The sequence below is a fragment of the Erwinia sp. 2186 genome (genome assembly GCF_057812255.1).
The window spans coordinates 1,607,710-1,723,052 of record NZ_CM173824.1 but is presented as its reverse complement, the minus strand read 5'-3'; the positions used below and the strand labels follow the sequence as shown (position 1 = coordinate 1,723,052).

General features: G+C 53.8%; 94 protein-coding genes and 1 riboswitch. Of the genes, 37 read left to right on the top strand and 57 right to left on the bottom strand.

From position 1 onward, the window contains the following. Nucleotides 1–30: 30 nt before the first annotated feature. The gene (locus tag ACXKZG_RS07770) at nucleotides 31–1,146 is read left to right on the top strand and encodes a succinylglutamate desuccinylase/aspartoacylase family protein (protein WP_488875946.1); all 1,116 of its coding nucleotides are present in this window, start codon (nucleotides 31–33) and stop codon (nucleotides 1,144–1,146) included. Nucleotides 1,147–1,206: 60 nt separating this feature from the next. On the opposite strand, the gene gndA is transcribed toward ACXKZG_RS07770, so the two are convergent. From gndA to wbaP, 26 genes are all read right to left on the bottom strand, one after another. Next, entirely contained in the window at nucleotides 1,207–2,613 is a 1,407-nt protein-coding gene (gndA, locus tag ACXKZG_RS07765; protein WP_105760718.1) for an NADP-dependent phosphogluconate dehydrogenase, read from the bottom strand. A 437-nt stretch (nucleotides 2,614–3,050) separates the two neighbouring features. After that, nucleotides 3,051–5,192, bottom strand: a complete 2,142-nt coding sequence (locus tag ACXKZG_RS07760; RefSeq protein WP_488875945.1) for a glycoside hydrolase family 99-like domain-containing protein — start codon at nucleotides 5,190–5,192, stop codon at nucleotides 3,051–3,053. A gap of 34 nt (nucleotides 5,193–5,226) precedes the next feature. Next, nucleotides 5,227–7,158 carry a class I SAM-dependent methyltransferase gene (locus tag ACXKZG_RS07755; RefSeq protein ID WP_488875944.1) on the bottom strand — a complete coding sequence of 644 codons (1,932 nt, stop codon included), beginning with the start codon at nucleotides 7,156–7,158 and terminating at the stop codon, nucleotides 5,227–5,229. Continuing rightward, nucleotides 7,148–8,530 (bottom strand): ABC transporter ATP-binding protein, encoded by a 1,383-nt coding sequence (locus ACXKZG_RS07750; protein WP_488875943.1) that lies wholly within the window; start codon nucleotides 8,528–8,530, stop codon nucleotides 7,148–7,150. Before ACXKZG_RS07750 ends, ACXKZG_RS07755 begins: the two co-directional genes overlap by 11 nt. Continuing rightward, nucleotides 8,520–9,272 (bottom strand): ABC transporter permease, encoded by a 753-nt coding sequence (locus ACXKZG_RS07745; RefSeq protein WP_346594108.1) that lies wholly within the window; start codon nucleotides 9,270–9,272, stop codon nucleotides 8,520–8,522. Before ACXKZG_RS07745 ends, ACXKZG_RS07750 begins: the two co-directional genes overlap by 11 nt. Before the next feature lie 109 nt (nucleotides 9,273–9,381). Beyond that, the gene (locus ACXKZG_RS07740) at nucleotides 9,382–10,311 is read right to left on the bottom strand and encodes a glycosyltransferase family 2 protein (protein ID WP_471719881.1); all 930 of its coding nucleotides are present in this window, start codon (nucleotides 10,309–10,311) and stop codon (nucleotides 9,382–9,384) included. 2 nt (nucleotides 10,312–10,313) lie between these two features. Next, on the bottom strand, nucleotides 10,314–10,862 hold the full coding sequence (rfbC, locus tag ACXKZG_RS07735) for a dTDP-4-dehydrorhamnose 3,5-epimerase (RefSeq protein ID WP_346594106.1): 549 nt from the start codon (nucleotides 10,860–10,862) through the stop codon (nucleotides 10,314–10,316). Nucleotides 10,863–10,865: 3 nt separating this feature from the next. Next, complete coding sequence (gene rfbA, locus ACXKZG_RS07730) at nucleotides 10,866–11,747, bottom strand: glucose-1-phosphate thymidylyltransferase RfbA (RefSeq protein ID WP_488875942.1); 882 nt, start codon at nucleotides 11,745–11,747, stop codon at nucleotides 10,866–10,868. Between the two features lie 50 nt (nucleotides 11,748–11,797). Next, entirely contained in the window at nucleotides 11,798–12,685 is an 888-nt protein-coding gene (gene rfbD, locus ACXKZG_RS07725; RefSeq protein ID WP_488875941.1) for a dTDP-4-dehydrorhamnose reductase, read from the bottom strand. Next, entirely contained in the window at nucleotides 12,685–13,764 is a 1,080-nt protein-coding gene (rfbB, locus tag ACXKZG_RS07720; protein ID WP_013202944.1) for a dTDP-glucose 4,6-dehydratase, read from the bottom strand. The genes rfbD and rfbB overlap by 1 nt, the downstream gene beginning before the upstream one ends. A gap of 553 nt (nucleotides 13,765–14,317) precedes the next feature. Further along, a complete protein-coding gene (gene galE, locus ACXKZG_RS07715) occupies nucleotides 14,318–15,331 on the bottom strand; it encodes a UDP-glucose 4-epimerase GalE (RefSeq protein WP_488875940.1) in 1,014 nt (337 codons plus the stop codon). Between the two features lie 49 nt (nucleotides 15,332–15,380). Continuing rightward, the gene (gene galF, locus ACXKZG_RS07710) at nucleotides 15,381–16,277 is read right to left on the bottom strand and encodes a UTP--glucose-1-phosphate uridylyltransferase GalF (RefSeq protein WP_013202946.1); all 897 of its coding nucleotides are present in this window, start codon (nucleotides 16,275–16,277) and stop codon (nucleotides 15,381–15,383) included. Between the two features lie 213 nt (nucleotides 16,278–16,490). After that, nucleotides 16,491–17,831: a lipopolysaccharide biosynthesis protein gene (locus ACXKZG_RS07705; RefSeq protein WP_013202947.1), complete on the bottom strand. Its 1,341-nt coding sequence runs from the start codon at nucleotides 17,829–17,831 to the stop codon at nucleotides 16,491–16,493. Further along, a complete protein-coding gene (locus ACXKZG_RS07700) occupies nucleotides 17,828–19,051 on the bottom strand; it encodes a glycosyltransferase (RefSeq protein WP_455916097.1) in 1,224 nt (407 codons plus the stop codon). Before ACXKZG_RS07700 ends, ACXKZG_RS07705 begins: the two co-directional genes overlap by 4 nt. A 4-nt stretch (nucleotides 19,052–19,055) precedes the next feature. Continuing rightward, entirely contained in the window at nucleotides 19,056–20,306 is a 1,251-nt protein-coding gene (wcaK, locus tag ACXKZG_RS07695) for a colanic acid biosynthesis pyruvyl transferase WcaK (protein ID WP_013202949.1), read from the bottom strand. Between the two features lie 195 nt (nucleotides 20,307–20,501). Then, nucleotides 20,502–22,715, bottom strand: a complete 2,214-nt coding sequence (locus ACXKZG_RS07690; RefSeq protein WP_013202950.1) for a phage tailspike protein — start codon at nucleotides 22,713–22,715, stop codon at nucleotides 20,502–20,504. 110 nt (nucleotides 22,716–22,825) lie between these two features. After that, nucleotides 22,826–23,860 carry a glycosyltransferase family 4 protein gene (locus tag ACXKZG_RS07685; RefSeq protein ID WP_488875939.1) on the bottom strand — a complete coding sequence of 345 codons (1,035 nt, stop codon included), beginning with the start codon at nucleotides 23,858–23,860 and terminating at the stop codon, nucleotides 22,826–22,828. Between the two features lie 125 nt (nucleotides 23,861–23,985). After that, nucleotides 23,986–24,738: a glycosyltransferase family 2 protein gene (locus ACXKZG_RS07680; RefSeq protein WP_041692062.1), complete on the bottom strand. Its 753-nt coding sequence runs from the start codon at nucleotides 24,736–24,738 to the stop codon at nucleotides 23,986–23,988. A 94-nt stretch (nucleotides 24,739–24,832) separates the two neighbouring features. Next, the gene (locus tag ACXKZG_RS07675) at nucleotides 24,833–25,873 is read right to left on the bottom strand and encodes an acyltransferase family protein (protein WP_488875938.1); all 1,041 of its coding nucleotides are present in this window, start codon (nucleotides 25,871–25,873) and stop codon (nucleotides 24,833–24,835) included. Nucleotides 25,874–26,049: 176 nt separating this feature from the next. Next, on the bottom strand, nucleotides 26,050–26,772 hold the full coding sequence (locus ACXKZG_RS07670) for an SGNH/GDSL hydrolase family protein (RefSeq protein ID WP_488875937.1): 723 nt from the start codon (nucleotides 26,770–26,772) through the stop codon (nucleotides 26,050–26,052). A 12-nt stretch (nucleotides 26,773–26,784) separates the two neighbouring features. Beyond that, the gene (locus ACXKZG_RS07665; RefSeq protein ID WP_041692063.1) at nucleotides 26,785–27,918 is read right to left on the bottom strand and encodes an EpsG family protein; all 1,134 of its coding nucleotides are present in this window, start codon (nucleotides 27,916–27,918) and stop codon (nucleotides 26,785–26,787) included. 136 nt (nucleotides 27,919–28,054) lie between these two features. Further along, a complete protein-coding gene (locus ACXKZG_RS07660) occupies nucleotides 28,055–28,960 on the bottom strand; it encodes a glycosyltransferase family 2 protein (protein WP_013202956.1) in 906 nt (301 codons plus the stop codon). A gap of 124 nt (nucleotides 28,961–29,084) precedes the next feature. Continuing rightward, a complete protein-coding gene (locus ACXKZG_RS07655; RefSeq protein ID WP_206403962.1) occupies nucleotides 29,085–31,268 on the bottom strand; it encodes a polysaccharide biosynthesis tyrosine autokinase in 2,184 nt (727 codons plus the stop codon). Between the two features lie 12 nt (nucleotides 31,269–31,280). After that, nucleotides 31,281–31,715, bottom strand: coding sequence for an arsenate reductase/protein-tyrosine-phosphatase family protein (locus ACXKZG_RS07650; protein WP_013202958.1), 435 nt, complete (start codon nucleotides 31,713–31,715; stop codon nucleotides 31,281–31,283). A gap of 15 nt (nucleotides 31,716–31,730) precedes the next feature. Then, a complete protein-coding gene (locus tag ACXKZG_RS07645) occupies nucleotides 31,731–32,864 on the bottom strand; it encodes a polysaccharide export protein (RefSeq protein WP_041692064.1) in 1,134 nt (377 codons plus the stop codon). A gap of 292 nt (nucleotides 32,865–33,156) precedes the next feature. Then, entirely contained in the window at nucleotides 33,157–34,590 is a 1,434-nt protein-coding gene (gene wbaP, locus ACXKZG_RS07640; protein ID WP_013202960.1) for an undecaprenyl-phosphate galactose phosphotransferase WbaP, read from the bottom strand. An 805-nt stretch (nucleotides 34,591–35,395) separates the two neighbouring features. On the opposite strand from wbaP, the gene ACXKZG_RS07635 reads away from it, so the two are divergent. Beyond that, complete coding sequence (locus tag ACXKZG_RS07635) at nucleotides 35,396–36,979, top strand: TerC family protein (protein ID WP_134824569.1); 1,584 nt, start codon at nucleotides 35,396–35,398, stop codon at nucleotides 36,977–36,979. 18 nt (nucleotides 36,980–36,997) lie between these two features. On the opposite strand, the gene asmA is transcribed toward ACXKZG_RS07635, so the two are convergent. From asmA to udk, 3 genes are read right to left on the bottom strand one after another with little or no spacing between them, the layout of a single operon-like run. Further along, on the bottom strand, nucleotides 36,998–38,842 hold the full coding sequence (gene asmA / locus ACXKZG_RS07630; protein ID WP_488875936.1) for an outer membrane assembly protein AsmA: 1,845 nt from the start codon (nucleotides 38,840–38,842) through the stop codon (nucleotides 36,998–37,000). Nucleotides 38,843–38,902: 60 nt separating this feature from the next. Then, nucleotides 38,903–39,484: a dCTP deaminase gene (dcd, locus tag ACXKZG_RS07625; protein WP_053144132.1), complete on the bottom strand. Its 582-nt coding sequence runs from the start codon at nucleotides 39,482–39,484 to the stop codon at nucleotides 38,903–38,905. 19 nt (nucleotides 39,485–39,503) lie between these two features. Then, a complete protein-coding gene (gene udk / locus ACXKZG_RS07620; protein ID WP_013202964.1) occupies nucleotides 39,504–40,145 on the bottom strand; it encodes a uridine kinase in 642 nt (213 codons plus the stop codon). Nucleotides 40,146–40,433: 288 nt separating this feature from the next. On the opposite strand from udk, the gene ACXKZG_RS07615 reads away from it, so the two are divergent. From ACXKZG_RS07615 to yegD, 3 genes are all read left to right on the top strand, one after another. Continuing rightward, nucleotides 40,434–41,063, top strand: a complete 630-nt coding sequence (locus ACXKZG_RS07615) for a phosphatase PAP2 family protein (RefSeq protein ID WP_013202965.1) — start codon at nucleotides 40,434–40,436, stop codon at nucleotides 41,061–41,063. 167 nt (nucleotides 41,064–41,230) lie between these two features. Further along, nucleotides 41,231–43,840 carry a diguanylate cyclase gene (locus ACXKZG_RS07610; RefSeq protein WP_488875935.1) on the top strand — a complete coding sequence of 870 codons (2,610 nt, stop codon included), beginning with the start codon at nucleotides 41,231–41,233 and terminating at the stop codon, nucleotides 43,838–43,840. Between the two features lie 93 nt (nucleotides 43,841–43,933). Next, the gene (gene yegD / locus ACXKZG_RS07605) at nucleotides 43,934–45,286 is read left to right on the top strand and encodes a molecular chaperone (protein ID WP_151036972.1); all 1,353 of its coding nucleotides are present in this window, start codon (nucleotides 43,934–43,936) and stop codon (nucleotides 45,284–45,286) included. Nucleotides 45,287–45,288: 2 nt separating this feature from the next. Here yegD and ACXKZG_RS07600 read toward each other — a convergent pair whose 3' ends face one another. Continuing rightward, nucleotides 45,289–46,251 (bottom strand): aldo/keto reductase, encoded by a 963-nt coding sequence (locus ACXKZG_RS07600; protein ID WP_134824947.1) that lies wholly within the window; start codon nucleotides 46,249–46,251, stop codon nucleotides 45,289–45,291. A gap of 238 nt (nucleotides 46,252–46,489) precedes the next feature. Between ACXKZG_RS07600 and ACXKZG_RS07595 the strand changes: the two genes are divergently transcribed. From ACXKZG_RS07595 to baeR, 6 genes are read left to right on the top strand one after another with little or no spacing between them, the layout of a single operon-like run. Then, nucleotides 46,490–47,737, top strand: a complete 1,248-nt coding sequence (locus ACXKZG_RS07595) for an MdtA/MuxA family multidrug efflux RND transporter periplasmic adaptor subunit (protein WP_053144141.1) — start codon at nucleotides 46,490–46,492, stop codon at nucleotides 47,735–47,737. Then, nucleotides 47,737–50,856 carry an MdtB/MuxB family multidrug efflux RND transporter permease subunit gene (locus tag ACXKZG_RS07590; protein WP_488875934.1) on the top strand — a complete coding sequence of 1,040 codons (3,120 nt, stop codon included), beginning with the start codon at nucleotides 47,737–47,739 and terminating at the stop codon, nucleotides 50,854–50,856. The genes ACXKZG_RS07595 and ACXKZG_RS07590 overlap by 1 nt, the downstream gene beginning before the upstream one ends. Then, nucleotides 50,853–53,921 carry a multidrug efflux RND transporter permease subunit MdtC gene (mdtC, locus tag ACXKZG_RS07585; RefSeq protein WP_013202971.1) on the top strand — a complete coding sequence of 1,023 codons (3,069 nt, stop codon included), beginning with the start codon at nucleotides 50,853–50,855 and terminating at the stop codon, nucleotides 53,919–53,921. Before ACXKZG_RS07590 ends, mdtC begins: the two co-directional genes overlap by 4 nt. Further along, nucleotides 53,918–55,324, top strand: coding sequence for an MFS transporter (locus ACXKZG_RS07580; RefSeq protein ID WP_338574346.1), 1,407 nt, complete (start codon nucleotides 53,918–53,920; stop codon nucleotides 55,322–55,324). Before mdtC ends, ACXKZG_RS07580 begins: the two co-directional genes overlap by 4 nt. Further along, nucleotides 55,324–56,709, top strand: coding sequence for an envelope stress sensor histidine kinase BaeS (gene baeS, locus ACXKZG_RS07575; protein ID WP_488875933.1), 1,386 nt, complete (start codon nucleotides 55,324–55,326; stop codon nucleotides 56,707–56,709). Before ACXKZG_RS07580 ends, baeS begins: the two co-directional genes overlap by 1 nt. 36 nt (nucleotides 56,710–56,745) lie before the next feature. Then, on the top strand, nucleotides 56,746–57,453 hold the full coding sequence (baeR, locus tag ACXKZG_RS07570) for an envelope stress response regulator BaeR (protein ID WP_013202974.1): 708 nt from the start codon (nucleotides 56,746–56,748) through the stop codon (nucleotides 57,451–57,453). Between the two features lie 78 nt (nucleotides 57,454–57,531). On the opposite strand, the gene ACXKZG_RS07565 is transcribed toward baeR, so the two are convergent. Next, nucleotides 57,532–57,699: a hypothetical protein gene (locus ACXKZG_RS07565; protein WP_167738423.1), complete on the bottom strand. Its 168-nt coding sequence runs from the start codon at nucleotides 57,697–57,699 to the stop codon at nucleotides 57,532–57,534. 68 nt (nucleotides 57,700–57,767) lie between these two features. Here ACXKZG_RS07565 and trhP point away from each other — a divergent pair, with 68 nt between their 5' ends. From trhP to ACXKZG_RS07535, 6 genes are all read left to right on the top strand, one after another. Next, a complete protein-coding gene (gene trhP, locus ACXKZG_RS07560) occupies nucleotides 57,768–59,120 on the top strand; it encodes a prephenate-dependent tRNA uridine(34) hydroxylase TrhP (RefSeq protein ID WP_049789662.1) in 1,353 nt (450 codons plus the stop codon). Nucleotides 59,121–59,414: 294 nt separating this feature from the next. Then, on the top strand, nucleotides 59,415–60,314 hold the full coding sequence (gene yegS / locus ACXKZG_RS07555) for a lipid kinase YegS (RefSeq protein WP_013202976.1): 900 nt from the start codon (nucleotides 59,415–59,417) through the stop codon (nucleotides 60,312–60,314). A gap of 973 nt (nucleotides 60,315–61,287) precedes the next feature. Continuing rightward, nucleotides 61,288–62,298: a Zn-dependent oxidoreductase gene (locus ACXKZG_RS07550; RefSeq protein WP_488875932.1), complete on the top strand. Its 1,011-nt coding sequence runs from the start codon at nucleotides 61,288–61,290 to the stop codon at nucleotides 62,296–62,298. 69 nt (nucleotides 62,299–62,367) lie between these two features. Further along, nucleotides 62,368–63,651 (top strand): MFS transporter, encoded by a 1,284-nt coding sequence (locus ACXKZG_RS07545; protein ID WP_134824575.1) that lies wholly within the window; start codon nucleotides 62,368–62,370, stop codon nucleotides 63,649–63,651. Between the two features lie 44 nt (nucleotides 63,652–63,695). Then, on the top strand, nucleotides 63,696–65,159 hold the full coding sequence (locus ACXKZG_RS07540; RefSeq protein WP_488875931.1) for a mannitol dehydrogenase family protein: 1,464 nt from the start codon (nucleotides 63,696–63,698) through the stop codon (nucleotides 65,157–65,159). Between the two features lie 77 nt (nucleotides 65,160–65,236). Further along, nucleotides 65,237–65,926 (top strand): GntR family transcriptional regulator, encoded by a 690-nt coding sequence (locus tag ACXKZG_RS07535; RefSeq protein WP_134824577.1) that lies wholly within the window; start codon nucleotides 65,237–65,239, stop codon nucleotides 65,924–65,926. On the opposite strand, the gene ACXKZG_RS07530 is transcribed toward ACXKZG_RS07535, so the two are convergent. The 4 genes from ACXKZG_RS07530 to thiM all read right to left on the bottom strand — a co-directional run bounded on the left by ACXKZG_RS07530 (nucleotide 65,921) and on the right by thiM (nucleotide 70,905). Beyond that, nucleotides 65,921–67,966 (bottom strand): FUSC family protein, encoded by a 2,046-nt coding sequence (locus ACXKZG_RS07530; RefSeq protein ID WP_488875930.1) that lies wholly within the window; start codon nucleotides 67,964–67,966, stop codon nucleotides 65,921–65,923. The two genes, ACXKZG_RS07535 and ACXKZG_RS07530, sit on opposite strands and share 6 nt — an antisense overlap. 152 nt (nucleotides 67,967–68,118) lie before the next feature. Next, entirely contained in the window at nucleotides 68,119–69,171 is a 1,053-nt protein-coding gene (fbaB, locus tag ACXKZG_RS07525) for a class I fructose-bisphosphate aldolase (RefSeq protein WP_488875929.1), read from the bottom strand. Nucleotides 69,172–69,322: 151 nt separating this feature from the next. Then, a complete protein-coding gene (gene thiD, locus ACXKZG_RS07520) occupies nucleotides 69,323–70,123 on the bottom strand; it encodes a bifunctional hydroxymethylpyrimidine kinase/phosphomethylpyrimidine kinase (protein WP_013202984.1) in 801 nt (266 codons plus the stop codon). Further along, nucleotides 70,120–70,905 carry a hydroxyethylthiazole kinase gene (thiM, locus tag ACXKZG_RS07515; protein ID WP_488875928.1) on the bottom strand — a complete coding sequence of 262 codons (786 nt, stop codon included), beginning with the start codon at nucleotides 70,903–70,905 and terminating at the stop codon, nucleotides 70,120–70,122. Before thiM ends, thiD begins: the two co-directional genes overlap by 4 nt. A gap of 35 nt (nucleotides 70,906–70,940) precedes the next feature. After that, a riboswitch (TPP riboswitch) is annotated at nucleotides 70,941–71,043 on the bottom strand. A gap of 293 nt (nucleotides 71,044–71,336) precedes the next feature. Between thiM and ACXKZG_RS07510 the strand changes: the two genes are divergently transcribed. Together ACXKZG_RS07510 and ACXKZG_RS07505 are read left to right on the top strand one after the other, a co-directional pair. Beyond that, entirely contained in the window at nucleotides 71,337–71,459 is a 123-nt protein-coding gene (locus tag ACXKZG_RS07510; RefSeq protein WP_488875927.1) for a hypothetical protein, read from the top strand. Further along, entirely contained in the window at nucleotides 71,449–71,712 is a 264-nt protein-coding gene (locus tag ACXKZG_RS07505) for a hypothetical protein (RefSeq protein ID WP_488875926.1), read from the top strand. Before ACXKZG_RS07510 ends, ACXKZG_RS07505 begins: the two co-directional genes overlap by 11 nt. A gap of 183 nt (nucleotides 71,713–71,895) precedes the next feature. Here ACXKZG_RS07505 and ACXKZG_RS07500 read toward each other — a convergent pair whose 3' ends face one another. Beyond that, on the bottom strand, nucleotides 71,896–73,773 hold the full coding sequence (locus tag ACXKZG_RS07500) for a potassium transporter Kup (RefSeq protein ID WP_346594088.1): 1,878 nt from the start codon (nucleotides 73,771–73,773) through the stop codon (nucleotides 71,896–71,898). 150 nt (nucleotides 73,774–73,923) lie between these two features. On the opposite strand from ACXKZG_RS07500, the gene ACXKZG_RS07495 reads away from it, so the two are divergent. Together ACXKZG_RS07495 and ACXKZG_RS07490 are read left to right on the top strand one after the other, a co-directional pair. Further along, the gene (locus ACXKZG_RS07495; RefSeq protein ID WP_013202987.1) at nucleotides 73,924–74,169 is read left to right on the top strand and encodes a hypothetical protein; all 246 of its coding nucleotides are present in this window, start codon (nucleotides 73,924–73,926) and stop codon (nucleotides 74,167–74,169) included. Nucleotides 74,170–74,196: 27 nt separating this feature from the next. Beyond that, entirely contained in the window at nucleotides 74,197–74,619 is a 423-nt protein-coding gene (locus tag ACXKZG_RS07490) for a GNAT family N-acetyltransferase (RefSeq protein ID WP_346597849.1), read from the top strand. A 35-nt stretch (nucleotides 74,620–74,654) separates the two neighbouring features. Here ACXKZG_RS07490 and apbC read toward each other — a convergent pair whose 3' ends face one another. Continuing rightward, nucleotides 74,655–75,767 carry an iron-sulfur cluster carrier protein ApbC gene (apbC, locus tag ACXKZG_RS07485; protein WP_488875925.1) on the bottom strand — a complete coding sequence of 371 codons (1,113 nt, stop codon included), beginning with the start codon at nucleotides 75,765–75,767 and terminating at the stop codon, nucleotides 74,655–74,657. A 186-nt stretch (nucleotides 75,768–75,953) separates the two neighbouring features. Here apbC and metG point away from each other — a divergent pair, with 186 nt between their 5' ends. The 6 genes from metG (at nucleotide 75,954) to sanA (ending at nucleotide 83,160) form a co-directional block, all read left to right on the top strand. Beyond that, nucleotides 75,954–78,035, top strand: a complete 2,082-nt coding sequence (gene metG, locus ACXKZG_RS07480; protein WP_346594086.1) for a methionine--tRNA ligase — start codon at nucleotides 75,954–75,956, stop codon at nucleotides 78,033–78,035. Between the two features lie 137 nt (nucleotides 78,036–78,172). Beyond that, a complete protein-coding gene (locus tag ACXKZG_RS07475; RefSeq protein ID WP_013202991.1) occupies nucleotides 78,173–78,568 on the top strand; it encodes a CidA/LrgA family protein in 396 nt (131 codons plus the stop codon). Then, nucleotides 78,561–79,253, top strand: a complete 693-nt coding sequence (locus ACXKZG_RS07470; protein ID WP_013202992.1) for a CidB/LrgB family autolysis modulator — start codon at nucleotides 78,561–78,563, stop codon at nucleotides 79,251–79,253. The genes ACXKZG_RS07475 and ACXKZG_RS07470 overlap by 8 nt, the downstream gene beginning before the upstream one ends. A gap of 128 nt (nucleotides 79,254–79,381) precedes the next feature. Then, complete coding sequence (gene cdd / locus ACXKZG_RS07465; RefSeq protein WP_488875924.1) at nucleotides 79,382–80,266, top strand: cytidine deaminase; 885 nt, start codon at nucleotides 79,382–79,384, stop codon at nucleotides 80,264–80,266. A gap of 166 nt (nucleotides 80,267–80,432) precedes the next feature. Beyond that, nucleotides 80,433–82,130, top strand: coding sequence for an NAD-dependent malic enzyme (locus ACXKZG_RS07460; RefSeq protein WP_013202994.1), 1,698 nt, complete (start codon nucleotides 80,433–80,435; stop codon nucleotides 82,128–82,130). Between the two features lie 163 nt (nucleotides 82,131–82,293). Continuing rightward, nucleotides 82,294–83,160 (top strand): outer membrane permeability protein SanA, encoded by an 867-nt coding sequence (gene sanA, locus ACXKZG_RS07455; RefSeq protein ID WP_338574327.1) that lies wholly within the window; start codon nucleotides 82,294–82,296, stop codon nucleotides 83,158–83,160. 59 nt (nucleotides 83,161–83,219) lie between these two features. Here the strand turns inward: sanA and ACXKZG_RS07450 are convergent, their stop codons facing one another. The 9 genes from ACXKZG_RS07450 to ACXKZG_RS07410 form a co-directional block, all read right to left on the bottom strand. Further along, a complete protein-coding gene (locus tag ACXKZG_RS07450; protein ID WP_013202996.1) occupies nucleotides 83,220–83,630 on the bottom strand; it encodes a type II toxin-antitoxin system HicB family antitoxin in 411 nt (136 codons plus the stop codon). A 29-nt stretch (nucleotides 83,631–83,659) separates the two neighbouring features. Continuing rightward, the gene (locus ACXKZG_RS07445; protein WP_105760677.1) at nucleotides 83,660–83,839 is read right to left on the bottom strand and encodes a type II toxin-antitoxin system HicA family toxin; all 180 of its coding nucleotides are present in this window, start codon (nucleotides 83,837–83,839) and stop codon (nucleotides 83,660–83,662) included. A gap of 219 nt (nucleotides 83,840–84,058) precedes the next feature. Beyond that, nucleotides 84,059–85,069, bottom strand: coding sequence for a galactose/methyl galactoside ABC transporter permease MglC (gene mglC / locus ACXKZG_RS07440; RefSeq protein WP_013202998.1), 1,011 nt, complete (start codon nucleotides 85,067–85,069; stop codon nucleotides 84,059–84,061). Nucleotides 85,070–85,088: 19 nt separating this feature from the next. Then, on the bottom strand, nucleotides 85,089–86,609 hold the full coding sequence (gene mglA, locus ACXKZG_RS07435) for a galactose/methyl galactoside ABC transporter ATP-binding protein MglA (RefSeq protein WP_013202999.1): 1,521 nt from the start codon (nucleotides 86,607–86,609) through the stop codon (nucleotides 85,089–85,091). A gap of 96 nt (nucleotides 86,610–86,705) precedes the next feature. Further along, the gene (gene mglB, locus ACXKZG_RS07430) at nucleotides 86,706–87,701 is read right to left on the bottom strand and encodes a galactose/glucose ABC transporter substrate-binding protein MglB (protein WP_013203000.1); all 996 of its coding nucleotides are present in this window, start codon (nucleotides 87,699–87,701) and stop codon (nucleotides 86,706–86,708) included. Nucleotides 87,702–88,016: 315 nt separating this feature from the next. Continuing rightward, nucleotides 88,017–89,057, bottom strand: a complete 1,041-nt coding sequence (gene galS, locus ACXKZG_RS07425; RefSeq protein ID WP_488875923.1) for an HTH-type transcriptional regulator GalS — start codon at nucleotides 89,055–89,057, stop codon at nucleotides 88,017–88,019. Between the two features lie 151 nt (nucleotides 89,058–89,208). Next, nucleotides 89,209–90,369: a DUF418 domain-containing protein YeiB gene (yeiB, locus tag ACXKZG_RS07420; RefSeq protein ID WP_488875922.1), complete on the bottom strand. Its 1,161-nt coding sequence runs from the start codon at nucleotides 90,367–90,369 to the stop codon at nucleotides 89,209–89,211. Between the two features lie 22 nt (nucleotides 90,370–90,391). Continuing rightward, nucleotides 90,392–91,057 (bottom strand): GTP cyclohydrolase I FolE, encoded by a 666-nt coding sequence (folE, locus tag ACXKZG_RS07415; RefSeq protein WP_013203003.1) that lies wholly within the window; start codon nucleotides 91,055–91,057, stop codon nucleotides 90,392–90,394. 125 nt (nucleotides 91,058–91,182) lie between these two features. Then, the gene (locus tag ACXKZG_RS07410) at nucleotides 91,183–92,319 is read right to left on the bottom strand and encodes a YbfB/YjiJ family MFS transporter (protein ID WP_151036935.1); all 1,137 of its coding nucleotides are present in this window, start codon (nucleotides 92,317–92,319) and stop codon (nucleotides 91,183–91,185) included. A 125-nt stretch (nucleotides 92,320–92,444) separates the two neighbouring features. Between ACXKZG_RS07410 and ptrR the strand changes: the two genes are divergently transcribed. The 3 genes from ptrR (at nucleotide 92,445) to fghA (ending at nucleotide 95,407) form a co-directional block, all read left to right on the top strand. Continuing rightward, nucleotides 92,445–93,338, top strand: a complete 894-nt coding sequence (gene ptrR / locus ACXKZG_RS07405) for a putrescine utilization regulator PtrR (protein ID WP_346566561.1) — start codon at nucleotides 92,445–92,447, stop codon at nucleotides 93,336–93,338. Nucleotides 93,339–93,426: 88 nt separating this feature from the next. Next, the gene (locus tag ACXKZG_RS07400; protein ID WP_013203006.1) at nucleotides 93,427–94,551 is read left to right on the top strand and encodes an S-(hydroxymethyl)glutathione dehydrogenase/class III alcohol dehydrogenase; all 1,125 of its coding nucleotides are present in this window, start codon (nucleotides 93,427–93,429) and stop codon (nucleotides 94,549–94,551) included. Nucleotides 94,552–94,564: 13 nt separating this feature from the next. Beyond that, on the top strand, nucleotides 94,565–95,407 hold the full coding sequence (fghA, locus tag ACXKZG_RS07395) for an S-formylglutathione hydrolase (protein ID WP_346566559.1): 843 nt from the start codon (nucleotides 94,565–94,567) through the stop codon (nucleotides 95,405–95,407). 49 nt (nucleotides 95,408–95,456) lie between these two features. On the opposite strand, the gene cirA is transcribed toward fghA, so the two are convergent. From cirA to yieE, 6 genes are all read right to left on the bottom strand, one after another. After that, nucleotides 95,457–97,427 (bottom strand): catecholate siderophore receptor CirA, encoded by a 1,971-nt coding sequence (cirA, locus tag ACXKZG_RS07390; RefSeq protein ID WP_488875921.1) that lies wholly within the window; start codon nucleotides 97,425–97,427, stop codon nucleotides 95,457–95,459. 173 nt (nucleotides 97,428–97,600) lie between these two features. Continuing rightward, nucleotides 97,601–98,389 carry an ABC transporter ATP-binding protein gene (locus ACXKZG_RS07385; protein ID WP_105760669.1) on the bottom strand — a complete coding sequence of 263 codons (789 nt, stop codon included), beginning with the start codon at nucleotides 98,387–98,389 and terminating at the stop codon, nucleotides 97,601–97,603. Continuing rightward, nucleotides 98,386–99,468, bottom strand: a complete 1,083-nt coding sequence (locus ACXKZG_RS07380; RefSeq protein ID WP_013203010.1) for a FecCD family ABC transporter permease — start codon at nucleotides 99,466–99,468, stop codon at nucleotides 98,386–98,388. The genes ACXKZG_RS07385 and ACXKZG_RS07380 overlap by 4 nt, the downstream gene beginning before the upstream one ends. Before the next feature lie 15 nt (nucleotides 99,469–99,483). After that, a complete protein-coding gene (locus ACXKZG_RS07375; protein WP_488875920.1) occupies nucleotides 99,484–100,611 on the bottom strand; it encodes an ABC transporter substrate-binding protein in 1,128 nt (375 codons plus the stop codon). 136 nt (nucleotides 100,612–100,747) lie between these two features. Then, nucleotides 100,748–102,217, bottom strand: coding sequence for an amino acid permease (locus ACXKZG_RS07370; RefSeq protein WP_013203012.1), 1,470 nt, complete (start codon nucleotides 102,215–102,217; stop codon nucleotides 100,748–100,750). 191 nt (nucleotides 102,218–102,408) lie between these two features. After that, nucleotides 102,409–103,275: a DNA-binding transcriptional regulator YeiE gene (gene yieE / locus ACXKZG_RS07365; RefSeq protein WP_013203013.1), complete on the bottom strand. Its 867-nt coding sequence runs from the start codon at nucleotides 103,273–103,275 to the stop codon at nucleotides 102,409–102,411. Between the two features lie 162 nt (nucleotides 103,276–103,437). Here yieE and ACXKZG_RS07360 point away from each other — a divergent pair, with 162 nt between their 5' ends. Together ACXKZG_RS07360 and nfo are read left to right on the top strand one after the other, a co-directional pair. After that, the gene (locus tag ACXKZG_RS07360; RefSeq protein WP_488875919.1) at nucleotides 103,438–104,496 is read left to right on the top strand and encodes a YeiH family putative sulfate export transporter; all 1,059 of its coding nucleotides are present in this window, start codon (nucleotides 103,438–103,440) and stop codon (nucleotides 104,494–104,496) included. 69 nt (nucleotides 104,497–104,565) lie between these two features. Continuing rightward, complete coding sequence (gene nfo, locus ACXKZG_RS07355; protein WP_488875918.1) at nucleotides 104,566–105,417, top strand: deoxyribonuclease IV; 852 nt, start codon at nucleotides 104,566–104,568, stop codon at nucleotides 105,415–105,417. 94 nt (nucleotides 105,418–105,511) lie between these two features. On the opposite strand, the gene fruA is transcribed toward nfo, so the two are convergent. From fruA to fruB, 3 genes are read right to left on the bottom strand one after another with little or no spacing between them, the layout of a single operon-like run. Then, entirely contained in the window at nucleotides 105,512–107,206 is a 1,695-nt protein-coding gene (fruA, locus tag ACXKZG_RS07350) for a PTS fructose transporter subunit IIBC (RefSeq protein WP_013203016.1), read from the bottom strand. A 15-nt stretch (nucleotides 107,207–107,221) separates the two neighbouring features. Next, nucleotides 107,222–108,160, bottom strand: a complete 939-nt coding sequence (fruK, locus tag ACXKZG_RS07345; protein ID WP_013203017.1) for a 1-phosphofructokinase — start codon at nucleotides 108,158–108,160, stop codon at nucleotides 107,222–107,224. Continuing rightward, nucleotides 108,157–109,290, bottom strand: coding sequence for a fused PTS fructose transporter subunit IIA/HPr protein (fruB, locus tag ACXKZG_RS07340; RefSeq protein ID WP_488875917.1), 1,134 nt, complete (start codon nucleotides 109,288–109,290; stop codon nucleotides 108,157–108,159). Before fruB ends, fruK begins: the two co-directional genes overlap by 4 nt. Nucleotides 109,291–109,701: 411 nt before the next feature. On the opposite strand from fruB, the gene ACXKZG_RS07335 reads away from it, so the two are divergent. Continuing rightward, a complete protein-coding gene (locus ACXKZG_RS07335; RefSeq protein WP_105760665.1) occupies nucleotides 109,702–110,925 on the top strand; it encodes a sugar efflux transporter in 1,224 nt (407 codons plus the stop codon). Here ACXKZG_RS07335 and ACXKZG_RS07330 read toward each other — a convergent pair. After that, the gene (locus tag ACXKZG_RS07330) at nucleotides 110,922–111,176 is read right to left on the bottom strand and encodes a YkgJ family cysteine cluster protein (RefSeq protein WP_053144197.1); all 255 of its coding nucleotides are present in this window, start codon (nucleotides 111,174–111,176) and stop codon (nucleotides 110,922–110,924) included. The genes ACXKZG_RS07335 and ACXKZG_RS07330 overlap by 4 nt on opposite strands. 196 nt (nucleotides 111,177–111,372) lie before the next feature. Between ACXKZG_RS07330 and yeiP the strand changes: the two genes are divergently transcribed. Further along, nucleotides 111,373–111,945: an elongation factor P-like protein YeiP gene (gene yeiP, locus ACXKZG_RS07325; protein WP_013203021.1), complete on the top strand. Its 573-nt coding sequence runs from the start codon at nucleotides 111,373–111,375 to the stop codon at nucleotides 111,943–111,945. 54 nt (nucleotides 111,946–111,999) lie between these two features. Here the strand turns inward: yeiP and ACXKZG_RS07320 are convergent, their stop codons facing one another. Continuing rightward, a complete protein-coding gene (locus tag ACXKZG_RS07320; RefSeq protein ID WP_488875916.1) occupies nucleotides 112,000–112,311 on the bottom strand; it encodes a hypothetical protein in 312 nt (103 codons plus the stop codon). A gap of 115 nt (nucleotides 112,312–112,426) precedes the next feature. Here ACXKZG_RS07320 and ACXKZG_RS07315 point away from each other — a divergent pair, with 115 nt between their 5' ends. The 3 genes from ACXKZG_RS07315 (at nucleotide 112,427) to mepS (ending at nucleotide 115,256) form a co-directional block, all read left to right on the top strand. After that, a complete protein-coding gene (locus tag ACXKZG_RS07315) occupies nucleotides 112,427–113,416 on the top strand; it encodes a CobW family GTP-binding protein (protein WP_013203023.1) in 990 nt (329 codons plus the stop codon). A 39-nt stretch (nucleotides 113,417–113,455) separates the two neighbouring features. Continuing rightward, complete coding sequence (locus ACXKZG_RS07310) at nucleotides 113,456–114,172, top strand: phosphatase PAP2 family protein (protein ID WP_013203024.1); 717 nt, start codon at nucleotides 113,456–113,458, stop codon at nucleotides 114,170–114,172. A 508-nt stretch (nucleotides 114,173–114,680) separates the two neighbouring features. Beyond that, entirely contained in the window at nucleotides 114,681–115,256 is a 576-nt protein-coding gene (mepS, locus tag ACXKZG_RS07305; protein ID WP_013203025.1) for a bifunctional murein DD-endopeptidase/murein LD-carboxypeptidase, read from the top strand. Nucleotides 115,257–115,343: the final 87 nt, after the last annotated feature.

The window sequence follows — 115,343 nt, the reverse complement described above, 5'->3', positions numbered from 1 at the left end:
ACACTCTTCCCCCTTTTAAGTGATCTGATCATGCAACAACGCCATCATCCCTTGCTCAGCGCCTCGCTGGGAACGCAACGCGAAATCATCAGCTGCCACTTTGGCGAACCTTCCCCTCGTCAGGTCTATATTCAGGCGGGCTTACACGGCGATGAACTGCCTGGCGTAGCCGTTGCCTGGTATTTGAAGCAAAAGCTGAAGGCCTTAGAGTCTGAAGGACGCCTGGCCGCCGCTATCACCCTGGTTCCGGTTGCCAACCCGATTGCGTTGGGTCAGCACTGGCACGGTACGCATTTAGGGCGATTCGAAACCGCCTCCGGTCAGGATTTTAATCGCCAGTTCCCCGCGTTGGGCCCGGTGCTGGCGAAACGGCTGGAGGGTAGACTGAATCAGGATGCGGAGTCTAATCGTGAACTGATTCGCACAGCGATCAACAACTACTTTGACGGCGCGACGGCGGTGACAGAGCTGGCGTCGCAACGCCATACGTTGATGAGAATGGCCTGTCAGGCCGATCTGATGATTGATATTCACTGCGACTGGGAAGCGGTCCCGCACCTCTACACAATGCCGCACGCGTGGCAGGCGATTGAGCCGCTGGCGCGATACATTGGCAGCGATGTGCAGCTTATTGCCGACATCTCCGGCGGTGAACCGTTTGATGAGGCCTGCTGTGAACCCTGGCTGTATTTGCAGCGTAAATTTGGCGACAGCTTCCCAATGCCGCAGCCACTGCTGCCGGTGACGCTTGAGTTGCGTGGCGTGAGAGATGTCAGCCATGTGCAGGCAGAAACAGACGCAGACGCCATTATCCATGCACTGATTCACGCGGGTTACATCGTTGGTGAAGCGCCTCACCTGCCAGAATTGCATAATGAAGCCGTGCCACTGGCGGGCTGTGAATATATCACCACGCCGCATTCAGGGGTGATCCTGCATCGCCGCGAGATTGGTGAGTGGATTGAAGCCGGAGAAGTGGTCGCCGACATTCTGGACCCGTTAACCGACAGGCTGACGCCTTTAGTGGCTGAACACGGTGGATTGCTGTACGCGAGGCACTGGGTAAGGTTTGCAACGGCGGGAATATTGGTGACGAGGCTTGCCGGGAAGGACGCGATTCGTGATGGGGATTTGCTGGTTCCTTAAGTGTGCATGAAACAAAAAAAAAGGCTTCCCGAAGGAAGCCTTTTTTAATAGCGGAGGATGTTATTCCATCCACTCGGTGTGGAACACACCTTCTTTATCGGTACGCTTGTAGGTGTGTGCGCCGAAGTAGTCACGCTGCGCCTGAATCAGGTTCGCTGGCAGTACCGCTGAACGGTAGCTGTCGTAGTAAGCGATAGCAGCTGAGAAGGTTGGTGTCGGGATACCGTTCTGTACAGCGTACGCCACAACATCGCGCAGCGCCTGCTGGTATTCATCAGCGATGTTTTTGAAGTACGGCGCCAGCAGCAGGTTAGCAATGTTGGCATCGTCTGCGTAAGCATCGGTAATCTTCTGCAGGAACTGAGCACGGATGATGCAACCAGCGCGGAAGATTTTAGCAATCTCGCCGTAATGCAGATCCCATTTGTTTTCGTCAGAAGCGGCTTTCAGCTGAGAGAAGCCCTGAGCGTAAGAAACGATTTTACCCAGGTACAGAGCGCGGCGAACTTTCTCAACGAACTCGGCTTTATCACCAGAGATAGTCTGCACGGTTGGACCGCTCAGTACTTTGGACGCTGCAACACGCTGCGTTTTCAGCGAGGACAGGTAACGCGCAAACACCGACTCGGTGATCAGTGACAGTGGCTCGCCCAGGTCCAGAGAGCTCTGGCTGGTCCACTTACCGGTACCTTTGTTCGCTGCTTCATCCAGAATCACATCAACCAGGTATTTACCGTCTTCATCTTTTTTGGTGAAGATGTCTTTGGTGATGTCGATCAGGTAGCTGCTCAGCTCGCCTTCATTCCACTCGCTGAAGGTTTTAGCCAGGTCATCATTGCTCAGGTTCAGGGCATTTTTCAGCAGGGAGTAAGCTTCTGCAATCAGCTGCATGTCGCCGTACTCGATACCGTTGTGCACCATTTTGACATAGTGACCCGCGCCATCCGGACCCATGTAGGCTACACAAGCTTCGCCTTCTGCACGCGCAGCAATCTCATTCAGGATTGGGGCAACCAGCTCGTAAGCTTCTTTCTGGCCGCCAGGCATGATAGATGGGCCCTTCAGTGCGCCCTCTTCGCCACCGGAAACACCGGTACCGATGAAGTTGAAGCCCTGGTCAGACAGTTCGCGGTTACGGCGAATGGTGTCTTTATAGAAGGTGTTACCACCGTCGATCAGGATATCGCCCTTATCAAGGTGCGGAGTCAGAGAGGCGATAGTCTTGTCAGTCGCTTCGCCTGCCTGAACCATCAGCAGGATACGACGTGGCTTCTCAAGGGAATCAACAAACTCTTCGATGGTGTAGTAAGGCGCCAGTTTTTTGCCTTCGTTCTCTGCGATGACTTCTTCTGTCTTCTCGCGTGAACGGTTAAAGATGGACACGGTATAACCGCGGCTCTCGATGTTGAGAGCCAGGTTGCGGCCCATTACTGCCATACCTACAACGCCGATCTGTTGCTTGGACATTACATACTCCTGTCTGAAGGTCACTCACGACGCCTGTCAGAGGCGCCGCGCGTTAATGTGGCAAACATGTTAACTCAGGATAGCTGATTAAAGGTAGTGATTGATGCGATTGGCAATCTTTGTTGCAAATGAGCAAGTTAGGAAACATTAGCCCGCATAATTACGCAGGTTTTCAGACCAGGCATATCACCAAATCAATTTTTTTTAATATTAGTTCTGAATACAAAGAGAAAATGTCTTCCGGTTGGCCATCCGAGTTGTCGCCATTTTGTTACTGCAGGAAGATCTTTGCACAAACTCTGGCCAATGAATCATGATGGTGGCTTAACAGAATCAGAATTATCGCAGCGAAAGGAGTTTGGACGTTCGGACATTAAATCTGAGTAACAAAAATGGGGAGCATTGCCCCCCACTTTCAATTATTACGCTACTGACTCTTATAAACTTTTTACATCAATAACCTGATAGCCAACTTTATTTACTACAGCGCCGATAATTCGTTCTACTGCATGAGCCAGAGTACCATCCAACTGCCCTGCCTCAAGCTCAAACTCTTCTTCATCAATGAGTTTGTTGGTCAATGGCTCAAGAGCATCCATTCTGAACCAGAACATTGAACCGGCGGGGAAACTGGTCTTAAAGTCAGTGGAAAGCTGAGGTGCTCCGAGTCTGGTAAATATTTTATTCAACCACGGGCGGTTACCAAGATTAATCTCAGGAATCGAAAGGTCAGTGATCGAGTTAGCGGGCGCAATAACACCAGTTTTAGGATCTGCTTTAAAGCGTTCAAGAATGCCGTAAACCTGAGGAACGGTCCCCAAAAGGTCATCGAACAAGCTCTCTCTCCATTGTTGACCATCAACCCGATGAGGTGATTTCTTGGTGTGGACTTTGCAGATGAATTTATAGCCAAAACCTTCTGCAACTTTCATCGCCTGGATAAATGGCCTGATATCACGACCTCTATTATCAACCAGAATAAAGAACACATTACTGAAGGTTTCTTTAATTTTAGTTAAGGTCTCTGCTTTAACATCGCTACGAATAGTAATAATAAGATCGAGTGTATTTTTATGTTGTGCAATATATTTATCGACCAACTCGCAGGCAAGATCTTCATAATAAGCATGCAGGATTACCGCAGTATCAGACTGAGGTGTAAACTTTTGGTTTATCTCAGAGATATACTGGTGATCACAGTCATATTTTGATAAAGAATTACGCAATATATTGGCTGTGGCATGTAAGTAAGCGTAGCCATTGTAACGATCCGGCTCAAGGTGTGCGCCTTCAGCCCATTCATTCCATGCATTCACAAAGACAAGACGCTCTTCTGGTCTGCTTTCCATGGTCGTTTTGATGGCACTGTCGAGCCATTTTGCATAAAGCTCGGGTTTAGCATTATGGAACGAGTAACCCTGACCTGGTTTTCTTGCCTCGTTATCCCATGAAGGCATAACGGCTTTGAAATATGGGAAACGTTTATCAGTAATGGAACCGGCTCTGGAAGCCAGCTCTTCATAATCATAGACTCTGCCGGAGAATTTCTTATTCAGTAAAGTGACATTATCGGTGATATCACGGGCCCCCATCTGATGAGGAGGGAATTCTACAATGGCATCAAATCCGAATGGCTCAGGGCTGGTGACCTCAAAGGCTTTCACCACAACCAAATAAAGGCCGGGTAAGCCGTTTTTGATTGCATGTTCACGCCAGCGTATACCGGTAGCACGGGCATCAGGTAATGATGCTGGACGATATAGAATCAATAATGGTTTGCCATCAACACGAATATAACGCTCATCTTTCAATGCCGGCATGATGTCGTCAAGGAAGGCAATATCATCTTCAGGGGAATGATTCTGAGCAATCAGAACATCATTTTCCAAGCCATCCCATCGGCGGGTCCAGTTTTCATTGGCCCAACAGAGACAGAAATTTATATCCAGTGTTTTATCTTTAAGGAAATTATTAACAGGCGTTTCCATCAGACGCTTGCCACCAAACCAATAGTGATGGAAGCAAAAACCATGAACACCGTATTGTTTAGCCAAATCGATCTGCTGACTCATGGTCTCAGGAAGACGTAAGTCATAAAAACCAAGCTCACCAGGGAGTCGAGGCTGCTGTTGCCCTAAGTATTGAGGTCTGGCCTTGGTGACACTGGTCCACTCGGTAAATCCATGGCCCCACCACTTATTATTCTCTTCAAAGGGATGATATTGTGGTAGATAGTAAGCAATAACTTTAACTGGCAGGTCTACACCTTCCAGTGAATCGAGCGCTTTAGGAACATAATGGCTTTGTTCATTAACCTTGAGCTGGTTACGATTATATTCGCTGGCCAGCCATGCTTCTAATAAAGAATCTCGGCCTCCGGCAGCCGCCTGTTCCATGTCAACAAAAGAGTCAGGTGCATAATGATTCCCTGTGCTATTCCCATAAGCAAGTTTGATTCGCTGATAAGCAGCCTTAACTCCATCATTTTTAATGATATCTTTTAGCAGCTTAATTCGATATCGGACGAGGTCTTTGCCTTCAGCACTAAGCATTTTTTTGGCAAATGAATAAAGTTTCAATTTTGACACCTTATAAATCACTGTAAAATAAATTTTATTTCTTGAATCCAGACCTGAATTTTTCTATCAGAGCAAGAATTTTTCCGCCTCGGGATTCAAGCATCCTGTTTAATTGAGCTTCCTTGAAATTTAGTAAATCCTGCAACTTTTTGTTTTCTTCCCTGCAGTTATTTAGCTCTACTTCGGTTGACGCTTTACTATTAGCTAACTCTATCTCGGATAACGTTTGAAGATTAATTTTCTCTGCATTTTCATTTACTACTCCATGTAGCCGCGAGAGTTCAGTTCTGTAATCATTTAAGAAATTGCGTGCTATAAAAGAAACACTCTTGTAGTTTTCATAAAGCGCTGTAGTGTCAGTTGTAGCAATTTCGCGCATCAACCAGACTTCATCACGTAGACAATTTGCACACAGCTCTTCAGGTGCATTTGGAAAAACATCTGAGATAACAGCTTGAGTAAGATTGAAAATATTATAATCAGACACATCACTGGTTGGTGAAACAGAAGTTATACGCAAGAACGAGTGGAATAACCCTCTAAATATCATACTGGAAAGATTTAAAGGCTGTTCAGCATTTAATTCTAAGTCAAATATTTCGTAACCCGCACTGGTTTTAATGATATTAAAAGGAGTAGCATCGAGATACTCTACAGGCACCTTCATATCCCAAGCATAGACTAATTCAATCCCAGCCTTTTCGGTAACTATACCAATCCAATTTTTAACAAAATTGACTAGCTGTGCCCGCTGCCAACCATGTTTATTCAATATACTGACTAATTCAAGCCATAAACTTTCACCCTGGTGAAATTCCTCATCATGAATAAACTCACCATTCATTTTGAAAACTTTCACCTTGATATCATCACCTTTGGTGACAAAATTAATGGCTTTTTGCTTATTATCTTTCCGAGATTCCGAATAATACCAGGCAAGAGATGTTTCATCAACCTCTTCTTGATTATTCTTATCACTGACAACACTGGCCGGTGAAGAAACCATCAAAAAGGAGTTAGACAAATCAGCAGAAAGGCCATTTTCCCAGACGCTAGTGGACGCTTCTTCCAGAGAGAATGTATAATCACTTAGCGGCTGTGCTTCTTTATGATAACTCTCACTCACCAACGGATATAATGCTTTGCTTTTACTTAAATGCCCTTCTGGCGCGATAATTAACGTGGGTAATTTATAGTCAGGAAACGGAAGATATTCTTCGATTTGTAAATATCCTGAGTCTTGTAAGAGGTTTTTTAACTCCTGGCGCCCGAAGGTAATAACGCCCAATTCAGGATAGGCATTATTGATGCCAAGCATTGGGACGCCCAGATGATCTTCCTTAGCACCTGCAAGGTATTTTAAGCCAAGTTTATTTTCAATCGCAACGAACAATGATCCAGAAGGAGTGAGTCTGGTACGACAGGATTCGAGTAGTTTTCCTGGCCCACCTGCCCCCAGGAAGCTTTGCGCATATTCCAGTACACCTATGAGCATTACATAGTCAAACTGACCAAGATCAGGCAATTTCTCACTAGAGGCACAAATTACCTGCACATTTTCCAGGTCATAGCATCGTCTGCGAGCGATAGTCGCACGTCTTTTACTTCCTTCAACGGAGACTACCTCAGCACCCGATTCACCTAAGAAACGAGTAATAGCACCACATCCACAACCTATTTCCAGAACACGCTTACCACGAAACTGTTCAGTGAAAGGCCGAAGCAGATTGGAGCGCTTGGGGGTAAGGTGATATAGCGATGGCCAATCTTTTATATTAGTAGCGAGTTCTGACGACATGACTGAACAGTCAGAAGCATTGGTGACGACATCAAGGACGTAGTTCTCATATTCGTCACCATCATTATAGCCAAACTTCTCTTCAGAAATTTCACACCAGATATTTAACTCTGGGTCTAAAAAAAAACCGGCTTCATTCAGCACAGTTGCATAATTTTTATTGTTCACAAGTAATCGAAGCCTCTAAGTTGACCAGCCCAAAAAAGTCTGCAGTGGGCTCTATCGCAATATGAATCGAATCATAGCGTCGATCATGTGGAACTATCTGCCCTGCAATATCATAACTTGCTAACCCTACCGAGATGAAATAGTCACCTTGATAAAGTTTAGCAGGGATGGTTATTTTAACCATATAGGTTTTACCGGCCTCACCGCATTCGATGAAGGCAGACTCAAGAATTTTTGAGTTTGTATTGTAAATTGTTACACCATCTTTTGTTTTGACGGCAAAACCGAAGATAGGTTTTTCAACAGTGGCATTAAACTTCGTTAAAAAGTGCATCGTCAGACTTGATTCTGATGAAACAGTTAACGGATATTCATGATTATCCTGAGATAAATGAAAATCGAGGATTTCGGCCTGCTTGTCTCCCCACCGATACTCGGAGGGGTTATAGTTTTTACGGGTTACGAACCCCTCTTCGTGCAAATTATAGCGGGAGGCAAGATCAGGTTCATTACTTTGAGCGAATCTCTCAATGCTCTCTGCTTCTTTTTCACTCGCAGCGGCAATGTTTTTCTCTTGCTCTGCTCTTAAAGATTTATCCGTGGTGGGTTTACCGAAAAGCAGATCCAGGTATTGGTTAATGATATTTTTTGGGGCACCTGTGTCGACCATCACACCATCATTTAACAGGATCGCTTTATCACAATGGGTGATAATCTGTTCAGTGGCATGTGATACGAAAAGAATGGACGTGCCATTATTTTTTAATTGTTTCAGCCGGGCGAAGCATTTAGCCTGGAACTTTGCATCTCCAACTGCCAGTGCTTCATCTACGATCAGGATTTCCGGATCGATTTGTGCCTGAACAGCAAAAGCCAGCCTGACCATCATTCCGCTTGAATAGGATTTTACTGGTGCATCTATAAAATGCCCTATATCTGCAAATGACAGAATATCATCCAGCTTATTTTCAATAGCCTCTTTTGTCAGGCCCAGCAGCGCACCATTTAGAAATACGTTTTCGCGACCAGTAAAATCACCATTGAAGCCCGCGCCTAACTCCAGAAGAGCGGCTACACGACCATTGATATTAACCGAACCTTGTGTAGGAGACAGTGTCCCAGCAATAATTTGCAACAGAGTGGATTTACCGGATCCATTACGTCCGACAATACCTACCGTCTCACCCTTTGGCAGATTGAAGCTAATATCCTGGAGAGCCCAGAATTCCTGGTGATAAACACGAGGAACCTTTCCCAACTTTCGCTCAAGATTTGGGATGATAAACTGTTTTAATCGCCTAACTGGATTGTCATAAACTTGATAACATTTACTGACATCAATGATTTCCAGAGCATTGTCATTAGATAACATCAGCAAATCCTTTACGAGTTTTTTGGAACCAGAAGAAGCCCAGCCACAATATCAGCAATGAAACAAAGCTGTAGACCATCAGACCTGAAAAATCGGGTAATTTACCCCAAATCAAAACGTTTCGCGCCTGCTCTATAATGAAGGTCACAGGGTTTAGCAGGATGATTGGTTTAAATTTATCTGGTACTGCGGAAAGTGGATAAAAGACAGGAGAAAGAAATAAAATCACTGTGACCAGCAAAGTGATGAACTGCCCTAAATCACGGATGAAGACACCCAGTGACGACACTATATAGCTAAGCGCCAGAGTCAAAATAAATATAGGCAATAAAACAACTGGTAATATCAGTGCCGTCAAATGCACATATCCATTGAAAATGACAAAAGCGGCGACCAATACTACAATGTTAATACAGGTTTGGAAGCCGACTGATAATAATGTTATGATCGGCAAGGTTTCTAAAGGGAAAACAACTTTTTTGACATAATTCACATTGTTCAAGATTAGCATTGGAGATTTAGTTAAAACCTCACTAAATATCCCATGAACAATTAGCCCTACAAAAAGTATAATTGCAAACTGAGCTTTAGATTCATCTCCTGTTGCAGTTCCCCATCGGGCATTAAACACCTCGGAGAAGACCACCGTATACACAGCCAGCATGAAAATTGGATTTATGAAAGACCAAAGCAGTCCCATTACCGACCCTTTATAACGTCCGACAATGTCTCTTTTAGTCATTTCAAAAATTATTTGCTTGTTTTTGTATGTGCTCGTGCACAATGACCATAGCGAAGTACTATGTACTCTCTGCTGTTGCAAAATCCCACCTCTCATCAAAGACTTTTCTTTAAATTTTCTTTAGTATAATTGCGACAAAGAGTCCAAATGTACCGAACAGGGTTTGCCGATACATGCTAAGATTTTTGAATATTATGACTCTTTTTAAGAAATGACTCTTTCTTGCGGTCACAAATTGATCTATGAAAATTTTATTTTCAGGAGTAATTTCTGAATTCATCCTGTCCAACGCAATCAGATTACTATCAATCCAAGATTTGAAGTGACCATCAAGTAATCCAAATATTCTTTTCAAACGGGCAAGCCATCCATTGTTGGAGCCAACGATATTGCCCTGGTGCTGTCGATACCGAATCGTTGGGATTGGATCATAAACAACCACCCCTCCCGCTGCTGAAACGATGATATAGATCCACCAGTCATGCGAAACAATTTTCACATCCAAGGGAGTTTTCGCGACCAGGCATTTTGCGGCATGGTTTAATATCATAGTATTGCCACCGGCAATACTTTGAACTAAAGCATTTTTTAAGGATGGTTTTTTTTCAAAAAGCGGTGACTCACCCAAATAATTATCATGCTCGTCAACCAGGAGCGTTCTGCCACAGTAAACTCCCGCTACGTGAACGCTGATTTGGTTGAGGTAATCAATCCCTTTGGAAAGTTTGTCGGGCATCCATTCATCGTCCTGATCGCAGAATGCATATCCAGAATAATCGTCACCGCTTTTCTCCAATATAGAAATGAAATTCCAAGCAAATCCTTTGCCTGGACCCATGACTATGTGGAATTTATCCATTCCTACTTTGGATTGGTATTCTTTTAGGATTTCAACTGTATTATCTTTAGAACCATCATCAGAAGCATAAATAACCCAGTCTTTATAAGATTGGGTTATTATGGAATCAAGCTGTTTACGTATGTACTGACTTCCATTGTACGTACATATCAAAACGGCAATTTTCTGTTGTTTGTCCATATTTAATCAAACAGATCGGCGGAGTTCAAAAGTAATCCAACTTCATCTTTACCAGATAAAGTGAGGTTTTCAACCTCAGGCCATTTAATATTGATTTCAGGATCATTCCAAATAATGCTTCGCTCGGATTGAGGTGCATAATAGTTTGTCGTCTTGTAAACAAACTGCACACGTTCACTCAGCGTCACGAAGCCATGCGCAAATCCCTCAGGGATCCACAGCTGACGGTGATTTTCAGCGCTAAGATTTACACCGACCCACTGGCCAAAAGTCGGTGATGATTTTCTAATGTCTACAGCGACATCAAAAACTTCACCCTCAACACAACGCACCAGTTTCCCCTGCGCATGAGGAGCAAGTTGGTAATGCAGACCGCGAAGGACACCTTTTTTAGACATTGAGTGATTGTCCTGGATGAACTCTACCGGGCGGCCCACTGCTTCATTAAAAATGGACTGGTTAAAACTTTCAAAGAAGAAACCACGGTCATCACCAAAAACTTTTGGCTCAATAATTTTGACGTCAGCAATTGCAGTATCTGTGATTTTCATTGTTTAAATCCGACCTTTTAATAAATTCATCAAATATTTGCCGTAATCATTTTTTAATAAAGGTTTAGCTAATATTTCAAGCTGCTCTGCGCTGATATATTTCATACGATAAGCAATCTCTTCAGGGCAGCATACTTTCAGGCCCTGACGCGTTTCAATCGTCTGAATGAAGTTATTCGCTTCGTTCATGCTCTGATGCGTGCCGGTATCTAACCACGCATGACCACGACCCATGATGGAGACAGACAGTTCGCCTCTTTCAAGATAGATGCGGTTAACGTCAGTGATTTCATACTCACCGCGTGGCGATGGCTTAAGTGACTTGGCAATCTCAACGACGCTGTTGTCATAGAAATACAGACCGGTCACTGCGTAATTGCTTTTTGGGTGCTCTGGCTTTTCGACTAAGGAAATAGCTTTGCCGTCCTTATCGAATTCAACTACGCCATAACGCTCCGGATCCTGAACGTGATAGGCGAATACGGTAGCACCCTGCTTCTTATTACAGGCTTCTTCCAGTTGCTTATTCAGATCGTGGCCGTAGAAGATGTTGTCACCGAGAATCAGCGCACAGGCATCATCACCGATAAACTCTTCACCCAGTACAAATGCCTGTGCCAGACCATCTGGATTCTGCTGCACTTTATATTGAATAGACAGGCCCCACTGTGAACCATCGCCTAAGAGACTTTCAAAGCGGGGTGTATCCTGTGGCGTGCTGATGATCAGAATATCGCGGATACCTGCCATCATCAGCGTGCTCAGCGGGTAATAAATCATTGGCTTATCATAGATAGGCAGCAATTGCTTACTCACAGCCATAGTTACCGGATAAAGTCTTGTTCCGGAACCGCCCGCTAAGATAATGCCTTTATTCTTTGTCATAATGCTTTGCACCAATTTAACAGCATCTTCTGATGCTGATTTTATAGAATTTATCCGATGATTTCCGTGAGCATCCGCTCTACGCCGTCATGCCAGTCTGGAAGCGTTAAATCAAAACTCTGCTGGAATTTAGCCGTATCCAGTCTGGAATTGGCAGGTCGCTTAGCCGGGGTAGGAAATGCCGAAGTGGCCACTGGATTGATTTTGTTGACCTTCAACTCCAGTCCTTTCTCACGCCCGGTAGTAATAACAAATGAAGCGTAGTCATGCCAGGTGGTCGTGCCGCTGGCAATCAGATGATAAATGCCTGAAAGCTGTGGCTGCCCTTTCGCTTTGCGAATAGCGTGCGCCGTGCAATCTGCAATCAAGTCTGCGCCGGTTGGGGCACCAAACTGATCGTTGATGACCGAAAGCTCTTCTCTGTCCTTCGCCAGCTTAAGCATCGTTTTGGCAAAGTTGTTGCCCTTAGCGGCATACACCCAACTGGTGCGGAATATCAGATAGTTGCTGCAAGCCGCAGCAATGGCTTTTTCACCGTCACGCTTGGTTTTACCATAGACACTGAGCGGTTCGGTCACGTCGGCTTCTGTCCAGGGTTGCTCACCCTGGCCATTAAAGACATAGTCTGTCGAATAATGAACCAATAGCGCCCCAACTTTCTCCGCCGCGGCAGCCATTGCAGCTACGGATGAGGTGTTAAGCACAGCAGCAACTTCAGGTTCAGACTCGGCCTTATCAACCGCGGTGTGTGCGGCTGCGTTGACGATCACGTCCGGTTTAATCGCTAAAATGGTGGCGGCGATGCCTTCGGCATTGGAGAGATCGCCACAATAGGTCGTTGAGTGACGATCCAGAGCGATAAGCGTGCCCAGCGGTGCTAAGGCTCGCTGTAACTCCCAGCCAACCTGACCATTTTTACCGAGTAGAAGAATCTTCATTAATCACGCTTCTCGTAGTTTTGTTCAATCCAACTCTGATAGGCACCGCTTTTGATGTTATCGATCCATTCATTATTGGTCAGATACCACTGGACGGTTTTACGCAGACCACTTTCGAAGGTTTCCTGCGGTTTCCAGCCAAGATCCTTCTGGATTTTGCTGGAGTCGATAGCATAGCGGCGGTCATGACCGGGACGATCGTTCACATAGGTGATCAAATCGGCATAGCGACCTTCAGTTGGCTGAAGCTCGTCCAGCAGCGCGCACACAGTCTGAACCACTTCGAGATTCTGTTTTTCATTATGGCCACCAATATTATAGGTGGTGCCCACTTCGGCTTCAGTAACCACTTTGTACAACGCGCGCGCATGATCTTCAACATACAGCCAGTCACGGATCTGGTCGCCTTTACCGTAGACAGGCAATGGCTTTTTCTCCAGCGCATTGATGATAATCAGCGGGATTAATTTTTCCGGGAAATGGTAAGGACCGTAGTTGTTAGAGCAGTTGGTGATGATCACCGGCAGCTTATAAGTGCGTCCCCAGGCTCTGACCAGATGATCACTGGCCGCTTTGGTTGAGGAGTACGGGCTGCTTGGTGCATAAGGCGTGGTTTCCGTAAACAACGGCAGCTCACCGCTCATCTCATCGGGATGAGGTAAATCGCCATACACTTCATCGGTGGAAATATGGTGGAAACGGAAAGCCTGTTTTTTCTCATCGCTAAGCGTGTTCCAGTACTGACGGGTTGCTTCCAGCAAGGTATAGGTGCCTACCACGTTGGTCTGAACAAAGTCAGCAGGTCCGGTGATGGAGCGGTCAACATGGCTTTCCGCAGCCAGATGCATGATGGCATCCGGCTGTGTTTCGTTCATCACTTTGCTCAATCCGGCGCCGTCACAGATATCCAGCTGGAAGAACTGGTAACGCTCACTGTCGCTGACATCTTTAATGGATTCAAGATTGCCCGCATAGGTCAACTTATCCACGTTGATTACGGAATCCTGCGTATCTTGAATGATATGCCTTACAACTGCTGAACCAATAAAGCCAGCGCCACCAGTGATCAAAATCTTCATAGCAAGTCTCTAAACGGAAGTGATATGGAACAATAACCGTAGATTATTGAGTTTATCTGTACATGTAAGCTGGAAGAAATTTGGGCACGCTACCGCCCCTGGGTAAGCAGCCCCAGTGTGCAATCGGCATTTTCTAGTGCATTCCATGCTGGTTTGATCGTAAACCGTGCAAGCGATGAGGAAACTCACCACCTAAATCGCTGAAAAAACGTCCTTTTTTTAAGCAATCCAGCTCTGACATGACACAGAGATACAACCCGTAATTGTATCATTCAGTAATTATGAAAACTAACTAAAATGAGAACAATCCGTACAGCTTACAGGCGATTAATCCATCGCCAGCGCAATTTGAACCTACCAAAAGTTCTAAGATTAATAAGTCACCTAAATGGCGGATATCCGTTCATATCTCTACCGTCCGCCTTATCTTCAGGATTGAATTGTAGACAACGCTTCGACTGAACTGCTGCATTTCTCTGCCGATATTTTCTCAGGGACCAGACAGACAAAAGCCCAGCATTAGCTGGGCTTATCATCAACGCGTCAGAAGCGCTTACTTATAACCGTTCGGATTCTGGCTCTGCCAGTTCCAGGTATCGCGCATCATCGCATCGATACCGCGGGAGACACGCCAGTCCAGCTCTTTATCTGCCAGTGAGGCGTCAGCCCAGAACGCGGCGAGGTCGCCGGCACGGCGTGGAGAGATCTGGTAGGGGATCTCGCGGTCGGCCGCTTTTTCAAACGCCTTCACCATTTCCAGCACCGAGTACCCTACTCCGGCACCCAAATTGTAGGCTTTATAACCTTCAACCTGGCCGATATGATCCAGCGCTTTCAGGTGACCTTCGGCTAAATCCATCACGTGGATGTAGTCGCGCTCACCGGTGCCATCTTTGGTTGGGTAATCACCGCCAAAGATGCCGAGCTTCTCCAGACGACCAATAGCCACCTGCGCGATGTAAGGCAGCAGGTTGTTTGGAATGCCGTTTGGATCTTCGCCAATCTGGCCAGATTCATGAGCACCGACCGGGTTAAAGTAACGCAGTGCGATGGTTTTGAAATCCGGGTTAGCTTTCGCGTAGTCACGCAGAATGAACTCAACCATCAGCTTCGACGTGCCATAAGGGCTGGTCGTGCCGCCGATTGGCGTGGTTTCGACGTAAGGTACGGGGGCATCGGCGCCGTAAACGGTGGCGGAAGAGCTGAAGATAAACTGGTTTACGCCAGCAGCACGCATCTCTTCCAGCAATACCAGTGTCCCGGTCACGTTGTTCTGGTAATAATCCAGCGGCATACGCGTGGATTCACCTACCGCTTTCAGGCCGGCAAAGTGAATGACCGCGGTAATGTCATGCTGGGCGAACAGGTCGCGCAGGCAGGCACGATCCAGAATGTCGCCTTCACAAAATGTTGCCGTCTTCCCTGCCAGTTTTTCAACCCGGTTGACAGATTCACGTGAAGCATTGCTCAGGTTATCCAGTACTACAACGTCGTCGCCACGCTGCAGCAGCGTAAGCACCGTGTGGGAACCGATGTAACCAGCGCCGCCCGTTACTAAAATAGCCATGTTGACTCCTTGCAACCACGCCAGAGCGTGGCCACGTTCAGATTGCGGATTACTTCGCCAGGATTGCTTTGATGGATTCGCGGAACTCACGTCCCTGCGCATTGTTTCTCAGACCCCAGGATACGAAGGCTTTCATATATCCCAGTTTACGGCCGCAGTCAAAGCTGGTGCCGGAAAGCTGATGCGCATCAACAGGCTGCTTTTTTGCGAGGTTAGCGATGGCGTCGGTCAGCTGGTAACGTCCCCAAGCACCTGGCTCCAGGTTTTCCAGCTCGGTCCAGATATCCGCGGACAGCACGTAACGGCCTACAGCTGCCAGATCGGAATCCAGCGCCTGTGGATGTTCTGGTTTTTCAACGAAGTCGACAATCTGGCTGACCTGTCCTGGGTGATCCAGCGTCTCTTTGGTTTTGATAACCGAGTACTCAGACAGATCGGCTGCTGGCATATGGTGAACCAAAACCTGGCTGCGTTTGGTCTCTTCAAACTGCGCAACCATTGCGGCCAGGTTGTAACGCAGGGGATCGGCTGTTGAGTCATCCAACAGGATGTCTGGCAGCACAACCACGAAAGCTTCATCGTGCAGCATCGGACGCGCGCACAGGATGGAGTTAGCCAGGCCCAGCGGCTGTGGCTGGCGCACGTTCATAATCGTTACGCCCGGAGGACAAATCGATTTTACTTCGCTCAGAAGCGAACGCTTAACGCGGGCTTCCAGCAGCGCTTCCAGTTCGTAGGAAGTGTCAAAATGGTTTTCAACCGCATTCTTGGACGCGTGGGTGACCAGTACAATTTCCTTGATCCCTGCTGCAACGCACTCATCGATGATGTACTGAATCATCGGCTTGTCGACGATTGGCAACATTTCTTTAGGAATGGCTTTTGTAGCAGGGAGCATGTGCATACCCAGACCCGCAACGGGGATAACTGCTTTAAGCTTGGTCATATTTTTTCCATATAAATGAAGTAAAAAACGTATAACGATTATGCATTAAAGAGATGATTCACAAGTATAATCTTAATCTGAAAATTAAGCAGCGGCTGCTTCACAAATCTGCCAGCCATTTTTAGAGCGCATCCGGCTGTTCCTGCTGAGCTTTTAAAATAAAAAAGGCGACTGCCGAAGCGGTCGCCTTGATATCTACTGCGTCTTTTCAGATTAAAGCCAGCCAACAAACCATTCAGGTTGTACAAATAGATTGAAATAGCTAACCAGCGCCATAATGCCGACAAACACCACCGCTACCGACATCCACTGCCGGGCATACGGCATAAACGGAATGCCAATCACCGGCTTGATGAAGAACGGATGCGCAAAGGCAGAAATCAGCACCTGCGAGATCGACAGCGTCAGCGCTACGTACCAGACATTTGGATAGATCCACGTGGTTGCCAGTACCGCGACCACAATGATACTGGCCACAATGTTCCAGTAAAACTCGACGTTAGTCCGGCCATTGGCCTGCGATATCGCGCCGGTCAGGCCGCCCATCGGACGCAGCATGCCAAACAGCAGCATCAGTGGGATCAGATGTCCGACCGCTTCATGCGCCGGGCCGTACAGCAGGCGCACAATCACCGGTGACAGGATACCAATCGCCAGGTACATCAGGCTGCTGAACAGCATGATCATGAAGGTGCCCTTCAGGAACAGCTTCTGCAACTGCGCGGGCTCATGCTGCGTTTCCGCAAAACGCGGCAGCGCCAGACGGTTGATCACCGGCGTCACCAGCTTCAGCGGTTGCAACACCAGCTCTTTCGCCAGCGAGTAAATCCCCAGCATGTCCGCACCCATCACTTTACCGACAATCAGTGAGTCAGCCTGGGTACGTAACTGGTTAATGGTCTGCGAGCCGAGCTGATAAACGCCGTACTTCATTGAGCTGAAGAAGGTGGCTTTATCGAACTCAAACGTTGGCCGCCAGGATTTTTCACCAAACCAGATCATGCACGCAATGCGCATGGCGGCGTTGGCGAATAACCCCAGTATAACCGCAGCCACATTTAACGAGCTGTAATACAGCATCGCTACGGTCAGCGCAAAGGCAAGAAACTTGGTGACCATTTCTATTTTAGCCAGCAACACCATCTTCTTGGCTTTAATAAAATGCGCCTGATATTGCGACAGCGAACCTAACACCAGGAAGTTTAAGCTGGTCAGCATAATCAGCCCGGTCAGTTGCGGTAAGTGATAGAAATACGCAATCGGCCAGGCGATGGCGATCAGCAACAGTCCGGTCAGCAGGCTGAGCAACACGTTTACCCAGTAAATGGTGCTTTGCTCTTTGCGGGTAATGTTCTGGCGATGCACGATATAGCTGCTCATCCCCATATCCTGCAGCACCATCGCCACCGCGAGGATGGCATTGATAATCGCCAGAATCCCCAACTCATGCGTTTCAAGCTTTCGGGCCAGTACGCCTAACTGGACGACTTGTAGCACCGCAGCAAAACAGGTGCCTCCAAACAGCCATGCGGCCTGGTTTTTTAAACTACTCACGCAAGTTGCTCCAACAATTGTGCCAGCTCACGATAGGCAATGTGTTGGTTGAATTCCGTTTCGACTTTCTCCCTGGCCGCCGCAATCACCGGCGCTACGTCCACATCACCTTTCGCCAGCTTCAATAAAATCTCACTCAAGGCTTTCGCGTCCCCTTCTGGTGCCAGCCAGCCAGAAACGTTATTTTCAATCAGCTCCGGGATGCCGCTGTGGTCAGTCGACACCACCGGCAGGCCAACCGCCATCGCTTCCATCAGCGCGACGGGAATACCTTCCATATCGCCATCGGCAGCGGTCAGCGAAGGCAGCAGGAAAATATCCGCTTCATCCAGGTAACGCTTTATCTCTTCCTGTGGCTTGAAGCCCACCATCTTCACGCAATCTTCCAGACTGGCGCTGCGAATGGTGTTGCGTAACTCCTCTTCCATATCACCGTTGCCGATGATGGTGTATTCAAAGTTCGCGCCTTGCGCCTTCAGGTATTTGCAGGCTTCAACCGCCACGCCCAACCCTTTCTTCTCGGTCAGGCGGGCAACAGAAACGATGCGTAATGGCGTGTGCAGCGCCTCACGGACTTTCATATTGAATTTTTCAGGTTCAATGCCCATGCGGGTGACGTGAATCTTCTCCGGCGGACAGCCCATGGAGATCAGCTTGTTCTCCCACAAATGGCTGATTGGCAGTAGCAGTTCTGTCTGACGGAAAAGATTGGTGTAGTCCAGCTTGTGCTCTTCCAGAATATGGCGGCGGGAGATATCCGCGCCATGGAAGACTGTGGCCTGTTTACCTTTCAACACGTTCAGCTCACGCAGTTTGTTGGCCAGCGCACCGGCATAGCCAAAGTGCACCAGGAAAACATCCGCGGTGAAGGTCTGCTTAGCATGGGCAACAATCGCCGGCAGCAGCAGCTTGCTGGACTGGGCGCCGTAGCGCCCAACGTTGAAGGATTTGAGCGTGGTCAGGCTGAGGATTTTTGGCAGCACAATCTGCAAACGCTGCTTCAGCTTTTCCGCGTTAGTTACCTTCTCTTCCGGCAGAAGATAATGGGTTTTCTCCGCCAGATTGTAGCGATCGAACGCACCGTGCCGGTTTACCAGGTCGCCAGGAAACACCGAGATGATCTCAACGTCATAGCCACTGTCGATAAAGTGGGTGACCTGGTTCAGCACGAATGTTTCCGACGAGACCGGAAAACGCATTGTGAAAAAAGTTAGTTTCATCGGTTCACCCTAAAATCTTGACGACGTCTTCGGTGATTTTATTCCCCAAAACCCTCTCCTGCTCTACCGCGCTATCAACCTGCTGTTTGACCACATCATAGTTATCGAGAATGCCGTTAACTTTCGTGATGATGCTGCCATCCATCAGACTCTTCACATCGGTAGCCATTTCTGGCAGGCCGAGCTGGTTCATCACGCCGAGCGATTTGTGTTCATAGTTAATCGCCACGGCTGGGGTGCCGAAGTTCATGGAAATGATTGCAGAGTGCAGACGAGTGCCGATTGTTAAGTGGCTACGCCCTAAAAGGATACCCAATTCAAGGTCATTAAATTCGTCCATGATGACATGGTACTTATCTTTCTGAACGACGTGGTCGCGCAAGGTCATCGCCACCATACGGTCGTCTTTATTGTAGCTGTCGATACCGGTACAGGTAGACAATGCCACTACCTGATAACCTTTGTCGATCATTGCATTGATCACCTTACCAAACGCCATCTCATACTCTTGCTGGGTGACACCAAGACGTTTGTCAAATGGCGCCAGCTCACGCACGGTAATCGCGATGGTTTTTGTTGAGGAGATCAGCTGCTGCCAGTGCAGCAGGTTGTGGCTCGGTTCTTCAACTTCACGGGCACGCACCAGGAAGGCGGTATCAGCACCTTTGACCACTTTTTCGGTGGTGATGCTGCCCTGCTTCATCATGTCCAGGCTGACGCTTTCACGCAGCACAAGGCTGTTGACGCGCGAGAAGACAAAGTTAGCAATCTCGTTGAATCTTTCTTTCTGGAAAGGCCCAACGCTGTGGCCGATCATATAGATAGGCTTTTTAGCCAGTAATGCACACAGAGAATGCTCAAACTGCAGCGGACCATACAGGTCAACGAAGAACGAACCGCCTACCTGAATAATGGCATCGTACTGCTTCAGCTTATTGGTAAAGTCCTGCAGGTACTTGGGTACCGCCATTGACTTAAACAGTCCACTTCCGCTGATGTGCGCCATCATGATTTTTGGCATCAGACGACGTTTAACTTTGTCCATAAACTTGTTTTTCCCTTTCTTGGTTTCAAGAAAGAGTTCATCCGGCATGATCTCCTGCTGCAGCAGATAGCCTGAGCTGGTTGGATAGCGACTGATTACATCAATTTCCAGATCGGTCCTTGCGAGGTTAAGCGAATCAATGAGCCCGCGTAAAATAGCGCCATCACCACGATTACCACACGTATGATTGCCAACTAATAAGATCTTCATAAAAACTCCAGAAATAAAATTTTTGTAATTTTACAGGCTATCACTAACCATAAGTGGTTAATTAATAAGTATTATTGTTCGAAACCCCGAACGCTCATCAATACAGCTGTACCACCTAATGCCCGCTGAGCCCCTCCCTGTCAGAAAGGCGGACAACGGGCAGTGACGGCAGATTGTTTTCCGCCGTATCCTTGATTATTTAAGGGCAAAGTAAGGCATGGCGACTTGCTTACCGTTAATCACCATTGAGACATAACCTTCCGGTTGAGCCGTGTTCACCTCATCTGCTTTCAGCAGACGAGATTCCAGTAAAACATCGCCTTGTTCATTGGCACCGATACCCGCTTTTCCGTTGTGAAGCGTGAAACGCTGCACCGCATGGTGAGCATCAGCACCGGTCGGCGCTTTGGCAAACTGCATCTCGCTGTCGAAGCGGGCACACTTGCCGGTCATAAAGCGGTCTTTGGCAGTGGACTTCATCAGCACGCCGGCTGACGCCAGCCAACCCGCTAACTTCACGAAAACGCGGGTATCGGTGTCATACGGCGTAACGTACATCACGTCGACGATCGGGCTGGCCCCTTCGGCATGCCAGCTGGCCTCAAATTTATGCGTCTTACGCTGCAAACTGATGATCGCTTTACCACCGGTGCTTTTGCCGTCCACCACCTGGGTGAGCACGCTTTTATCGGTGCCGTTGCTGAACGACGCCTGACCAAAGATTTCGATTTCCCAGTTATCACCGACGTCAGGCGAATAGATATTGCCCAACTCATACCATTTTTCCTGATTGGTATTGTTGATGATGCGGAAGCGCGAGGTCAGGTAGTTGTATTTCATGCTGCCGTCGACGGCGACGCCGTAAGACTCAACGCGCGTCGACCCCCGCTCCCAGGCACCGAGCAACTCTTTACCCTGCTGCGAGTTATCAATCCAGCTGCCGGACTGCAGGCTGGTCTGACGCATATTCAGACGGGCAAAGTGGGCAATCAGCGGGTTTTTACAGGCTTCCAGACTCAGCGCATCGATAATCCACTGGCCGTTAGAGATGTTGCCTGGGTTCTCAGTATGTTCGATCCAGCCGTTATGGATGATCGACTGACCGCAACGCTCCAGATTCAGCACCATCCCTTCGGTGCAATACTGCGCATTGAAGTTAGACAGCTCGATGGCCGTGCTGTGGTCCCACTTGCCCTGCGGCAGGTTTGACCAGATGGATTTGATCACATCGCCGGTACAGTGGGTGGCATACCACTGATCGATTTTACAATCGAGGGTATCCATCAGGCTCAGTGAGGTGCCGCCCATGCGCACAAAGCGTAAGGAGGCGCCACGGAAGAACTGGCCACCCTTACATTCGTTGAGGAAGAAGCCCTGTTTGTTGGGCTGCGTGTCGGTGCGACCATTGACGTTCAGGTTACTGATTTCCACCCAACGGGTGTTCACTTTGAAAATAAAGTCCGATTTCCCGTCGGAAACGATATTGGTCGCCGGGAAGTAACCGAAGTTGACCATTGCCCCGGACACGCGGAAGAAGCGGGTCTGTTCGCCGGAGAAGTCACAGCCACTGACAAAAAAGGTTCCGGCCGGGAACTGTACGCAAATCTGCTGGTTCGCCTGTTGCGACCAGTTGTACATCGCTTTGATCGCCGGAGCCGCATCGGTTTTGCCATCATCGATAGCGCCGAAATCAAACAGCGTCAGACGGTTAAAATCTTCAACGACACGACGCCAGTGATAGCCCGGACCGGAGAAAATCACCCCGCCATCGTCACGGCCCGCTTCGAAGGTGCCGACGAACTCACCGCCGCCCTCTTCCAGGCCGTCGTGCCAGCTGCTGAGTTTGACTTTTGCCCCTTCAAACAGCGGACGCGTTTTACGCAGCTCATCAACCGACGGGATTTCGCCAATCAGCTGATAGCCCGCAGGTTGTGCCAGACGCTGGCTGAAATTGTTGGCACCCGGACGGGAAACATCGGGAATGTTAAACAGCGATTTACCGCTGTCATCAACCACCGCCATCGAGTGCGCCGGATCGGCAATCAACGCGGCATTGTCATCAATAAACTGCTGGAAGTTACCCTTATTGAGCGCAATCGGCTGCTCAATTTTAGACAACTTGCCGTTGGCATTTTTTAGAAAAACATCAATCAGATTACCTGCCTGAGTCGGGTCCGTACCGGCTTTACCGATATAGAGCTTACCGCTGAAGGTTTTCCAGAAGCGGTCAGGCATGGTGTAAATATTTTCAGGCGTCAGGACCGGCACATCCTGCTTCGGCACGTCTCCCGGGGAGACATCTTTCAGCGAAACAGAGGCCTTTTTATCAGCGGCCTGACTGGAAAACGAGCTCACAGAGAGGGCTGCAAGAATCGATGAGAAGCCGGTAATTAATTCTCTTCTTTTCATTCAAGTAATCCCATAGTCAACAGACATTATTGAGGTGTGGCGTGAATTTGATTTCCAGAGGCAGTTCTTTACTGGACGGCGTCAAACCAGCCAGTGAAGGTGCTTAACAGTTAAACCAGAGAGAGCCAGCTTTCTTTAATCACCTTGCCATCAAACTTCAGCGAGGTGGTTTTGGTCTTCTCACTCATGGCGTAGAACAGCTCGTCGTTATGTGCGAGCTGGTTCATTTTTGCAATAAAGGTGGCACGGTCGTTCATTGGCACCAGGAAGCCATCGACGTTGTCGTTGATGATTTCCTGCGGCCCGGTTGGGCAGTCATAGGCGACTACCGGCATTGACCAGGATTTCGCTTCCAGCAGGACCAGCGGCAGGCCTTCATAACGTGAGGTCATCAGCGCCATATCACTGTCGCGGTAGTAATCGTTGATATTGGAAACGCGGCCAACAAACGACACGCTGTTGCTGATATTCAGGCTTTTCGCTTGCGCGATCAGCGCATCTTTCAGCTCGCCGTCACCGGCAATCACCAGTTTCCAGTCCGGGTTGGTCGCCACAAAACCCTGCCAGACGTCCAGCAGCAGATCGAAGCCTTTCTGGTGGTCCAGACGGCCGACTGCCAGCGCCTGACGGTTGCGCGTGGTTCTTTCGAAGTTTTTGAATACCACCGGATTGGGAATGGTCTTGCTGGGGATCCCCCACTGCGTAAAGACGCTATCGTCTTTATCGGTCAGTACGATGACGCGGTCGTAATAACGCAGCATGAGATATTTGAGGAATTTAATTGGCTTGCTGAAGGAATTAATCGCAATGTGTTCGCAGGCGTAGGTTCTGGCTGTTTTCTTTTTCAGCGAGAGCATGTTCCAGAAAGCAAACATCACGCTGAGGCGACCCATGCTGATCAGGAATACGGTGTCGAATCCCTGCTCATTGATGCGTTTTACCGCACTGCGGATCGGGTTTTTCTCACCTTCAAAACTGACAATCTGCTTCACTTTCTCGAAGGGATAGAAGGTCTTACCTGAGCCTTCGAGGGAGTAAATCACCACTTCATGTTCATCGCCTAAGCATTCAGACATAAAGTTGCATATGTTCTCGGTTCCGGCGTAGGAATAGGCGTCTTTAATCACCAGCACTATTTTTTTCATCGCGGACTAACCACCTCTGTCACATCAATGTTAAAAACCCGGCCCGCAGCGCCAGCCAGTGGCGAAGTGCGGGCCGGGTTACGGTGTTCGTCTTTCTCAGACTGAAACGTTTCAAGCCACAGCAATCATCTGTGCTTAAGCGTGAACAAAACGCCGTTAACCATGTACCAGACGTAATAGTAATACACTTTTAGTGGATTGTTTTTATAGATAAATCTTAATAACTCTAGGTGCCACTTCGCCGCTTTGTTTTTATTCCGCGAAAGGGAGTCACCCAGCTCGTAGTAAACGACCAGATTTTTCTCAATCACTCGCGCCTGCTTGTACTGTTCAAACAATTCGTAGAGGAATAAAAAGTCCTCGTGCCCCTTTTTCTGGAACATAATATTGCGCGCCGGGCGACGGAAACAGACCGATGAGAAGCAGATACGGAACTGCTTTTTCACAAAATTATCTTTCATCAGGTAAGGCTTGCTGTAGGTCACGTCGTAAGACTTGGTGCGGGATTTATAACCGTAATGGGAAATGACCAGATCGTCGCCAGCGGCCATCGCCTGAGTTTGCAACATCAGCTTATCTTTTTCCCACTCATCATCACTGTCGAGGAAAGCGATAATCTCTTCGTTCGCTGCCAACAAACCGACATTGCGGGTTTCCGCCGCACCGAGGTTCACCTCGTTACTGAGGATAGTGATACGGGCGTCGCGGCAGTGCTCCTGCACAAAGGCCAGCGAGTCATCGGTGGATTTATCGTTAATCAGATAGATTCGCCAGTCTGTCCAGGTTTGATCAAGTACCGATTGTACTGCCCGCAGAACCGTGTCCCGCGCATTGTACATGGGGATGATAATGCCCACTGTGCCGATTTGATTTGTCATCTGATTTCCTGAATCTGCATCGCTGAAGCGTAAAAATGGAAAGAAAAAAGGCCATAACATTCATGGCCTGTGAAGAATTCGGTGCGCGTCTGAACTACATCCCTGCCGCAGGCGGTGGCGTAAACGGCAGCGACGGTTTCCTGAACTTGAATTTCATAAACGGCTTCTCGATATACAGGTAGGTCAGCTTCGACAGGCTGAACGACACCACAAAGAACACCGTACAAAACAGCAGGCAAGAGAGCCACGACTCTTTAAGATAGAAGACCGGGATCTTCTTCATGAAATACAGCACGATGCCATGCATCAGATACAGGCTGTAACTCACTTCCCCTATCGACATCAGGATTCTGTTTTCCAGTATGCCGAAAATCGAATTACCGCTGCACGCCACGGCGAAAATAATCGACAACGAGGCAAAGAAGAACAGGTAGAACAGCGCATTACTGGTGAACAATAATGAGAATGCCGCGAGAAATACGCACAGCGCAGCCGCCGGTTTTGACTCTTTCAGCGGCGCCAGCAATGAAGCGTAGCGGTAGCAGAAGAAGCCGGTGGCAAAACCCAGTACCGGACGCGGATCGCAATACGACTGGCTGTTAAGGCGAATGCCGTAACCCACCGCAAAAATGGCGGCAATGCTGCCTAAAACCAGGGTGGTGGTGTGCTTTCTTTTGGTCAGAATATTCAGGTAATACACCAGCGGAATCGAAGCGTATAGCAACCATTCAATGCGTAATGTCCACTCGACGCCCGCGTTTACAGCGGAAGTATTAAAGTCCCCAATATGGTAGTTGCCGACAAACAGCATCCACATAACGAAGTCTTTCAGGGTGGTCAGTTGGTCAGGCAGCTCGCCGTTGAACGCCCCAATCGTAAACACCACAAACCCGGTAAACCAGAACATCGGCACGATACGCTTTACCCTGGAGGTGAAAAGGCCGGAGGTGCTGTATTTCTCGGAATAGATCAGTCGGTAAAACAAAAAGGCTGAAATCATAAAGAAGATCAGCACACCGAACTTGCCGGCGTTAACAAAGAAATTCCCTTCTGAGAACCAGGAGAAGTAATCCTTGTTATAAATCCAGTCATGATCGATAGAATATAAATAGTGTGCTACGTGTGAAAAAGCCACAATGGCGGCCAAAAGACATCTCAATCCAGAGAGACTTTTTACCCCTTTATCGTTATAAATCCCTTTATCAAACGACAACCCTTTGAGGATTAAAACAGACAACGACAGTGAAATTACCATCATTAAAATGTACATGTTCTTATTTTTTGCTCTGTGTAAATAACAATTAAAAAGAACTACCTGTATTGGGCCAGTTGGTGTCCAAACCCTTTATCAAGCAGTTGGAAGGTTTGCTCAGCCTTGTTTTTGTAGAGACTCTCGGACGGATGAATACAGTCTGCTGACATCAGAGATTGCCAGTTATCCAGCGTCTTAATCCGGTTGTACTGCGTAACTAAAGGAACAGAGAGTTCGCTCGCAACTTCAGCCAGTTTTATCGCATACGGACCTACATTCCATTTCTCCGCTTTTCCACACAGTGGGTTGGGTTCCTGTAATACCACCTGTTTGCCATTGTTCCTGGCAATAGTGACCAGTTTAATCATGATGGCTTTATAGTCGTCCGGACTTTCAACATACCCGTCCATATCATTGAAGCGATAATGACGGGCATCATTGATGGCGTAATTCAGCAGCACCAGTTGCGCGGGGGACTGCTTCATCTGCTGGTCCCACGGCATTTTACTGCCATGCGTCCCGCGCAGCAGTTCCAGCGCTTCGGCAGAAGGAATGCCGCGGTTAACCACCTCGACCCGCGAGCCATATTTTTCCTGAAGCGCCGCGTTGAGGAAGCTGATTTCGTTATTTTTCAGGATGGTTTGCCGGCCACCTTTCGGCGTGGTCACGCCCTGGGTGGTGGAGTCGCCGTAGGCTTCAATCACAAAGCGATCGCCAGCACTGGCCGAGAAAGCCGTCGCCGGCAATAAAGTCAGCGACGTTAATACGATAAGTTTCTTCATTCCCTGCCCTGATTAGTTGGTCAGACGGAAGGTATCAGAAACGGTGTAACCCACGACGGCCTGCTTCACCTGGATGGTGTTGTAGTAGAGGTAATACGCGACGATCAATAACACCATCATATAAACCGGCAGCTTCAGTACCCTTTTGGCGTAGAACACCAGCGTGGCCAGCACGATCGGTTCAACCTGCAACAGGTAGTTCGACAAACGCGCGCCTGACGGATAGTCATAGAAGAAGATCCTGACCGCACCACCGATTGAGAAAATCAGGATGATCAGGTAGTTAAAGCTGTATGCCTGCCAGTCGGTCTCTTTCAACTTTCTTGACAACATAAAGTAGCAGAAGACAAAGACCAGAATGATGTTCTTAAAGTTAGCGATCGAGAATACCGACGTCGGCTCGGTCGAATCCCCGTTACTGTAGTCCGCCGCACGTTGTCCCAGCCCCCCGAGATGCGAGGAGATCAGCTGAACAAAGTTATTCCCGCCGACTTTGGATAACGGCACGCTGACCAGAATAATCATGATCGGAATAAACGGCGACTTTCTGATAAACAGGAACGGAATAATGGTGACGGCAATGACCGCGGTGTTATGGCTGAAGAACGACAGCAGGAAGAAGGCAAACGCCCACATCTTCTCGCCGGTAAACAGGAAATAGACAAAGCCGAGGAAAAAGGCCGAGCTAAGTCCGAAGCGGATCTGGTTCATATCTTTGTTGATAAAGATATGCGCTGAGTACAACGCCAGCGTCAGGATCGGGTACGGAGAAAGCCTTTTAAAGAATGCGGCGTTGATCGAGACCGAGATTGCGCAGTAGATGAAAATCAGAATATCGGCGTTTTTCGATACCACACTGGCAATAAAGGCGATAACAAAGGTCAACGGCTCATAACGGAAGAAGGCAATGGTCTGCCAGACGCCGTTCACTTCAATACGTTGCAGGAAGTCATGATAGAAACTGCGGTACTGATAGTCATCCATTCCCGTTCCGAGTCCGCGGATACCGCCAAAGACAATCAGAACCAGAACGCAAATCAGAAACAGGTACGTGGAGATTTTTTGACTATTGTTATTCCCCTTCGTAATAACTTCCAGTATTGAAAGTAATGCGATAAACCCTGAAATATACCAGTATGGAGACATTTAAGCTTTCCTTATATTTTCCAGCTTAATATACAAATTTTCTTAGATTTTATGGGTAAAACTTGCAGTGTGTAGTTGCTCATCCCAACAGGGTAAAATTGCCCACAACGAGACGTTTCCGTGTTCTGTTGCCGGTTTACTTGTTTCCCAGTCGCTCTTTGAATTTGTCTTTCAGGCGATTGATGAAATAGGTGCGGTTATCTTTATTGGTCAGGAAAAAATAACGCATAAAGCTGACGCTGGCATGCAGCGACTTGCCATCCATCTTGTAGCGAAGCGGCAGCTTGTAGGCGCGGTAAGTATTGATATCGCGCTGCGTCAGGTAAGGCTTCATGTTATCCAGCCAGAATTCGGAATACTTGACCGACTCACCTTTGTGCTTGGAACCAAATTTGGTCACCAAATGGTAGTTAGCCAGCGGCTGGGCAATCATCACAAATTCATAGCCCTTTTTATCGGCACGAATGCAGAAATCGTAATCCTGATGACGGATGTACTTCGGGTCAAATTTAATGTCTTCAGCATACTCACGCTTCAGCACAATGGTGCTGGTCTGAATAAAGCCGTAGCAACCGAACAGATATTCAGCAACGGTTTCGGTCCGCGCTACCGGCTGCATTGGCATCACCTTCAGGAAACTTCCGTCCTGAACGATGTTCACCTGGCTGAAAATAATAAACTTCTGTTTGCCCTGCGCTTCCAGCTTTTGAATCTCTTTCAGTGACTCAAGCAGCTTGTCTTTATGCCACTCATCATCCGCATCGAGGAAGCTGATGTAATCGCCGGTCGCCAGTTCGATACCTTTATTACGGGCACCGGATCCGTTCAGCTTCTCCTGCGACAGCACCAGATTAATCTTCAGCTGGCTATATTTCTCTGCCTTCACCACTTCCGCCAGTTGCTCAGCATCAGCGGATTTATCATCAATGATGATCACTTCAAAGTTTTGGTAGGTTTGCGCAGCTACGCAGTCGAGCGTGGTGACAATTGATTCGGATGCATTGTATGCAGGAATGACAATCGAAAAGAAAATATCCTTCATTATCAGGCACCTTTTAAACGTCCAGATGAAACGGCCTAACGAATAACTCCCCTGCCCTGCGGCTCAAGGGGAGCAAATTAAAAGAACCTTTCCCGGTCAAAGCGAAAAGGTTCTTCTTTATTACTTAGCTTTTCGCATCCTGCTTGTACTGGTAATCGTAATAGTCATAACCGTAGCCATAGGCATTGGAGGCTTTACGTACCACGGCGTTAAGGATCACGCCCTTAATTTCAATACCATTCTGTGCAAAGCGCTTGTAACTGATATCCACTTCTTTCAGCGTGTTGGTCTCAAAGCGAGCCACCATCAGTGAAGTGCCTGCCAGCTTACCGATAATAGAGGCATCGGTAACGGCGAGGATTGGTGGGGTATCAATCAGCACCAGATCGTAGTTCTTGCTTGCCCACTCCAGCAGGTCGTTCATGCGGCTGTGCATCAACAGTTCTGAAGGGTTTGGCGGAACCTGACCGCGTGGAATGAAATCAAAGCCGAAGTCGCCGCGCTGTACCAGGTCAGTGGTGAATGGCGTTTTGCCAGACAGCACGTTAGACAGACCGACTTTACCGCTGGCGCCTAACAGTTCGTGGGTATAACCACGACGCATGTCACCATCGATGAACAGCACTTTCTGACCGGCTTTCGCCACCAGGGTTGCCAGGTTGGCACAGATAAAGGTTTTACCAATACCCGGGCTGGCACCGGTGATCATCAGGATGTTGTTTTTGGCTTCCATCATCGCGAAGTGCAGGCTGGTACGCAGGCTACGAATCGCTTCAATGGACAGGTCAGTTGGATTGCCCAGCGCCAGCAGCGTGTTGTGTGGGTCAGTTTTGCCCTGCACATTACGTTTGGTGAGCGCTTCAGCATCCTTCTTACGCTGCCATTCGGACAGTGGGACGCTGGCGTAAACGCTCATGCCCAACTCTTCCAGCTGATCCGGACGGTCGATACCGTGGTGGAACATCGCTTTCAGCACGATATAGCCAACGGAGAACATCAGGCCCAGAATCATGCTGGCTAAAATCAGCAGCATTTTCTTAGGTGCAACCGGGCTACCGGCGGTTTCGGCGGTGTCTACAATGCGAACGTCACCCACGGTACTGGCTTTGCTGATGTTAAGTTCCTGTTGACGGTTCAACAGCTGCATGTAGATTTCCTGACCGGCCTGCACATCACGCGTCAGACGCACTATATCCTGCTGGGTCTGCGGCATCTGGCCGATTTTGGTGTTCAGCTTTTTCTGCTCATCCAACAGCGTCTGGCGTTTTTCTAACAGCGCGCGGTAAGTCGGGTGATCTTTCTTAAACAGCTGAGACACTTCGGCTTCACGGAAGGTCAGTTCGTTCAGCTGAGTCTGGATGCTGACAGAAGAGTCCAGCGCAGACTTCGCTTCCAACGACATATCCACCGAGTCATTCGCACGACGGTAGGTATTCAGCTTGTCTTCTGCAGCGTCCAGCTTGCCACGCACATCCGGCAGCTGCTTCTTCAGGAAGATCAGGCTTTTCTCAGCTTCTTCAGATTTACGCTCAACGTTCTGGCCAACATAGTTGGTGATAATCTGGTTCAGCACGTTGCTGATCTGTACCGGATCCTCACCGTTGTAAACCAGACCCAGCACGCCGGTGTCTTTGCCTTTATCCGCGACGTTCAGGTTATCGTTAACCATCTTGATAGCCTGCAGCTCAGAAAGCTTGGTCGCGGTGAACGTGGTGCCGGCATCAATACCCTGAATGGCTTTAACCATAATGGTTACGCCTTTCTGGTTTTCTACCTCACCCACTTTGCCTTTAAACAGCTCGTCACCATCTTTGCTGACGGTGTAGCTGTCCGGGCCGTTGACTTCGATTTCAACGTTACGTTTTTCCCAGTCCATCGGTACGGTCAGCAACGGCACGTCGAGCGTACCCGGCTTGTTACCCGCCATACGTGACAGGCCCTGGCCAATCACCGGCAGGTAGTTCTGCTGTACCAGCACGTCCAGACCCAGGTCATGAACCGTTTTGCCGATAACCATACGTGAAGTCACAATCTGCACTTCCGTGTCAGACGTTGGCTGCGCGTTTGGCATCATTTGGGTCAGGTCGTTCAGCACGGTGTTCGGGTTTTTATTCTCTACCTGCACCATCGCATCCGCACTATAGATAGGCGTGGCGAACAGGCTATAAAGGGTCCCTAACAACATAAAAAGCGCTGTGACAGCCACAATTACCCAACGATGGTCTACCAGTTGTCCCACAAGATGCGCCAGATCCCATCCATTGGAATCGTCTTTTTGCGCGGACGGTGCCTTACTTTTTATATTCATGGATATTCTCAACTATCGGCTTAATGCGTTGACCCATTTCTGGGCAGCGTTTTCGAGTATTCCGTACACGGCTTCAAAGGCTTCGCGGCTTTTCTTATAGGGATCCGCTATTTCCTGTTGGTTAAGCCAGTGGCCAAATAACATGGTCTTGCCACGTACGGAAGGGTTGATGCGGTTGACCAAATCGACATGTTTCTTTTCCATCACCAGGATCAGATCGTAATCCCGGCACATGCCTGAGGTCAGCTGTTGGGCGACGTGCCCATCCAGTGAGACCCCATGTTGATCGGCCACGCTGCTTGCTGTCCCATCGGCTGCCTCGCCCACCATGGCACCGAGCCCGGCTGAAGCGATTTTTTTATCTGGCAATGCCGATTTGAGTAACCGCTCCCCGGTGGGAGAGCGGCAGATGTTTCCGACACAGACCACTAAGATTGAATTAATCATAATGTTCCCCGGTCATTACCAGTTGTGAATCGTCTGGACGTTACGTGTTGCGTCGTAGAGGCCACTGATGGTTGGGACCAGCTGCGAAATCACGCGGTTCCAACGTGCCAGAGGCGTTGCCGTAACGTAAACGATGTCGTAAGGCTGCAGTTGGAACTCAGAGCCCATGACCATCGCCGAAGCGTCTTTGGTATTCAGCTGATAGATATTCGCAATCTTCTTACGATTGTTGCCTTTGATAGGGCGGATTACGAATACGCCGGTGGCATCGGCCACGGTCTGATCCATCCCCTGAGCAGTGCCCAGCGCTTCCGCCAGCGTCATACCGCTGCGGTCCATTTTCAGGGTGGCAGGCTGTTTCACTTCGCCCATTACAAAGACTTTCAGATCGTCGTTGCGTGGAACGTAGAGAATGTCGCCCGGATAGAGCAGATGGTTCTGGGACAGGTCGCCATTTTGCATCAGCGCCTGCAGTGAGATAGGCATCTCTCGACCGTTGTGCGTCAGCACAACGTTACGCCAGTCGGCCGTAGCAGTCAGACCGCCTGCGGCGTTAATGGCATCAAGGATAGTTAACGGTACGTTAGTGATTGGCTGCTGACCGGAGGTGGTCACTTCGCCCGTCACGTAGGCTTTTTGCGATTTAAATGACGCTACGCTGACATCGACCTGCGGGCTTTCGATGTACTGCGCCAGACGACGAGAAATCTCATCACGCACTTCCTGCACCGTGCGGGTGGCAACGCGAACGCGGCCAATGTACGGATAGAAGATGGTGCCGTCTGAATGTACCCAGTTACCGGTATCGCTCGCGCTGCGGTACTGGCCAGCTGGCGTAGTCAGTTCAGGGTGGTCCCACACGGTGACGGTCAATACATCGCCCACACCAATGCGGTATTCATAGTTCTGCAATTCGTTCTGCAGGCTTGGGTTAGGCTGCGCAACGACAGGCGTTGGTCGCATTTGCTCAACCAGACCTGGGGTCATAGGAAAGACGTTGACGTATTTATCAATATCGAAGTCACTATCCTGCTGCTTAATGACATCTTTTCCGCTGGTGGAAAGGTTACTACCCGGAGCGATGGTACATCCGGAAAGAAGTGCTGCCGATACCATCAGGGGTATCAATTTCGTTTTGATTGTGATCATCTGGTTCTTCGCTATCAGTAAATTGATTGATAGTGGCGAGTCCGCCGCTGTGTAGCGTCATGCAAAATGAATAAGGTGAAGCAACTGTTCAAGCACTGTAACTGTCAGTCATTATCTTTAACTCCCTATCCTTTTTTATGTCTTGCCGGATTGATTAAAGCCGACGCTTAACATTCATCAAAAAAAAGTTTGTTTAGCTCGCAAGTCAATGACAGTTAGCAGTCAAAAGACACTCTTTAATACCGGGACGAGCCGACAACGCCCGCCCCGTTTTGACGGGACGACGCCCCTGTCAATAAGCCCCATCACGTTTCAAAACCACACCAACCGTTTTGAAAAGAATGGCGATATCGTTCCACAGTGACCAGTTTTTTACGTACCAGGAGTCAAAGTAAACACGAGTTTCGTAATCAACATCATTACGGCCACTCACCTGCCACAAGCCGGTCATGCCAGGTTTCGCCATAAAGTAGTAATCCACATCACCCGCGTAACGCTCCAGCTCATCTTCAATGACCGGACGCGGACCCACCAGACTCATTTCACCGCGAACCACATTCCACAACTGCGGCAGTTCATCCAGGCTGGTTTTACGAATAAAGTGACCAATACGCGTAATACGCGGGTCGTTTTTCAGTTTGAAGTCTTTATCCCACTCGGCCCGGGCAATCGGGTCGGTGCGCAGCACTTCCTCCAGCACTTCTTTGGAGTTAACGCACATTGAGCGGAACTTAAGGCATTTGAATTTACGGCCGTTCATACCTACACGTTCGTGACCATAAATCGGGTTGCCGCCATCGCGCGCTACCATAAAGATCAGTACCGCCAGCGCAGGCATTAACATGGTGATGATGCCCAGCGCACCGATAATGTCGAACGCGCGTTTCACGATGCGTGAGGTGCGCTTAGCCAGGTTATTACTGACGCGCAAGATCATCACTTCGTGGCTGAAGATATATGCCATATCCGTGCCATATAGCGGAACGCCGCGTAAAGAAGGTATCACGGAAACGGAACGGCAGTTATGTTTCGCCAGATTTTTCAGCCACAAATCGCGGAACTGACTCTGCTCATATTCAACGGCCACGATAAACTGCGTGTCGCCGTTCACCAGCTGCCACAGCGCATTCTCTTCGCGGACGACAGGAATACCAAATAAGGCTGGGGCTGGCGTACCGCCATCAACATCGTAGAAGGCCACAACATCGAAACCCATCACCTCTTCGCTTTGCAGCGCCAGGTAGGCTTCTTCGGCGTTTTTGCCGCTACCGATAATAATCGTTTGTCTTTTCCACAGACCGTAGTGGTTAAGAATACGCTTCACGATGGCGCGGCCAATTGGAATTAAGATTAACGCCAGAATCCAGGTTGTGACCCAAATCCAACGGGACATTTCCCATTTGGATAATGCGGTAATCGACAGGTCGATCACCGAGAAAATCAGAATAGTTCTGAATATTTCTTTTAACTCAAACCAGAATGGCTTGCGATAAGTATAGTGGCGCTGGCGAACCCAGAACCAAAAGATACAGACCACAGAGAGAATAATGTGTGTCGCTATTTTTAACTGCAGCGCTTGTAGAGAAATATCGCTCAGAAGATTTCCGGGCAATGCATTAATCAACAAGATTGCAATAAACAAAGAGGCATTAAAAAAGACTAAATCTGAAAGTGCCAGTGATAGTTTAATTAACAACCCTTTAAAGGTGAACTCTATATCGCGCATAGTTAACTCTTAATTTTTTCTTCGGAAGCCTGTGATTTATTAATTTCCACCACTGAAAATAATTGCGTGTTTTTTACTCACGTCATTTATTACACAGGAAACGTATTTGGGAGTCGTGTTAAAGGTCATCGTAACTGGCAGAGCGACAAGAGAATTGACATGTAAAATCAACAACAACGGTAGTGACACCCCAGCTTGCCCGCCCATTCCTGGTCTGGCACGCTACCGCCCCTGGCTTGTAGCTGCCAATGCGCTGTAACGCTGCTTTACCTTGTTGTTTTTATCCTGTCCTCTCCGGGCTCAGGCTAACGTGTTTGCCGTCTTAACGTGTTGCTGTTCACATAAAAAGAGATTAAGACGCCGTTACTGCGCAAATTGCGTCATTAACGCAGACATTTACTAACACGTTGCTATACTAGTTATTACTGGCCTGTTTACAAGAGGCTGTCCCTGCCCGCACTGTCTTTTAGGATTAAGACTACCTTTCGTTCCAGTCTATACCTTGCATACACTCTCCCCCTTCTGGATAAAATTCAGATTAATTCGATCTCTTAAGATTAATCCTGAACGGATTGCGTCAGCCGAGAAGTATCACCGAATTTCCGCTCACAACCTATGCGAATAGTCTTGAAAACTCCGGCAGCAAAATACTCCGGATTTATCTTAGTAAATTCATTTGATGATTATCCCGCCAGTGACGATAAACTGAGCTTTCACTTCAGCTGACTCTTCCGATTATTTGTTGAATCGCTGCCGATTCACTATCATCATCTCAACTGTTTCAATCTTTGCAGGTGTGTGCGTAATGTTCGAATGGATCGCCGATCCCTCTATCTGGGCTGGCCTGGTCACCCTTATCGTTTTAGAACTGGTCCTGGGGATTGATAATCTTGTCTTTATCGCCATCCTGGCGGAAAAACTCCCCCCTGCCCTGCGCGACAGAGCCCGTGTCACCGGCCTGCTGCTGGCATTAGTGATGCGGTTGCTGCTGCTGGCATCTATCTCCTGGATCTCCTCCCTTATTACGCCGCTTTTCACACTGATCGGGCACCCTTTCAGTGCACGTGACCTGATCATGCTGATTGGCGGGATCTTCTTACTGTTCAAAGCCACCATGGAATTGAACGAGCGGCTGGAAGGCAAGGATGAGGATGAAAACCCACAAAAGCGTGGTGCTAAATTTTGGCCGGTTGTCGCGCAAATAGTGGTCCTGGATGCGGTGTTTTCACTGGACTCGGTGATCACCGCCGTTGGCATGGTTGATCACCTCGCGGTGATGATGGCCGCGGTGATTGTAGCCATCTTCCTGATGCTTCTGGCCAGCAAACCATTAACAAGATTTGTTAATGGACACCCGACGATCGTCATCCTCTGTCTTAGCTTCCTGCTAATGATTGGTTTCAGCCTGGTCGCCGACGGTTTTGGCTATGAAATTCCAAAAGGCTACCTTTATGCCGCGATTGGCTTCTCAATCATCATCGAAGCGCTGAATCAGCTGGCGCAATTTAACCGTCGCCGCTTCCTTTCATCAACCTCGCCATTAAGGAAGAGAACCGCAGAAGCGGTGCTGCGTTTATTACGCGGCAATCATGAACCGGCCGAACTGGACTCGCAGACCTCGGCACTGGTGGCCGACAATATTGAAAGCCAGGCGATTTTCAATAAGCAGGAGCGAATGATGATTGCGCGGGTGCTCGGCATGGGCCAGCGCACGGTCAGCAGCATCATGACCTCGCGCCATGATGTTGAGCATGTGGACCTCAGCGAGTCGCCTGAGAAAATCATGTCACTGCTCGATCTGAATCAACATACGCGCATCGTGGTGACCGATAACAGTGACGATCCGCTTGGCGTGGTGCACGTTATCGACCTGCTGAAACAGTCCCTGCACGGAGACAGTCTGGATATCAGGGCGTTGATCCGCCAGCCCCTGGTGTTCCCCGAACAGCTCACCTTACTGCCCGCGCTGGAGCAATTTCGCACCGCACGGACGCATTTCGCCTTTGTGGTGGATGAGTTTGGCTCGGTGGAAGGGGTCGTGACATTGAGTGACGTGATGGAAACCATCGCCGGCAACCTGCCCAATGAAGGTGAGGCGATCGATCCGCGCTACGACATTCAGCAAAATACCGACGGCAGCTGGACGGCCAATGGCCATATGCCGCTGGACGACCTGGTGATGTATCTGGAGTTGCCGCTGAATGAGAAGCGGGAATATCACACGCTGGCAGGGTTACTGATGGAGCATATGCAGCGGGTGCCGCAGCAAGGGGAAGAGATTCAGGTGGGGGATTTCCTGTTCCGTACGTTGCAGGTAGACAGCCACCGCGTCCAGAAAGTGCAAATCATTCCGTTGGCGGTGACTGAAGAGCCGGATTACGAAGTCTGAGCAACTTCCCGGCTCCTGCTACATGTCTTTAAGCAGTTTCTGTACTGAGCTGTTTTTATCGCTGCTCTTGTTACGATCCGACCACTGCTGTAGCCGTTTTTTCGCTTCATCCTGCAGCTGCTGGCGCAGCACCTGGTCGACCTGTAATGAGTAGTTCAGCCCAGACCACGGCCCGTAAATGCGCAATGGCACCGGCGTCGACTGCAGGCGTTTCACCAGCTCATCATCGCCCTGCCAGCCATTCGTCACCGTTACACCGAAGGTCATGTCCGCTTGCTGGCTCGCCAGGTTGACCTGCCCTTTGCCGCTGTAATCCAGCATCGAGGAGTGTCCCTGCACTCCAGGGAAGGTCAGTAAGCCGTTATTGAGCGAGGCGTTACCTTTAATCTGCTGCAGATTGTTTTCCTTCGCCGCATCGGCCGGCCCACGAACCCGATTACTGTTTCTTTCTACCGCGCGCTGGATCATCTGCTGGAAGTTAAGCCCGGCCATCTGGGCATTATCCAGCGTCAGCTCAGCGTTACCCTGCCAGGCCTGCTTAAAGGAAGGCACCGTCAGGCCAGAGCCGCTGAAGTTTCCGGCCAGCGACAGATCGCCGCTAAGGGAAGCTGGCAGAGCAAAGGCTTTCAGCAACGGTGCCACGGCAATGTTTTTTAACGTCGGCTGCAACTTAACCATCGTCTCAGCCGTGCGCACATCAATACTGCCTGGCAGAGAGAAGTCCCCGCTGCCGGCTTTACCGCTTAAGGTCGCCAGATTCAGCAAGCCACCTTTACTCGACGCACGCAGATTAACCTGGTCGAAATCCATGCCTCGCCAGCGCATTTTATCAACCGTCAGCGCAACGTTGCCGTCCATCGCATTGAGCGGCGAATTAGCATTATCATGCTCAACCGGGCGGGAAATGACCGGGCCAGGGCCCGAACGTTGCGCCTGGACCGTCTGGCCACCGTCGGCACTGTCCGGCTCCAGACCCAATAAGGAGTCCATATTGAGCAACGGTGAGTGCAGGTCGACATTCAGCTGCGGACGGGCTCCGAGCATGCCGCTGGCGCTGCCATCAAGCTGGCTGTCATTGGCGGTCAGTGAGAGATTTTTCAGGCTGAAGGCCTGATTGTCTCCCGCCCACTCGGCCTGCATTTTCATCTGCCCTTTCAGCCCGTCTTTCGGCAGGTCGGCACCGGTCATCTGGTAATCCAGCTGATTGATGGCGGCGGTGAGATGCTGAGGATAGCGGCTGACGTCCAGATCGCTGTTGAGGTTGAGCAGCAGTTCGCGCTGATCGCGATTGATACGGCTGCTCAGCTCAATGTGCGCCTGACGCTTACTGTCCTGGGATAGCTGAAGGTTGAGATCACGAAGATTGAGCTGCTCGCCGTTATCCTGTTGCCAGATCAGCAAACTGTCGGCAATGCGCAGTTCGGCAATATCAAACTTCCAGCCATGGGTAACGCCTTCGTCCGGGTTGTTCCCTGCCGGGCCGACGGGCGCATTAGCCGGACGTTGCGCTTCGCTGTCCGGGGTGAGATTGAACACCGCCCCTTTCAGCATCACCTGCTTCACCGACAGCTGGTGAGAAATAAGCGGAAGAAGACTGACATCAAGACGCATATTGCTGGCGCTGACCACCGGCTGCTTGGCACCCGGCGCGGTCAGCGTCATCTGACCGGAAAGAATGCTCAGCTGCGGCCAGACATGCCAGCGCAGATCGCCATTGAGCGCTAAACGGTAGCCGCTGCGCTGCTCAACCTGCTGAGCCATGTAACCGCGAAAATCGTTGGGATTAACCAATAACACCAGCGCAGTCATTCCGGCCACAATTACCACCAGCAAAATAGCCAGCGTGGTAATAAATCGTCTCATGCCTTCCCCTTATTCCCGTCACGGTTACCCAGTGGCAAGACGCTGACGGGCCAGATTATTCTAATCTTTGTCGATCCTGCTGGCATCCGCGCCCTGCTGCCCTTTGTATTTGGCATCGGTGCGGCGGTTATACGGCCGCGCAGCCGGGCCGGACAGCGGTTCAAAACTCAGTGCGCCGATCAGCATACCCGGACGCAGTGCCAGAGGCAGCTTACCTGAATTATAGAACTCCAGCACAATCCGGCCCTGCCAGCCGGGATCGATGCGGTGAGCCGTGACGTGAACCATCAGCCCAAGACGCGCCAGAGAGGAGCGTCCGTCCAGCCAGCCTACCAGATTATCCGGCAGCGTGACCGACTCCAGCGTCACGGCCAGCGCCAGTTCGCCCGGATGCAGGAAGAACGCCTCGCCTTCCGGCAGGACAATCTCGTCACTCATCACGCGATCCAGCGCCGCACTGACTTCATCCTTTGGACCACTGAGATCGATAAAGGCCGCGGTGTGCCCGCGGAAGGTTCTGAACTGATTCCCCAGACGCACATCAACGGTCGCACCGTTAATGCGTTCCACCGGTGGACGTGGGGTGATCTCCAGCTGGCCATTGTCCAGCCAGGCTTCAATATCGCGGTCGCATAATCTCATGGATAAAATTCCCTGTCGGCTATTCGAAGAATTGATTGATCTTGGCCTTCAGAATATCGATGGCGATGCGGTTTTTTCCGCCGCGAGGCACGATAATGTCAGCATACTGTTTGGAAGGTTCGATGAACTGCAGGAACATCGGACGAACGGTTTTCTGATATTGCGCCATGACCGAATCCATCGAGCGGCCACGTTCATTCACATCGCGCTTCATACGCCGCATCAGGCAGATATCCAGCGGCGTATCGACGAAGATAGAGAAGTTCATCTCCTGGCGCAGACGGGCGTCGGTCAGCAGCAGGATCCCTTCCAGGATGATGACTTTTTTTGGCTTCAGCTGAACAGTCTGCGCAGTACGGGTATGATCAACATAGCTGTATACTGGCAGGTCTATCGCTTCACCGGCTTTCAGCTTCTGCAGATGTTGCAGCAGCAGACTATGATCCATCGCGCTGGGGTGATCGTAGTTGGTTTTGACCCGCTCATCCATGGTCAGATGGCTTTGGTCTTTGTAATACGCATCCTCGGGGATAACGCCAATATTTTCATCACCCACACGTTCGCGCACTTCGCGATACAGTGTGCTGGCGATAAGACTTTTTCCCGAGGCAGATGCGCCGGCGATACCTACGATGACGCACTGGTGCGACTTGTCAGTCATAAAATTAAAGACCTGATTACTGGTTGTCTGAGACAAAGGAGAGGACGATTTCGCGCGTAATTATAAGGATTTCGGGGGTTTGATGCCAGAGAAAAGCGCGGAAATGCTTTTAGGACTTTCCCGTTAGCCGTGCCTGGCAATGCCCGTTAAACTGGTAACAATGAGACCAAGCTCACATTTTAAGCCGGGCAGCTTTCGCCAGGCGTGAAGTGCATAATCAATAAGTTATCTGTATACCGTCCCTGCTCACGCTGGCCCGGCTCGGTAACACAGTAAGAAGGAAACACGGTGTCCTGGCATATTTTGCATATTTTGACTTATTTCGGCGACAGCATGCTGTTGATCCCCACGGCGGTCATTATGGCCATTCTTATTACCTGGAAAAACAGCGACCGTCGCGCCGTCTGGTATTGGGCGCTGGCTTTTTGCGCCGCGGGTGCCATCGTCAGCCTGTCTAAAATCGCCTTCCTCGGATACGGCATTGGCAGCGCACGCTTTAATTTCACCGGCTTCAGCGGCCACAGCGCCATGTCCGCCACCCTGTGGCCGGTAATGCTGTGGTTACTCAGCGGCCGTCTTAAGCCGGCCTGGCGCACCTGCGCGGTGATGGTGGGTTACCTGATCCCGCTGATGGTCGGCGCCTCCCGTCTGGTGCTGAACTATCATTCCACCAGCGAAGTGGTTGCCGGTCTGATCCTCGGCTTTACCTTGAGCACCGCGTTCCTGGTCAGCCAGCGTCGTTCGGAGCTGCAGGGATTTTCCGCCACCCAGCTGTGCATCGCGCTGTTGTTGCCACTGCTGCTGATGAGTCACGGCCGCCTGGCGACCACCCAGCAATTCCTGCAGCGCTTTTCGGTGCAGCTTTCCGGTATCGACCATGCCTGGACCCGCGCTGAGTTGCTCAAACTCCGTCAGTAATCCCACCATTAAGCGGAATCGGGCGAAAAAATGCAGGTCAATCGCCCGAATACCGCTATCTTTTGAATTACCGCAAGCATTCATAAACGGTTATGTTAGCATCGCTGATGTAACGTAGATTGCGCCTTCGGTTGATCTAAACCTCCGGCGCCACGCTGGATTTTTGAATGACGACTGACACCCTTTTTTCCGTAAAGCGCATCACCCTCCGCTGGCCTCAGACCTTCATGCTGGGCGGGCTGAGTTTTGCGTTAACGCTGTTCTGCTTAGAGCTGATTAAAGTCAGTGGCCAGATTTCCCCGCTGTGGTTCTCCACGGCCCTGATGACCATGGTGATCTTTCGCCTGCCTCTTACCTCCCTGCCGCTGGCCTTACTGAGCTGTTTTATCGGCGTTGCCCTTGCCAACTCGCTGGTGATCGGTCCTGGGATCGCCAACGTCAAGTATCCGCTGATCAACCTGACCCAGGCGATAATTGGCGGATCGTTACTGCGGGTGATGCTCGATCGCCAGTCGCCGCTTGGCTCCCTGATGAGCTGGAGCAAAATGATGGTGACGGTGGGTATGTTTACCCCGCTGGTGGGCGGCCTGTTGGCGGCCTGGGTGCTCAGCAGCTCCGGGCACAGCAGTTTCCGCTTCTTCTCCACCTGGGTGGTGTCGGAAATGATTGGCATGCTGGCACTGGGCCCGGTTTGCCTGCTATGGAATAACGATTACTTCCAACGCGCCCGTCATCAGAATGTGCTGTTTGAAACGCTGCTGACCCTGCTGGTCACGCTGGTGCTCTGTTACTGCTCGCTGCGCTATCTGCCGTGGCCGTTCACCTTTGTGATTGTGGTGCTGTTCTACAGCGCCGTGCGCCTGCCCCGCTTCGAGGCCTTTGTGGTGTTCCTTGCCACGCTGTCGATGATGACGGTCATGCTGGCGTTGGGGTTACTGGATATTCAGCTCAACAGCCGCTGGCCGCTGGCCAGTTCCGTCTGGCTGCCGTTCTTAATGGCGTTGATCCCAAGCCATATGATGGCGCTGGTGATGCACTCCTTCCGTGAAGAGAAAAAGCATATCTCGGAGAGCGAAACGCGTTTTCGCCATGCGATGGAATTCTCTGCCATTGGTATGGCGCTGGTCTCGCCGGAAGGTAAATGGCTGAAGGTCAATAAATCCCTTTGCAAGCTGCTGGATTACCCGGAAAAAGAGCTGAAGAAGATGGATTTCCAGCAGATCACCCACCCGGAGGATCTTGACGCGGACCTGTTTCAGCTTAACGCGCTGCTGCTGGGCGACATTGAAACCTACAGTATGGAAAAGCGCTATCTGCGTAAGGATCAGCAGATTCTGTGGGCGCGGCTCACCGTGTCGCTGGTGCGGGACAGCGAGCAGCTACCGCTCTATTTTATCTCGCAGATTGAAGACATCACCGACCTGAAAACCACCGAAGAGGTCAACCGCCGCCTGATGCAGCGCATTACGCTGGCGAATGAAGCGGGCGGCATTGGCGTGTGGGAATGGAGCCTGGTGACCGGCAAAATGAGCTGGGACAAACGCATGTTCCGCATTTATGACCTGCCGGAAAATGGCCAGGCAACCTATCTCACCTGGGCTAACAGCCTGCTGCCCGCCGATCGGCAGCCGGCGATTGATGCCTTCGATACGGCGGTAAAAACCTCCTCACCGATTGATATTGAATTCCGTATTGAAACCGATGACGGCCTTCGTTACATCCGCAGCCAGGCCAATATGGTGCTGGATGAGAAAGGCGATGTGGAACGTATGCTGGGAATTAACCAGGATATCACCGCTATCCGCCAGCTGACCGATGCGCTCTACCAGGAAAAAGAGCGCATGCACATTACGCTGGATGCGATCGGTGAAGGGGTGATCAGTACCGATGAAGAGATGCGGGTCATCTTTATGAATCCGGTCGCCGAAAGCATGACCGGCTGGGCGCAGGAACATGCTGTCGGCAAGCCGCTCAACGATATTCTGCGCATCACCCAGGGCCACAAAGGCCCACAGCTGGAAAGTCTGCTGCTGTGTGAACTGCCGCAAACCAAATCTACGCCGGATTTAGATCAGGAACTGGTGCTGCATAACAGCGCGGGCCGTCAGTACGATATCCACTACAGCATCATGCCGTTGAAAACGCTGGAAGGTGACAACATCGGCAGCGTGATGGTGATACGCGATGTCAGCACCTCGCGCGAAATGATGCGTCGTCTGACCTACAGCGCTTCTCACGATGTGCTGACCAGCCTGCCCAACCGCGTCAGCTTTGAGCAGAGGCTCGACAGCCTGTTGCTCTCACCAAGCCTGTTGCAAAAAGATCATGCGCTGGTGTTTGTCGACCTGGACCGCTTCAAAGCGGTCAATGATACCTCCGGTCATGCCGCCGGCGATGCGCTGCTGCGTGAAATATCTGGCGTGATGCAGCGCCATCTGCGCAGCAATGATTTCCTCGCCCGCCTGGGCGGTGATGAGTTTGGCATTCTGTTGCTGGATTGCCCGCAGGATAAGGCGCAGGAAGTGATTGCCCGCATCGTCAACGCGGTGAACGACTACCATTTCCTGTGGGAAGGTCGTCTGCACCGCGTCGGTGCCAGCGCCGGGATCACCTTGCTTAATAAGGAAAACCATACGGTCAGCGACGTGTTGGCTCAGGCCGACCTGGCCTGCTACAGCGCCAAGCACAACGGGCGTGGCCAGCTGGCGGTGTACGATCCGGAACGCCTGCGCACCCTCAATCCCTGGCAGCTCAATCACCACGAAGATCAGGCCTAGTGCCGCCACTTTGCGATAAATTGCGCATGGGTTCTTGCTCTCCATGCGGGCCTGGGCTAAAGTCGCCCCCTTTTTTCCAGCTGAGGGGGATAAATGTTTATTGGCTTTGATTACGGGACAGCAAATTGCTCGGTCGCCATTATGAAAGACGGCGTGCCTGCACTGCTGCCGCTGGAGCAAGGTTCTACCTTATTGCCCTCCATGCTTTGTGCTCCGACCCGCGATGCGGTCAGTGAGTGGTTATTCCGCCATCATCAGGTGCCGACACCTGAAGCCGATAACCAGGCCATTTTACGCCGTGCGCTGGCGTTCAACCGCGAAGAAGATATTGAGGTCACCCCCAACAGCGTCCAGTTTGGACTGGCGTCGCTGGCACAATATATGGCCGATCCGGAAGATGTCTGGTTCGTTAAGTCGCCGAAATCCTTCCTCGGTGCCAACGGGCTAAAGCCGCAGCAGGTGGCATTCTTCGAGGATCTGGTGTGCGCCATGATGCTGCACATCCGTCAGAAGGCGGAACAGAATCTGAATCAAAGCATCACCCAGGCAGTGATTGGTCGTCCGATCAACTTCCAGGGCCTGGGCGGGGATGAAGCCAACCGTCAGGCGCAGGGTATTCTGGCGCGTGCCGCCAGCCGTGCCGGTTTTAAAGACGTTGAATTCCAGTTTGAGCCGGTTGCCGCAGGCCTGGAGTTTGAAGCGACGCTGAAACAGGAAACGCGGGTGCTGGTGGTCGATATCGGCGGCGGGACCACTGACTGCTCGATGCTGCTGATGGGCCCGGAATGGCATGACAAATCCGATCGCAGTGCCAGCCTGTTAGGGCACAGCGGTTGCCGCGTAGGCGGGAACGATCTGGATATCATGCTGGCCTTTAAGGAGCTGATGCCCCTGCTGGGATTAGGCGGCGCGACGGAAAAAGGCACTGCCCTTCCTGCTCTGCCGTGGTGGAACGCCGTGGCGATCAATGATGTTCCTGCCCAAAGCGATTTCTACGCCACCGCCAGCAAAAAGCTGCTGCTGGATTTGATCCGCGATGCGCGTGAGCCAGAGAAAGTGAAGCGTCTGCTGAAAGTCTGGCAGCAGCGTCTGGGCTATCGCCTGGTGCGCGCGGCTGAGGAGAGCAAAATTGCGCTGTCTGAGCAAGCCAACGTCACCACGCAACTGGCCTTTATTGAGCAGTCGCTGGAGACGGCGATAAGTGTTCAGGGGCTGGAAGCGGCGATTGCGCAGCCGCTGGAGCGGATTCAGGAACAGGTGAAAATGGCGCTGGATGCCAGCGGCACCCGTCCTGATGTGATCTATCTGACCGGCGGTAGCGCCCGTTCACCGGTGCTGCGTCAGGCACTGCAACAGCAGCTGCCGGACATTCCGCTGGCGAGCGGCGATGACTTTGGTTCCGTCACCGCCGGTCTGGCCCGTTGGGCGCAGGTGATGTTCCGCTAAGCTCAGTAGCTGCTGGCTTCTGACAGTTCACGGATGTCGTCGTCGCTCAGTTTGAGCGCGGCGGCTTTCGTTAACTCATCAAGCTGAGTGAGTGAGGTGACGCTGACGATTGGGGCGGTGATACTCGGGCGGGCAATCTGCCAGGCAAGAGCCACCTGCGTCGGAGTTGAACCGGTGGATTCCGCCACCTGATCCAGCGCCTTAATAATGCGTAAGCCGCGCTCGTTCAGATATTTCTCGACCACACCTGCCCCACGCTGACTTTTACTGGCATCTTCCGGCTTACGGTATTTCCCGCTGAGGAAACCACTGGCCAGCGAATAATAGTTGATCACCGCCAGGCCATTATCTTTGGCAACCTGCTCAAGACCACTTTCATAGCCTTCACGGTCATAAAGATTGTATTCAGGCTGCAAGGTTTCATAACGCGCGAAGCCATTATCCTCACTGACCTTCAGCGCTTCGCTCAGGCGTTCTGCCGAATAGTTGGAGGCACCAATCGCCCGCACTTTGCCTTCTTTAATTAAGGCATCAAAGGTCGCCAGCGTTTCCTGCAGCGGCGTATCGCTGTCGTCGCGGTGTGCCTGATACAGGTCGATGCTGTCGGTTTGCAAGCGACGCAACGAGTCTTCAATCGCCTGGCGAATGTATTTCGGTGACAGCCCGGTTTTCCCCGGTCCCATCTCAATCCCAACTTTGGTCGCCAGCACAATTTTGTCGCGTTTGCCGCTCTGCTTCAGCCAGTTACCAATAATGGTTTCAGATTCGCCGCCTTCATTACCCGGCGCCCAACGGGAATACACATCAGCGGTATCAATGAAATACAGCCCTTTTTCGACCAGCGCATCCAGCAGGGAGAAAGACGTTTTTTGATCGACAGTCCAGCCAAATACGTTGCCACCAAAGGTCAAGGTAGGAACCTGAATGCCGGTGCGGCCCAGTGAACGGTGCTCTGATTGACTCATCATTACTCTCCTGAATATGAATTGTTTCTCACGTGACTTAGAGCGTAGCAAACATCCCCGGCGTCGCTTCGACGATTTGTGGCAAAAGATGTGCGCGACAGGAATACTTACACCAGCTGAACGGTTATCCTTAATTCCTTCACTTTTGCGGTTGATAAACCCGCTAAAATAGAAAAATTCTGGGCCCCGTTTTTGGCCCTCGTGGACACACTTTTTGCACCGGAGAGCTGACACCAAGATGACTGCACAACGCCGTTCCCTCAAAATCTTGCCGATCCTGATTATCGCAGCGGTTGCCGCTGGCGGTTGGTACTGGTGGCACAGCAGCCACAGCAGCGCTGCCCCGGAAAAAACCGCTGACGCACAGCAGCATAAGGGCGGTGAAGGTAAAGGCGGGGGCCGTCATGGTGGCACTGCCGCATTATCCCCGGTGCAGGCAGCCGAAGCGGTGCGCCAGAGCGTGCCGCAGTATCTTTCCGGACTGGGCACCGTCACCGCCGCCAACACCGTCACGCTGCGCAGCCGGGTCGATGGCGACCTGATGGCGCTGCATTTTACCGAAGGTCAGGAAGTTAAAGCCGGTCAGCTGATTGCCGAAATCGATCCCCGTCCTTATCAGGTCGCCCTTACTCAGGCACAGGGACAGCTGGCAAAAGACCAGGCTACGCTGGCAAATGCCCGCCGCGATCTGGCCCGCTACGAGAAGCTGGCAAAAACCAATCTGGTCTCGCAGCAGGAAATGGATACCCAGCGCTCGCTGGTCAGCGAAACCCTCGGCACCATTAAAGCCGATGAAGGCAGCGTCGCCAGCGCCCAGTTAAATCTGACTTACAGCCGCGTCACCTCCCCTATCTCTGGCCGCGTCGGACTCAAGCAGGTCGACGTCGGCAACTACATCACCAGCGGCGATACCACCGGCATCGTGGTCATTACCCAAACGCATCCGATCGATCTGGTGTTCAGCCTGCCGGAAAATGACATCAGCACCATCCTGATGGCGCAAAAAGGCGGCCAGCCAATCCCGGTAGAAGCCTGGGACCGCAGCAATAAAAAACTGCTGACCAGCGGCACGTTACTCAGCATGGATAACCAGATTGATGCCACCACCGGCACGGTAAAGCTGAAGGCACGCTTCGGTAACAACGACGATATGTTGTTCCCTAATCAATTCGTGAACGCCCGCCTGAAGGTCAACACCCTGCAGGATGCGATTGTGATCCCGGCTGCGGCGCTGCAAATGGGCAATGAAGGAAACTTTGTCTGGGTGGTCAACGCAGAGGATAAAGTCAGTAAAAAACTGATCACTACCGGCTTACAGGATAGCCAGAAAGTGGTGGTCACCGCCGGACTGGATGCGGGCGAGCGTGTCGTCACCGACGGCATTGACCGCCTGACCGAAGGCACCAAAGTGGAAGTGGTGGCACCGCAGGCCACGCCGCTGACCTCAGGAAAAAGCGCTCTGCCGTCTAAAGGAGCCAGTTCCTGATGCAGGTTATGCCACCGAGCTCTACCGGCGGCCCGTCCCGCCAGTTTATTCTCCGCCCGGTTGCCACCACGCTATTGATGGTGGCGATCCTGCTGGCCGGTATTTTGGGCTACCGTGCCCTGCCCGTTTCAGCCCTGCCGGAAGTCGACTATCCCACCATTCAGGTCGTGACGCTGTATCCGGGTGCCAGCCCGGATGTGGTCACCTCGTCGATTACCGCCCCGCTTGAACGCCAGTTCGGCCAGATGTCCGGGCTGAAGCAGATGTCTTCGCAGAGTTCCGGCGGCGCGTCGGTGGTCACTTTGCAGTTCCAGCTGACGCTGCCGCTGGATGTGGCTGAGCAGGAAGTGCAGGCCGCCATTAACGCCGCCACCAATTTGCTGCCGTCCGACCTGCCCAATCCGCCGGTTTACAGCAAGGTTAACCCGGCCGATCCGCCGATCATGACCCTTGCCGTTACCACTACCAGCATGCCGATGACGCAGGTTGAGGATATGGTGGAAACGCGGGTCGCGCAGAAAATCTCTCAGGTCTCGGGTGTGGGTCTGGTGACGCTGGCCGGCGGTCAACGCCCTGCGGTGCGGGTCAAGCTCAACGCGCAGGCGCTGGCAGCCCTGAATCTGGACAGTGAAACGGTGCGCACGGCGATCGCGAATGCCAACGTTAACTCCGCCAAAGGTAGCCTTGACGGCCCCGAGCGTTCCATCACGCTGTCGGCCAACGATCAGATGAAATCCGCCGAGGATTACCGTAAGCTGATCGTCGCCTATCAGAACGGCTCAGCCGTGCGGCTGCGCGATGTGGCGACTGTTGAGCAGGGTGCGGAGAACAGCTGGCTCGGCGCATGGGCCAATCGTCAGCCGGCCATTGTACTGAATATTCAGCGTCAGCCTGGCGCCAACATCATTACCACCGCCGACAGTATTCGCCAGATGCTGCCGTCGCTGACCGCCTCACTGCCAAAATCGGTTGAGGTCAAAGTCCTGACCGATCGCACCACCAATATTCGCGCTTCCGTGCATGACGTGCAGTTTGAGCTGATGCTGGCGATTGCGCTGGTGGTGATGATCATCTATCTGTTCCTGCGTAACGTGCCGGCGACCATCATTCCAGCCGTTGCCGTTCCGCTGTCGCTGGTCGGCACTTTCGCAGTGATCTATTTCCTCGGTTTCTCGATCAACAACCTGACGCTGATGGCGCTGACCATCGCCACCGGTTTTGTGGTGGATGATGCGATCGTGGTGATCGAGAACATCTCCCGCTATATCGAGAAAGGCGAAAAGCCGATGGCTGCGGCGCTAAAAGGCGCAGGCGAAATTGGCTTTACCATCATTTCCCTGACCTTCTCGCTGATTGCGGTGTTAATCCCGCTGCTGTTTATGGGCGATATCGTCGGTCGGCTGTTCCGTGAATTTGCCGTGACGCTGGCGATCTCCATTCTGATTTCCGCCGTGGTGTCGCTGACCCTGACCCCAATGATGTGCGCGCGCATGCTGAGCGTGGAGTCGTTACGCAAACAGAACCGCTTCTCGCGCGCCAGTGAAGCGATGTTTGACCGCATTATTGCCGGTTATGGGCATTTTCTGCGCCGGGTGCTGAATCATCCGTGGATAACCCTAGGCGTGGCGCTGGGCACGCTGGCGATCACCGTGCTGCTGTGGATCACCATTCCGAAAGGCTTCTTCCCGGTGCAGGATAACGGCATCATCCAGGGCACGCTGCAGGCTCCACAATCGGTTTCCTACGCCAATATGGCGCAGCGCCAGCAGCAGGTTGCCTCAATCATCATGAAGGATCCGGCGGTGCAAAGCCTGACCTCTTTCGTCGGCGTCGACGGCACCAACCCGGCGCTGAACAGCGGGCGACTGCAGATCAACCTGAAACCGCTGGATCAGCGTGATGACCGCATTCCGGTGGTGATCGACCGACTTCAGACGGAAATAGCCAAATTGCCCGGCGTGAATCTCTACCTGCAGCCGGTGCAGGATCTCACCATTGATACCACGGTCAGCCGCACGCAATATCAGTTTACCTTGCAGGCCGGTTCGCTCGAATCCCTCAGCCTGTGGGTGCCGAAACTGATTACTGCGCTGTCGACCTTGCCGGAGCTGAAAGATGTCAGCAGCGACTGGCAGGATCAGGGGCTGGAAGCCTATATCAAAGTGGATCGCGATAACGCCAGCCGTCTGGGTATCACCATGGCCGACGTGGATAACGCGCTGTATAACGCCTTTGGCCAGCGTCTGATCTCCACCATTTACACCCAGGCCAATCAGTATCGCGTGGTGCTGGAGCATGACACCTCAGCCACGCCAGGCCTTGCCGCGCTGGATGGCATTCGCCTGAACAGCACCTCTGGCGGCGTGGTACCGTTGAGCGCGATCGCCACCGTTGAGCAGCGTCATGGGGCGTTGAGCATTAACCATCTCGATCAGTTCCCTTCAACCACCTTCTCGTTCAACGTGCGCGACGGTTACTCGCTGGAACAGGCGGTCAATGCCATCAGCAAAACCGAGCAGGATCTGGCAATGCCGTCGGAGATCATGACCGAGTTCCAGGGCAGCACGCTGGCTTTCCAGGCGGCGCTGTCCAGCACCATCTGGCTGATCGTGGCGGCAATCGTGGCGATGTATATCGTCCTTGGCGTGCTGTATGAAAGCTTTATCCACCCGATTACCATTCTGTCTACGCTGCCAACCGCGGGCGTGGGCGCGCTGCTGGCACTGATGCTGAGCGGTCACGAGCTGGATGTGATCGCCATTATCGGCATCATTCTGCTGATAGGTATCGTGAAGAAAAACGCCATCATGATGATCGACTTTGCGCTGGCCGCCGAGCGGGAACAGGGTATGGCGCCGTATGACGCGATTTATCAGGCCTGCCTGCTGCGTTTCCGCCCGATCCTGATGACCACGCTGGCGGCATTGCTGGGTGCCTTGCCGCTGATGCTGAGTACCGGCGTCGGTGCAGAGCTGCGCCGTCCGCTGGGCGTGGCGATGGTCGGCGGTCTGGTGGTCAGCCAGGTACTGACGCTGTTTACCACGCCGGTGATTTATCTGCTGTTTGACCGACTGGCTCACGCTACCCGTCGTCGCTTCAGGCAGGAGGAAGCGCAGTGAGGTTTTTCGCGCTGTTTATCCATCGCCCGGTGGCGACGATTCTACTGACCATCGCCATCCTGCTGGCGGGCGTATTGGGGTTCAGACTGCTGCCTGTCGCCCCGCTGCCGCAGGTGGATTTCCCGGTGATCGTCATCAGTGCGTCGCTGCCCGGCGCCTCGCCGGAAACCATGGCGTCGTCAGTGGCCACCCCGCTGGAACGCTCGCTGGGACGTATCGCGGGCGTCAGTGAAATGACCTCCACCAGCTCATTGGGCAGCACCCGCATCATCCTGGTATTCGACTACGATCGCGATATCAACGGTGCCGCACGGGATGTTCAGGGCGCGATCAACGGCGCGCAAAGCCTGTTGCCTACCGGGATGCCCAGCCGCCCCACCTACCGCAAGGCCAACCCTTCCGACGCCCCGATTATGATTATGGCGCTGACCTCGGACACCTATTCCCAGGGTCAGCTGTATGACTACGCCTCTACGCAGCTGGCGCAAAAGCTGTCGCAAATCGACGGTGTGGGTGACGTCACCGTGGGCGGCAGTTCACTGCCTGCGGTGCGTGTCGACCTCAATCCGCAGGCGCTGTTTAATCAGGGCGTCTCGCTGGATGCGATTCGCGAAACCATCGCCAATGCCAACCAGCGCAGACCGCAGGGCGCGATTGAAGATCATCAGCAGCGCTGGCAACTGAAAACCAACGACGAGCTGCAAAAGGCGGCGGATTATCAGCCGCTGGTGGTGCATTACAATGCCGGCGCAGCAGTGCGTTTGCAGGATGTGGCTAACGTCACCGACTCGGTTCAGGACGTCCGCAACGCCGGGATGTCGAACGCCAAACCGGCAATCCTGTTGCTGATCCGCAAGCTGCCCGAAGCCAATATCATCGATACCGTCGACCGTATTCGCGCCGAAGTGCCTGAACTCAGCAATATCATTCCGGCCTCAATCCATCTGGAAATCGCCCAGGATCGCTCGCCGACGATCCGCGCCTCGCTGGCAGAAGTGGAACAGTCGCTGGCGATCTCGGTCGGGCTGGTGATCCTGGTGGTGTTTGCCTTTTTACGCTCGGGTCGCGCCACGCTTATTCCGGCGGTGGCCGTGCCGGTGTCGCTGATTGGCACCTTTGCCGCCATGTATCTGTGCGGCTTCAGCCTGAATAACCTGTCGTTGATGGCATTGACCGTTGCCACCGGGTTTGTGGTGGATGATGCCATCGTGGTGCTGGAGAACATTTCCCGCCATGTGGAAGCGGGTATGAAGCCGCTGCAGGCCTCGTTACAGGGCGTGCGGGAAGTGGGTTTTACCGTGCTGTCGATGAGCCTGTCGCTGATTGCCGTTTTCCTGCCGTTACTGATGCTTGGCGGTCTGATTGGCCGCTTCTTTAAGGAATTTGCCGTCACGCTGTCGGTATCAATAGCGATATCGCTGGTGATTTCCCTTACCCTGACGCCGATGATGTGCGCCAGGCTGCTGCGCGCGCATCCGCAACGCGAGCAAGGCCGGGTGCGCGGCTTTGGCCGCGTGCTCAACGCCATTCAGCAAGGCTACGGCCGCTCGCTGAACTGGGTGCTCAATCACTCCCGCTGGACGCTGCTGGTGTTTCTCGCCACCATCGGCCTGACGGTTTATCTGTATATCTCCATCCCGAAAACCTTTATGCCCGAGCAGGATACCGGCCGGGTGATGGGCTTTATTCAGGCCGATCAGAGCATTTCGTTCCAGGCGATGCGCGGCAAGCTGGAAGGCTTTATGAAGATTGTCCGCGACGATCCGGCGGTGGAAAGCGTGGTCGGCTTTACCGGCGGCTCGCGCACCAACAGCGGATCGATGTTTATCTCCCTTAAGCCGTTAAGCGAGCGCAGTGAAAATGCGCAGGAAGTGATTGCCCGGCTGCGTATCAAGCTGGCCAAAGAACCTGGCGCGAGTCTGTATCTGATGGCGGTACAGGATTTGCGGGTGGGCGGACGGGAATCGAACGCCGGGTATCAGTATACGCTGCTGTCAGACAATCTCGACGACCTGCGGATCTGGGAGCCGAAAATTCGCGAGGCTTTTGCGGCGCTGCCGGAGCTGGCGGATGTGAACTCCGATCAGCAGGATAAAGGCTCGGAAATGGCGTTGACCTACGATCGTGAAACCATGACCCGACTGGGCATTGACGTGACGGATGCCAATAACCTGCTGAACAATGCCTTCGGCCAGCGGCAGATTTCCACCATTTATCAGCCGCTCAATCAGTACAAAGTGGTAATGGAAGTGGATCCGCGCTACACCCAGGACATCAGCTCGCTGGATTTGATGTACCTGATTAACAACGATGGCAAAGCCATTCCGCTCTCTTACTTTGCCAAATGGCTCCCGGCCAACGCGCCGTTGTCGGTAAATCATCAGGGACTGTCGGCTGCCTCGACCATCTCCTTTAACCTGCCAGAAGGAGTGTCGCTTTCTCAGGCTTCCGATGCCATTGACCGCAGCATGACCACGCTGGGCGTGCCGACCTCGGTGCGGGGCAGCTTTGCCGGTACTGCGCAAGCCTTCGAGCAAAGCCAGAACAGCCAGGTGTGGCTGATTATCGCCGCCATCGCCACGGTGTATATCGTGTTAGGCATCCTGTATGAAAGCTACGTGCATCCGCTGACCATCCTCTCCACGCTGCCCTCCGCAGGTGTGGGCGCGCTGCTGGCGCTGGAACTGTTTAGCGCGCCGTTCAGTCTGATTGCGCTGATCGGCATTCTGCTACTGATCGGTATCGTCAAAAAGAACGCCATCATGATGGTCGATTTTGCGCTTGAGGCGCAGCGTAACGGCAACCTGACCGCCCGCGAGGCGATTTTCCAGGCGAGCCTGCTGCGCTTCAGGCCAATCATGATGACCACGCTGGCGGCGCTGTTAGGTGCCTTGCCGCTGGTGCTGACGTCCGGTGATGGGGCAGAGCTGCGCCAGCCGCTGGGGATTACTATTGTCGGCGGGCTGGTGATGAGCCAGCTGTTAACGCTATACACCACGCCGGTGGTTTATCTGTATATGGATAAACTGCGTCGCCGGCCACGTCAGGAACTCGTCCAGTCATGAATACGCTTCCTTCCACCGTGCGCTGGCAACTGTGGATCGTTGCCTTCGGCTTCTTTATGCAGGCGCTGGATACCACCATCGTTAACACTGCCCTGCCCTCGATGGCGGTAAGCCTGAACGAGAACCCGCTGAATATGCATTCGGTGATCGTCTCCTATGTGCTGACGGTGGCGGTGATGCTGCCGGTCAGCGGCTGGCTGGCCGACCGGTTCGGGGTAAGGAACGTGTTCTTCAGCGCCATCATTCTGTTCAGCGTCGGCTCGCTGTTTTGCTCAATGGCCACCTCGCTGGATCAACTGATTATGGCGCGTGTGGTGCAGGGTATTGGCGGCGCGATGATGGTGCCGGTCGGCAGGTTAACGGTGATGAAGCTGGTCCCGCGCGAGCAATATATGGCGGCGATGACCTTTGTGACCTTACCGGGCCAGGTCGGCCCGCTGCTCGGCCCGGCGTTGGGTGGCGTGCTGGTGCAATACGCCAGCTGGCACTGGATTTTCCTGATCAATATTCCGGTGGGCATCATTGGGGCCATTGCGACCCTGATGCTGATGAAAAATATGAGCCTGCCGCCGCGAAAATTCGACTTTCTCGGCTTTATTCTGCTGGCCGCAGGGATGGCAACCTTAACGCTGGCCCTCGACGGCCAACGGGGCTTAGGGGTTTCGCCGCTGTTGCTCTGTCTGTTTATCCTGATCGGCGTGTTCTCATTGCTGTTCTATCTGATGCACGCCCGAGGCAACGAGCGGGCGTTGTTCAGCCTGAAGCTGTTTGATAACCGCATCTATTCCATTGGGCTGTTAGGCAGTTTTACCGGTCGTATCGGTAGCGGCATGCTGCCGTTTATGACGCCAATCTTCCTGCAGGTGGGCATGGGATACACGCCGTTCCATGCCGGGCTGATGATGATCCCGATGGTCCTTGGCAATATGGGGATGAAGCGCATCGTGGTGCAGATCGTTAACCGCTTTGGCTACCGTAACGTGCTGGTGGGCGCCACCATTGGCCTGGCGCTGGTGGTACTGTTATTCCCGGCGGTGGCATTGATGGGCTGGGATTACCTGCTGCCGGTAGTGCTGTTCCTGCAGGGCATGGTCAATGCCATTCGCTTCTCCTCGATGAATACCCTGACGCTGAAAGAGCTGCCGGACGATCTCGCCAGCAGCGGCAACAGTCTGCTGTCGATGATCATGCAGCTGTCGATGAGTATCGGCGTGACGGTGGCCGGGCTGATGTTGGGCACCTTTGGTCATCAGGCGGTTACTGACAGCGCGGCGGTGCATCAGGCCTTTATTTATACTTATCTGTGCATGGCGGTGGTGATCGTTCTGCCCGCGCTGGTGTTCTGGCGCGTGCCGCTGGATGTCAGTAAAAACGTGGTGTTGAGCCGCAAGAGGAAGTCTTAATGTTTGCAAAATTGCGTATCGGCATCACCGCCAAGCTGTTCGCGGCGATTTTTTCCACCTGCCTGCTGGTGCTGGTCACCATGCACTGGGGCGTGCGGCTGAGCTTTGAGCATGGCTTTATTGATTACATCAAGAAAGGCAACGAGCAGCGGCTGGTGATGCTGAGCGATGCGTTGTCCGATCAGTATGAGCAGCACGGCAACTGGGATTTCCTGCGTCACAATAACAAGCTGGTGTTTCAGATCCTGCATTCGCTGGAGCAAAATCCAGACTCCAACTCTCAGCTTCCGCCGCACGGCTGGCGGACACAGTTTTGGATTATCGATCAGCAATATCACGTGATGATTGGCCCGCGCGGCCCGGTGCCGCCCGAGGGGTCGCGCCGCAATATCACCACCAGCGACGGGCACATTGTCGGTTGGGTGATCGGTTCGCCGCCTGAGCGCCTGACCCGCAGCGCGGATATCAACTTCGATCAGCAACAGAAGCGCACCAGCTGGATCATCTCGGGGCTGGCGATGCTGCTGGCCGCGCTGGTCACCTGGCTGATGTCGCGGGGCTTGCTTGCGCCGGTTAAACGGCTGGTAGAAGGCACGCATCAGCTGGCCGCCGGCGACTTTACCAGCCGGGTGCAGGCCAACAGCCGCGATGAACTGGGCCGGCTGGGGCAGGACTTTAACCGGCTGGCCAGTACGCTGGAGAAAAACGAGAGTATGCGCCGCGCCTTTATGGCCGATATCTCTCATGAGCTGCGGACGCCGCTGGCGATCCTGCGCGGTGAACTTGAAGCGATTCAGGACGGCGTGCGCAAGCTGACGCCGGAGTCGATTGTTTCCTTGCAGGGAGAAGTCAGCACGCTCACCAAGCTGGTGGACGATGTGCATCAGCTATCTCTGTCTGATGAAGGTGCCCTCGCCTACCGCAAATGCAAAACGGACCTGGTGCCGCTGGTGGAGCTGGTGGCGAGCAACTTCAACGGCCGCTATCAGAGCCGTAACCTTACGCTCGATCTCCGTCTGCCGGAGCAGGCACCGCTGTTTGGCGATCCCGATCGCCTGATGCAGTTATTTACCAATCTGATGGAAAACAGCCTGCGCTATACCGATGCCGGTGGCGGTCTGACCGTCACGCTGGTGTCACAACCGGACCAGCAGATCCTGCATTTTGAGGATACCAGTCCGGGGATCACCGACGAGCAGCGGCAGCAAATTTTCGAGCGATTCTTCCGTGCGGAAAGTTCGCGAAATCGTGCCAGCGGCGGCTCCGGGCTAGGGCTGGCTATCTGTCAGAACATCGTTGAAGCTCACGACGGCAGCATTGTTGCGGACCACTCCGATGCCGGAGGACTGAAAATTACGGTACACTTACCCTGCAATACTAACTAAAGAGGTGTGTCACCTCTTGTTAAGCAGATGAGTGTTATGGAACAGGAAACGCTTGCCCCGCTGATTTTAGTGGTTGAAGACGAACCCAAACTTGGCCAGCTGATGGTGGATTATCTTCAGGCGGCCAATTATCGCACCCACCATCTTCTGCGTGGAGATGAGGTGCTGGACTGGGTAAAACAGACGCCGCCGGACATGATCCTGCTGGACCTGATGTTACCCGGCATGGATGGCCTGACGGTTTGCCGCGAAATTCGCCGTTTCTCCGATTTGCCGATCATGATGGTCACTGCCAAAACCGAAGAGATCGATCGTCTGCTTGGGCTGGAAATCGGTGCGGATGATTACATCTGCAAACCGTTCAGCCCGCGTGAAGTGGTGGCCAGGGTTAAAACCATTCTCAAACGCTGCAAGCGGACGCCGGAAGAAGCGCAGAAAGCCTCACTGCTGGTCATCGATGAAAATCGCTTCCAGGCCAGTTGGGACCAGGGCCCACTCGATTTGACGCCTGCTGAGTTTCGTCTGCTAAAGACGCTGGCTCAGGAGCCTGGCAAGGTGTTCTCCCGGGAAATGCTGCTTAACCATCTTTATGATGATTACCGCGTGGTCACCGACCGGACCATCGACAGCCATATAAAAAACCTGCGCCGTAAACTGGAGCTGCTGGATTCCGACCAGCCCTTTATCCGCGCGGTCTACGGTATGGGTTACCGCTGGGAAGCAGATGTCTGCCGTTTGATCTAGGTCAATTTACATTCCCCGCCCCAACCTCTACAATTCCCGCAAATTTTGTAAGGCCGTCACTGACGGCCTTCATTGCTTTCAAACCTGATAACCATTGTTGAACGTTCTTTGCCCCTCCTGCACGCTCATCCCCATTTGGATTTCGGGTTGCAGCAAGGCGGCAAGCAGCTTCATCCCCAGGAGCTTACTGAAGTAAGTGACTGGGGTGGAGCTGAGCAGCCAACGCAGCTGTAGCCCGAAAGACATTGGGGATCCCTCAAGAGATACTCACGTTGAAACCGGAATTGCTATCCCCCGCCGGCACCCTGAAAAACATGCGCTTCGCCTTCGCCTACGGCGCTGACGCCGTCTATGCCGGCCAGCCACGTTACAGCCTTCGGGTGCGTAATAACGAATTCAACCACGAGAACCTGGCGCTGGGCATTAACGAAGCGCATGCGCTGGGTAAGAAATTCTATGTGGTGGTAAATATCGCGCCGCATAACGCCAAGCTGAAAACCTTTATTCGCGATCTGCGTCCGGTGATCGAGATGGGCCCGGACGCACTGATCATGTCCGATCCGGGTCTGATTATGCTGGTGCGTGACGCCTTTCCGCAGATGGACGTGCATCTATCGGTGCAGGCCAACGCGGTGAACTGGGCAACGGTAAAATTCTGGCAGCAGATGGGCCTGACACGCGTGATCCTTTCGCGCGAACTGTCTCTGGAAGAAATCGCCGAGATCCGTGAGCAGGTGCCTGAAATGGAGCTGGAGATTTTCGTGCACGGCGCGCTGTGCATGGCCTATTCAGGCCGGTGTCTGCTTTCCGGCTACATTAACAAACGCGATCCCAATCAGGGAACCTGCACCAATGCCTGCCGCTGGGAGTACAAGGTGCAGGAAGGCAAGGTGGATGATGTTGGGCAAATCGTGCAGCAATACCAGCCGATCCCGGTGAAGACCGTTGAGCCCACGCTCGGCGCCGGTCAGCCTACCGACAAAGTCTATCTGATTGAAGAAGCGATGCGCCCCGGCGAACAGATGACCGCTTTCGAGGATGAGCACGGCACTTACATTATGAACTCGAAAGACCTCCGCGCCGTTGCGCATGTCGGTCGTCTGACGCAAATGGGCGTACATTCGCTGAAGATCGAAGGCCGCACCAAGTCGCATTACTACTGCGCGCGCACAGCCCAGGTGTATCGTCGGGCAATTGATGATGCCGCGGCGGGAAAGCCGTTTGATGAATCTCTGCTCGGCACGCTGGACGGTCTGGCGCATCGCGGCTACACCGAGGGTTTCCTGCGCCGTCACACCCACGACAGTTACCAGAATTATGACTATGGTCATTCTGCCTCTGACCGTCAGCAATTCGTTGGTGAATTTACCGGTGAGCGTCGCGGAGACAAAGTGCTGGTTGAGGTGAAGAACAAGTTCAGCGTCGGCGACAATCTTGAGCTGATGACCCCGGCAGGAAACGTTAATTTCGATCTGCCTGAGATGGTAAACACCAAGCTTCAGCCCACTCTCGTCGCGCCTGGCAACGGGCATTTTGTCTGGATCAGCGTGCCGGAAGATATCGATCTGACGTTCGCACTGTTAATGCGTAACTTCCCGGATGCATCGGCAGAACCGGCGATCGATGCAGTTGGATCAACGGCTTACGCCGATCCGGCTGCCCGTTGATTGTTCCAGACTGGATGGAAGGTCGCACCGGCTAGCGCAATAAAGTTACTTCGGGTTACTTTTATTAGAATTTGATCACATAACCCCAGGCCTTTTCTGGCTAGAATGCGCCTTGTCAAAAACGAGAATTCGAAACGGCAGTCTTTATCAGGAACCACCTCCTTGGCCCGTCCGGCTCCCCCGGACGGGCTTTTCTTTTGCCTGCGCGGCCTGGTTTTTCGTTGAGGGTGCAAAATGTGCTATAACTGAAGCACTTTTGGGCCTGAACGGGTCAGCACTGACGGGAAAACAGACATGGAACAACCAATTACGCTGGTGATACTGAACGGCAAAGGCGCAGGCAATGAAGACCTGCGTGAAGCCATTTTTACGCTGCGCAAGGAAGGTTATCCCATTGAGATCCGCGTCACCTGGGAACACGGAGACGGCGAGCGTTACGTGCGCGAAGCCGTAGCAATTCAGGCTGAGACCGTGGTAGCAGGCGGCGGCGATGGCACCATCAATGAGATTGCCACGGCGTTGGCGAAACTCGATGCCTCACAGCGCCCGGTGTTGGGCATTATCCCGTTAGGCACCGCCAATGATTTTGCCACCTCTGCCGGTATTCCGCAGGAGATGGAGAATGCGTTACGGCTGGCGATCGTCGGCAAAGCGACCCCGATCGATCTGGCACGGGTAAATCAGACGCACTATTTCATCAATATGGCCACTGGTGGTTTTGGCACCCGCATCACTACCGAAACGCCGGAAAAGCTGAAATCCGCATTGGGTGGCGTCTCCTACTTTATTCATGGGCTGATGCGTATGGATACGCTAAAAGCAGACAGTTGCGAGTTGAGCGGCCCGGACTTCCGTTGGGATGGCGATGCATTGGTGATCGGCATCGGTAATGGACGTCAGGCGGGTGGCGGTCAGAGGTTGTGCCCGGCCGCCCTGATCAATGATGGCAAGATTGAGGTCAGCATTGTCACCTCCAAAGAGATCCTGCCAACGCTGTTAAATTCGGTGATCGGGGGTGATGATGACAATCCCAATATCATTCGCGCCTCTCTGCCGTGGTTAGACATCACCGCGCCGCACGAGATGACTTTTAACCTCGACGGCGAACCGCTGAGTGGAAAATCATTCCACATTGAAGTGATGCCCGCCGCCATCGCCTGCCGTCTGCCGCCGTCGTGCGAGCTGCTGGCATAGGGTTAGGGTTTAGGGATAAGTTGCCTGCCTGGCTGGTGCCAAGGTCAGGGAGATTTGACCGCTGAGCGTTAGCAAGTTGTCTGGCTGATCGGGTGGTTTGCTCAGGGAGATTTGACTGCTGAGCGTTAGCGAGTTTTCTGGCTGATTGGGTGGTTTGCTCAGGGAGAGCAGGGTGAACGCAAAGTCGCCGTGCACCCATCCCTGGGGGCTCAGCAGCGGCATCCCTGCCGCTGATGCTTTGCTTATCACCCTGCTCTCCCTTCCCCTAAGCTTCATTGTTGCCTGTTTGATAAGGGCCACACAAATCAACATCTATACCCAAACCAACATCGTTATCCCTTCCCATGTCGCTGTTCATTTCGCCATCGACTTTCCGGTTGCCCTTGACCTGTGTATCCCCTCAATTAGCTCACAACGCCGATGTTATAAGGTGGCAGCATAGTGCACGTTAGCCGAGTGTCTGCCGCAGGGATGCGGCAGCCAAGCCCCCAGGGAGGGGTTCACGGCGTCTCGGATAACGTGCACTATGCGGACGCCCTGACACCGAAGCCCTCTTTGCCCTTAACAAAAGAATCCCCACAAAAATCTAACCCTCTCATCTTCCATAAACTGCATTTTCACTACCCTTGCTCTTGACCTGTGTGACCATCAACCTGAACAAAAACGCCGATGTTATAAGGTGGCAGCATAGTGCACGTTAGCCGAGTGTCTGCCGCAGGGAAGCGGCAGCCAAGCCCCCAGGGATGGGTTCACGGCGTCTCGGATAACGTGCACTAGGCGGACGCCATGACACCGAAGCCCTCTTTGCCCTTAACCCCTTCCCCCTCACTCCCTTAGTCCCTGCCTTAGCAATTAACAAACCCACCATCCTCAGTAACAAATGTGATCCCCGTCGAACATCCGACACTGGCAACTTGTATGGTAGTACGCCAGAGCGTATTTTTTCAGCATACTAAGTCCATAAGGAAATGCCATGAAAAGCATCGTCATCGAACGTCCGGGTGAATTGCAGGTCCAGGATCGCCCTGAACTGGCTCCTGCCGCTGGCGAAGTCAGAGTGAAAGTTCAGTACGCCAGCATCTGCGGATCGGATGTGCATATCTGGCATGGCCACAACCCGTTTGCCCGCTATCCTCGCGTCATCGGCCATGAATTCTTTGGCCGCATTGATGCGGTGGGTGAAGGTGTCGATGCGGCCCGTATCGGCGAACGCGTGGCCGTTGACCCGGTGGTCAGCTGTGGCCATTGCTACCCGTGCTCCATCGGCCGCCCTAACGTTTGCAGTGAACTGCAGGTGATTGGCGTGCATCGCGATGGCGGGTTCAGTGAATATGCGGTGGCTCCTGCGGCCAATGCCTATACGCTGCCGGAAAGCATCCCGGACAAACTCGCCAGCCTGGTCGAACCGTTCACCATCGCCGCGAACATCACCGCTTTCCTTAAGCCGCAGCCTGATGACGTCGCGCTGATCTTTGGATCCGGCCCAATGGGATTAACCGCGATTCAGGTGCTGAAAGGCGTCTATAAGGTGCGCAAAGTGATTGTGGCGGACCGCCTGCCAGAACGCCTTGCGATGGCGAAAGACAATGGCGCTGACGTGGTGCTGAATAACAGTGACATCCCGCTGGCTGCTCAGCTCGAAGGCGAAATGCCGACGCTTATCATTGACGCCGCCTGCCATCCGGCAATCCTCGCGGAAGCCGCTGCGCTGGCCTCGCCTGCCGGACGTATCGGCCTGCTGGGCTTCTCGGGTGAAGCCTGCTCGATTACTCAGCAAAGCCTGACCAGCAAGGAACTGTCACTGTTTACCTCACGTCTCAACAGCCATCGCTTCCCTGAAGTGATTAGCTGGATGGAACAGGGCCTGATCCAGCCAGAAAAGCTGGTCACTCACTACTTCCCTCTCGCAGAAATTGAACACGCGATGACGCTGTTCGAAAAAGATCCACGTAGCTGCTGTAAAGTCATCTTAGCCGTGGAATAAACCCGGGCTTGCCGGTGCCTCGCCGGCAAGAAAAATCACCACTATTATAAGAATAATCAAGGAATTACTATGTTCAAAAACCTACGTTGGACTATCGTACTTCTGCTGTTTATGGTCTACATGATCAATTACCTCGATCGTGTTGCCCTCTCGCTGACGGTACCGATGATCGAAAAAGATCTGATGCTGAATGCCGAACAGTTCGGCCTGATTTTCGGCAGCTTCTTCTTCGGTTACGCCATCTTCAACTTCATCGGTGGCCTGGCGACCGACAAGTTCGGCCCGACCATCGTGATGGGCGTGGCGGTTGGCCTGTGGTCTCTGTTCTGCGGCCTGACGGCGGTGGCAACCGGCTTCTGGTCAATGCTGATCCTGCGCGTGCTGTTTGGTATGGCTGAAGGCCCGATCTGCGCCTCGGCGAACAAAGCCATCAACGGCTGGTTCCCGAAAAAACAGGCCGCCACGGCCATGGGCTTCCTCAGCGCCGGCTCGCCTCTCGGTGGCGCGGTCGCTGGCCCAATCATCGGCTATCTGGCACTGGCATTCGGCTGGCGTCCGGCGTTCATCATCATTTGCTCGGTCGGCATCGTCTGGATGATTGCCTGGTTCCTGATTGCCTCCGATAACCCATTGAAAAGCCGTCGCGTCAGTCAGGATGAACGTGCCCTGATTGCCAAGCTGAAAGAAGAACAAACCACGCCGGAAGATGAGTTAGCGCAGGCGGCTCACGGCCTGGGTTACTACCTGCGCCAGCCGATTATCCTGGTTACCGCATTTGCCTTCTTCTGCTACAACTACATCCTGTTCTTCTTCCTGAGCTGGTTCCCGGCTTACCTGGTGCAGGCGCATAACCTCGATATCAAATCGATGAGTATCACCACCATGATCCCGTGGATTGTCGGCTTCGTTGGCCTGGCGCTCGGCGGACTGATTTCCGATAAAATCTTTAAAATCACCGGTAAACTGCTGCTTTCACGAAAAATTGTGCTGGTCGTCTCGCTGCTGGCCGCTGCTATTTGTGTGGCGCTGGCAGGTTCTGTAAAAGGGACCTATCCAGCCGTGGCGTTGATGTCAGTGTCGATCTTCTTCCTGTACATCACCGGTGCCATCTACTGGGCGATTATCCAGGATGTGGTGCACAAAAGCCGCGTCGGCGGGATCAGCGGATTCATTCATCTGATCGGCAGCCTGTCGGGCATCGTCGGCCCGATTGTGACCGGCTATATCGTCCACCACACCGGCAAGTTCGACAGCGCCTTTGTGCTGGCGGGCGCGGTCGCAGCACTCGGTGCAGTACTGGTGTTCTTTGTTATCAAAAGCCCGAAGACGCAAAATAAAGCGGTTTCAGTGTGACATTCAGCGCGGGTTCTCCCGCGCCGTAACAGAAGGGATTATCGATGCTTTCACTTGACCATCTTTCTGCGGACGTGGTCCGCCCGGATTACGACCGCCAGAAGCTCAAAACGCGCATGGTGCATATCGGCTTTGGTGCCTTTCACCGTGCCCATCAGGCCGTTTGTAGCGACAGACTGGCCAGCGAACGCGGCAGTGACTGGGGTTACTGCGAAGTTAACCTCAACAGCGGCGAACTGATTCAGGCCCTGAAACAGCAGGATTACTGCTACACCGTGGCCGAAATGTCCGGTGACCAGATGGCGCTGCGGGTGATTGGCGTGGTGAAGGACGCCCTGCATGGCAAATCAGACGGCATTGATGCGGTAATTGAAGCGCTGGCGCAGCCGGACGTGGCAATCGTTTCGATGACGGTGACCGAAAAAGGCTACTGCTATGAACCGTCCAGCGGCAAGCTGGATCTGGCGCACCCGTCGATCGTCCATGACCTCGCCCATCCCAACGCACCCACTTCCCTGCCGGGCATTATCCTTGCCGGCATCGTCCGTCGTCGCGAACGCAACCTGCCGCCGCTGAGCGTGATGTCCTGCGATAACATGCCGGAAAATGGCCACGTTACCCGCAACGTGGTGCTTGGTCTGGCGGAAAAACAGAGTCACGAACTGGCGGAGTGGATTGCACAGCACGTCACCTTCCCTTCCACCATGGTCGATCGCATTGTGCCGGCGATGACGGACGAAACCCATGCGGCGATGCGCGACAAGCTCGGTTGCGACGATCCGGTCGGCGTGGTGTGCGAACCCTTCCTGCAATGGGTGATTGAGGACAACTTTGTCAGCGGCCGTCCTGAATGGGAAAAAGCCGGTGCAGAGCTGGTCAGCGACGTGCTGCCATTTGAAGAGATGAAGCTGCGCATGTTGAACGGCAGCCACTCCTTCCTCGCCTACCTGGGTAATCTGGCCGGATATCAGCACATCAGTGATTGTATGGCGGACCCACACTATCGTCAGGCCGCCCTGAGTCTGATGCTGGACGAGCAGGCACCGACCCTGAGCACTCAAGGCGTCGATCTGCCGGCGTATGCCAACTCGCTGATCGCCCGTTATGAAAACCTGGCGATTAAACACCGCACCGCGCAGATCGCTAACGATGGTTCACAAAAACTGCCCCAGCGCTGGCTGGACAGCATTCGCTGGCACCTGAAGCATGGCGGCAGCTACGACTTACTGGCGCTGGGCGTGGCGGGCTGGATGCGTTATGTCGGCGGTGTTGATGAGCAGGGTCAGCCGATTGAAATCCGCGATCCGATGCGCGATCGGCTGGCGCAACGCGTTGCAGAAACCGCGGATGGCGAGGCACGGATTGCCGGCCTGCTGTCATTAAAAGCGGTATTTGGCGAAGATCTGGCCGCTGAACCGGCATTCGTCGCAAAAGTGAACCATTTCTATCAGCTTTTACGGGAAAAAGGCGCCAAAGAGACGGTAAAAATTGCCCTGACGCAGGCTTAAGCGAATAAGCGCTGGCGAAGAGCCAGCGCCCTGTTTAGACTTAGACTTTCGTCCAGAAGGTATAGGGATATTACTTAATGTCTACCGCTTATATCATTACCGCCAACGAACCGGTAAATCAGCAAATTTACCGCTTCCTGCGCCAGGACATCGTGACCTGCGCGATCCCACCGGGTTCGCTGCTGTCAGAAAAAGAGGTTTCCTCGCGGTTCAGCGTTTCACGCCAGCCGGTGCGTGAAGCCTTTATTAAGCTTGCCGAAGCTGGGCTGGTGCAGGTTTTGCCCCAGCGCGGCACCTTCGTACGCAAAATTTCGGCCAAGCGCGTGGCGGATGGACGTTTTATCCGTGAAGCGGTAGAAGTGGCAGTGATCCGCCGGGCGGCTGTCGAGGCGTCTGCCGAATCGCTGGCCCAGCTTGAACACAATCTTCAGCTGCAGAAAATGGCCGCTGAGCGTCATGACAGCCAGGCCTTTTTACTGCTCGATGATGAGTTCCATCGCCTGATTGCGCAGAGCATAAACTGCGAGCTGTCATGGGAAACGGTCGAAAACATTAAAGCGGCCATGGATCGGGTGCGCTTCCTGACGTTAAGCAAAGTCTCCCCGCCGGAAAGCCTGATCCAGCAACATCAGGAGATTTATCAGGCGCTGGTTGCAAGAGATGTCGACGGCGCCGAGCACGCCCTGCGCCGTCACCTTCAGGAGATGATTTTCTCCATCACGCCGATTGCTGAGCAAAACAGCGAGTGGTTTGAAAAGCCGCTATAACGCTGGCCATCTCTGCGTCGGATAGAGTGCCATGCGGATATTGAACAGATAGAACAGCGGCCTGAACAGCGCCATATCTGCACGACACAATGCCTCGGTTTTAACCAGCAGCTGATTTAACTCTGTCAGCAACGATTGCGGCGGCTCAAGGTGAATATCCTTGAGCCGCTTTTTAAAGTACTGATTAATCTCAAACATCACCGCATCGGTTTCCAGCTGATGGTCTTTGATAATCGCCTGATGCCTGGCGTAAAAGTCATAGCAGTTCACCCCAAGCCAGATTTCGGTAATCAGATTGCCTCCCAGCGCCACGCCGGGCGAAGGATCGATGCGGTTACGCGGCAGGATGACGTTGATTTTATCGATCATGCTGGCGACATACTGCTGACGCGACAGCAGCGAAGAAGCGTTGATTTTGATTTCGCCGGTGAACTGCAGCAGCTCCTTAATCCCTTTACGCAACACGCGTCTGGCAGACCAGGCCGGCCTTCTGTTACGGATAATGGCCGTGACCAGCACCGCCAGTAAAATGCCCACCACGGTTGAGATCGAGGCATTAAGGATCGACAGCAGGTCGGGCTGCAAATCGTGCGTCATGCCGATAAAACCGGGGATCTGGGTGGCGATAATCAGCCCGATAAAGTTGGTCGACGGATTGGCGATGACCAGTCCCAGCGCCAGCAGTCCCGGCGCCAGACAGATAATCAGTGATTCAAAGGTTACGGTCATCGGGATCAGCAGCCCGACGTACAGCACGCTGATCACAATGGCGATCAATACCCCTTTCAGAAACACCTTCATCGAAGCGATCGGGCTGTCCATCGCCGCGAAGAACGAACAGACAACCGCGGCTATCATCGGCGTCGACGCGCCATCTTTCCAGCCGGTGCCAATCCAGAAAATACAGCCGATCATCGTGGCAGTGAACGCGGTGAAGGCCGATAACAGGATCAGCCCTTTATCGCGGTGCTTCCTGATCAGCTTAAGCCTGCCGCGCTTTTTCTCCGGCGACAGCTGGCTGACGCGCTCGCGGGCGTTGAAATAGGAATCGGCAATGCGGATAAAATTCAGCAGCCTTTCCAGTAACCCAATCAGCAACAAACCTTCTTCCGCGTTCATTTCACCGCGGCCATACAGCGCTTTGATCCGCTCCTGCGAGGCAGTGATGTCTGCCTCAATCGACTGCGCCTGGCCGCTTTGTTCCGGGCTGTTCAGCCAGACAAGGAAGTGACTGAACGACTCGGCGACAAAATCCGGGAAGGTGATGCCCTGCTCCGCCAGCAGGCTCAGGCGCTTCTCAATCGCGGTCAGCGTTGGGATCAGATAGGAAAGATGCTGATACTGCGCGCTGACCAGACGGATGAGCTTGCGCGCGGAGTCGCCTTCATACACGCAATGGGTGATCAGGGTTTCAACCGCCACCGGATAGTTCGCCATCTGCACCAGGATTTGGTCCCTTTCGGGCGAGCTCTCTTTCGATTCAATGGTCAGCAGTTCGGTGCAGACGTTCTTTGCACTGTCGAACCAGTTACTGACGCTGTTTTCCAACAAATTGCGCATCCGTACCGGGAAAACCAGCATATGCACCAGGCTGCTGCAGATAATCGCCACGGTAATTTCTTCGATACGGGAAATCACCGTATAGGTGATCGACAGCGGCGTGGTGACATCGGCAAAGCCCATGATCGCCGCGCTGTAGCCTGCCAGCATAAACACGTAGCTCTTCGGCGTGCGGTCATGCAGCGACAGATACAGGCAGCAGGCAACCCACAGCGAAACGCAGAGGCTGAACAGCATCGGATGGGTAACGGTAATCGGGTAGATCAGAAAGATAAAGATCCCGCCCAGCACGGTGCCAAGAAAGCGGAACAAGGCTTTCGACAGGGTGGAGGCAGAATACAGCTGTGAAATCACGTAAACCGAGACCATGGCCCAGGCCGGTTTATCCAGGTTCAGTTTCAGCGCGATATATAAGGCGATAAAGGCGGCAATGCAGGTTTTAACGGCAAATAACCACGCATTTTTAGATAACCACTTCATTATTTACTTCACGGCTCACGTCAGACTAAAGCGCTATTTTAGCGATTTTCAGGCAAGAGTGGAGAGGCTTAAGCATCGATAGTTTGTAACAAAATAATCACATAGGGTGAAAGATAAGGGGCTAATCATTGTCAACCCCTTATCGTTAGCGATTAAGCAATGGTGACGTCTTTCGCCAGATAGACATCCTGCACCGAATTGATCAGCGCCACGCCATCCTTCATCGATTTCTTAAAGGCTTTACGGCCTAAAATCAGCCCCATACCGCCCGCGCGCTTGTTGATCACCGCGGTGCGCACAGATTCGGCGGTATCGGTTTCACCTGCCGCTGCGCCACCCGAGTTAATTAACCCGGCACGGCCCATATAGCAGTTTGCCAGCTGGTAACGCACCAGATCGATCGGGTTGTCGCTGGTTAATTTGCTGTAAACGCGCTCGTCGGTTGAGCCGAACTTCACCGCGTTATACCCACCATTGTTTTCCGCCATCTTCTGCTTGACGATATCGGCACCGATGGTGGCCGCCAGATGGTTAGCCTGACCGGTCAGATCCGCGCTGGCATGGTAATCCACACCCTCTTTCTTGAAGTCATTGTTACGCAGGTAGGCCCACAGTACGGTGACCATACCCAGCTCATGAGCGCGCTCAAAGGCGACGGAGATTTCTTCCAGCTGGCGACGAGACTGTTCAGAACCGAAATAGATGGTGGCGCCCACGGCAACCGCCCCTAACTTAAAGGCCTGATCGACACTGGCATACAGCGTCTGATCGTATTGCGTGGGATAGCTGAGAGTTTCGTTATGGTTCAGTTTGACCATAAACGGAATGCGGTGCGCATAACGGCGCGACACCGAGGCCAGCACGCCATAGGTGGAGGCCACGCAGTTACAGCCCGACTCGATGGCCAGCTCGACGATGTTCTTTGGATCGAAATAGAGTGGATTGGCAGCAAATGACGCGCCCGCCGAGTGCTCGACGCCCTGATCGACCGGCAGGATTGACAGGTATCCGGTGCCGGCCAGACGGCCGGTGTTGTAGAGGGTCTGCATATTGCGTAACACGGCAGGAGAACGATTGTTGTCGATCATCACCCGATCAACATAATCCGCGCCCGGTAAATAAAGGCTTTCCGCTGGAATGGTCATGCAGCGATGTTGCAGAAGAGTGTCAGCTTCTTTGCCCAATAACTGTACGATGTCCGTCATGTTAGCTCCTGTTTAAGGTGAAACCGGCAGGCATTAACGCCTGCCATGAATGATTTCTGACCCCAACAGCGTGGACCCTAACCGGACATTAAGGCAAATTGCTGACTCCATTTTTCAGAACGATCCCAGTGTAAACGTTGCCGATCGTCCGCTACCACCAGCGATGAAAATGGTGCACCGGGCCGATGCCCTTGCCGACTTCCAGCGAATCGGCCTGCTCCAGCGCGCCCTGTAACCAGCCCTTGGCGTCCTGCACCGTCGACACCCAGTTATCATGCCGGGGTCGCAGCGCGGCCAGCGCAGCGGAAAGCGTACAGCCGGTGCCATGGGTATGCTTTGTTGGCACGCGCGGCGCGGTAAAACGCTGCTCCAGCTGGCGGCTGAACAGCCAGTCCGGGCTTTCGGCATCGCTCAGATGTCCGCCTTTCATCAGCACCGCCTGGCAACCCAGCGCTAACAGCGCCCTTCCCTGTCGCCGCATCTCATCTTCGTTAGTGGCAACCGGACACTCCAGCAGCGCCGCCGCTTCCGGCAGATTTGGCGTGATCAGTGAAACGTGCGGCAACAGGCACTCACGCAGCGTGGCAACCGCCGTCGGCGAAAGCAGCGGATCGCCACTTTTCGCCAGCATCACCGTATCCAGCACAATCCACGGCACGGACGAGGCCTTCAGTCCTTCAGCCACCACCTTGACGATATCGCTGCTGGCTAACATGCCGATTTTTACGCTGTCGATGCGCACGTCGCTCAGCACGGAATGTAATTGTGCCGCGACAAAGTCGGGCTCAATGCGGTAAACCGACTGCACGCCACAGGTATTCTGCGCCACCAGCGCGGTGATCACGGTGGTGCCATAGGCACCCAGCGCCGAGAAGGTTTTCAGATCGGCCTGAATGCCCGCGCCACCGCTGGGATCGGTTCCGGCAATGCTCAGTGCGTTGATGCGCTTCATCCCTGAACCTCCAGAGTGAACAGCTCGTCGAGGAACAGCGCAACAAAACTGCCGGGACCCGCTGCCGCCATCGCCGCGCGTTCGCCTGCCAGGCTCATTATCCGGCAGGCGCTGGCAACGTGCGTTAACCGGTCGCCAGGCACCGCGGCAAATCCGGCCACCACCGCCGACAACGCGCAGCCGGTGCCGACCACGCGGGTCATCAACGGCGAACCGCCAGCCACAGCCAGCACCCGTTGGCCATCGGTGACGTAATCCGTTTCCCCGGTGACCGCAACGATGGCGCCGGTGGTGCTGGCCAGCAGACGAGCGGCGTCCAGCGCCAGCGCCGAGTCATGCAGGCTGTCGACGCCGCGCCCGGAGGTTGCCTGGCGCGCCAGCGCCATGATTTCCGAGGCGTTGCCGCGAATAGCCGCAGGACGGTGTTCCAGCAGCTGCTGACAGAATTCAGTGCGGAAGGTCAATGCGCCGACGGCAACCGGATCCAGCGTCCAGGCACGCTGCGCCTTTCCGGCCGCGTGCACGGCAGCCAGCATTGCTGCACTGCGGGAATGGGTGAGCGTGCCGACGTTGACCAGCACGGCATCGGCAATGGCGCTGAACTGCGCGGCTTCGTCGGGATCAATCACCATCGCCGGCGATGCGCCCAGCGCCAGCAACACGTTGGCAGTAAAAGTCTGCACCACATCGTTGGTCAGGCAGTGAATTAACGGCGATTTTTCACGGAAGAGGTGGAGCGACGCCACGGCATCCGCCGCGACAAAGGTATGAGGTTGGTTCATGGTACAACTCCCAACCGGCGATCAAGAAGGCGATGCGGTCAGGCATCTGACTTCCCTCCGCTGGCATTATCCAGTTCAGGTTCGACGGGTTTTTCTCAGCCCTTTCTTTGGAAAGAAACGGCACCCCGAGTCATTAACTACGTGCTATCAGCCGCCAGATTACGGGAAGTGGCTTGCTGGCACAAGCCTGTGTCCACATGCCTACCGCAGTGGTTTTCGCGTAAGAAGATTACCGCAGTTCTATACCCGCTTTATCACACCTGACCTGCCCCCAGGATTAGAGTCAACGCTCAATTAGCAGGATCAGCAGTTTTGCTTAAATCTAATACTTGTTGTGCATGTGGTTAATGTTTGTAAAATGACCGCTGTGATTATTTCTATAGCAAGTAGAGGGACTTATGCAGAAATACAGCAATACGATCACCCTATCCGTGACCGCATTATTGAAGGATTCGTACAGCGTGGAACGGCTGGCTAACGCAGACGGCGAGCAACGCCAGATTTTCGAATCCCATGTAGAAGAAATGAAATACTGCACTTACGATGATGAATAAGAAGTTCTGGATAAGGTGGGTGAGTATCGCGCTGCTCTGCGTTGCGTATTACGTTTTAGTGCTTTACTTCGATCTTGTCTTCGCTCTTAACTTTTCGGAGACAATGAGCCAGGGAGGGGAATTTACATCCTCTCAATGCACCTGGTTTGCTAAGGCGCTATCGCAAAATCATTCCGATTCAGCGTTAGGCTCTCTATTAGGCTTCGCGGTATGCGTCCCATTGATCCTGCTCATCTTTAAGAAAGTCAGATGACCCGCTCCAGCGCCCCTTTGGTGATGCGCAGAAGAGCCACCTGAAGCGCCTGCTTATCCAGCCTGGCTTCGGCAAGTAGCGTCTTGAGTTGGGTGTTCTCTTCCTCAAGCGACTATCAGCCGCCAGGGGGATGGCGCTTTTCTTTACCATCCCCCAGGCGGTAATCAGATCAACATTCCACCGCTACACCGGGATGCGGCGACCGATCTCCACCACACGGTCACTGGGCAGGTAGTAGTAGTCGGTCACATGCATGCCGTTGCGCGCCATCCAGCTGAAAATCACGCGCTGCCAGGCCGGCAGGCCGCCGCTACCTTCGCGTGGGATGATGTTTTCATGGCCCAGATAATAGGTGACATGCTCGGTATCCAGCTCGCAGTTATCCAGTTGCGGATAGCGTAACAGTGCAGGGATGTTGGGCCGCTCCATAAAGCCATACACCGCCAGCGCGTGCCAGAAGCCCGGCGCAAGCTGGGTGACGGTTAAGCGCTCGTCGGCATTGATGCGCGGAACGTTGTCGATAGCGATCGTCAGCGACAGCACGTGCCCATGCAGTGAGCCGTTTCGCTTCACCTGCCACTGCATCACCGGCGGCGTGCCCTCTTTCTCCCGCGTCAGAAACACCGCCGTGCCCGGTACTCTGGGTATGGCTTTTTCTTCCAGCATGGCCAGGAAGTCGTCCACCGGAATAAATTTTTCGTGCACCGCCCTGCTCGCCGCTTCCACGCCGCGGTGCCAGAGCAGCATTACGCCGTACACGACCAGCGCCAGGATCAGCGGCATATAGCCACCCTCGAACACCTTACTCATATTGGCGACCAGGAAGCACAGGTCGATGACAAAGAACACGCCGGCAATCAGCAGGCTGGTGAGCCGGTTCCAGCGCCACACCTCATGCATCGCAACATACAACAGCCCGGAGGTCATGATCATCGTCAGCGACACGGCGATGCCATAGGCTGCTGCCAGCTTGTCGGAAGATTTGAAGAACACCGCGAGAAAGATGGTCACCACCATCAGCAACCAGTTAATCGCCCCGATATAGATTTGCCCGTAGCTCTCTTCGGTAGTCTGTTTAACCCGCAGCCTCGGCAGCCAGCCTAGCTGAATTGCCTGACGGGTCATGGAAAACGCACCGCTGATAATCGCCTGACTGGCAATGATGGTGGCGAGAGTGGCGAGGATCACCAGCGGGATTTGTAATACCGGCGGGCAAAGCCGGAAGAAGATATTTTGCGTCACGTCAGCACCTGAAAGCAGTAACGCTGCCTGTCCGGCGTAGTTGAGCAGCAGGCTGGGAAAGACGATAGCAAACCAGGCCAGCCAGATCGGCTTTTTGCCAAAATGGCCCATATCGGCATACAGCGCTTCCGCACCGGTGACGCAAAGGAATACGCCGCCGAGCACCAGAAAGCTGACGATGCCGTTGGAGAAGAGAAAGTCGATACCGTACATCGGGTTGAGCGCCACCAGCACCGCAGGATGCTGCACAATCCCCCAGATGCCCAGGCCGGCGATAACCGCGAACCACAGCGCCATAATCGGACCAAAGACTTTGCCAATCTTCGCCGTGCCCAGCGGTTGAATGGCAAACAGCGCCAGCAGGATCACCACCGCGCCAGGCAGGATCCAGGGTTGTGATTCCGGCAGGATGATGGTCAGCCCTTCAAGGGCAGAGAGTACCGAGATCGCTGGCGTGATCGCACCGTCGCCATAGATCAGCGCCGCACCAAAAAGCCCGGCAAACAGCACCAGCGGTCGCCGTTTATCCTTACGTACTAATAGCGACATCAGCGCCAGAATGCCGCCTTCGCCATGGTTATCGATGCGCATCGCAAACAGGGCATACTTTACCGAGGTGATCATCACCATGGTCCAGAACAGCAGCGACAGCAGCCCGAGGATCACCTCCGGCGTGGGTCCTTCGCCCGACAAAGAGAGCACGGTTTTTAAGGTATACAGCGGGCTGGTGCCGATATCGCCAAATACCACCCCCAGCGCGCCGGCGGCAAGTACCGGCAGGCTAAGCGTATTTTCTTGTGTGTCCTGACTGGCGGTCATTGCGCCTTCCTTATGAAACCCCAATCTCTTTACACTGGCCTGGAGATGGGAAAGCGTCAACTTCGCCCAAGGACTCTTTTGGCTAACGGCCAACAATACGCTACTCTTGGGCATCATCCCGTCCTGAGCCGAGACAATACGCAACGCATTATGACCAGACCGCTTAATGAACAGTACGGCATCAGCGTGGCAGCGCTGAAGATGCTGCAATACCTGAAACAGATTTCACGCGGGGATCGGGGGTTTTCTATCCTCGACACCACGCTTAACCACCGTTGCAACGTGACGCCACCGGATAATTTTAAGGTGCTTGATGAGCTGTTTGAGGCCGGAAAAATTGACTACGACTATCGCGGCACCGGGCTTGATGGCGAACGGCATGTCAAGCCGGTCTGATAGTCCCCGCGCGCGCCGGAGCCAGTCGTGAACGTTCGTCCCTTTACTGAGGCCGACCGCCCTTTCCTGCGCACGCTGTTTCTTGCGTCGCGCAAGGCAAACTGGCACTGGCTGGATGGCAGTGACTGGGCGCTGGAAGATTTTGATCGGGTCACGCTGGGCGAGCGCATCCTGGTGGCGGAAGACAACGGTCACCGCCTCGGATTTGCGGCGGTGTTACCTAACGATAATTTTCTGCACAGCCTGTTTATCGACCCCGACTGGCAGGGAAAGCGCGTGGGCAGCCTGCTGCTGACCGCCGTGCAGGCGGCGTTCACCTCCACCGGCGCGTTGAAATGCATGAAGGCCAATCATCATGCGGTGGCCTTTTATCAACGGCATGGCTGGACGATAATTTCTGACGGCGAGAGTGAACACGGTGAGTACTGGCTGATGCATTTTGTGCGCTGAACGCTCTCCCGGCGATGAAACCGGGAGAAGGTGACTCAGACCGCGCGGAAGGCGATATCGGCAGGGATCACTTCCCCTTGCCAGTAAAGCTGGGCAGCCACCGCACCGGCCAGTTGGCGATACATCGCCGTAAACTCACTATCCGGACGACGCACCACCGTTGGCTGTCCATCATCCAGATCCTCACGCAACGTAATGTGCAGCGGCAGCTGGGCCAGCAGGCGCGTATGGTATTGCTCTGCTAATTTATCCGCCCCGCCGCTGCCAAAAATAGCCTCGTGGTGACCGCAGTTGCTGCAAATATGCATACTCATATTCTCAACGATACCTAATACCGGGACGTTAACCTTCTCAAACATCACGATACCTTTTCGGGCATCCACCAGCGCGATGTCCTGTGGCGTGGTCACCACCACCGCACCGGTCACCGGCACATTCTGCGCCAGCGTCAGCTGAATATCACCGGTACCCGGCGGCATATCCAGCACCAGATAGTCGAGGTCCGGCCACATCGTTTCGTTCAGCAGTTGCATCAGCGCTTTGCTGGCCATCGGCCCACGCCAGACCATGGCGTTATCGTCCGTCACCAGATAACCAATCGAGTTGGTTGCCAGGCCGTGCGCCATAATCGGCGCCATATGCGTGCCGTCTGGCGAGGTTGGGCGTTCATCACGGGTGCCGAGCATGTCGGGGATCGAAGGACCATAAATATCGGCATCCAGCAGCCCGACTTTGGCTCCTTCAGCAGCCAACGCCAGCGCCATATTGACGGCGGTGCTGGATTTTCCCACGCCACCTTTGCCCGAGCTGACGGCAATAATGTTCTTCACGCCGGTGGCACCGGGATGATTTTTCACTCTTTTCAGCGTGGCTATATCGTGCGTCAACCGCCAGCTGATAGCGGTGGCGCTGGTCAGACGTAACAGCTCGGCGCTGGTCGACTCTTTCAGCGCTTCAAAACCGCTATGCCAGGCAAACGGCATTACCAAATCAATATGCAGGGTATTGTCCATCAGCGCGCAGTGGTGCAACGCCTTCAGGGTGGTGAGGTTATGCTTCAGCGTCGGATGTTCAAAAGTGGTCAATGTGCCCATCACCATCGCACGCAGCGCTTCCGGTGAATGTTGACCCTGAGCTTGTACCGTCATCCCGGCTCCTTGTTTTCTTTATCAGTTCTTTAATGGGTTCAGATGGGTTTAAGCATATCAGAAGTGGCAGGCGGTGATGTTACCGGCCTTAAAAAACGGCGGTGAGATCGCGGGATTGTTTACGCAGGGACGGCCTTTCGGTTACCATCTATCCCCCCTTTTAAAACAGGTATAGCAAGTCTTACTATGACTCAAGTCGCGAAAAAAATATTGGTAACGTGCGCACTGCCGTACGCCAACGGTTCCATTCATCTCGGCCACATGCTCGAGCATATCCAGGCAGATATTTGGGTCCGTTACCAGCGAATGCGCGGCAATCAGGTTTACTTCATCTGTGCGGACGATGCACACGGTACGCCAATCATGCTGAAAGCTCAGCAGTTGGGTATTGCGCCTGAGCAGATGATTGCTGAGATGAGTCAGGAACATCAGACAGATTTTGCTGGCTTTGACATCAGCTACGATAACTATCACTCGACGCACAGCGACGAGAACCGTGAGCTGTCCGAGCTGATCTATACCCGTCTGAAAGAGAACGGTTTCATCAAGAACCGCACCATTTCACAGCTGTACGATCCGGAAAAAGGCATGTTCCTGCCGGACCGTTTTGTTAAAGGCACCTGCCCGAAATGCAAATCGCCCGATCAGTACGGCGATAACTGTGAAGTGTGCGGCGCGACCTACAGCCCGACCGAGCTGATCAATCCGCAGTCGGTGGTCTCTGGCGCGACGCCGGTGATGCGTGATTCTGAGCACTATTTCTTCGACCTGCCAGAGTTCAGCGCTATGCTGCAAGCCTGGACCCGCTCCGGCGCGCTGCAGGAGCAGGTGGCGAATAAAATGCAGGAATGGTTCGAGTCTGGCCTGCAGCAGTGGGATATCTCCCGCGATGCGCCTTACTTCGGCTTCGAAATCCCGGGTGCGCCGGGCAAATACTTCTACGTCTGGCTGGATGCGCCAATTGGCTATATGGGCTCGTTCAAGAACCTGTGTGACAAGCGCGGCGACATCGATTTTGATGCCTTCTGGAAGAAAGATTCCGATGCCGAGCTTTACCACTTTATCGGTAAAGACATCGTCTATTTCCACAGCCTGTTCTGGCCAGCGATGCTGGAAGGCAGCAACTTCCGTAAGCCGACCAACCTGTTTGTACACGGTTATGTGACGGTAAACGGCGCGAAGATGTCAAAATCTCGCGGCACCTTTATTAAAGCCAGCACCTGGCTGCAGCACCTGGATGCAGACAGCCTGCGTTACTACTACGCGGCGAAGCTCTCTTCGCGCATTGACGATATCGACCTGAACCTGGAAGATTTCGTGCAGCGCGTGAACGCCGATATCGTTAACAAAGTGGTGAACCTGGCTTCCCGTAACGCCGGTTTCATCAATAAGCGTTTCGACGGCAAACTCTCCGCGGAGCTGGCCGATCCTGAGCTGTACAAAACCTTCACCGATGCCTCCGCCAGCATTGGCGAAGCCTGGAACAGCCGCGAGTTCGGTCGTGCCGTGCGCGAAATCATGGCGCTGGCCGATGTGGCAAACCGCTACGTCGACGAGCAGGCACCGTGGGTTGTCGCCAAGCAGGAAGGCCGCGATGCCGATCTGCAGGCGATCTGCTCGATGGGCATCAACATGTTCCGCGTACTGATGACCTGGTTGAAACCGGTGCTGCCATCACTGACCGAACGCACCGAAGCCTTCCTCAATGTGGAAATGAGCTGGGATGGCATTCAGCAGCCGCTGCTGGACCATACAATCTCGGCCTTCAAAGCGCTGTACAGCCGCATTGAAATGGACAAAGTCAACGCGCTGATTGAAGCCTCGAAAGAAGATGCTGCGGTGGCCAATGCGCCTGCGGTTGCAGACAGCAAAGCGAAAAAATCCGGCGAGGCAAAACCTACGGTAGCAGCTGCTTCAGCCGATGCCGGCGTTGGCGACACCATCAGCTTTGATGACTTTGCCAAAGTGGATATGCGCGTGGCGTTGATCAAAACCGCTGAGCTGGTGGAGGGTTCTGACAAGCTGCTGCGTCTGGTGCTGGATATGGGTGGCGACGAAACGCGCCAGATCTTCTCCGGTATCCGCGCCGCCTATCCAGACCCATCGGTGCTGGAAGGTCGTTTAACGGTGGTGGTGGCCAACCTGGCACCGCGCAAAATGCGTTTCGGCGTGTCAGAAGGCATGGTGCTGTCTGCCGGCCCTGGCGGCAAAGATCTGTTTATCCTCGGTGCCGACAGCGGCGCTCAGCCGGGTATGCAGGTTAAATAACTTCCCGTTGCGTTAAGATGTTTAAGGGGCGAATTCAGGTTCGCCCCTTTTTTGTTTGTCTCTTCTGCCCAGTGTGACCGATAGCACGTTTTAGCATTTCATCGTATGATTAACGTTCTTAAAACCAGGAGCTTATCATGCGTACCGCCCTGTCCCTTGGTTGGCAATACCTTCGCGCCTTTGTCATCATTTACCTCTGTCTCTATGCCGGAACAGCCCTGGCTGGCCTGCTGCCCGTGACGATCCCCGGCAGCATTATTGGTATGCTGATCCTGTTTGGTCTGCTGGCGTTGCAGATCCTGCCGGTGGACTGGGTGAAACCCGGCAGCACTCTGTTGATCCGCTATATGGGCCTGCTGTTTGTGCCAATCAGCGTCGGCATCATGAGCTACACCGATATTCTGAGCGCGCAGTTTGGCCCGATCGTGGTCTCCTGCGTGCTGAGTACCTTTATCGTGCTGCTGACCGTCGGACTGGTGTCACACCGGTTACACAGCCGTCCGCTGATCAAACCAGGAGCCGGCGATGAGTGATATCTGGTGGTCACTGCCGCTGACGGTGATGGTGTTTTTTGCCGCACGTCGCGTGGCGGCAAAGGTAAAAATCTCGCTGGTCAATCCGCTGCTGGTATCAATGGCGGTGATCATCCCGCTGCTGTTACTGATTCAGATGCCCTATGCGCGCTATTTCCAGGGTAGCTCGGTGCTTAACCATCTTCTTCAGCCTTCTGTCGTGGCGTTAGCCATTCCGCTGTATGAGCAGATGCATCAGATCCGCGCGCGCTGGAAGTCGATTATTGGCGTCTGCTTTATGGGCAGCATGACGGCGATGGTCTCCGGGACGGCGATTGCGCTGTGGATGGGTGCCACGCCGCAGATTGCCGCCACCATTATGCCGAAGTCGGTCACCACGCCGATCGCGATGGCCGTATCTGGCACCTTAGGCGGCATTCCGGCGATCAGCGCGATCTGTGTGCTGATCGCCGGCGTGCTGGGAGCGGTATTTGGTCATATGCTGCTGAACCTGCTGAAGATTACCGGCAAGCCTTCGCGCGGGCTGGCGATTGGCAACGCCTCCCATGCGCTGGGCACCGCGCGCTGTGCGGAGCTGGATTATCAGGAAGGGGCTTACAGCTCGCTGGCGCTGGTAATCTGCGGGATTATTACCTCGCTGCTGGCGCCTTTTCTGTTCCCGTTGCTGATGCACCTTTGGGGTTAAAATTTGCGATGCGTCGCGCATTTTGTAATTCGCTTTCATAAATTGCATTGCTTGCGTGATATCAATCACATATAACTCAGCAACTGCCCGCTACACTTAGCGGCCGAACCAGTTAAAGAGGCCCGATAATGCACCCACGTTTTCAAGCCGCGTTTGCCACGCTGCCGACAGCCCTGCAAACCGCCCTGCTGCCGATCCTTTCCGCTGCTGACTTTCAGGCATTCCTGACGCCAGCGCAGGTAGCTGACGTTAAATCCGCATCAGGCCTGGACGATCGTGAGCTGGCTTTTGCTCTGCTGCCGCTGGCTGCCGCCTGCGCCGTGGCGCCCCTCTCCCACTTTAATGTTGGCGCGCTGGCAAGAGGCAAAAGCGGACACCTCTATTTCGGTGCCAATATGGAGTTTGTTGGCGCGACCATGCAGCAAACCGTGCATGCCGAACAAAGTGCGGTCACCCACGCCTGGATGCGCGGCGAAGCGTCGCTGGAAGCCATCACCGTCAATTACACGCCTTGCGGTCACTGCCGCCAGTTTATGAATGAGCTAAACAGCGGCACCGCGCTGAACATTCATCTTCCGGGCCGCGCACCGGCCACGCTGGGAGACTATCTGCCCGATGCCTTCGGCCCGCGCGATCTGGAGATCAAAACGCTGCTGCTGGATGACGTAGACCACCAGCTGAGCATCAAAGGCGATGCGCTGACGCAAGCCGCGCTGCAGGCCGCCAACCGCAGTCATGCGCCTTATACCCAGGCCTGGAGCGGCGTGGCGCTGCAATCCGCAGACGGCGCGATCTTCGCCGGCAGCTACGCGGAAAATGCCGCCTTCAACCCCAGCCTGCCGCCGTTACAAGCCGCCCTCAACCTGCTCAGCCTTGCCGGCCATGATGTGCTGAGCATTCAGCGCGCGGTGCTGGCAGAAGCGCCAGATGCCAGGGTCATTCAGCGCCAGGCGACTCAGGCGACGTTGCACGCGCTGGGCTGCGCCAATCTGACCACCGTTCCGCTGGACTGATCCCTTCAACGCCAGGATGCAGCGTTACGCTGCATCCTGTTCAGCTTTCGCAAAAATTGAATAAAAACCGTTCCTTTTGTTATAACCCGTTAACAAAAGCTGTACTTTCAGACTAATTATTTTAGGATTGGCCCACAACATCCCGATCCGAATGAGTATTGATTGCATGGAACTCGAATACGAAAGTAAACGACCGCTGTATATTCCTTATGCCGGCCCTATTTTGCTGGAATTCCCGTTGTTGAATAAGGGAAGCGCCTTCTCTGTAGAAGAGCGAAATGAATTTAACCTGCGCGGCCTGCTGCCTGAAACGGTGGAAACCATCGAAGAGCAAGCTAAGCGTGCCTGGAAGCAGTTTCAGGACTTCAAAAACGATAACGACAAACACGTTTATCTGCGCAATATTCAGGACACCAACGAAACTCTCTTCTACCGTCTGCTGGACAACCATCTTGAAGAGATGATGCCGATTATTTACACCCCCACCGTCGGCGCGGCCTGTGAACACTTCTCCGAAATCTATCGTCGTGCCCGTGGCGTGTTTATCTCCTATCCGAACCGCGGCAACATCGAAGATATGCTGCAAAACGCCACCAAGCAGAATGTCAAAGTGATCGTCGTTACCGACGGCGAACGCATTCTCGGCCTGGGCGACCAGGGCATCGGCGGCATGGGCATTCCCATTGGTAAGCTCTCGCTGTACACCGCCTGTGGCGGTATCAGCCCGGCGTACACCTTGCCAATCGTGCTGGACGTCGGCACCAACAACCAGCAATTGCTGAATGACCCGCTGTATATGGGCTGGCGTCATCCGCGCATCACCGGCGAAGAGTACGATAACTTCGTCCACGAGTTCATTCAGGCGGTGAAGAGCCGCTGGCCGAACGTGGTGCTGCAGTTTGAAGACTTCGCACAGAAAAATGCGATGCCGATCCTCGAACGCTACCGTGACGAAGTTTGCTGCTTCAATGATGATATTCAGGGCACCGCCGCCGTTACGCTGGGTACGCTGATTGCCGCCAGCCGTGCGGCGGGCAGCACCATGAGCCAGCAGAAAGTGGTATTCCTTGGTGCAGGCTCTGCCGGTTGCGGCATCGCCGAGCAAATTATCGCGCAGATGAAGTCCGAAGGCCTGAGCGATGAGGAAGCCCGCGCCCGCGTGTTTATGGTGGACCGCTTCGGTCTGCTGACCGACAAATTGCCTAACCTGCTGAACTTCCAGAGCAAGCTGGTGCAGAAAAGCGAAAACCTGGCGGACTGGCATGCCAGCTCCGACGCCATTTCGCTGCTGGATGTGGTGCGTCACGCCCAGCCGGATATCCTGATCGGTGTTTCCGGCCAGCCGGGTCTGTTCAGCGAAGAGATTATCCGCGAGATGCATAAGCACTGCCCGCGCCCTATCGTCATGCCGCTGTCCAACCCGACGTCACGGGTTGAAGCCACGCCGCAGGACATTATGGCCTGGACCGATGGTGCCGCGCTGGTGGCAACCGGTAGCCCATTCTCTCCGGTGATGTGGAAAGAGAAAACCTACCCTATCGCCCAGTGCAATAACTCGTATATCTTCCCTGGCATTGGCCTTGGGGTGATTGCGTCCGGCGCTACCCGCGTCACCGACAGCATGCTGATGGCCGCCAGCCGTGCCTTAGCCGACTGCTCACCGCTGGTTAACGATGGCGTCGGCCCGGTGCTGCCAGAAGTGAAAGATATCCAGGGCGTATCGAAACTGATCGCTATGGCTGTCGGCAAAGCCGCACAGTTAGCAGGCGTGGCGGTCGTCACCTCTGAAGACGTGCTGTCCAAGTCAATTGCGGCCAATTTCTGGCTGCCGCAATACCGTAACTATCGTCGGACCTCAATCTGATTGATCGCGGCCGGGTGCTTTCTGCACCCGGCTCTCAACTTTGCCCTTTTCTTCCGGCGATTTGTGCGAAAATCCGCCAACCGGTGCGCTGTTGCTTGCTTCACCCCGCCGGGTCAAGTAGCCTTGATTCACCCTTTTTCTGCAAGTCTGAGCGCTCTCTGGCATGGTAAAACGCTTGATTTATGGTCTGATTATCATCATGACGTTGATGGTACTGACCGCGCTCGGCCTCGATCGCTGGATGAGCTGGAAAACCGCTCCCTATATCTACGAAAATCTGAAATCGCTGCCGCATCGCCAGGTCGGTGTGGTGCTCGGTACGGCCAAATATTATCGCGGCGGCGGCATCAACCAGTACTACCTGTATCGCATGCAGGGCGCGCTGAACGCCTATAACAGCGGCAAGGTCAATTACCTGCTGCTGAGCGGTGATAATGCCCTGCACAGTTACAACGAACCGATGACCATGCGCAAGGATCTGATTGCCGCCGGCGTCGATCCGGCGGATATCGTGCTGGATTATGCGGGTTTCCGGACGCTGGATTCGATTGTGCGTACCCGCAAAGTGTTCGATACCAACGATTTCATCATCATCACCCAACGTTTCCACTGCGAACGCGCGCTGTTTATCGCCCTGCATATGGGTATTCAGGCGCAGTGTTACGCGGTTCCTTCGCCGAAAAACATGCTGAATATCCGGGTTCGCGAAGTCGGTGCCCGGCTGGGCGCGCTGGCCGATTTGTATGTGATGAAGCGCGAGCCGCATTTCCTCGGGCCGCTGATCCCGATTCCTGCACGGGTGGAAGTGCCGGAAGATACGCAAAGCTATCCGGCGGTCACGCCTGAGCAACTGCTGGAGCTGCAGGAGAAGCTTGAGGCTCAGGCGAAAGCTGCCGCCGCTGCCAAACTTCAGCAGCAGCAAACGCCGCCGCAACCGCCTGAAGACAGTGGCAAACCCGCAGAGCCCGACTCGCCAAAACCGGCGCCGCCCTCACCCGCACAGCCAGCCGAAGTCCCTTCCGGGCCGTAATAGCAGATTTAATCGAAGAGTCAGGGCACTGAGGCACCTTTTTGCTGAAATGGGGAGGGTTAAACGCCTTTCGCAATACGCTCAATCGCCACCTGTGCAAGGAAACCAGAACGGCTTTTAAACTCAGGGTGTGTGGCCACACAGCGATCTATACGGTCAATAAGTGACTTCGGTAAAGTCACGTTGATTTTCTCAGTGCCCCCTAAGAGCCGGGCCAGATCCACATCGACAAGCGCCCAGGTATAGCCAGCATACTGACTATCGGCAACAAGAGCGCTCAGGGAGGATACGGCCGGAATATCGTCACCCAGCTCGATAAGCAATTCAATATGTCCAGTAATCGCCTCTTTGGCATTGTTCACGGCTTCTTCTAACGTTTCTCCGGCAGAAAAACAACCGGGCAAATCTGGCACGGTCACGCCGTAAGCATGGTGCTCGTCACCGTTCTCAATAGCAATTGGATATAGCATGAATTACCCTCTCTCGATGAAAACGAGGATTACATCCCCGCTTGTTTCTTAATACTCTTTATCGTTTTTATGGGTAAATCTTTCTTTGGATGGGGGATAGTCACTACCCCTTTTTTGGTGGGGTGCCTGAAATGATGATGACTTCCATTTACCCTAATCAGTTCCCAACCGTCAGCTTTGATTTCAGCGATTAACGTCCTGCTATCCATCCTTTTACCCCATTGCGTCCTGGCGCAAGAATAATAACTCCAATAACCCCAGCATGCAACGGAGTTACTCGGGTTATAAATTATTCTCATTCAACGCCATGGGCAAACTACGCTGAGGTTGAGATGCGCATTTGGTCAGATCAAACCCGTGCAGACACACTGGCAATAAAAAAGGTCAGGCAGCTTGCGCTGCCTGACCTTTTGTCTGCCGGAGAAGGGTTACTTCTTACGGGCGTATTTCAGTGAATCCAGTGCCACGGCGAAGATGATGATTCCGCCCTTAATGATGTACTGCCAGTAAGGGTTAACGCCGATATAGGTCAGACCGTAGTTGATAACGGTGAAGATCAGCACACCGGTTACCACACCTGCCACGGTACCGACACCACCGGCAAACGACACGCCACCTACCACACAGGCCGCAATCGCATCCAGCTCATACATAAAGCCGAGGTTGTTGGTTGCCGAGCCGATACGGCCCGCTTCCAGCATCCCGCCGAAGGCGTAGAACACACCCGACAGCGCATAAATCAGGATCAGGTTGAAGTTAACGTTAACACCTGACACACGTGCCGCTTCCGGGTTACCGCCGATGGCAAAAATGTTTTTACCAAAGCGGGTTTTGTTCCACAGCACCCAGACAAAGAACACCGCAATCGCTGCATAGAAGGTGATGTAAGACAGCTTGAAATCACCTAAGCGCACAAAGCCCTGGGCAAAGGTCGAGAACTTCTCGTCAAAGCCGGCAATCGGTGAGGCACCGACAAAGTCGTAATACAGGGAGTTAATACCGTAAACGATGATCATCGTACCCAGCGTGGTGATAAATGGCGTCACCTTCAGGTAAGCGATGATCAGGCCGTTGACCAGACCAATGACGCCGCCGATCACGCAGACTGCCAGGATCACCAATGGAATTGGCACCGTGTCCATATGCGGGAAGACTTTGTTGGCATTGTCCATCGCCTGCAACAGCGTGGCGGCAACCACCGCGGCCAGACCCACCTGACGGCCGGCTGACAGGTCAGTACCCTGGGTGACGATTAACCCGGCCACGCCCAATGCAATAATAATACGCACGGAAGACTGGGTTAAAATGTTACTCAGGTTCATCAAACTTAAGAAAGTTGGGTCCTGGAAAATAATGATTGCCAGCAGTACCAGCAACACAACGTAGATCCCACCTTCTTTTAACCAGGTGAGTGCACTTTTTTTATTCACTGCTTTCATGGTAACAGCCCTTACCCTATTAAAGGTGCAACGATGCTAAACGTAAGATTTCGTTTTGCGTTGTCGTTTTTGTTTCTACTATGCCCGCAACCATGCCGTTACTCATTACCAGAATCCGGTCGGTAATGCCTAAGAGCTCTGGCATTTCAGAAGAGATAATAATGATGCCTTTATCCTTCTTCGCCAGCTCTGAAATTAACTGATAGATTTCGAACTTCGCCCCGACGTCAATACCGCGCGTCGGTTCATCCAGCATTAGTATTTCCGGCTGCGTTAATAACCAGCGACCGATAATCACCTTTTGCTGATTCCCTCCCGACAGTGAACCAATTGAGGTGTGATGGCCCGGCGTTTTTACGCGCATTGAGTCAATCACCCATTGGGTATCACTTTTCATCCGGTTATTATCCAGCAGGCCAATGCTGTTTTTATATTTACGGATATTGGAGATCAGCGAGTTAAAGCCGATATCCAGGAACGCGTAAATACCGGTCGCACGACGCTCTTCGGTCACCAGCGCAAAGCCATGGTTGATCGCTTCGTTAGCGCTGTGGTTATTGATCTTTTTGCCGTGCAGCTTGATGGTGCCGCCAGACTTCTCACGGATACCAAACAGGGTTTCAACGATGTCGGTACGCTTCGCGCCTACCAGCCCCGCTATGCCCAGAATCTCACCTTTGCGCAGGTCGAACGAGATATCCCGAATCGACGGCTGACGCAGAGAAGTCAGGTTACGCACTTCGAGGATAGTCTCACCCGGGACGTTGGTTTTATCCGGGAATCGCTGGTTCAGCGAACGCCCTACCATCATCGAGATGATCTTATCCATATCCAGCCCTTCAAGCGGCTGAGTCACGATCCACTGACCATCACGCAGGATGGTAATTTCATCACACAGCTGGAAAATTTCTTCCATCTTGTGTGAGATATAAACAATGCCGCAGCCACGATCTTTCAGTTTACGGATAATAGTGAACAGGTGGTTCACCTCTTTTTCCGTTAACGACGACGTTGGCTCATCCATGATCACGATTTTGGCATCATAGGAGAACGCTTTGGCGATTTCGATCATCTGCATCTGCGAGACGGAAAGGTTAATTACCTTGTCGCGCGGATCGATATCAATATCCAGTTCATCAAAAATGGCTTTGGTATCACGGTACATTTTATCGTGATCGACAAAGATCCCTTTACGTGGGTAACGTCCCAGCCACATGTTATCCATCACCGTGCGCTGCAGAACCAGGTTTAATTCCTGGTGAACCATTGAAACGCCGTTTTCCAGCGCCTCTTTCGAACTTTTATAATCGATTTCCTTGCCCTGGAAAAGGATGCTCCCCGTGTCTTTACTGTAAATGCCAAATAAGCATTTTAATAACGTGGACTTCCCTGCGCCGTTCTCACCCATCAGGGCGTGAACAGAGTGGGGGCGAATTTTTAAATTCACATTGTCCAGTGCTTTAACCCCAGGAAATGACTTACTGACGTCCGTCATCTCCAGCAGATATTCGCGCTGTGTTGGCACTTTATCACTGCCCATAATTCTACCCGGCTGAAAGTGGCGTGAAATCAGGCGAGCCCGATAGCAAGCCTGGGAGTGGGCGCAGCACGCTGCGCCCGGTACAGGTAACGCTTATTATTTAACGAACTGAGACAGGTTTTCTTTATCAACCGGCACGTAAGCAACGCGAACCACTTTGCCGTCAAGCTTGTAGTTGGTGCCTTCGGTCGCAGGCTTGCCCGCTGCCAGGTTTTTCGCCATCTCGAAGGTCGCTTTGGCCTGGTTTTCCGCATCGTTCAGCACGGTTCCGGCCATTGCGCCCGATTTCACCATCGCCAGCGCTTCTGGCAAGGCATCCACACCGAATACCGGTACAGAAGATTTGTTGTGTGCTTTCAGCGCTTCTACCGCACCCATTGCCATCGCATCGTTGTTGGCGATAACCACTTCGATTTTGTTACCGTTCGGGCCAGACAACCAGGCATCCATCTTATCTTTCGCCTGAGCGGTGTCCCACATGGCGGTATCAAGATGCAGCTGCTGCGTTTTCAGGCCGTCTTTGTTCAGGGTATCAATAACGTATTTGGTACGGGCTTCCGCATCCGGGTGACCTGGCTCGCCTTTCAGCAGCACGAACTGGATCACGCCATCTTTGTTCAGATCCCAACCTGGGGTCGATTTCCAGTGCTTCTCAATCAGCTCGCCCTGCTTAACGCCTGACTCTTTAGAGTCAGTGCCGACGTAGTAAGCTTTGTCGTAGCTGGCCAGCGCTTTCGCGGTTGGCTCTTTGTTGAAGAACACGATTGGGATTTCGTTGGCTTTCGCTTTGCTGATCACCACGGCCGCTGCTGCCGGGTCAACCAGGTTGATGGCCAGCGCCTTCACGCCCTTAGCAACCAGTACGTCGATCTGGTCGTTCTGGGTAGACTGGCTGTTCTGTGAGTCATTCATCAACAGCTGCACACCCGGGCTGTCTTTCGCATCTTTCTCAATGTCTTTACGTACGACAGACATGAAGTTGTCATCGTATTTGTAGATGGTCACGCCGATACGGGTGTCCGCAGCGTGAGCTGTTGCACCAAACATCATGCTGGCAACCAGGGCAGTGAGCGTGAAAGCCTTCTTATTCATGGTATCTCCGGTTTTTTTGTAGGGTCTTACGCAACGTCCGGTGCGCTCCTGTAAGGGGAGGACCCGACGTTTATTTTTCCGGCAAGGCATAAGGTGGAAACGTTACGCAAAGCCGATTATTTGTTAAATCAAACCCGACTTCCCTGTACGGTAACGCTTCCTGAAAGCTGTGTAATAAACTGTTTCACAAGGGGTGAGGTTGCCGCTATAGCTGGCCCCATCAACGTTACATAATGTTTCACCCTTTGTAAGTTACTGTCATCATAGAGAAGCTGATGTTAATTAACTGTGAATTTACTCACAGATTGAAAACGGTTACACCGCAGAATCGGTTGAGTTAGTGATCGGGGCCACATTTTGCCGTGTGGCGACGGAATGACGGCGAACCAGCGTCGGCATAAAGCAGTGCTGTGCCGTTTCATCCAGTTCGCCCGCTGCACCCTTCAGCGCCAGCTCAGTGGCCAGTTTCGCCATAGAAACAATGGGATAGCGTACTGTCGTCAGCTGAGGGTCGGTGTAACGGGAAATTGGGATGTCGTCGAAGCCGACCACGGATAAATGCTGTGGCACCGCAATGCCGTTATCTTTCAATGCCGCAAGCGCACCGGCAGCCATGCTGTCGTTGTAAGCAAACACCGCCGTCAGGTGCAGATTGCGCCCTAACAGCTCAACCATCGCCGCTTCACCGCCCTGCATATCCGGCTCGCCGCTGGCGATCCAACTCTCGGAAGGCGTCACGCCCTGCTCTGCCAGCGCCTGCTGCCAGCCCTGGCGACGTTCGCCCACATCCTCAATCGGATGACTGGATCCCAGATAACCTATGCGCTGGTGGCCCTGCTGTTGCAGCATGCGGGTCGCCATCAGCGCGCCGCTGATATTGTCCAGACAGACGCAACGGTGGGCATAGCCGGGCACGGTTCGGTTGATCAGCACCATGCCGGAAACCTGATCCATTAATGAACCCAGTTCTTCATCGCCCAGCGCCTTGGCATGTACCACCAGCGCGTTACAACGCTGGCGGATCAGCACTTCAATCGCATGGCGCTCTTTGTCTGCCTGATGGTAGGAGTTATTGATAAGTACATGTTTTTGCATGCGTTGGGCAACGGTATCCACCGCTTTCACCAACGCACCAAAGAAGGGATCGGAAACGTCCATCACCACCACACCGATGGTGTCACTGACCTGGGTGGCCAGCGCCTGCGCATTGGCATTCGGCCGGTAGCCCAGCGTTTCTACGATATTCAGAACGATTTCGCGGGTTTCAGGGGTCACTGCGGCGCTGTTATTGAGCACGCGGGACACCGTTGCTACCGATACGCCGGCCTCTCGGGCCACATCACGAATGGTAATCATAGGGGATTACCGGTGGAGAATAAGATTTGCATAGCCCTTCCTGACACAGTGTTCTGGGGGCTATTCTGGCAGGGGTCAACGCGGGGCTACGTGAATCTCGTCACACTGATGAAAACGGTTACATACAAATCAGCAACATTTGTGACGGATGTCATCCTTCAGCCCGGTTCAGGGGTTTACCGCCCGTCAGCTCGGTGAGTCTGCGCCAGAGCCATTCAACCGGGCCCTGACGGAAGTAACGCAACCACAGCACCGACAACAGGATATTGACCGCCCACACCGCAGGCACCACTGCCAGCAATTGCAGTCGGTCCAGCTGGTTAAATAAGCCGAGACGATCGAACAGCGTGGTGCAAATCAGGGTTTGCAGCAGGTAGTTGGATAGGGCCATCCGCCCCACGCAGCTGATGGCGTGAGTGATTTTCAGCCGGCTGAGCGTGGGCCAGAAGCCGTAACACAAGGCGGCATAACCGAGCGCCTGCAACGGCGCGCCGAGTTCGCGCGGCACCTGAAGAAAGAACGCGGCCCAGCGGAAACTCCAGCCGGTGCTCCACTGCAGATACAAGCCGGGGAGTTGAATCAGCCACGAGAGAGAGATCAGCATTACCGCGCTGCGGCGGTACTGTTGCAGGCTGCGCTCACCCTTCAGCCAGCCGTTGCCGATCAGCGCGCCACCTATCATCATCAGCCCGGCCAGTTGCCAGCCATATTGCGCCGCCAGCGCCATCAGGCTGCCGCTAAAGCGGTCCATCCGGCCCTGAATCGCCTGCCATCCGCCCTGAATATGCCAGAAGGTTTCGTACTGCACGTTAGCCATGCCGGGTAGCCACGAGCTGTTAGGCTCCGGCCCGGTGCCCAGCCCGAGGATCAGCAGCACGCCGCTGCCGACGACATACAGCATCACCCCGGTATTCAACAGCATTCGGGAAGAACTGACGTCGCGGATCATCCGCCAGACGGCCAGCCCGACCAGGCCGTAATCCAGCAGGATATCGCCATCCCATAACAGCAGATTGTGCAACAGTCCGATCGCCATCAGCCAGATCAGGCGTGACTGCAGCCAGCGCTTACCGCGCGGTTGTAACAGTTGCAGACTCGCGCCGAACAGCAACGCAAACAGCGAGAGGAATTTAACCTGAGCAAACATATCGGTCGCGGCCCAGGTTATGATTTCGCTTAGCGGCGGCGGGGTTCCCTGCCAGGCAGGATTAAGATAGGCCGCCGACGGCAGCCCAAAGGCGACAATATTGAGAAGCAGGATCCCCAGAATGGCCAGGCCACGGATAAAATCCAGAGTATGAATACGTGGCATGCCGGGGATCTCTGTTTAAACCTTAGCTATGACGTACCGCACGCAAGAATTCCTGGCGGGTATTCTGGCTGGATTTGAACAATCCGCCCAGCGAGGTGGTCGTGGTGGCGCTGGTCGCATCACGGATGCCACGCGCCTTCACGCAGTAATGCACGGCATCGATGGAGACCGCGACATTATTGGTGCCCAGCAGGGTTTGCAGTGCCACCAGAATTTGCTGCGTCAGACGCTCCTGAACCTGCGGACGTGACGAGAAGAACTGCACGATGCGGTTGATCTTCGACAGGCCAATCACCGTGTCTTTCGGGATATAGGCCACGGTCGCCTTACCATCGATGATCACAAAGTGGTGTTCGCAGGTGCTGGTCAGCGTGATGTCACGCACTGTCACCATCTCATCCACCTTCATCTTATTCTGGATGACGGTAATTTTCGGGAAGTTGCCGTAATCAAGACCCGAAAACACTTCATCCACATACATCTTGGCGATGCGGTGCGGTGTTTCGGCCAGGCTGTCGTCTTCCAGATCGAGGTTGAGCAGTTGCATGATCTCGGTCATATGACCGGCAATCAGACGTTTACGGCTTTCGTCATCCATTTCACGCGCAGGTGGGCGTAACGGGGTTTCCAGTCCACGGGCTAACAGCGCCTGGTGAACGAGTGCGGCTTCCTGACTTAACGCAGCCATGGTGATTCTTCTCCAGCAGATGAAACTCCGGCCCCGAACGGGACCGGCATAAATTCTGAGGCGGTATTTTGGTACACAATGCGCCGTTAATCCAGTGAATCAATTTAAACAGCGGTGAAACAGTTTCACTCAGCGGCCGGATCGCGCCGCCAGACCAGCGCACCGGCGACCACCAGCCCTGCCCCGGCGACGTACAGCGCGGGCTCGAGCTGATGGGTCAATGCGGTCGAGATAGCCGACAGCAGCGGCCCAACCAGTTGCCCCACCGCGTAACCGGTGGTCAGCAGTCCGGCCATGTAGCGCGTATGGCGCGGTGCCAGCTCGCGGGCATACTGCAATGAAAGCTGCACCACACAGAGGAAGCCGCCGCCGATCAACGCCGCGCCCAACGCCAGCCCGGTAATGCCCGGAATGATATCGGCGCAGAATACGCCGATGGCCTGCGCCCACAGTGCCAGAGCCAACCGGCTGTTGGCGTTACCATAATGCCGGGTCGCAATGCCTAAGAGGATGCCGAGCACCGCTGCGCCGCCAAAAATCGGCCAGACGTACTGTGAAACCGGGCTGCCGGGAAAACGGGAAGCCGCCATCTGCGACAGAAAAGTGGCGGGCAGGATGTAGCCAAATCCGGCGAGGCTATAGCTCCAGACCAGCTTTTTCAGCCCTGAGGTCAGCACCAGCGGCTCCGGTGCCGTTTCCGGGCGATGAAGTTCTCCCCGGCGCGGCAGGTTACGGGCGATTAACAGCACCAGCAGCAGCGCCAGCACCCCGTAGGCACACCAGGCCCAGGCGGCGTTGACCTGATGGGAATGCAGGATCACCGCCAGCATGCCGCTGAGGAAAATCCCGGTGCCCGGCCCGGCAAACACCGCCGCACTCAGGCCAGGGCGTCCCAGCTTGTGCAGCTGTTCATTGCTCCACGCCGCAATCAATACCATCGCCCAGCCGCTAGCCCAGCCGATAAAGAAGCGAATAATCCCATGCAGCCAGGGACCGGTGACGCAGGCCGACAGCAGCGTCAGTACTACTGCGCCCCAGATCCCCAACTTCAGGCGCAGCTCAACCTGTTGCGTTGCCCGCATGGCGTTCCACGAACCGCAGAGATAGCCAAGATAGTTAAAAGCGGCGACCACGCCCGCACTGGTCAGCGATAACTGATGTTCATCAATCATCAGCGGCACCTGTGGCGTAAAGGCGAACCGGCCGATCCCCATCGCCACCACCAGCGACAGAAACGCGCTAAACGCGACGCGAAAAGCCATAGTAACTCCCTTGATTCAGTTCAATCCGGCCTCAGTGCCGGGAAAGTGTTGCAGCTATCCTGCCTGATGGTTACACTCACGAAAAGTGAATAATAATCACCAAGTTGCTTACGGGAAGAGAAATAGTGGATCTGACCCAGCTGAAAATGTTCTGTTCGGTGGCCGAAACGGGTTCGCTGGCGCGTGCCGCGGAAGTGCTTCACCGTGTGCCGTCCAACCTGACCACCCGCCTGCGCCAACTCGAACAGGAGCTGGGTACCGACCTGTTTATCCGCGAGAAGCAGCGTTTACGCCTGTCGCCGATGGGCCACAACTTTCTCGGCTATGCGCAGCGGATTTTGGCGCTCAGCGAAGAAGCGATGAGTATGACCCATAGCGGCGAACCCGGCGGCAATTTTGCGCTCGGTTCGATGGAGAGCACCGCCGCCACGCGCCTGCCCGCGTTGCTGGCCGCCTACCATCAGCGTTTCCCCTCGGTGGCGCTGTCGTTGATTACCGGCACCTCCGGTGAAATTATCGAGCGCGTGCGCGAAGGCACCCTGGCGGCAGCGCTGGCCGATGGGCCGATCCGCGTTGATGAGCTTAACAGCTGCATCGCTTTCCATGAGCAGATGGTGTTGATCTCCAGCCTGGAGCATGCGGATATCCTCGAGCCAGCCGATGCCTCCGGCGACACCCTGTTCGCCTTCCGTCCCAGCTGCTCGTATCGCATCAGGTTTGAAAACTGGTTCCGCAGCACCGGCGTGCAGCCGGGCACCTTTATGGAAATTCAGTCCTATCACGCCATGCTCGCCTGTGTCGCCAGCGGGGCCGGCCTGGCATTACTGCCGGAATCGGTGCTGGAACAGATGCCGGCGAAAGATCGCATCAAGCGCCATGCCCTGCCGGCTGAGGTACGCGATGCTGCCACCTGGCTGGTCTGGCGGCGCGATGCTTTCACCCCCAACGTTGAAGCGCTGAAATACCTGATTATTGAACAGATTGACGATGCGCCAACAGGGGAAGACCTTCATTCCTGATGAAATTCGTCCATACTGACTTTTAACGTTTTTGATTTGACTAAACTCCCGAGCAGTAGCCGGATCACCTTCTAAGAGGAAAAATTAGATGCAAATGATTAAGACTCGCGCGGCGGTCGCCTGGGCTGCGGGTGAACCGCTTTCTATCGAAGAAGTGGACCTGATGCCACCGCAGAAAGGCGAAGTGCTGGTGCGTATCGTCGCGACCGGCGTTTGCCATACCGATGCTTACACCCTGTCAGGCAAAGATCCTGAAGGCGTGTTCCCGGCGATCCTCGGCCATGAAGGCGGCGGCGTGGTGGAAGCGATTGGTGAAGGCGTGACCAGCGTTGCCGTTGGCGACCATGTTATCCCGCTGTACACCCCGGAATGCGGCCAGTGTAAATACTGTCTGTCCGGCAAAACCAACCTGTGTCAGGCGATCCGCGCCACCCAGGGCAAAGGCCTGATGCCGGACGGCACCACCCGCTTCTTTAAAGACGGCAAGCCTATCTTCCATTACATGGGCACCTCGACCTTCTCCGAATACACCGTTATTCCTGAAATCTCCCTGGCGGTGATCAGCAAAGATGCCCCGCTGGAAGAAGTCTGCCTGCTGGGCTGTGGCGTCACCACCGGTATGGGTGCGGTGATGAACACCGCCAAGGTGAAAGAAGGCGATACCGTTGCCATCTTCGGTCTCGGCGGCATTGGTCTGTCGGCGATTATCGGCGCAAAAATGGCGAAAGCCGGCCGCATCATCGGTATTGATATCAATACCAGCAAATACGACTTGGCGACCAAACTGGGCGCAACCGACCTGATCAACCCGAAAGATTTCGACAAGCCGATTCAGGAAGTGATCGTTGAGATGACCGACGGTGGCGTCGACTTCTCCTTCGAATGTATCGGTAACGTCAACGTGATGCGTTCCGCGCTGGAATGCTGCCATAAAGGCTGGGGCGAGTCGGTGATCATCGGTGTCGCCGGTGCCGGCGAAGAGATTTCTACCCGGCCATTCCAGCTGGTGACCGGCCGCGTATGGCGGGGTTCTGCTTTCGGTGGCGTTAAGGGCCGCTCACAACTGCCGGGCATTGTGCAACGTTACCTGGACGGCGAATTCCAACTTAACGACTTTATTACCCACAATATGCCGCTGGAAGAGATCAACGACGCCTTTGAGCTGATGCACGAAGGCAAATCGATCCGTTCAGTGGTGCATTTTAAAAAATAAATCAGGAGGATTGATGCCATCCACTCTGGAGCTACTTGAAGAACACCGAATGTTTGGCGGCTGGCAGCAGCGTTATCGCCATCCGTCCACCTCGCTCAACTGCGCGATGACCTTCAGCATATTTCTGCCCGGACCGAAACGCGATGCGCCACCGCCGGTGCTCTATTTCCTGGCGGGTCTGACCTGTACCGACGAGAACTTCTCCACCAAATCAGGCGCTCAGCGCATGGCTGCGGAGTTAGGGATCGTACTGGTGATGCCGGACACCAGCCCGCGTGGTGAAGGTGTGCCGAACGATGAAGGTTACGACCTGGGCCAGGGCGCGGGATTCTATCTCAATGCCACCCAGGCGCCGTGGAATGCGCATTTCCGCATGTACGATTACCTGAATGAAGAGTTGCCTGCGCTGATCGCCGGTAACTTTAACGTCAGCGAGCGTCAGGCCATTATGGGGCACTCAATGGGCGGTCACGGCGCGATTATGCTGGCGCTGCGTAACCCGCAGAAGTTCACCTCTGCCTCCGCGTTTGCACCGATTGTTAACCCGGCGGAAGTGCCGTGGGGACAAAAGGCGTTCAGCAGCTATCTGGGTGAGGACACTCAGGCCTGGTGTCAGTACGACAGCTGCTGGCTGATGCGTCAGACCACGGCGAAGGTGCCGATGCTGATCGATCAGGGTGACACCGACCAGTTCCTCGCCGATCAACTGCATCCTGAGCGGCTTGATGATATTGCGCGTGAAAAGGGCTTCCCGCTGAACGTGCGCATCCAGCCAGGCTACGACCACAGCTATTTCTTCATCGCCAGTTTCGTTGAAGACCATCTGCGCTTCCATGCGCAGTATCTGCTGGCATAAAAAAAACAGCCGGGCATTGCCCGGCTGCGTATTCCTGTCATTACGGCGATCAGAAGGTGTAATCCACCGCAGCAAAGTAACGACGGCCATCTTCGTTATAGCTGTAACTGTCGCGGTTCAAATCCTTATCCCCGAGGTTTAACACACCAGCCCGCAGTTTAACGGCTTTGCTGGCCTGCCACGATGCGCCGGTATTCCACAGCACATAGCCGCCAGGCGTTAAGCCATCATTATTCAACGTCCGCCGCTCGCCAGAATAGTTAGCCTGCAGATAGAACGACCAGTCCTGCAAGGGCGCCCAGTCGAGCGTGCCGTTTGCGGTATGCAACGGCAGCTGCTCCAGCGGCTTATTGCCGCCGCCGCTGATATCACGCCCATCGGTATAGGTGTAATTCAGCGTCAGCTTCCAGGCATCATCAAACGGGATCTTCAGTTCCGTTTCCACCCCGGTGATCCGCGCTTTGTCGACGTTGTAATAACGGAATACCGGCCGGCCACTGGCATCAAACCCAACAAAGTTGCTGTAGCCAGGTGCGAGGCTGACTGAAGACGTACGGGCGATATTGATCATATCGTCGATATTGTTCTGGAAAGCGGTAATGCTGCCGGTTACGCCATCCAGCAGTCCGTCTTCACCGGCGTAATAGATCCCCAGCTCGAAGCTTTCGCTGGTCTCGGGCTTCAGCTCAGGACTACCGACAATCGCGCAGCTGCCACGGCAGGAATTGGTCTGCCAGTCCGGGCTCAGCTGCAGCAGCGAAGGTGCTTTAAAGGCGTTGGCCCAGCCGCCTTTGACCGTCACGGTATCGGTGGCGTTATAGACCAGATACGCGCGCGGACTCCAGTGATCGCCATAGGTTTGGTGATCGTCCATACGTACGCCGGTGGTCAGCGCCAGCGAATCAAAGATCCGCCATTCATCTTCCACAAACAGCGCATACTGGCTGGCGGAGGTCGACCCGCTGCCGGACAGATTGACCGGATCCTGCAGTTTGTCGTGACGCACTTCCCCGCCAAAGGTCAGCAGCTGGTTAATTTCCGCCAACGGCAGGATCAGCTTGCCATCCAGCGAGTTGTTTTTAGCAATAATATTCTGCCCGCCGGTGTAGTTATCCACCTGGTCACCGTAAAAGCGCAGCTCGGTGTTGCCCCATCCCCAGCGGCCATCATGACCAACAGAATAGTTCTGCCGCTCCAGGCGGTTTTTGTCCAGCGAATCGGAATCACGATCCTGACGATCGAAGCCGTAACCGAAGGTCATGTTCTGGCTGTCGGTCGGCGTGAGTGCGAACTCCACGTTGCCATCACGAGCGGTGTAGCCTTCAATACGCGGGCTAAGGCCGGTGGCAGAGGTGGAAGACGGCTGCTGGGCATCCTTTTCACGCTTGCCCAGGCTGCCGTAAATTTTCACGCCCAGCAAATCATCAATCAGCGGTCCGCTGGTGAAGAAGTTACCGTTGTAGCTGTCGCCGCGATCGCGATGTTCCTGCACCGTGGTATCGGCGCTGAAGGTGCCATGCCAGGCTTTACCGACCTTGCGGGTGATGATGTTGACCACGCCGCCCAGCGCGTCCGAGCCATACAGTGAGGACATCGGCCCACGCACCACTTCGATGCGCTCAATGGCATCCGCGGGGATCCAGTTCAGATCGAAGTCGTTATGGCGGAAAACGGCATTGCGGGAATTGACGCGCTTGCCGTCAATCAGGATCAAGGTGTAGCTGCTGTCGAGGCCACGCAGGCTAATGCCTTTGCGGTTGTCCCCTTCGTTAGTGAGCTGAACGCCAGGCACATCACGCAATACGTCCCTGAGATTCTGCACCGGCCGGCGTTTTATATCGTCGGCGGTAATAACGCTGATACTGGCGGGAGCTTCTTTTAAATTCACTTCAACCGCAGAGGCCGTGACGACCATGGTGTCTTCTTCTTTCTTTTCCGCTTCTTCCGCGGCTACCGGAAAGGTGAAGGCCAGCGCAGACGCGCATAGCCCGCAGCGGACAACGGGATTCAACCTGAACATGCTATTCTCCATGAGGCGCATTTTAAAATAGTGTTATCAATACCTTTTGCTCACACGAAAACCGCAGAGTGTTCTCTGCTTAATCATCCCGGTATCTTCCGGTTTGTTTTTTATCTTTATAATTGTGGGCGGAAAGATTCCGCCCTTTGCAGGTGTCTTGCCAGACAGAATAATTACAGCATCGGTTCCGTCACCAGGCCATCAATCAGCACCTGCGGGGTTCCGCGCGTACAGCGCTCGATGCGCCCCTTGACGCCATAGACTCTGGCCAGGCTGGCCGGGGTGATCACTTCTTCCGGTAAGCCATCGGCAATTAACTCACCGTTTTGCAGCATTAATACGTGTTCACCGTGACGCAGGGCGATATTAATATCGTGCACCACCACCACCGTAATAATATTTCTTTTCTGCGTTTCTCTGCGCACCAAATCCATTACGTGAAATTGATAGTTTAAATCCAATGCGCTGAGGGGCTCATCGAGTAATAACAGCTCCGGCCGACGAATTAAGGATTGCGCCAGACCGACCAGCTGTTTTTGCCCACCGGAAAGCTGATCCAGATAGCTTAAGGCAAGATGGGCAATCCCCAACTGCTCCAGCACCGACATCACTTCGGCTTCACTGGCGGCGCTGCTGCGGCCACCGGAAGCACGCTGTGCCACGATGATTGATTCCAGCACATGCAAATGCACGCCGGCAGGCAGCGACTGCGGCAGATAAACCACCTTCTCTGCACGACGGGCAAACGGCTGGGACATCAGTTCCGTGCCGTTCAGCCAGACTTCGCCTTCGGCGCGGTTGAGACCGGCCAGCGAGCGCAGCAGCGTGGATTTGCCACAGCCATTTGGCCCCAGTAGCACGGTGATTTTGCCTCGCGGCAGCAGCGGCACGTTCAGGTCGCTGATAATTTTGCGTTTTGGGTAACCGGCGTGGAAACCACTGATACGTAAGCCTTCCATCAGACGGTCCCCCGGTGACGCAGAATAATACTCAGGAAGAACGGCACGCCCACCAGCGAGGTGACGATGCCGACTGGGATGATCACACCCGGGATCAGGTTTTTCGACACCACCGAGGCCATCGACAGGACCAGCGCACCGGTCAGCGCACTGGCTGGCAGATAGAAGCGGTGGTCTTCACCAAAAATCATTCGTGCGATATGCGGCGCGACCAGGCCGATAAAGCCGATCGGGCCAACAAAGGCCACCGCCAGCGCGGAAAGAATACTGATGCGCAGCAATGTACCCAGACGCAGACGGCGGACATCAATGCCAAAGCTGACGGCGCGATCTTCACCCAGACGCAGCGCGGTCAGCTTCCAGGAACTCATCATTGAGAACGGCACCAGAATGGCAAAGGCCAGCGTCAGCACGCCCAGTTTATCCCACGAGGCTCTCGCCAGGCTGCCCATGGTCCAGAACACCAGGCCCTGAAGCGTGTCTTCGCTGGCAATAAACTGCATCATCGACACCAGCGCATTAAAGGTAAACACCAGCGCGATACCGAACAGCACCACGCCCGAGGTCGCTACCCGCGTCCAGCGCGTCACGCCATCCAGCATTAATGCGGCAAACAGCGCAAAGACAAAGGCGTTAGCCGAAATGAACCACTGATCGGGGATCCCCGGAAGACCGATACCCAGCACGATGGCCAGCGCGGCGCCAAAGGCCGCCGCTGAGGAAACGCCCAGCGTAAACGGGCTGGCCAGCGGGTTATTCAGGATGGTTTGCATCTCTGCACCCGCCAGACCCAGCGCCAGACCCACCACCACCGCCATCAGGGCATAAGGCAGACGAATGTCCCAGACGATAACGCGCGTGCCGGCATCAACCGATTCCGGTGACAGCAGCGTGTGCCATAAGGTGTCCAGCGTCAGGCCGGACGGGCCGAGGGTAAAATCCAGCACCAGCGAGGCGAGGATTGCCAACACCAACACGCTCATCATCAGCAGACGATGACGCAACATATGATGGTAACGGCCCATCACGCCTTCGGCTTGGGGCTTTTCGGCGTACTGCACCGGGTCGTGGGTCACACTCATTCTCAATACCTGTAATTACTCGGTTTCAGTCCAGTAAGTGCCCGTTGGTGGCACCGCCAGAAACTGCTGATACAGCTGTTTCTCAGTAGCGGCGACATCGAGGTCAGCGAACTGCTCGGGGTAGAACCATTTGGCAAACGCCTGGATAGCCAGGATGTTATACGGCGAATTGTAAAAATTATGCCAGATAGCGTAACTGCGTCCTTCTTTCACCGCATCCAACTGGTTAATGCCCGTGCGCTTCAATACGGTGGCCAGACTGGATTGCGCTTCTTGTTGGCTTACCTGCGCGCCAAGCTTAATACCCGGTCCGGCCGCACCCGGCGCTTTACCGCCGCTGGCGATATAAATCTTCGGCTGGCTGGCGATCACCTTTTCCAGGTTAACGGTACCCAGCGGGCCCGGTAACAGGTCGCGGGCGATATTGTTGCCGCCGGCGAGGTCAATAAAGTCGCCCATATTGCCTTTCCCTGCGGTACCGCAACACTCGGGCATCGAGGCCGCGCGCAGCTCAATAAACACCGAAGGCTTATCGGCCGCCGGGATTTTGCTGGTGATGTCGGTCACCCGCTTAAGGTTCTGCTGATAGAAGTTGATGTAGTTCTCGGCTTCCTTTTCGCGGTGCAACACTTTGCCCAGCACCCGCATGCTGGGGACGGTATTTTTAAGCGGATTTGCACGAAAATCGATAAACACCACCGGCACACCGGCGCTTTCCAGCTGACTGACCAGCTCGCTGCTGCGGCCCGGCCCATGGCCGGATAAGCCAAAAATGGCCACGTCCGGGTTCAACGTCAGCACTTTTTCCGGGCTGATGCTGTCGGCGTTGGTGTGGCCAATCAGGGGAATATTATCAATTTTTGGGAATTTTTTGCGGTATTCCGCGTAAGTCTGGGTGTCCAGTTTACGGAAATCGCCCTGCCAACCCACGATGCGGTCAACAGGCTTCTGCCCTTCAAGCAGCGATACGGCGTAGAACAAACGCCCTTCGCCAAGCAGGATCCGGTCGGTTTTTTCCGGCAGCGTCACTTCACGTCCGGCAATGTCTATGACGGTTGCAGCCCAACTGCTGCCTGCCGTCAGCGCCAGTAACGTCAACGATACTGCGATTTTTTTGATCACTAACCCGCTTAAATTTTCCACGCCTGATTCCTTAGCAAAGAAGAAAAAGTAACGGCGGTAACAATAAAGCAAATGATAATAGTTATCAATAATATTTGTAATAACTCCTTACAAACAAAAAAGGCGCGGGATCCGCGCCTTGTTCATTTTCCGGCAACTACTTACCGGTATATTTCGGGAACTCCATTTCGCTGTATTTCACAAAACGGGTTTTCCGCGTCAGCTTGAAGCCGAACCAGATAATCAGGAACAGCGGAATACCGATGTAGGTCGCCGCCACGCCATACCAGTCAATGCGATCCGACAGGAAGGCCTGATAGTTCTGCCCCAGCGTAATGATCAGGCACAGCACAAAGGCGAAGATCGGGCCCAGAGGGAAAAAGCCGGAGCGGTAAGGCAGGTCGGCCAGATCCAGTCCCTGCGCAACATAGCCACGGCGGAAGCGGTAATGGCTGATGGCAATGCCTAGCCAGGCGATAAAGCCGGTCATACCCGAGGTGTTCAGCAGCCAGATATAGACGCTCTGGTTGCCAAACATCGAGGTCAGGAAGCACAGCCCGGCAACCACCGTGGTGGCGTACAGGGCATTGCGCGGCACGCCGCCGGCGGACAGTTTGCCAAAGATGCGCGGCGCTTTGCCTTCGCGGGCCAGGTTAAACAGCATACGCGTTGAGGCATACATGCCTGAGTTACCGGCTGACAGCACGGCGGTCAGGATCACCGCGTTCATCACCGCAGCCGCAGACAGTAAGCCCGCGTGTTTGAACACCAGCGTGAACGGGCTGATGCTGATATCGGTCACGTTGTTACGCAGCAGGCTTGGGTCGGTATACGGAATGATCAGGCTGATCACCAGAATCGCAAACACATAGAACAGCAGGATACGCCAGAACACCTGACGCACCGCGCGCGGGATGTTTTTCGCCGGGTCTTCAGACTCACCGGCGGCGATACCAATCAGCTCGGTGCCCTGGAAGGAGAAGCCGACGATCATCGCCACCCCGATCATTGCCGAGAAACCGCCGGCAAAGGGTGCATCACCAATCTGCCAGTTATGCCAGCCCGCCGTTTCACCGCCGCGCAGGATGCCAACAATCATCAGCACACCCACCACGATAAAGACGATAACGGTCACCACCTTGATTAACGAGAACCAGTATTCCGCTTCACCGAAGCCTTTTACCGAGATGTAGTTCAGCAGGAAGATCACGCAGAGGAATAACGCGCTCCAGATCCAGCCAGGGGTGTCCGGGAACCAGTAGGTCATCACCAGCTGCGAAGCCACAAGGTCAACAGCAATGGTCACTGCCCAGTTGTACCAGTAGTTCCAGCCTAGCGCGAAGCCGAAGCCCTCTTCCACATAGTTGGCGCCGTAAGTAGAGAAGGAGCCAGAGACCGGCATAAAGGCCGCCAGTTCGCCGAGGCTGGTCATCAGGAAATAGACCATCAGGCCGATCAGCATATAGGAGAGCAGCGCGCCGCCCGGGCCCGCCTGAGAAATTGTCGCGCCTGAGGCGACGAATAAACCGGTGCCAATGGATCCGCCGATGGCGATCATCGTCAGATGACGCGCTTTTAACTCACGCCTTAGCGCAGGTTGTTCTGTTGTTTTTGTGTCCTGAACCATCTTGAAATGCTGCGTCCTTGGAAAAATGAGGCGCGATTGTAGCAAACTGACCGGTCTCGCCTAGTGATTCCGCCACGTTATAAGATAGCTTCATGATTGCCGCCGGATTATTAGTTCCAGCGTCTTTTCCCCTGAAAAAGGCAGGCCAACTGGCTTAATCCCCTGCCTGAGCCGGGGACATAAGGGAAATTTTACTCGGTACAGTAACTTAAAAAACGCAGCAGCGACTTGGACAGATGCTTCTGCTTATGGTGAATGCGGTACAGCGTGCGCTTCAGTTTGGGTAACGGCACCGGCACTTCTTTTAAGGTGCCTACCGCCAGCTGTTCGGCGATCACCCGCCGTGAAAGACAGCTGATCCCCATTCCGTGGCGGACGGCATGTTTAATCGCTTCGGAGTTACCGAGTTCCAGCGCCAGCTTGAACTGCGGCAGGTGTGACAGCAGCAAATAATCGACGATTTCGCGGGTGCCGGAACCGTGCTCGCGTAAAATCCAGGCGGCGGCGGCCAGGGTTTCCAGGGTAACGGGTTGGGCAAAGATTTCCGCATCGGGCGCGGCAAACACCACCAGCTCATCTTCAAGCCAGGGTTCACTAATGATTTCACTCATATGGCACGGGCCTTCAATCAGGCCAATATCCACCCGGAAATCCGCTACCGCAGTGATCACATCCTGGCTGTTGCCGACACTGAGTTCCAGCGGCAGATCGGGATAGTCCTTGCGCCAGCCGGCGAGCATGCCCGGCAGCAAATAGTTACCGATGGTGCTGCTGGCATACACGCGCAGCGCCCCATTATCCTCGCGGAACAGCTGTTCGATTTCGGTTGCCTGCTCAAGCAGCGCCACGGTGCGGGGATACAGCAGGCGGCCATGTTCATTGACCACCAGCCGCTTACCCACGCGATCGAAAAGCTGTACGTTGAGCTGGCCCTCAAGATCGGCCAGTGCGGCACTCACCGCAGATTGCGACAGCGACAACACCTGGGATGCCTGGGTTGTCGACCCACTTTTCAGGACTTCGGCAAACACTTCCAGCTGCCGTAACGTAATGTGCATTGCTTCTCCTCGATCGCTGCCCTGCCCCGGCTGGCGGGTTATGCCCTTGCGCAACAGGGGGAAAGGTCATCTATCACTTATAGTGGTTAATTATAAATATATAATCAATTTCTCTTTTAAGCCACCTTTCTCCATGCTGTCCGTATTGAAAAGGAGCTTGCCATGACGACCCTGACGCTACACCACCCAAAACTTCAGCCTGGCCGTTATGCGGCCGGATTACTGTTAGCCTTAATGCTGGCAACGGGCGCAACCTGGCTGGGAACGGTGCCTTCCGTTGCCGCGCTCGGACTGGGTGCCCTGACGCTGGCTATTGTCGCCGGGATAGTCGCGGGCAACACCCTTTACCCGCGCCTCGCCGTCAGCTGCGATCCGGGCGTCATCCTCGCGAAACAGCAGCTGCTGCGATTAGGCATTATCCTTTATGGCTTCCGCCTGACGTTCCAGCAAATCGCCGATGTCGGTGTTAGCGGCGTGCTGATCGATGTGCTTACGCTGAGTTCGACCTTCTTTCTCGCCTGCTGGCTGGGACGCCGGGTGTTTGAATTAGATCGCGATACGGTGTGGTTGATTGGGGCCGGCAGCAGCATCTGTGGCGCGGCGGCGATCCTGGCCACCGAACCGGTGATCAAAGCAGAAGCCTCTAAAGTGGCGGTGGCTATCGCGACCGTGGTGATTTTCGGTACGCTGGCGATCTTTATCTACCCGCTGCTCTATCCCCTCGCGGCATCGCTGTTCACCAGCATTACGCCAGCCAGCTGGGGCGTGTTTACCGGCTCAACCATGCATGAAGTCGCGCAGGTGGTGGCGGCCGGACATGCGGTCAGCCCGGAAACGGAAAATACCGCGGTGATCGCAAAAATGCTGCGGGTGATGATGCTGGCGCCCTTCCTGCTGTTACTGAGCGCCAGAATGCGCCGCTCCGCTCCCGGTGGGAACAGCACCCCGAGCCCGTTACGCTTCCCCTGGTTTGCGCTGGTGTTTATCGCCGTGGCGATGTTCAACTCGCTGCAGCTGCTGCCTCAGCCGGTGGTAAACACCCTGAACCAGATTGATAATATTGTGCTGGCAACCGCCATGGCCGCATTGGGCCTGACCACCCGACTCAGCTCGCTGAAAAAGGCCGGACTGAAGCCGCTACTGTTAGGGCTGGTGTTGTTTATCTGGCTGATGGTCGGCGGTGGCGCGATTAACCTGCTGATCCCGCATTTGTTGTCATAACTTCCCTCCGTTTCCGGTTATCATTGCCCGCTCGCGTCCTTTGATGCAGCCCAATAACAGGAGAACGGCATGAAATATATCGGTGCCCACGTCAGCGCGGCTGGCGGTGTGGATCAAGCGGTGCTGCGCGCACATGAACTCGAAGCCACTGCCTTTGCGCTGTTTACCAAAAATCAGCGCCAGTGGCGGGCAGCCCCGCTGACTGATGAGGTTATTTCCGCCTTCCGTGCGGCCTGCGAGAAGTATAATTACACTTCCGCGCAGATCCTGCCGCACGACAGCTACCTGATTAACCTGGGTCACCCGGTGACCGAAGCGCTGGAGAAATCCCGCGACGCTTTCCTCGACGAACTGCAACGCTGCGAGCAGCTTGGCCTGTCGCTGCTGAACTTCCATCCCGGCAGCCACCTGCATCAGATCGAAGAGGATGACTGCCTGAAGCGCATCGCCGAGTCGATCAATATTGCGCTGGATAAAACTCAGGGCGTGACTGCGGTGATCGAAAATACCGCCGGCCAGGGCAGCAACCTCGGCTTCCGCTTTGAACATCTGGCTGCGATCATTGATGGCGTGGAAGACAAGTCCCGCGTCGGCGTCTGCATTGATACCTGCCACGCCTTTGCCGGTGGTTACGATCTGCGTACCGAAGAAGAGTGCATCAATACCTTCGCCGAATTTGAACGTATCATCGGTTTCCAGTATCTGCGTGGCATGCACCTGAATGACGCGAAAAGCGCCTTCGCCAGCCGCGTTGACCGCCATCACAGCCTCGGTGAAGGCAACATCGGCAAAACGGTGTTTAGCTGGATGATGAAGGATGCACGTTTTGACGGTATCCCGATGATTCTGGAAACCGTTAATCCGGATATCTGGAAGGATGAGATTGCCTGGCTGAAGTCAGAGCAGCGTTCCGCCGGGTAGAAAGGTTAGATGCCACGGAGAAGCCGATTCTCCGTGAGCCGGAAATAAAAAAAGCGCGGTCGCCCGCGCTTTTTTATTGCCTGTGGTTGAGCAATCAGGCTTTCGCTAATTCTGCCTCAGGGCGTTTCAACACCGCGTAAGACAGGCCAGCAACCGCCGTACCGATAATAATGGCCATCAGGTAACCGATCACCGGGGTAATCGCCCCTGGGATCAACAGGACGAACAATCCACCGTGCGGCGCCATCAGTTTGGCACCCACCGCCATGGAGATTGCGCCGGTCAGCGCACCACCAATGATACAGCATGGCAGAACGCGCATCGGGTCACGGGCCGCGAACGGGATAGCGCCTTCAGAGATAAAGCACAGTCCCAGCACCAGCGCAGCCTTGCCGCCTTCCTGCTGACCTTTGTTGAACTTACGACGGGCCACCAGTGTTGCCAGCCCCATCGCCAGCGGTGGCACCATACCGGCCGCCATAATGGCTGCCATAGGTGCGTAGGTCTGCGAACTCAGTAAGCCAACACCAAAGGCATACGCCACTTTGTTCACCGGACCGCCCATGTCGGTACACATCATGCCGCCGAGGATTGCACCCAGCAGGATGGCGTTCGCCGTCCCCATGTTCGCCAGCCAGTGAGTCAGGCCTTCCATGATTTTCGCCACCGGCGTACCCACCACGTAGATCATCAGCAGACCGGTGATCAGGCTGGCAACCAGCGGGATAATCAGGATCGGTTTCAACGCTTCCATACTTTGCGGAAGTTTGAGTTTGCTACTGATAAATTTCGCTGCGTAACCGGCAATGAAACCGGCGATGATCCCGCCGAGGAAACCGGCGTTGATGCTGGTGGCCAACATACCGCCGATCAGACCCGGCGTCAGGCCCGGACGGTCAGCAATCGAGAAGGCGATAAACCCGGCCAGCACCGGCACCATCAGCGCGAAGGCGCTACCGCCACCGATCTGCATCAGTGCGGCGGCCAGCGTGCCCTGCTCTTTAAAGGCAGTGATACCAAAGGCGAAGGACAGGGCGATACTCAGACCACCCGCAACCACCATTGGCAGCATATAGGATACGCCGGTCAACAGGTGACGGTATGCACCCGCGCCCTCTTTCTTATCGTCAGAGGAAGAAGACTGCGCGCCGCCTTTCGGTTGATACGGTTTCGCTTCCGCGACGGCCTTATCCAGTTCCTGCGCGGTTTTCTTCAGCGCCAGACCGGTTGAGGTGCGGTACATCGGCTTACCGGCAAACTTCGCCAGGTCCACTTCGATGTCTGCCGCCACAATCACCAGATCGGCTTCTGCCACTTCTTCCGGTGTGATGGCGTTGCCAGCACCGACCGAACCCCGGGTTTCCACCTTCACCCACCAGCCGCGTTTTTTCGCTTCGGTATCGATGGCTTCAGCAGCCATAAAGGTGTGCGCCACGCCGGTTGGGCAGGCAGTCACCGCAACAATACGTTTAGGTCCTTTGGTGGCGACCGCGCTGGCCGGCGTTGCCGCTACCGCTGGCGCATGCCAGGGTTTGGCGTCGGTCTGCGCTTTCGCCAGTACCGCTTCCGGCTGACGCAGCAGCTGTTCAATGTCGGCCAGATAGATGGCTTTGCCATCCAGCGAGGCGTCCGCAGGGATGTTTTTCCCGGCCACAATTACCTGGTCAGCGTCGGCCAGGTTGTCGGTCAGCGTCAGGCCTTTACTGGCCGCCGCAGCCGTGGTGATATTTTTTGCCAGATAGCCCGTTGCCAGCCCCAGCGAAGAATCTATTATCAGCAGCGTTTTCATTATGCTCTCCTGCTGTCAGTTAAATGGTTGTAGGTCGACACGCGCCATCATCGCGGCCAACTGGGTACGGTCTTTAACGCCCACGTTGCTCTGGCTGACGGCCATGGCCGCCACTGCCGTTGCCAGACGCAGCGTGTGCTCGCTGGATTCGCGCATTAACAGGCCGTAAATCAGCCCGCCAACCATCGAATCCCCGGCACCTACTGTGCTGACGACTTCACAAGCCGGTGGTTTGGCGATCCATTCGCCTGAAGCATTGACCCACAGCGCGCCTTCAGCGCCCAGTGAGATCACCACGTGGGCAATACCCTGCTCGCGCAAGGCATGCGCCGCTTCAATCACGTCCTGCAAATCAGGCAGTTTACGTCCGGCCCAGATTTCCAGTTCGCGGCGGTTCGGTTTCACCAGCCATGGCGCAGCCTTCAGTCCGGCTACCAGCGCTTCACGGCTGCTGTCAAAGATGATGCATGGGCAGTGAGTGCGCAGCGCAGTCATCCACTCGGTAAAGGCATCCGGATCCACGCCCGCCGGCAGACTGCCGCTGACGCAAACCATATCGAACTGGCCCAGCCAGGTCAGAGAGTCGGTAGTGAAACGCTCCCAGTCCTGCGGCGTGACTTCAAAACCGGAGAAGTTCAGGTCCGTCACGTCGCCATCTTTTTCCGTCAGCTTGACGTTGATGCGCGTGCGGCCTTCAACCACCTGGAAACGGTTAGCAATGCCCAGCTCGCTGAACAGGTGCTGGAAGCCATCCTGATTCTCTTTGCCGAGGAAACCGCCGACGGTGACATCAATGCCGAGGTCCTTCAGCACCTTGGCGACGTTGATGCCTTTACCGGCAGCGTGCAGGCCGGTGGTTTTCACCAGGTTGACTTCGCCCCGCTCAACTTCCGGGGTGTAACCCACCAGATCATAAGCCGGGTTCAGGGTAATGGTGGCTACGCGTCTGCTCATGATGCGCCCTCACCCAGACCCGCTGAGATCGCCTCACCGATGGCGGTCAGGCAGGCTTGAGCATCTTCGCCACTGGCGGTGAAGCGCAGGCGGTGGCCTTTCTTCACGCCCAGCGCAACCACTTTCATCAGGCTGCGTCCGTTTGCCGGTTTGCCGCTGCCGTCGAGATTGGTGACGGTAACATCACAATTGAACTGTTTGATGACGGTCACCAGCGCGGTACCTGGACGGGCATGCAGACCATGCTCGTTGCGAATAGTGAACTCTTCCGTCAGCACGTCGGCCTGCTCGGAAACTTCGCTGGTCAGCAAGGCCAGAATGCCCGCCGCATCCGCACTCAACAGGCGATCGGCTTTCCGCTGGATCAACAGGTCGCTGAGGTAATTCAGCACGCTCATTGGTTTATCGTCTGCCACCGCTACGGTCAGCAGCAGCGCGGCTTTCTCGCCATCAACATCAAAGGCATTCGCCACGCGGCTCACCGCCACTGCGCTACCCAGGTTGCCTTCGGTGCTGTCGCTGAGCCAGATGCCCTGTCCCAGATTCAGCGGCTTGCCAGAAATGACGCTGCTGACAAAGCTGGCATCAACCGCGCCAGCCTGCTGCAGACGACCGGCGTTCAGCGCCTGTAACGTCATTAAGTCGCTGGCGGCCACTTCGGTCGCAATCAACGAGGTGTCGAATTTGAATTCGGTACCCTGCTTTTCGCCCATTAACAGGGCACGCAGCGTTTCCGCAGAGTCGGTGGTTTTCAGCTCTTCAGCCACGCTGTCGTCACTGAGAACGTGCGTCAGCTGGCGAAGAAGCGCCAGGTGTTCATCAGATTTGGCGGCAATACCAATCACCACATACGCGGTCTGATCGTCACCCCAGGCAATCCCCTGTGGGAACTGGAATACCTGCACACCCGTTTGCAGCACCAGATCACGCGTGTCGGTGGTGCCGTGTGGGATAGCGATTCCGTTACCGAGGTAAGTGGAGGTCTGCTGCTCGCGGGCAAGCATCCCGTTGATGTACCCTTCCGCCACATTACCGGCTGAAGTCAGTGCAGCGGCAACCTGGTGGATGGCCTCTTCTTTATTACCGGCGGTGGCACCGGGATGAATGGCGTTCAATGCTAGCTGGAACATAGTTCTCCTCTCTGCTGAATTTGAATCGTTTCAGCTAATTTGAGAAAAAAAGCGCTGACTGTGGAGTAACAAGCTGAACAGGCAACGCTGAAACGTTTCAATGAGTTTGGTCCCGATCCTCAATGGGTTGCAAGTTTTACCGCTAACGGCGTAGCATATTTTTGATGCTACGCACACTTTGCTGACCTTTTCAGGAAAATCCAGGCGGTTGCCGTTGCGTTTGCTGACGGCTGCTGAAATCGGCGTTTGCCTTAAGGAACTGAATACAAGTGGGAAGGTCCGCCAGGAACGCATCTGGTGCAGAAAATGCGATTTTTGTCTGCGCTTTATCGGAACAAATGAAACGGCTTTTTAATTGCCTGCCCTGGGCGTAGAATTCAGCCGTTTTCCTTAAGATGAACAGGGTTTTTCATGCAAAATCCGCCGGTAAGAGTCCGCATTCTGCCCGATACTCAGTCACTTGCCTTCCTTGTTGTTGCCTTTATTACCGGCCTGGCCAGCGCGCTGCAAACCCCGACGCTCAGCCTGTTCCTGTCTGGTGAAGTCCACGTGCGGCCGTTTATGGTGGGGCTGTTTTTCACCGTCAACGCCATTGCCGGGATCTTCGTCAGCCAGCTAATAGCGCGCTACTCCGATCGTCAGGGCGACCGCAAAAGCCTGATCCTGATCTGCTGTCTGGTCGGTGCCCTCGCCTCGCTGTTATTCGCCTGGAACCGCAACTACTTTATCCTGCTGCTGATTGGCGTAGTGCTGTCCGCCTTCGGCAGCACGGCCACGCCTCAGATGTTCGCGCTGGCGCGTGAGCACAGCGATAAATTGGGCCGCAGCAGCACCATGTTTACCTCGGTGATGCGCACCCAAATTTCGCTGGCCTGGGCGATTGGCCCTCCGCTGGCCTTTATGCTGGCGCTGGGTTACGGCTTTAAGAACATGTATTTGTGCGCCGCCCTGGCCTTTATCCTGTGCGCGGTGATTGTGCGGGTAAAGCTGCCTTCGATGCGCAAAACCCGGCCGATCACCGCCACACGGTTACAGGCTCCCCGGGAAAATCGCCGTGACAGTTTGCTGCTGTTCAGCGGGTGCACCTTAATGTGGGCGTGCAACGGGCTTTACCTGATTGCCATGCCGCTGTACGTGGTCGGCACGCTGCATCTGTCTGAGAAACTGGCGGGGATGCTGATGGGCCTGGCAGCAGGCCTGGAAATTCCCATTATGCTGCTGGCGGGTTATTACGCTAAACGTTTTGGTAAGCGCCTGATGATGCGCATTGCGGCCCTGTCTGGCCTGCTGTTCTATTGCACCACGCTGCTGTTTACCAGCGAGATCCCGCTGCTGTTAAGCCAGATGCTCAACGCCGCCTTTATCGGCATTATGGCCGGGATCGGCATGATCTACTTTCAGGATTTGATGCCCGGACAGGCTGGCGCGGCAACCACGCTGTTCAGCAACTCCACCCGTATGGGCTGGATTATTGGCGGATCGCTGGCGGGTATCGTGGCCGAAATATGGGGATATGCTGCGGTGTTCTGGTTTGCGGTAGCGATGATGGTGCTGGCCACCGGCTGCATCTGGCGGCTGAAAGAGGTGCAGTCCGCGCAACCTCAGCGGGATCCAGCCGAAGCGACGCGGCCTTAAGGTGCCGTCTGGCGCTCAAGGTCCAACAGATAGACCATCGCTTCCTGATGGCTGGTTTTACACATCTCCCGCGAGGGCTTTAATCCGGCGCAAACCGCTGGCCGTAACGGAGAGTTAAAAATCTTGCAGCGGGACTGTTCGTCCAGCTGGATGCAGCGGGTATTCGCCGGTTTGCCGTTCGGCATCCCCGGCAAAGGCGATGAAATTGAAGGCGCGGTACAACAGGCCCCACAGGCAGCACGGCACTCCATTTCATATTCCCCTCAGCAATAAAGCGCGACAATAGCAGGCGGCGGTCAGGAAGGCTATTCTTTAGTGAAAGCCTGTGATGGCGCAAAGATCCGCGCTTTTTCTCCTGCATAAATCAGCTATGCACTTGCCTGAATTCTCAAGCCGGAGTAATTTGACGCGAGAATTTTTCACGGCCCTGTTATCGAGATAAAACCCATGCCAAGAGCAAATGAAATTAAAAAAGGGATGGCGGTCAGCCACAACGGCAAACTGCTGTTAGTAAAAGATATTGATGTGCAGAGCCCAAGTGCCCGCGGTGCTTCTACCCTGTATAAAATGCGTTTTACCGATATCCGTACCGGGCTGAAGGTAGAAGAGCGTTTTAAGGGCGATGAGATCATCGACACCATCTCCTTGAGCCGCCGCCAGGTCACCTTCTCTTATATAGACGGTGATGAGTACGTGTTTATGGATGATGAAGACTACACCCCGTACCTGTTTAAGTCGGAGCAGATCGAAGAAGAACTGCTGTTCCTGCCAGAAGGCGGCATTCCGGGCATTCAGGTATTAACCATGGATGGCCAGATTCTGGCGCTGGAACTGCCACAGACGGTGGATATGGAAATCGTCGAAACCACGCCGGGGATTAAAGGGGCGTCTGCCAGTGCGCGGACCAAACCTGCGACCATGAGCACCGGGCTGGTGGTTCAGGTGCCAGAATACCTGAGCAATGGCGATAAAATTCGCATTCATATCGCTGAGCGTCGCTACATGAGCCGCGCAGACTAACGATGTTAACCGGCGATGCGCAGCGCATCGCCGTAATTGTTATATTATAACAAATCAATTATAGTTGACGGTGAGTTCGCCAAACTTATGTGCCGGATCCAACCAGCGAAAATCCGATCGTCCCACCCCTTTCGGCAACGCCTGATTTGCCATCAATGAAGAGGTTGTCAGTTGGTTTTTTCCCTGCCGGTAGCAGACGCTTTGAACCTGACTCTTCCGGACAGACATATCACAGCCAGACTCCACAATTGCGCCCTGGAATGTAATCACTCCTGAGGCGGTTCTCCCCGACGTCTCCTGTGCCAGAACATGACTCGTCCATGAGGTCAAAAGCACCATCACCACAACCGATTTAATGCCGTTCATAGAAACCTCATACTGTTGTTCTACACCTGTTGAGCGTAGCTGGGCGTTGAGATAAACAGATCGGCACTATTGGCGAAAACTTAAATTTTTTAGTCATAAATGTCTGGAGTGAGAGATGACCCGCGTAAACCTGATCACCGGCTTTTTAGGCAGTGGCAAAACCACAACCCTGCTGCACCTGCTGGCCAATAAACCCGAAAATGAGCAGTGGGCCGTGCTGGTCAATGAGTTTGGTGAAGTCGGCATTGATGGTGCCCTGCTGGCAGACAGCGGTGCGATCCTGAAAGAGATCCCGGGCGGCTGTATGTGCTGCGTCAATGGATTACCGATGCAGGTCGGGTTGAATATGCTGCTGAGGCAGGCGAAGCCCGATCGCCTGCTGATTGAACCGACCGGTTTAGGCCATCCCAAACAGATCCTCGATATGCTGTCCGCCGAAGTTTACCGTCCGTGGCTGACGCTGGATGCCTCTTTATGTGTGCTGGATCCTCGCCAGCTTGCCGACCCACGCGTGGTGGAAAATGAAAATTTCCGCGACCAGCTGGCGGCCGCGGACATTATCGTCGCCAATAAAGAAGATCGCTGGCAGCAGGCAGATAAAGACGCATTGGCGCAGTGGCAGGCAGCCGATGAACATCAGCGGCCGGTTGTCACCACCCACTTTGGCAAAATTGATCACGCTCTGCTGGCCGAACCGCGCATCAATCTGCGTCAGCTGCCAGCAGGTCAGCATCACGCCCATTCGCGTTCACAACCGCAGTCGGGCCTCGCAGCGCTGGCACTGACCTCGGGCGCGCGTTGGCGGCGGTCGTTGAATGCTGGCCAGGGTTATCATGCCTGCGGCTGGATATTCGACGCGGATACGGTGTTCGACACCATCGGGCTGCTGGAGTGGGTCCGGCTGGCGCCGGTTTCCCGCGTGAAAGGCGTCATGCGCATTGCGGAGGGATTAGTCAGTGTGAACCGTCAGGGAGACGACTTTCATATCGAAACCCGCGCGTCTTCCCCACCGGACAGTCGTATTGAGATGATCCATGAAGGAGAAGCCGACTGGAATGAACTACAATCTGCCTTGTTGAAACTTCGTTTAACTTTCACGGGTTAATCTGCCCGGTTATTATTTCTTAATAAATCCTTAACACAAATGACCACTAAACGTTTACTGATGATCCTGCTGCTGAACGCGCTGGGATTTGCGCTGTTTTTCTCATGGTATCTGCCTGAAAACCATGGCTTTTGGTTCCCGATAGATAAAGACCTTTTCTATTGGTTCAACACCCATCTGGTGACCAGCAAGCCGCTGCTTTGGCTGTTGGCTATCACTAACTTCCGCGCGTTTGATGGCGTGTCGTTGTTAGCAATGGGTGCGCTTTACCTGCATTTCTGGCGCCGTGAAACGCCCGTCGGCCGTCGCCGCCTGTTGGCGATCGGCATTGCGATGCTTATTTGTGCCGTGGTGCTGAATCAGCTGGGCCATTTAATTCCGGTTTCCCATCCCAGCCCGACCAAATTCTTCCCGGATGTGAATCACGTGTCGAAATTAACCGGCATTCCGGCGAAAGATGCCTCGGCAGATAGTTTCCCTGGCGATCACGGTATGATGCTGATGATATTTGCCTGCTTTATGCTGCGTTATTTCAGCCGCAGGGCATTTATGCTTGCCGTGGCGATTGTGCTGATCTTTGCCGCGCCACGGATCATGATTGGTGCGCACTGGTTTACCGATGTGGTAGTCGGTTCGCTCTCAATCGTGCTGGTGGGCATGAGCTGGTGTCTGATGACGCCGTTAAGTGATTTCATTGTAAATGCGTTATATCGTCATTTGCCGGGTAAATATAAGCCTGTTCAGTCATCTTCTTAGCAATAACGCCAGCCGTTAATGGAATATCAGGAAAGCCCTCCTGCCATTAACGGCTTAAAAAATAGTTAGCATCCTAATTAAGTGACACTCAAAAGATTTCATTATGGTTACTGCCCTCTTAAAATGGTGACGTAACGCCATTGTCCAGCGTGATTAATCTCACTTTTTTAGCATAGCCTTTTTTTTACCCAATTTTTCTCATATTTCCCTCAAGTTTTCCTCACGATTGTCGATATTGTAGGCGCATTCCTACATTTCTGTTTCACATCATAAAATCCTATAAAAAAGTCGCTAAAACCCCTCGCCACGGGGCTTGTAATCGGGTAACCTCAATTTCCATTAGGCTGCATTCGTAGACTAATTCCAGGATTTACACTCAAAACTGTGCGCTTTTCCACAATTTCGGGTTTCAGGAATTGTCTTAGACTGTTGCGCTAATTAATCTCGTTCCGTTTTATCACTTATCTAGCGACCTCGTCGTTAAGGACCTCAAGGGATCACAAACATAATGGTCAAGTCTCAACCAATACTGAGATATATCTGGCGGGTGTTACCCGCGGTCGCATTAGCGACAGTTTTATCAGCATGTAGCTCGACGAATACCAGCAATAATGCACAAACTGATACTCATGCAGTTAAGGGCCAGAACGGCTTTTTACTTCAAGCGTCTCAGGATGAATTCGAACAGATGGTCCAAAATGTGGATATCAAATCCCGCCTGATGGATCAGTATGCAGACTGGAAAGGCGTTCGCTATCGCCTTGGCGGTACCAGCAAGCGCGGCATTGATTGTTCGGCATTTGTACAGACCACCTTCCGTGAGCAGTTTGGACTCGATCTGCCTCGTTCAACTTACGAGCAGGAAGACACCGGAAAGAGCATTAATCGTGGCAAGTTACGCCCAGGAGATTTAGTACTGTTCCGCGCCGGTTCCACCGGACGCCATGTCGGTATCTATCTTGGCAACGATAACTTTGTACACGCATCGACCAGCAGCGGCGTGATGATTTCGAATCTGAACGACAGCTACTGGAAGACGCGGTATCGCGAAGCTCGCCGGGTCCTTAGCCATATGCCTGGCTGATTTCAATCCCTTGAAGTCCGCGGAAAAACGAGATAACAGAACGCTGCTTCGGCAGCGTTTTTTTTGGTTTACAGGGACATAAAAAAC

Coding starts and splice junctions, on each gene's coding strand:
- fbaB (WP_488875929.1), bottom strand. CDS start 69,171: ATGACGGACATCGTACAGTTATTGGGCAAAGAAGCTGACACTCTTCTG.
- ACXKZG_RS07660 (WP_013202956.1), bottom strand. CDS start 28,960: ATGAAGGATATTTTCTTTTCGATTGTCATTCCTGCATACAATGCATCC.
- fruA (WP_013203016.1), bottom strand. CDS start 107,206: ATGAAAACGCTGCTGATAATAGATTCTTCGCTGGGGCTGGCAACGGGC.
- apbC (WP_488875925.1), bottom strand. CDS start 75,767: ATGACGGTACAAGCTCAGGGTCAACATTCACCGGAAGCGCTGCGTGCG.
- baeS (WP_488875933.1), top strand. CDS start 55,324: ATGTTTGCAAAATTGCGTATCGGCATCACCGCCAAGCTGTTCGCGGCG.
- ACXKZG_RS07330 (WP_053144197.1), bottom strand. CDS start 111,176: ATGGAGTGCCGTGCTGCCTGTGGGGCCTGTTGTACCGCGCCTTCAATT.
- ACXKZG_RS07550 (WP_488875932.1), top strand. CDS start 61,288: ATGAAAAGCATCGTCATCGAACGTCCGGGTGAATTGCAGGTCCAGGAT.
- mglB (WP_013203000.1), bottom strand. CDS start 87,701: ATGAATAAGAAGGCTTTCACGCTCACTGCCCTGGTTGCCAGCATGATG.
- ACXKZG_RS07595 (WP_053144141.1), top strand. CDS start 46,490: ATGACTGCACAACGCCGTTCCCTCAAAATCTTGCCGATCCTGATTATC.
- ACXKZG_RS07500 (WP_346594088.1), bottom strand. CDS start 73,773: ATGACCGCCAGTCAGGACACACAAGAAAATACGCTTAGCCTGCCGGTA.
- fruB (WP_488875917.1), bottom strand. CDS start 109,290: ATGTTCCAGCTAGCATTGAACGCCATTCATCCCGGTGCCACCGCCGGT.
- asmA (WP_488875936.1), bottom strand. CDS start 38,842: ATGAGACGATTTATTACCACGCTGGCTATTTTGCTGGTGGTAATTGTG.
- ACXKZG_RS07680 (WP_041692062.1), bottom strand. CDS start 24,738: ATGACAAATCAAATCGGCACAGTGGGCATTATCATCCCCATGTACAAT.
- ACXKZG_RS07535 (WP_134824577.1), top strand. CDS start 65,237: ATGTCTACCGCTTATATCATTACCGCCAACGAACCGGTAAATCAGCAA.
- galE (WP_488875940.1), bottom strand. CDS start 15,331: ATGGCTATTTTAGTAACGGGCGGCGCTGGTTACATCGGTTCCCACACG.
- metG (WP_346594086.1), top strand. CDS start 75,954: ATGACTCAAGTCGCGAAAAAAATATTGGTAACGTGCGCACTGCCGTAC.
- ACXKZG_RS07685 (WP_488875939.1), bottom strand. CDS start 23,860: ATGAAAAAAATAGTGCTGGTGATTAAAGACGCCTATTCCTACGCCGGA.
- ACXKZG_RS07505 (WP_488875926.1), top strand. CDS start 71,449: ATGATGAATAAGAAGTTCTGGATAAGGTGGGTGAGTATCGCGCTGCTC.
- thiM (WP_488875928.1), bottom strand. CDS start 70,905: ATGAACCAACCTCATACCTTTGTCGCGGCGGATGCCGTGGCGTCGCTC.
- gndA (WP_105760718.1), bottom strand. CDS start 2,613: ATGTCCAAGCAACAGATCGGCGTTGTAGGTATGGCAGTAATGGGCCGC.
- ACXKZG_RS07410 (WP_151036935.1), bottom strand. CDS start 92,319: ATGGCTTTTCGCGTCGCGTTTAGCGCGTTTCTGTCGCTGGTGGTGGCG.
- folE (WP_013203003.1), bottom strand. CDS start 91,057: ATGGCTGCGTTAAGTCAGGAAGCCGCACTCGTTCACCAGGCGCTGTTA.
- ACXKZG_RS07610 (WP_488875935.1), top strand. CDS start 41,231: ATGACGACTGACACCCTTTTTTCCGTAAAGCGCATCACCCTCCGCTGG.
- mepS (WP_013203025.1), top strand. CDS start 114,681: ATGGTCAAGTCTCAACCAATACTGAGATATATCTGGCGGGTGTTACCC.
- ACXKZG_RS07370 (WP_013203012.1), bottom strand. CDS start 102,217: ATGGTTCAGGACACAAAAACAACAGAACAACCTGCGCTAAGGCGTGAG.
- galS (WP_488875923.1), bottom strand. CDS start 89,057: ATGATTACCATTCGTGATGTGGCCCGAGAGGCCGGCGTATCGGTAGCA.
- mglA (WP_013202999.1), bottom strand. CDS start 86,609: ATGGGCAGTGATAAAGTGCCAACACAGCGCGAATATCTGCTGGAGATG.
- wcaK (WP_013202949.1), bottom strand. CDS start 20,306: ATGAAGATCTTATTAGTTGGCAATCATACGTGTGGTAATCGTGGTGAT.
- cdd (WP_488875924.1), top strand. CDS start 79,382: ATGCACCCACGTTTTCAAGCCGCGTTTGCCACGCTGCCGACAGCCCTG.
- ACXKZG_RS07315 (WP_013203023.1), top strand. CDS start 112,427: ATGACCCGCGTAAACCTGATCACCGGCTTTTTAGGCAGTGGCAAAACC.
- ACXKZG_RS07380 (WP_013203010.1), bottom strand. CDS start 99,468: ATGAGTGTGACCCACGACCCGGTGCAGTACGCCGAAAAGCCCCAAGCC.
- ACXKZG_RS07445 (WP_105760677.1), bottom strand. CDS start 83,839: ATGGATAGCAGGACGTTAATCGCTGAAATCAAAGCTGACGGTTGGGAA.
- rfbC (WP_346594106.1), bottom strand. CDS start 10,862: ATGAAAATCACAGATACTGCAATTGCTGACGTCAAAATTATTGAGCCA.
- ACXKZG_RS07600 (WP_134824947.1), bottom strand. CDS start 46,251: ATGAGTCAATCAGAGCACCGTTCACTGGGCCGCACCGGCATTCAGGTT.
- dcd (WP_053144132.1), bottom strand. CDS start 39,484: ATGAGATTATGCGACCGCGATATTGAAGCCTGGCTGGACAATGGCCAG.
- ACXKZG_RS07470 (WP_013202992.1), top strand. CDS start 78,561: ATGAGTGATATCTGGTGGTCACTGCCGCTGACGGTGATGGTGTTTTTT.
- rfbD (WP_488875941.1), bottom strand. CDS start 12,685: ATGAAGATTCTTCTACTCGGTAAAAATGGTCAGGTTGGCTGGGAGTTA.
- wbaP (WP_013202960.1), bottom strand. CDS start 34,590: ATGCGCGATATAGAGTTCACCTTTAAAGGGTTGTTAATTAAACTATCA.
- galF (WP_013202946.1), bottom strand. CDS start 16,277: ATGACCAAGCTTAAAGCAGTTATCCCCGTTGCGGGTCTGGGTATGCAC.
- yegD (WP_151036972.1), top strand. CDS start 43,934: ATGTTTATTGGCTTTGATTACGGGACAGCAAATTGCTCGGTCGCCATT.
- ACXKZG_RS07690 (WP_013202950.1), bottom strand. CDS start 22,715: ATGAAAAGAAGAGAATTAATTACCGGCTTCTCATCGATTCTTGCAGCC.
- ACXKZG_RS07460 (WP_013202994.1), top strand. CDS start 80,433: ATGGAACTCGAATACGAAAGTAAACGACCGCTGTATATTCCTTATGCC.
- ACXKZG_RS07320 (WP_488875916.1), bottom strand. CDS start 112,311: ATGAACGGCATTAAATCGGTTGTGGTGATGGTGCTTTTGACCTCATGG.
- nfo (WP_488875918.1), top strand. CDS start 104,566: ATGAAATATATCGGTGCCCACGTCAGCGCGGCTGGCGGTGTGGATCAA.
- yeiB (WP_488875922.1), bottom strand. CDS start 90,369: ATGCCACGTATTCATACTCTGGATTTTATCCGTGGCCTGGCCATTCTG.
- ACXKZG_RS07750 (WP_488875943.1), bottom strand. CDS start 8,530: ATGTTATCTAATGACAATGCTCTGGAAATCATTGATGTCAGTAAATGT.
- fruK (WP_013203017.1), bottom strand. CDS start 108,160: ATGAGCAGACGCGTAGCCACCATTACCCTGAACCCGGCTTATGATCTG.
- ACXKZG_RS07650 (WP_013202958.1), bottom strand. CDS start 31,715: ATGATTAATTCAATCTTAGTGGTCTGTGTCGGAAACATCTGCCGCTCT.
- yeiP (WP_013203021.1), top strand. CDS start 111,373: ATGCCAAGAGCAAATGAAATTAAAAAAGGGATGGCGGTCAGCCACAAC.
- ACXKZG_RS07310 (WP_013203024.1), top strand. CDS start 113,456: ATGACCACTAAACGTTTACTGATGATCCTGCTGCTGAACGCGCTGGGA.
- ACXKZG_RS07335 (WP_105760665.1), top strand. CDS start 109,702: ATGCAAAATCCGCCGGTAAGAGTCCGCATTCTGCCCGATACTCAGTCA.
- ACXKZG_RS07770 (WP_488875946.1), top strand. CDS start 31: ATGCAACAACGCCATCATCCCTTGCTCAGCGCCTCGCTGGGAACGCAA.
- ACXKZG_RS07655 (WP_206403962.1), bottom strand. CDS start 31,268: ATGAATATAAAAAGTAAGGCACCGTCCGCGCAAAAAGACGATTCCAAT.
- rfbA (WP_488875942.1), bottom strand. CDS start 11,747: ATGACAAAGAATAAAGGCATTATCTTAGCGGGCGGTTCCGGAACAAGA.
- ACXKZG_RS07700 (WP_455916097.1), bottom strand. CDS start 19,051: ATGAAACTAACTTTTTTCACAATGCGTTTTCCGGTCTCGTCGGAAACA.
- mglC (WP_013202998.1), bottom strand. CDS start 85,069: ATGAAAGCAGTGAATAAAAAAAGTGCACTCACCTGGTTAAAAGAAGGT.
- ACXKZG_RS07530 (WP_488875930.1), bottom strand. CDS start 67,966: ATGAAGTGGTTATCTAAAAATGCGTGGTTATTTGCCGTTAAAACCTGC.
- ACXKZG_RS07740 (WP_471719881.1), bottom strand. CDS start 10,311: ATGGACAAACAACAGAAAATTGCCGTTTTGATATGTACGTACAATGGA.
- ACXKZG_RS07665 (WP_041692063.1), bottom strand. CDS start 27,918: ATGTCTCCATACTGGTATATTTCAGGGTTTATCGCATTACTTTCAATA.
- yieE (WP_013203013.1), bottom strand. CDS start 103,275: ATGCACATTACGTTACGGCAGCTGGAAGTGTTTGCCGAAGTCCTGAAA.
- baeR (WP_013202974.1), top strand. CDS start 56,746: ATGGAACAGGAAACGCTTGCCCCGCTGATTTTAGTGGTTGAAGACGAA.
- ACXKZG_RS07565 (WP_167738423.1), bottom strand. CDS start 57,699: ATGTCTTTCGGGCTACAGCTGCGTTGGCTGCTCAGCTCCACCCCAGTC.
- cirA (WP_488875921.1), bottom strand. CDS start 97,427: ATGTTCAGGTTGAATCCCGTTGTCCGCTGCGGGCTATGCGCGTCTGCG.
- ACXKZG_RS07635 (WP_134824569.1), top strand. CDS start 35,396: ATGTTCGAATGGATCGCCGATCCCTCTATCTGGGCTGGCCTGGTCACC.
- ACXKZG_RS07360 (WP_488875919.1), top strand. CDS start 103,438: ATGACGACCCTGACGCTACACCACCCAAAACTTCAGCCTGGCCGTTAT.
- ACXKZG_RS07590 (WP_488875934.1), top strand. CDS start 47,737: ATGCAGGTTATGCCACCGAGCTCTACCGGCGGCCCGTCCCGCCAGTTT.
- fghA (WP_346566559.1), top strand. CDS start 94,565: ATGCCATCCACTCTGGAGCTACTTGAAGAACACCGAATGTTTGGCGGC.
- ACXKZG_RS07580 (WP_338574346.1), top strand. CDS start 53,918: ATGAATACGCTTCCTTCCACCGTGCGCTGGCAACTGTGGATCGTTGCC.
- udk (WP_013202964.1), bottom strand. CDS start 40,145: ATGACTGACAAGTCGCACCAGTGCGTCATCGTAGGTATCGCCGGCGCA.
- ACXKZG_RS07450 (WP_013202996.1), bottom strand. CDS start 83,630: ATGCTATATCCAATTGCTATTGAGAACGGTGACGAGCACCATGCTTAC.
- ACXKZG_RS07540 (WP_488875931.1), top strand. CDS start 63,696: ATGCTTTCACTTGACCATCTTTCTGCGGACGTGGTCCGCCCGGATTAC.
- trhP (WP_049789662.1), top strand. CDS start 57,768: ATGCGCTTCGCCTTCGCCTACGGCGCTGACGCCGTCTATGCCGGCCAG.
- ACXKZG_RS07745 (WP_346594108.1), bottom strand. CDS start 9,272: ATGACTAAAAGAGACATTGTCGGACGTTATAAAGGGTCGGTAATGGGA.
- ACXKZG_RS07475 (WP_013202991.1), top strand. CDS start 78,173: ATGCGTACCGCCCTGTCCCTTGGTTGGCAATACCTTCGCGCCTTTGTC.
- thiD (WP_013202984.1), bottom strand. CDS start 70,123: ATGAAGCGCATCAACGCACTGAGCATTGCCGGAACCGATCCCAGCGGT.
- ACXKZG_RS07495 (WP_013202987.1), top strand. CDS start 73,924: ATGACCAGACCGCTTAATGAACAGTACGGCATCAGCGTGGCAGCGCTG.
- ACXKZG_RS07645 (WP_041692064.1), bottom strand. CDS start 32,864: ATGATCACAATCAAAACGAAATTGATACCCCTGATGGTATCGGCAGCA.
- ACXKZG_RS07545 (WP_134824575.1), top strand. CDS start 62,368: ATGTTCAAAAACCTACGTTGGACTATCGTACTTCTGCTGTTTATGGTC.
- ACXKZG_RS07400 (WP_013203006.1), top strand. CDS start 93,427: ATGCAAATGATTAAGACTCGCGCGGCGGTCGCCTGGGCTGCGGGTGAA.
- sanA (WP_338574327.1), top strand. CDS start 82,294: ATGGTAAAACGCTTGATTTATGGTCTGATTATCATCATGACGTTGATG.
- rfbB (WP_013202944.1), bottom strand. CDS start 13,764: ATGAAGATTTTGATCACTGGTGGCGCTGGCTTTATTGGTTCAGCAGTT.
- ACXKZG_RS07670 (WP_488875937.1), bottom strand. CDS start 26,772: ATGAAGAAACTTATCGTATTAACGTCGCTGACTTTATTGCCGGCGACG.
- yegS (WP_013202976.1), top strand. CDS start 59,415: ATGGAACAACCAATTACGCTGGTGATACTGAACGGCAAAGGCGCAGGC.